Source organism: Bradyrhizobium sp. Mp27, from assembly GCF_029953005.1.
In the GTDB taxonomy this organism is placed as follows: Bacteria; Pseudomonadota; Alphaproteobacteria; order Rhizobiales; family Xanthobacteraceae; genus Bradyrhizobium; species Bradyrhizobium barranii.
In genome coordinates this window covers 1-94,935 of record NZ_JASAUS010000015.1, presented here as the reverse complement: position 1 = coordinate 94,935, position 94,935 = coordinate 1, and the positions used below count along the sequence as shown (strand labels likewise).

At 64.9% G+C, this 94,935-nt stretch carries 91 protein-coding genes and 2 pseudogenes; 43 read left to right on the top strand and 50 right to left on the bottom strand.

What is annotated here, in order from left to right:
• Positions 1-111 precede the first annotated feature (111 nt).
• A pseudogene (locus QJT78_RS11940) lies at positions 112-315 on the top strand (alkaline phosphatase); the annotation flags it as partial.
• Between the two features lie 104 nt (positions 316-419).
• Positions 420-1,376: a homocysteine S-methyltransferase family protein gene (locus QJT78_RS11935; RefSeq protein WP_028151925.1), complete on the top strand. Its 957-nt coding sequence runs from the start codon at positions 420-422 to the stop codon at positions 1,374-1,376.
• Between the two features lie 54 nt (positions 1,377-1,430).
• Here QJT78_RS11935 and QJT78_RS11930 read toward each other — a convergent pair whose 3' ends face one another.
• From QJT78_RS11930 to sdhC, 10 genes are all read right to left on the bottom strand, one after another.
• Positions 1,431-3,602 carry an OmpA family protein gene (locus tag QJT78_RS11930; protein WP_038952203.1) on the bottom strand — a complete coding sequence of 724 codons (2,172 nt, stop codon included), beginning with the start codon at positions 3,600-3,602 and terminating at the stop codon, positions 1,431-1,433.
• 186 nt (positions 3,603-3,788) lie between these two features.
• The gene (locus QJT78_RS11925) at positions 3,789-4,031 is read right to left on the bottom strand and encodes a hypothetical protein (RefSeq protein WP_028151923.1); all 243 of its coding nucleotides are present in this window, start codon (positions 4,029-4,031) and stop codon (positions 3,789-3,791) included.
• 83 nt (positions 4,032-4,114) lie between these two features.
• Positions 4,115-4,501, bottom strand: coding sequence for a VOC family protein (locus QJT78_RS11920; RefSeq protein WP_028151922.1), 387 nt, complete (start codon positions 4,499-4,501; stop codon positions 4,115-4,117).
• 22 nt (positions 4,502-4,523) lie between these two features.
• Positions 4,524-5,348 carry an FkbM family methyltransferase gene (locus QJT78_RS11915; RefSeq protein ID WP_028151921.1) on the bottom strand — a complete coding sequence of 275 codons (825 nt, stop codon included), beginning with the start codon at positions 5,346-5,348 and terminating at the stop codon, positions 4,524-4,526.
• Between the two features lie 165 nt (positions 5,349-5,513).
• Positions 5,514-7,472, bottom strand: coding sequence for an ABC transporter ATP-binding protein/permease (locus QJT78_RS11910; protein ID WP_038941775.1), 1,959 nt, complete (start codon positions 7,470-7,472; stop codon positions 5,514-5,516).
• 52 nt (positions 7,473-7,524) lie between these two features.
• Positions 7,525-9,681 carry a hybrid sensor histidine kinase/response regulator gene (locus tag QJT78_RS11905; RefSeq protein ID WP_038952200.1) on the bottom strand — a complete coding sequence of 719 codons (2,157 nt, stop codon included), beginning with the start codon at positions 9,679-9,681 and terminating at the stop codon, positions 7,525-7,527.
• A gap of 191 nt (positions 9,682-9,872) precedes the next feature.
• Positions 9,873-10,655, bottom strand: a complete 783-nt coding sequence (locus QJT78_RS11900) for a succinate dehydrogenase iron-sulfur subunit (protein ID WP_028151918.1) — start codon at positions 10,653-10,655, stop codon at positions 9,873-9,875.
• 444 nt (positions 10,656-11,099) lie between these two features.
• Entirely contained in the window at positions 11,100-12,950 is a 1,851-nt protein-coding gene (gene sdhA, locus QJT78_RS11895; protein ID WP_028151916.1) for a succinate dehydrogenase flavoprotein subunit, read from the bottom strand.
• A 3-nt stretch (positions 12,951-12,953) separates the two neighbouring features.
• Positions 12,954-13,358 carry a succinate dehydrogenase, hydrophobic membrane anchor protein gene (gene sdhD, locus QJT78_RS11890; RefSeq protein ID WP_028151915.1) on the bottom strand — a complete coding sequence of 135 codons (405 nt, stop codon included), beginning with the start codon at positions 13,356-13,358 and terminating at the stop codon, positions 12,954-12,956.
• Positions 13,355-13,753 carry a succinate dehydrogenase, cytochrome b556 subunit gene (sdhC, locus tag QJT78_RS11885; RefSeq protein WP_028151914.1) on the bottom strand — a complete coding sequence of 133 codons (399 nt, stop codon included), beginning with the start codon at positions 13,751-13,753 and terminating at the stop codon, positions 13,355-13,357. Before sdhC ends, sdhD begins: the two co-directional genes overlap by 4 nt.
• 508 nt (positions 13,754-14,261) lie before the next feature.
• Between sdhC and QJT78_RS11880 the strand changes: the two genes are divergently transcribed.
• Positions 14,262-15,122, top strand: coding sequence for a sulfite exporter TauE/SafE family protein (locus QJT78_RS11880; protein WP_028151913.1), 861 nt, complete (start codon positions 14,262-14,264; stop codon positions 15,120-15,122).
• Between the two features lie 101 nt (positions 15,123-15,223).
• On the opposite strand, the gene QJT78_RS11875 is transcribed toward QJT78_RS11880, so the two are convergent.
• The 3 genes from QJT78_RS11875 to QJT78_RS11865 are packed head-to-tail and all read right to left on the bottom strand — an operon-like array spanning position 15,224 to position 17,278.
• Positions 15,224-15,385 (bottom strand): hypothetical protein, encoded by a 162-nt coding sequence (locus QJT78_RS11875; protein ID WP_155257961.1) that lies wholly within the window; start codon positions 15,383-15,385, stop codon positions 15,224-15,226.
• A gap of 23 nt (positions 15,386-15,408) precedes the next feature.
• Entirely contained in the window at positions 15,409-15,720 is a 312-nt protein-coding gene (locus QJT78_RS11870) for a hypothetical protein (RefSeq protein WP_028151912.1), read from the bottom strand.
• Between the two features lie 28 nt (positions 15,721-15,748).
• A complete protein-coding gene (locus tag QJT78_RS11865) occupies positions 15,749-17,278 on the bottom strand; it encodes a malonyl-CoA synthase (RefSeq protein ID WP_038941779.1) in 1,530 nt (509 codons plus the stop codon).
• A 95-nt stretch (positions 17,279-17,373) separates the two neighbouring features.
• Between QJT78_RS11865 and QJT78_RS11860 the strand changes: the two genes are divergently transcribed.
• From QJT78_RS11860 to QJT78_RS11845, 4 genes are all read left to right on the top strand, one after another.
• Positions 17,374-18,135 (top strand): SDR family NAD(P)-dependent oxidoreductase, encoded by a 762-nt coding sequence (locus QJT78_RS11860; protein ID WP_038941780.1) that lies wholly within the window; start codon positions 17,374-17,376, stop codon positions 18,133-18,135.
• A 320-nt stretch (positions 18,136-18,455) separates the two neighbouring features.
• The gene (locus tag QJT78_RS11855; protein WP_014490676.1) at positions 18,456-19,010 is read left to right on the top strand and encodes a fasciclin domain-containing protein; all 555 of its coding nucleotides are present in this window, start codon (positions 18,456-18,458) and stop codon (positions 19,008-19,010) included.
• 183 nt (positions 19,011-19,193) lie between these two features.
• A complete protein-coding gene (locus tag QJT78_RS11850; RefSeq protein WP_028151910.1) occupies positions 19,194-19,823 on the top strand; it encodes a cytochrome b/b6 domain-containing protein in 630 nt (209 codons plus the stop codon).
• Positions 19,824-19,837: 14 nt separating this feature from the next.
• On the top strand, positions 19,838-20,620 hold the full coding sequence (locus QJT78_RS11845) for a molybdopterin-binding protein (protein ID WP_028151909.1): 783 nt from the start codon (positions 19,838-19,840) through the stop codon (positions 20,618-20,620).
• 137 nt (positions 20,621-20,757) lie between these two features.
• Here QJT78_RS11845 and QJT78_RS11840 read toward each other — a convergent pair whose 3' ends face one another.
• Positions 20,758-21,960 (bottom strand): YbfB/YjiJ family MFS transporter, encoded by a 1,203-nt coding sequence (locus tag QJT78_RS11840; RefSeq protein WP_028151908.1) that lies wholly within the window; start codon positions 21,958-21,960, stop codon positions 20,758-20,760.
• A gap of 131 nt (positions 21,961-22,091) precedes the next feature.
• On the opposite strand from QJT78_RS11840, the gene leuB reads away from it, so the two are divergent.
• Together leuB and QJT78_RS11830 are read left to right on the top strand one after the other, a co-directional pair.
• Complete coding sequence (leuB, locus tag QJT78_RS11835; RefSeq protein ID WP_028151907.1) at positions 22,092-23,204, top strand: 3-isopropylmalate dehydrogenase; 1,113 nt, start codon at positions 22,092-22,094, stop codon at positions 23,202-23,204.
• A gap of 127 nt (positions 23,205-23,331) precedes the next feature.
• On the top strand, positions 23,332-23,970 hold the full coding sequence (locus tag QJT78_RS11830) for a DapH/DapD/GlmU-related protein (protein ID WP_028151906.1): 639 nt from the start codon (positions 23,332-23,334) through the stop codon (positions 23,968-23,970).
• A 73-nt stretch (positions 23,971-24,043) separates the two neighbouring features.
• Here the strand turns inward: QJT78_RS11830 and QJT78_RS11825 are convergent, their stop codons facing one another.
• Positions 24,044-24,430 carry a hypothetical protein gene (locus QJT78_RS11825; protein ID WP_028151905.1) on the bottom strand — a complete coding sequence of 129 codons (387 nt, stop codon included), beginning with the start codon at positions 24,428-24,430 and terminating at the stop codon, positions 24,044-24,046.
• Between the two features lie 157 nt (positions 24,431-24,587).
• Positions 24,588-25,376 (bottom strand): hypothetical protein, encoded by a 789-nt coding sequence (locus QJT78_RS11820; RefSeq protein WP_038941784.1) that lies wholly within the window; start codon positions 25,374-25,376, stop codon positions 24,588-24,590.
• A gap of 116 nt (positions 25,377-25,492) precedes the next feature.
• On the opposite strand from QJT78_RS11820, the gene QJT78_RS11815 reads away from it, so the two are divergent.
• The gene (locus QJT78_RS11815; protein ID WP_028151903.1) at positions 25,493-26,527 is read left to right on the top strand and encodes an aspartate-semialdehyde dehydrogenase; all 1,035 of its coding nucleotides are present in this window, start codon (positions 25,493-25,495) and stop codon (positions 26,525-26,527) included.
• A gap of 109 nt (positions 26,528-26,636) precedes the next feature.
• Here QJT78_RS11815 and QJT78_RS11810 read toward each other — a convergent pair whose 3' ends face one another.
• Positions 26,637-27,281: a carbonic anhydrase gene (locus QJT78_RS11810; protein ID WP_028151902.1), complete on the bottom strand. Its 645-nt coding sequence runs from the start codon at positions 27,279-27,281 to the stop codon at positions 26,637-26,639.
• A gap of 169 nt (positions 27,282-27,450) precedes the next feature.
• On the opposite strand from QJT78_RS11810, the gene QJT78_RS11805 reads away from it, so the two are divergent.
• The gene (locus tag QJT78_RS11805; protein WP_028151901.1) at positions 27,451-28,332 is read left to right on the top strand and encodes a CoA ester lyase; all 882 of its coding nucleotides are present in this window, start codon (positions 27,451-27,453) and stop codon (positions 28,330-28,332) included.
• A 117-nt stretch (positions 28,333-28,449) separates the two neighbouring features.
• Here QJT78_RS11805 and QJT78_RS11800 read toward each other — a convergent pair whose 3' ends face one another.
• Positions 28,450-29,250, bottom strand: a complete 801-nt coding sequence (locus QJT78_RS11800) for a Crp/Fnr family transcriptional regulator (RefSeq protein ID WP_049807378.1) — start codon at positions 29,248-29,250, stop codon at positions 28,450-28,452.
• Between the two features lie 220 nt (positions 29,251-29,470).
• Positions 29,471-29,596: a hypothetical protein gene (locus QJT78_RS11795; RefSeq protein WP_264653575.1), complete on the bottom strand. Its 126-nt coding sequence runs from the start codon at positions 29,594-29,596 to the stop codon at positions 29,471-29,473.
• A gap of 78 nt (positions 29,597-29,674) precedes the next feature.
• Here QJT78_RS11795 and QJT78_RS11790 point away from each other — a divergent pair, with 78 nt between their 5' ends.
• Entirely contained in the window at positions 29,675-31,366 is a 1,692-nt protein-coding gene (locus QJT78_RS11790) for a caspase family protein (protein ID WP_157790060.1), read from the top strand.
• A 21-nt stretch (positions 31,367-31,387) separates the two neighbouring features.
• On the opposite strand, the gene QJT78_RS11785 is transcribed toward QJT78_RS11790, so the two are convergent.
• The 4 genes from QJT78_RS11785 to QJT78_RS11770 all read right to left on the bottom strand — a co-directional run bounded on the left by QJT78_RS11785 (position 31,388) and on the right by QJT78_RS11770 (position 33,987).
• On the bottom strand, positions 31,388-31,807 hold the full coding sequence (locus QJT78_RS11785) for a hypothetical protein (protein WP_281460235.1): 420 nt from the start codon (positions 31,805-31,807) through the stop codon (positions 31,388-31,390).
• A gap of 228 nt (positions 31,808-32,035) precedes the next feature.
• Positions 32,036-32,821: a hypothetical protein gene (locus QJT78_RS11780; RefSeq protein ID WP_038941787.1), complete on the bottom strand. Its 786-nt coding sequence runs from the start codon at positions 32,819-32,821 to the stop codon at positions 32,036-32,038.
• 80 nt (positions 32,822-32,901) lie between these two features.
• Complete coding sequence (leuD, locus tag QJT78_RS11775; RefSeq protein WP_014490662.1) at positions 32,902-33,507, bottom strand: 3-isopropylmalate dehydratase small subunit; 606 nt, start codon at positions 33,505-33,507, stop codon at positions 32,902-32,904.
• Between the two features lie 81 nt (positions 33,508-33,588).
• Positions 33,589-33,987: a metallopeptidase family protein gene (locus QJT78_RS11770; RefSeq protein ID WP_028151896.1), complete on the bottom strand. Its 399-nt coding sequence runs from the start codon at positions 33,985-33,987 to the stop codon at positions 33,589-33,591.
• A gap of 166 nt (positions 33,988-34,153) precedes the next feature.
• On the opposite strand from QJT78_RS11770, the gene QJT78_RS11765 reads away from it, so the two are divergent.
• Both QJT78_RS11765 and QJT78_RS11760 read left to right on the top strand, forming a co-directional pair.
• A complete protein-coding gene (locus tag QJT78_RS11765; RefSeq protein ID WP_028151895.1) occupies positions 34,154-34,435 on the top strand; it encodes a hypothetical protein in 282 nt (93 codons plus the stop codon).
• Positions 34,436-34,483: 48 nt separating this feature from the next.
• Positions 34,484-34,744 (top strand): hypothetical protein, encoded by a 261-nt coding sequence (locus QJT78_RS11760; protein WP_080586460.1) that lies wholly within the window; start codon positions 34,484-34,486, stop codon positions 34,742-34,744.
• A 10-nt stretch (positions 34,745-34,754) separates the two neighbouring features.
• On the opposite strand, the gene QJT78_RS11755 is transcribed toward QJT78_RS11760, so the two are convergent.
• The gene (locus QJT78_RS11755; protein WP_028151894.1) at positions 34,755-35,054 is read right to left on the bottom strand and encodes a DUF1330 domain-containing protein; all 300 of its coding nucleotides are present in this window, start codon (positions 35,052-35,054) and stop codon (positions 34,755-34,757) included.
• 149 nt (positions 35,055-35,203) lie between these two features.
• Here QJT78_RS11755 and QJT78_RS11750 point away from each other — a divergent pair, with 149 nt between their 5' ends.
• A complete protein-coding gene (locus QJT78_RS11750; RefSeq protein ID WP_028150513.1) occupies positions 35,204-35,761 on the top strand; it encodes a hypothetical protein in 558 nt (185 codons plus the stop codon).
• Positions 35,762-35,883: 122 nt separating this feature from the next.
• Here QJT78_RS11750 and QJT78_RS11745 read toward each other — a convergent pair whose 3' ends face one another.
• From QJT78_RS11745 to ffh, 7 genes are all read right to left on the bottom strand, one after another.
• On the bottom strand, positions 35,884-36,093 hold the full coding sequence (locus tag QJT78_RS11745) for a hypothetical protein (protein WP_028150512.1): 210 nt from the start codon (positions 36,091-36,093) through the stop codon (positions 35,884-35,886).
• Between the two features lie 94 nt (positions 36,094-36,187).
• Positions 36,188-37,594: a 3-isopropylmalate dehydratase large subunit gene (gene leuC / locus QJT78_RS11740; protein WP_028150511.1), complete on the bottom strand. Its 1,407-nt coding sequence runs from the start codon at positions 37,592-37,594 to the stop codon at positions 36,188-36,190.
• A gap of 324 nt (positions 37,595-37,918) precedes the next feature.
• A complete protein-coding gene (gene rplS / locus QJT78_RS11735; protein WP_014490652.1) occupies positions 37,919-38,299 on the bottom strand; it encodes a 50S ribosomal protein L19 in 381 nt (126 codons plus the stop codon).
• Between the two features lie 108 nt (positions 38,300-38,407).
• The gene (gene trmD, locus QJT78_RS11730) at positions 38,408-39,163 is read right to left on the bottom strand and encodes a tRNA (guanosine(37)-N1)-methyltransferase TrmD (protein WP_028150510.1); all 756 of its coding nucleotides are present in this window, start codon (positions 39,161-39,163) and stop codon (positions 38,408-38,410) included.
• 119 nt (positions 39,164-39,282) lie between these two features.
• Positions 39,283-39,840 (bottom strand): ribosome maturation factor RimM, encoded by a 558-nt coding sequence (gene rimM / locus QJT78_RS11725; protein ID WP_028150509.1) that lies wholly within the window; start codon positions 39,838-39,840, stop codon positions 39,283-39,285.
• A 9-nt stretch (positions 39,841-39,849) separates the two neighbouring features.
• The gene (rpsP, locus tag QJT78_RS11720) at positions 39,850-40,182 is read right to left on the bottom strand and encodes a 30S ribosomal protein S16 (RefSeq protein ID WP_028150508.1); all 333 of its coding nucleotides are present in this window, start codon (positions 40,180-40,182) and stop codon (positions 39,850-39,852) included.
• Between the two features lie 85 nt (positions 40,183-40,267).
• The gene (gene ffh / locus QJT78_RS11715) at positions 40,268-41,815 is read right to left on the bottom strand and encodes a signal recognition particle protein (protein ID WP_028150507.1); all 1,548 of its coding nucleotides are present in this window, start codon (positions 41,813-41,815) and stop codon (positions 40,268-40,270) included.
• A 449-nt stretch (positions 41,816-42,264) separates the two neighbouring features.
• Here ffh and QJT78_RS11710 point away from each other — a divergent pair, with 449 nt between their 5' ends.
• Positions 42,265-43,329: an MBL fold metallo-hydrolase gene (locus tag QJT78_RS11710; protein WP_028150506.1), complete on the top strand. Its 1,065-nt coding sequence runs from the start codon at positions 42,265-42,267 to the stop codon at positions 43,327-43,329.
• A gap of 194 nt (positions 43,330-43,523) precedes the next feature.
• On the opposite strand, the gene QJT78_RS11705 is transcribed toward QJT78_RS11710, so the two are convergent.
• Together QJT78_RS11705 and QJT78_RS11700 are read right to left on the bottom strand one after the other, a co-directional pair.
• The gene (locus tag QJT78_RS11705) at positions 43,524-44,243 is read right to left on the bottom strand and encodes an SIMPL domain-containing protein (protein ID WP_038941792.1); all 720 of its coding nucleotides are present in this window, start codon (positions 44,241-44,243) and stop codon (positions 43,524-43,526) included.
• Positions 44,244-44,248: 5 nt separating this feature from the next.
• Positions 44,249-44,992, bottom strand: coding sequence for a GyrI-like domain-containing protein (locus tag QJT78_RS11700; protein WP_028150504.1), 744 nt, complete (start codon positions 44,990-44,992; stop codon positions 44,249-44,251).
• Positions 44,993-45,198: 206 nt separating this feature from the next.
• Here QJT78_RS11700 and dapF point away from each other — a divergent pair, with 206 nt between their 5' ends.
• Both dapF and mtaB read left to right on the top strand, forming a co-directional pair.
• Positions 45,199-46,074, top strand: coding sequence for a diaminopimelate epimerase (gene dapF / locus QJT78_RS11695; protein ID WP_281460234.1), 876 nt, complete (start codon positions 45,199-45,201; stop codon positions 46,072-46,074).
• Positions 46,074-47,327, top strand: a complete 1,254-nt coding sequence (mtaB, locus tag QJT78_RS11690; RefSeq protein WP_038941794.1) for a tRNA (N(6)-L-threonylcarbamoyladenosine(37)-C(2))-methylthiotransferase MtaB — start codon at positions 46,074-46,076, stop codon at positions 47,325-47,327. Before dapF ends, mtaB begins: the two co-directional genes overlap by 1 nt.
• Before the next feature lie 119 nt (positions 47,328-47,446).
• Here mtaB and QJT78_RS11685 read toward each other — a convergent pair whose 3' ends face one another.
• The gene (locus QJT78_RS11685; protein WP_028150501.1) at positions 47,447-48,556 is read right to left on the bottom strand and encodes a DUF2336 domain-containing protein; all 1,110 of its coding nucleotides are present in this window, start codon (positions 48,554-48,556) and stop codon (positions 47,447-47,449) included.
• A gap of 248 nt (positions 48,557-48,804) precedes the next feature.
• Positions 48,805-49,506 (bottom strand): RNA pseudouridine synthase, encoded by a 702-nt coding sequence (locus QJT78_RS11680; RefSeq protein WP_028150500.1) that lies wholly within the window; start codon positions 49,504-49,506, stop codon positions 48,805-48,807.
• 47 nt (positions 49,507-49,553) lie between these two features.
• Here QJT78_RS11680 and ftsY point away from each other — a divergent pair, with 47 nt between their 5' ends.
• The gene (gene ftsY, locus QJT78_RS11675) at positions 49,554-50,501 is read left to right on the top strand and encodes a signal recognition particle-docking protein FtsY (RefSeq protein WP_028150499.1); all 948 of its coding nucleotides are present in this window, start codon (positions 49,554-49,556) and stop codon (positions 50,499-50,501) included.
• Between the two features lie 2 nt (positions 50,502-50,503).
• Positions 50,504-51,106: a septation protein A gene (locus tag QJT78_RS11670; protein WP_028150498.1), complete on the top strand. Its 603-nt coding sequence runs from the start codon at positions 50,504-50,506 to the stop codon at positions 51,104-51,106.
• A 135-nt stretch (positions 51,107-51,241) separates the two neighbouring features.
• Here QJT78_RS11670 and QJT78_RS11665 read toward each other — a convergent pair whose 3' ends face one another.
• The 5 genes from QJT78_RS11665 to ccmA form a co-directional block, all read right to left on the bottom strand.
• Positions 51,242-51,832 carry a DsbE family thiol:disulfide interchange protein gene (locus tag QJT78_RS11665; protein WP_028150497.1) on the bottom strand — a complete coding sequence of 197 codons (591 nt, stop codon included), beginning with the start codon at positions 51,830-51,832 and terminating at the stop codon, positions 51,242-51,244.
• 10 nt (positions 51,833-51,842) lie between these two features.
• Entirely contained in the window at positions 51,843-52,028 is a 186-nt protein-coding gene (gene ccmD / locus QJT78_RS11660; protein ID WP_028150496.1) for a heme exporter protein CcmD, read from the bottom strand.
• The gene (locus QJT78_RS11655; protein ID WP_028150495.1) at positions 52,025-52,756 is read right to left on the bottom strand and encodes a heme ABC transporter permease; all 732 of its coding nucleotides are present in this window, start codon (positions 52,754-52,756) and stop codon (positions 52,025-52,027) included. The genes ccmD and QJT78_RS11655 overlap by 4 nt, the downstream gene beginning before the upstream one ends.
• A 91-nt stretch (positions 52,757-52,847) precedes the next feature.
• The gene (gene ccmB, locus QJT78_RS11650) at positions 52,848-53,516 is read right to left on the bottom strand and encodes a heme exporter protein CcmB (protein ID WP_028150494.1); all 669 of its coding nucleotides are present in this window, start codon (positions 53,514-53,516) and stop codon (positions 52,848-52,850) included.
• A gap of 286 nt (positions 53,517-53,802) precedes the next feature.
• Positions 53,803-54,405, bottom strand: coding sequence for a heme ABC exporter ATP-binding protein CcmA (gene ccmA / locus QJT78_RS11645; protein ID WP_028150493.1), 603 nt, complete (start codon positions 54,403-54,405; stop codon positions 53,803-53,805).
• 243 nt (positions 54,406-54,648) lie between these two features.
• Between ccmA and acnA the strand changes: the two genes are divergently transcribed.
• The 3 genes from acnA (at position 54,649) to QJT78_RS11630 (ending at position 59,315) form a co-directional block, all read left to right on the top strand.
• Complete coding sequence (acnA, locus tag QJT78_RS11640) at positions 54,649-57,369, top strand: aconitate hydratase AcnA (protein ID WP_038941803.1); 2,721 nt, start codon at positions 54,649-54,651, stop codon at positions 57,367-57,369.
• 219 nt (positions 57,370-57,588) lie between these two features.
• Positions 57,589-58,365: a DUF1223 domain-containing protein gene (locus QJT78_RS11635; RefSeq protein ID WP_028150491.1), complete on the top strand. Its 777-nt coding sequence runs from the start codon at positions 57,589-57,591 to the stop codon at positions 58,363-58,365.
• 578 nt (positions 58,366-58,943) lie between these two features.
• Positions 58,944-59,315, top strand: a complete 372-nt coding sequence (locus QJT78_RS11630) for a DUF2794 domain-containing protein (RefSeq protein WP_281460233.1) — start codon at positions 58,944-58,946, stop codon at positions 59,313-59,315.
• Positions 59,316-59,420: 105 nt separating this feature from the next.
• Here QJT78_RS11630 and QJT78_RS11625 read toward each other — a convergent pair whose 3' ends face one another.
• The 4 genes from QJT78_RS11625 to QJT78_RS11610 form a co-directional block, all read right to left on the bottom strand.
• A complete protein-coding gene (locus QJT78_RS11625; protein WP_028150489.1) occupies positions 59,421-59,951 on the bottom strand; it encodes a GNAT family N-acetyltransferase in 531 nt (176 codons plus the stop codon).
• 320 nt (positions 59,952-60,271) lie between these two features.
• The gene (locus tag QJT78_RS11620) at positions 60,272-61,063 is read right to left on the bottom strand and encodes a Bax inhibitor-1/YccA family protein (RefSeq protein WP_014490629.1); all 792 of its coding nucleotides are present in this window, start codon (positions 61,061-61,063) and stop codon (positions 60,272-60,274) included.
• A gap of 270 nt (positions 61,064-61,333) precedes the next feature.
• Entirely contained in the window at positions 61,334-63,904 is a 2,571-nt protein-coding gene (locus tag QJT78_RS11615; RefSeq protein WP_038952185.1) for an FtsX-like permease family protein, read from the bottom strand.
• A complete protein-coding gene (locus QJT78_RS11610; protein WP_028150487.1) occupies positions 63,901-64,623 on the bottom strand; it encodes an ABC transporter ATP-binding protein in 723 nt (240 codons plus the stop codon). Before QJT78_RS11610 ends, QJT78_RS11615 begins: the two co-directional genes overlap by 4 nt.
• 55 nt (positions 64,624-64,678) lie before the next feature.
• On the opposite strand from QJT78_RS11610, the gene QJT78_RS11605 reads away from it, so the two are divergent.
• The 12 genes from QJT78_RS11605 to QJT78_RS11550 all read left to right on the top strand — a co-directional run bounded on the left by QJT78_RS11605 (position 64,679) and on the right by QJT78_RS11550 (position 78,858).
• On the top strand, positions 64,679-65,314 hold the full coding sequence (locus QJT78_RS11605; protein WP_028150486.1) for an arylesterase: 636 nt from the start codon (positions 64,679-64,681) through the stop codon (positions 65,312-65,314).
• A gap of 174 nt (positions 65,315-65,488) precedes the next feature.
• On the top strand, positions 65,489-66,025 hold the full coding sequence (thpR, locus tag QJT78_RS11600; RefSeq protein ID WP_028150485.1) for an RNA 2',3'-cyclic phosphodiesterase: 537 nt from the start codon (positions 65,489-65,491) through the stop codon (positions 66,023-66,025).
• Between the two features lie 232 nt (positions 66,026-66,257).
• On the top strand, positions 66,258-67,442 hold the full coding sequence (gene zapE / locus QJT78_RS11595; protein WP_028150484.1) for a cell division protein ZapE: 1,185 nt from the start codon (positions 66,258-66,260) through the stop codon (positions 67,440-67,442).
• A 264-nt stretch (positions 67,443-67,706) separates the two neighbouring features.
• Complete coding sequence (gene mdh, locus QJT78_RS11590) at positions 67,707-68,675, top strand: malate dehydrogenase (RefSeq protein WP_028150483.1); 969 nt, start codon at positions 67,707-67,709, stop codon at positions 68,673-68,675.
• A 205-nt stretch (positions 68,676-68,880) separates the two neighbouring features.
• On the top strand, positions 68,881-70,077 hold the full coding sequence (sucC, locus tag QJT78_RS11585) for an ADP-forming succinate--CoA ligase subunit beta (protein ID WP_028150482.1): 1,197 nt from the start codon (positions 68,881-68,883) through the stop codon (positions 70,075-70,077).
• A 4-nt stretch (positions 70,078-70,081) separates the two neighbouring features.
• Positions 70,082-70,561, top strand: a complete 480-nt coding sequence (locus tag QJT78_RS11580; RefSeq protein ID WP_028150481.1) for a DUF1579 family protein — start codon at positions 70,082-70,084, stop codon at positions 70,559-70,561.
• Between the two features lie 33 nt (positions 70,562-70,594).
• Complete coding sequence (gene sucD / locus QJT78_RS11575) at positions 70,595-71,479, top strand: succinate--CoA ligase subunit alpha (protein WP_025575976.1); 885 nt, start codon at positions 70,595-70,597, stop codon at positions 71,477-71,479.
• A 137-nt stretch (positions 71,480-71,616) separates the two neighbouring features.
• Positions 71,617-74,586 carry a 2-oxoglutarate dehydrogenase E1 component gene (locus QJT78_RS11570; protein ID WP_028150480.1) on the top strand — a complete coding sequence of 990 codons (2,970 nt, stop codon included), beginning with the start codon at positions 71,617-71,619 and terminating at the stop codon, positions 74,584-74,586.
• A gap of 183 nt (positions 74,587-74,769) precedes the next feature.
• On the top strand, positions 74,770-76,017 hold the full coding sequence (odhB, locus tag QJT78_RS11565; protein WP_028150479.1) for a 2-oxoglutarate dehydrogenase complex dihydrolipoyllysine-residue succinyltransferase: 1,248 nt from the start codon (positions 74,770-74,772) through the stop codon (positions 76,015-76,017).
• Between the two features lie 55 nt (positions 76,018-76,072).
• Positions 76,073-76,834: an SDR family oxidoreductase gene (locus QJT78_RS11560; RefSeq protein ID WP_038941809.1), complete on the top strand. Its 762-nt coding sequence runs from the start codon at positions 76,073-76,075 to the stop codon at positions 76,832-76,834.
• 57 nt (positions 76,835-76,891) lie between these two features.
• The gene (lpdA, locus tag QJT78_RS11555; protein WP_028150477.1) at positions 76,892-78,292 is read left to right on the top strand and encodes a dihydrolipoyl dehydrogenase; all 1,401 of its coding nucleotides are present in this window, start codon (positions 76,892-76,894) and stop codon (positions 78,290-78,292) included.
• Positions 78,293-78,327: 35 nt separating this feature from the next.
• On the top strand, positions 78,328-78,858 hold the full coding sequence (locus QJT78_RS11550) for a hypothetical protein (RefSeq protein ID WP_028150476.1): 531 nt from the start codon (positions 78,328-78,330) through the stop codon (positions 78,856-78,858).
• A gap of 198 nt (positions 78,859-79,056) precedes the next feature.
• Here the strand turns inward: QJT78_RS11550 and QJT78_RS11545 are convergent, their stop codons facing one another.
• The 4 genes from QJT78_RS11545 to QJT78_RS11530 form a co-directional block, all read right to left on the bottom strand.
• Entirely contained in the window at positions 79,057-79,647 is a 591-nt protein-coding gene (locus QJT78_RS11545; RefSeq protein ID WP_028150475.1) for a DUF4337 domain-containing protein, read from the bottom strand.
• A 102-nt stretch (positions 79,648-79,749) separates the two neighbouring features.
• Positions 79,750-81,288: a sulfatase gene (locus QJT78_RS11540; RefSeq protein ID WP_028150474.1), complete on the bottom strand. Its 1,539-nt coding sequence runs from the start codon at positions 81,286-81,288 to the stop codon at positions 79,750-79,752.
• A gap of 5 nt (positions 81,289-81,293) precedes the next feature.
• Complete coding sequence (locus QJT78_RS11535; RefSeq protein ID WP_028150473.1) at positions 81,294-82,697, bottom strand: methyltransferase domain-containing protein; 1,404 nt, start codon at positions 82,695-82,697, stop codon at positions 81,294-81,296.
• Positions 82,684-82,932 carry a hypothetical protein gene (locus tag QJT78_RS11530; protein ID WP_028150472.1) on the bottom strand — a complete coding sequence of 83 codons (249 nt, stop codon included), beginning with the start codon at positions 82,930-82,932 and terminating at the stop codon, positions 82,684-82,686. Before QJT78_RS11530 ends, QJT78_RS11535 begins: the two co-directional genes overlap by 14 nt.
• 330 nt (positions 82,933-83,262) lie before the next feature.
• On the opposite strand from QJT78_RS11530, the gene QJT78_RS11525 reads away from it, so the two are divergent.
• On the top strand, positions 83,263-83,832 hold the full coding sequence (locus tag QJT78_RS11525) for a hypothetical protein (RefSeq protein WP_038941812.1): 570 nt from the start codon (positions 83,263-83,265) through the stop codon (positions 83,830-83,832).
• 9 nt (positions 83,833-83,841) lie between these two features.
• On the opposite strand, the gene QJT78_RS11520 is transcribed toward QJT78_RS11525, so the two are convergent.
• On the bottom strand, positions 83,842-84,807 hold the full coding sequence (locus QJT78_RS11520) for a tyrosine recombinase XerC (protein ID WP_028150470.1): 966 nt from the start codon (positions 84,805-84,807) through the stop codon (positions 83,842-83,844).
• Between the two features lie 123 nt (positions 84,808-84,930).
• On the opposite strand from QJT78_RS11520, the gene QJT78_RS11515 reads away from it, so the two are divergent.
• Complete coding sequence (locus QJT78_RS11515; protein ID WP_028150469.1) at positions 84,931-87,141, top strand: primosomal protein N'; 2,211 nt, start codon at positions 84,931-84,933, stop codon at positions 87,139-87,141.
• Positions 87,142-87,530: 389 nt separating this feature from the next.
• Here the strand turns inward: QJT78_RS11515 and QJT78_RS11510 are convergent, their stop codons facing one another.
• Positions 87,531-88,040, bottom strand: coding sequence for a septal ring lytic transglycosylase RlpA family protein (locus QJT78_RS11510; protein ID WP_028150468.1), 510 nt, complete (start codon positions 88,038-88,040; stop codon positions 87,531-87,533).
• A 634-nt stretch (positions 88,041-88,674) separates the two neighbouring features.
• Here QJT78_RS11510 and QJT78_RS11505 point away from each other — a divergent pair.
• The 6 genes and pseudogenes from QJT78_RS11505 to QJT78_RS11480 all read left to right on the top strand — a co-directional run.
• Positions 88,675-89,235 (top strand): F0F1 ATP synthase subunit delta, encoded by a 561-nt coding sequence (locus QJT78_RS11505; RefSeq protein WP_028150467.1) that lies wholly within the window; start codon positions 88,675-88,677, stop codon positions 89,233-89,235.
• Positions 89,235-90,764 (top strand): F0F1 ATP synthase subunit alpha, encoded by a 1,530-nt coding sequence (atpA, locus tag QJT78_RS11500; RefSeq protein ID WP_028150466.1) that lies wholly within the window; start codon positions 89,235-89,237, stop codon positions 90,762-90,764. Before QJT78_RS11505 ends, atpA begins: the two co-directional genes overlap by 1 nt.
• 141 nt (positions 90,765-90,905) lie before the next feature.
• The gene (locus QJT78_RS11495; protein WP_028150465.1) at positions 90,906-91,781 is read left to right on the top strand and encodes a F0F1 ATP synthase subunit gamma; all 876 of its coding nucleotides are present in this window, start codon (positions 90,906-90,908) and stop codon (positions 91,779-91,781) included.
• 54 nt (positions 91,782-91,835) lie between these two features.
• Entirely contained in the window at positions 91,836-93,278 is a 1,443-nt protein-coding gene (atpD, locus tag QJT78_RS11490; RefSeq protein WP_028150464.1) for a F0F1 ATP synthase subunit beta, read from the top strand.
• 96 nt (positions 93,279-93,374) lie between these two features.
• On the top strand, positions 93,375-93,782 hold the full coding sequence (locus QJT78_RS11485; protein ID WP_281460232.1) for a F0F1 ATP synthase subunit epsilon: 408 nt from the start codon (positions 93,375-93,377) through the stop codon (positions 93,780-93,782).
• Positions 93,783-93,931: 149 nt separating this feature from the next.
• A pseudogene (locus tag QJT78_RS11480) lies at positions 93,932-94,900 on the top strand (adenylate/guanylate cyclase domain-containing protein); the annotation flags it as partial.
• Positions 94,901-94,935: the final 35 nt, after the last annotated feature.

The following is a 94,935-nucleotide window of genomic DNA, read 5'->3' as shown; positions in this document are numbered from 1 at the left end:
CTGAAGCTCTTGCCCGGGAAACAAACTCAAACTAACAGTCCCTTGTCCTGCCTCGCGGGTGGAGGAATTTGACTGACCACACCCGGAGGAATTTGAAGTGACCCGCGGGGGGCCAACGACAAATACAAGGACGTCCCCGGTGCGGTGCTGCGCCCGGGCAATCTGTCGGCGATGATCGGCGCCAGCGTGCATTCGGGCGAAGACGTCATCCTGACCGCGACCGGGCCGGGCAGCGAGCGCGTGCACGGCTCGATGGACAATACCGAAGTGTTTCGCGTGATGGTCGATGCGCTTGGGCTCGCCGTAGGGCAGTAGGAGCAGTCGCGTACCGCGCGACATTATGCGGCACCATCTCGCATGAGACCGGAAGGAGGTTGAAACGACCGAATGAGTGGGGCCTCGCAGCGACGGAGCGACCAATGGCGAAGTACAGAGACAATCTGCCTCAGCGCCGCGGCGGCATCTTCCTGACCGACGGTGGCATGGAGACCACCCTGATCTTTCACAAAGGTCTGGAGCTTCCTCACTTCGCTGCCTTCGTGTTGCTCGACAGCGAGGCCGGCCGCTCGCATCTGAGGGAGTATTACGAGGCCTATCTTGCGATCGCGCGTCAGCATGGGCTCGGCTTCGTGCTCGACAGCCCGACCTGGCGCGCCAATCCTGATTGGGGTGTCAAGCTCGGCTACGATATGGACGCGCTCACGGCGATCAACATGCGGGCAATTCGCTTTCTTGAGGAATTGCGCGGCACATGGGAGACCTCCGGCCTGCCCTGTGTGATCAACGGTGCGATCGGTCCGCGGGGCGACGGCTACAAGGCCGGCAACATGGATGCGACGGAGGCGATGGACTATCATTCGTCCCAGATCGCCGCCTTTGTCGAGGCCGGTGCCGACATGGTGACCGCGTTCACGCTGAACAGCGTCAATGAAGCCATCGGCGTGGTGCGCGCGGCAGAGATGCACGCGATCCCGGTTGCCATCTCCTTCACGGTCGAAACTGACGGTTGCCTGGTCAGGGGAGAGACCCTGCGGGAGGCGATCGAAACCGTCGATCGTGCAACGGAAAGCGCCTGCGAATATTTCCTGATCAACTGCGCCCATCCGACCCATTTCGAGGGTGCTCTCCAAGCCGGCGAGCCGTGGGTCGAACGGATTCACGGCGTCAGGGCGAATGCATCGGCCAAGAGCCATGCCGAGCTCGACGAGTCCGAGGTGCTCGACAGTGGCGATCCCGTTGATCTCGGCCGCCGTTATGTGGCGCTCAGACGCGCATTCCCGCGCATGCAACTGCTCGGCGGCTGCTGCGGCACCGATCACAGGCATGTCGCAGCCATCTGTGATGCCTGCGTGCCGTCTCAGGCCACGGGCGCCTGATCCCAACAAAAATGGCCGGGATCGCTCCCGGCCATTTTGCATTTTTGCTTCGCCTCAGCGCGGCGGCGCGGTGCCGGGCGGGGGCGGCGGCAGCGAGGCCTGACCACCATTGAGCAGCGGGGTGATGTTGCGGACGGTGACGCGCCGGTTGATCAGGCTCGGTCCTTGCGTCTGCTCCTTCAGATACTGCTCGCCATAGCCCTGCGAGGTCAGATTCTCCGCGGGCACCCCGAACTGCTGGGTCAGCAATTCGGCCGCGGACTGCGCACGGCGGTCCGACAGCGACAGATTGTCGACCTCGTTGCCGACCGCGTCGGTGTGTCCCTCGATCAGGAACACCGCGCGCGGGTTGCGCTGGATCGCACGGTTGAGACCGTCGGCGATCCCCTGCAGCCGGGCCGCTTGGTCCGGCGGGATGGTCCACGAGCCCGTCTCGAAGGTGATCGTGTTGACGTCGATGCTCGGCATCTGCATGCGAACATTGGGGCTGTAGCGGATCTCGTCGAGCGTGTAACGCCGATCGATCCGCTGCACCGGCGGTGCTTCCATGGTCTGGTAGATCACATCCGGTGATGCTTCCTGGGCGTCGACGATGTAGCGATCGTAGGGAATGTTCACGACCGGCGGCGGCGCATCGACATAGAAGCCGCCGACCGACCGCGGATCGCGGTAGCTGTTGTCGATGATGATGATCTCGCGCCCGCCGGGGTCCCTGCGGATTCGCCGCAGCAGCGAACCGTCGGGACCGACCACAGTGATAACCTCGCTGCCATCAGGACGGATCACGACCGTGCGCGTTTCGCCGCCGATGGTGTCGGTGCGGATATCGCGGGCGCCATAGCGGAAGCGATAGAGGTCGTTGCCGCGGACATAGGCCTGCCCGCCTGGATCGCGGATGATGATGCGATCCGGTTCGGTGTAGACGGTGCGGCCGCCTTCGATGGCCTCGCGTCGCTGGTTGTGCAGGTCGGCAATGGTGGCTCCGATCACGGCACCGGCCACCACGCCCGCACCGATCGCGAGCGGTGTCAGGTCACGCTGCGGCGGGCGCGGCGGAGGTGGCAGCGGTGCGACGACTGTCGGCCTTGCCTGGAAGGCAGGCGTAACCGTCGGCGGAGCGAATTGCGCCCGGTTGGGCGGCGGCGTTGCGGCCGCTGAGCCCGGGACTGTGCTCGGCGCAGCGGCACCGGCGGGCGCCGCGGGCCGCGGCGGGAGGCCGCCGGCCTGGGGCGGCGCAGCCGGAGTTCCGGCTGCGGGCGCGCCAGCAGGAGGCGTTCCGCCCTGTTGACCAGGGGTCGGCGTCGCCGCCGGAGCTGTGCCGGGGGCGGGCGTCGGTCCTGCACCGGGACGGCCGGGCAGCGGCGTCGGAGCGCCACCGGGGGCCGGCGTGGCCGTTGGAGCGGGCGCGGCACCGGGAGCCGGTGTCGGTGATCCTGCAGCCGGAGGCGTGCCGGGACGTCCGCCGGGCGGCGGGGTGCCCGGGCGTCCAGTCGGCGGTGCGCCGGGCGTGGCGCCCGGTGCCGGCGTTGCCGTCGGCGCAGGTGTCGCCGTCGGAGCAGGCGTAGCGGTCGGTGCAGCTGCGCCAGGGCGGGCCGCAGGCGCGACCGGTGAAGGCGACGGCGTAGCCGCAGGTGCCGGCGCCGGACGTGCTGGTGCTGCTGCGGGCGGCGTTGCTGCTGCTGGAGGAGTCGGAGCGGGACGCGCGGCAGGCGGAGCTGCGGCGGGAGGCGGCGTCGGCGTGTGCTGCTGCGCGGCCGGGGGCGGTGGAGTTGGCGCAGGCGCATGCTGCTGGGGTGCCGCAGCCGGAGGCGGCGACGGCTGCTTGGGAGCTGCCGGCGGTGGGGGTGGCGGCGGAGGCGGAGGCGGAGGTGTCGGACGTGCCGCAGGCGGAGGAGGCGGTGGTGGGGTCGGGCGCGATGGCGCGGCAGCCGGCGGCGGCGGAGCGGGAGGATGCGGAGGTGCAGCCGCAGGCGGCGGCGCCGTGGGGCGCGCAGGAGCTGCAGGCGGTGCCGCGGCCGGAGGAGGTGGTGCGGCAGGACGTGCGCCAGGCGGCGGTCCCTTCGGCGCTTCCTTCGGAGGCTGCTTCGATTTGTCGGTCTCTGGTGGTTGTGTCTGCGCCTGCGCGACCACGAGCGGCGGCGCGCTTTGCGCATGCGATGCGGAGCTTGCGAATTGCATCGCGGTCAGAGCCGTCGTTGCAAGCAGCACGAAACGAAGGTTGGTCATGATGGTGAACTTCCCCGGAAGGTTCTTTGACGAAGTGTCGGGATGAACGGCTACGCGTTAGGCCGGAATGTGGCGGGCCAAGAGGTCGCGGCCCGATTTATTTCTGCACGCAAATCACCTCACTATGGTGACGTTCATTGCGCATTCAGACGCTGGTTGCAATTGCCTCACATGTGATGCTTCGCCTCACATGTGATTGCGCAGCGAACTTGCATCTGTCGCGGGATTCGGCGTGAGCGGTCCGTTCGGTCCGCGCGATGGAATCTCTTCCGGCACGTGGCCCGGCAATTCGTCGGGCCGTGGTGATTCGCCGGGCTCGCGCACCGGCGGCGCGATTTCAGGCTGCGGATTGCCCGGCGGAATTCCAGGCGGTGGCTCGGTGGGAGTGCCGGGCGTCGACGGTGGAATCTCGGGCGGTTCGATCGGCATCACATCATCGAGGTCAGTTGTCTGGAGAACGACAACGATGATGCCGCGCCGATGTTCCTTGTCGTGTCATGCCTGAACGCGCGCTATTCCGGCGCGTGGCAGACGGCCTCGATGTTGTGTCCGTCAGGGTCGAGCACGAACGCACCGTAATAGTTCGCATGATAATGCGGGCGGATGCCCGGTGCGCCATTGTTGCGGCCGCCGGCGGCAATCGCTGCCTTGTAGAAGGCGTCGACCGTGGCGCGATCCTTCGCGAGAATCGCGATGTGCACCGGCTTGTTCATCGCGCCTTCGGCACCGAACCAGAGGTCCGGCTTGCCGTTGGCGCCAAAGCCTGCGGCCGCAGCGTGGCCGGTCTGCTCCGCCGTTACCTCCATGATCAGGCTGTAATCGAGCGGTGCCAGCGCCTTGGCATAGAACGCTTTCGCGCGCTCATAGTCGGAGACCGAAAAACCCAGATGGTCGATCATCGCAAATCTCCCTTGCTCACGGTTAGCGCGACAGGAATGTATTGCTCCGTGTCTTGCGCGCGATCGCAAAGCCGCGCGCGACCATGTCAGCGATACAATCCTGCTGCCATTCGTTTTGTGACAGATGCTCGATGACCACCGCGCGCGGCCACAGCGATTGCGGCGCGTCGCGGAAGAAGCCGATCAGCACGCGGTCCTCGAAGCCCTCGACGTCGATCTTGAGCGAATCGACCTGGCCGACGCCGGCCTCGTCCAGAATGCGCGTCAGCCGCAGTGACGGGACCTTGATGGCCTCCGCGCTGGCCGTGCCGGTGACGACGTGCGTGGCGCCGAGATTGCCGCCGCCGCTCTCGATCATGAGCTCGCCGTCGCTGTCACCGGCGGCAGCCTGCACCAGGCGCACCTGTGTCGTCTTCGATGCGGCGTGGTTGAACGAGAGCCGTCCAAACGTCATCGGATGCGGTTCGATCGCGACCACCTTGCCATTGGTGCCGACCTGCTGCGCCATCACCAGGGCAAAGGTGCCGACATTGGCACCGACGTCGACGAACACGCCGCCTGCCGGGGTGTGCCGGCGCAGGAAGTCGAGCTCGTCGAGATTGTAGTCGGGATTGAACAGCGCGCCGCGCTCGGTCGCGCTGCCCTGGTGATAGAACCGGAACGAGGCGCCCTGGTATTGCACGTCGATCGGCCCGCCGCGCATCAGGTTGACCAGCCGCGACATCCACGGGCGGAACGCACCGCGCTTCACCCCCGACTGTTGCGCAAGGCGGATGATCGCAGCCTGCGCCGCATTCGGCGCAAACGCGCCGAACGGCGCGGACGAAGGGGCGTTGTCTGGCGTCAAGCAGGCGGTCCTCGTTGCAAGCGGCGCATGCATAGCTGGTTTTGATGAGGACTCCAATGTTGCGGGAAAAGAATGTAGCCCGGATGGAGCGCATCGAAATCCGGGGTTCTCGCCGCTCTGATGGACCGTCCCGGATTGCGCTTCGCTCCATCCGGGCTACGGACCTCATGCCGCCTTCTTCGGCGCCGCCTTGCGCTGCCTCAGGAATCGCCCGAGCAGCTTGCGCTTGCCCTTGCGCGGGATCAGGTCGATATCGCTGACGAGCTTGGCGCCGCCCTTGCGGCGTTCCAGCACGATCTTGCGGCTGTGGAAGGCTTCCAGCTCGACGCGATGGGCGACACTGACGATGGTCGCCTTCGGCAACTCGTCAGTGACCATCTGCATCATCTTGTCCTGGCTCTTCTCGTCGAGCGCGGAGGTCGCTTCATCGAGCACGACGATGTCGGGGTTGTGCAGCAGCAGCCGCGCGAAGGCGAGGCGCTGTTTCTCACCGCCGGACAACGTCTGGTCCCACGGTCCCTCTTCCTCGATCTTCTCCTTGAGGTGGTCGAGGCCGACCTTGTGCAGGGCTTCGCCGATCTCCTCCACGGTCCAGTCGTCCTCGGCGCCGGGATAGGCGACCGTGCGGCGCAAGGATCCAGACGGCACGTAAGGCCGCTGCGGCAGCATGAACAGGCGCCGGTCGGGATGGAAATTGACGCTGCCGCCGCCCCATGGCCAGAGCCCCGCGATGGCGCGCACCAGCGTGCTCTTGCCGGTGCCGGATTCACCGGCGACCAGCAGCCGCTCGCCCGGCTCGATCACCACCTCGGTCTCGCCGACCACGGCGGTGCCGTCGTCGAGCGTGACGGAGAGATCCTTCATCTCCAGCATGGCCTCGTTGCTGGTCTCGCCGCGCTTGATGCGGCCGAGGCCGTCGCCTTGCTCCGCGCGCTCGAGACCGTCGAGCGACATCATCAGCGAGGCGATGCGCCGCGCGCAGGCGTTCCAGTCGGCGAGCCGCGGATAATTATTGACCAGCCAGCCGAACGCGCTCTGCACGATGGTGAAGGCGGACGCCGCCTGCATCACCTGTCCGAGCGTCATGCTGCCGTCGAGGAATTTTGGCGCGCAGAGCAGGAGAGGGACCACGGGAGCAACGAGGCTCGAGCCCTGCGAGACCAGCGTCGTGCGCATGTGCTGGCCAGCCAAACGCGCCCACTGCCGCAGCACGTTGGTGAAATTGCGGTCGATGCCGCCGCGCTCCTCCTCCTCGCCGCCGAGCAGCGCGATGCTCTCGCCGTTCTCGCGCACGCGCGTCAGCGTGTAGCGGAAATCCGCCTCCGCCTGGTTCTTGTCCTCGGAGACCTGCACGAAGCGCCGGCCGATCACCAGGATCGAACCGGAGGCGATCGTGGCGTAAAGGATCGCGGCGATGACGAGGAAGCCGGGGATGGTGATGGTCGATCCCGCAAGCGTGAGCGTGAGCGCGCCGCCGATGGTCCAGAGCACGATGATGAACGTGACCGCCGACAACAGCGCCGATGTCACGCCGGCGAGGAAATCGACCGGCGAATCGGTCGCCACGCGCAGATCCTCGGCGATGCGGTATTCCGGGTTCTTGTGGTCGCCGCCGACCAGGTTGAGCTGATAATAGCGCCCGTTGGCCAGCCAGCGCGTCAGCACGCTTGCCGTGAGCCAGGCGCGCCAGCGGCGCTGAATGCCCATCCGCGCGAACACCTGCGCGACGCCGAGCACGATGCTGCCGATCGCGAGCGGGAAGAACACCGCGGTGAGATGGAAGACGGTGCTCGCCTCGCGCTTCTCGATGGCGTCGAAGATCGCGCGATTCCAGACGTTGATGCCGTATTGAAAGCCGACGGTGAGGACGATCAGCACGACGAGGCCGATCGAGTAGAGCCACGCGAGCCGGTCGCCGTTGCGACCCCAGAAGCCGCGTGCGCTGATCCAGAAGCGCGTCAGCAGATAGTCCTTGCGAACCTGCTCAGCCTCCTCGGGCGAGAGTGCAGGATCGGGCTCAATAACCTCCGGCGGCGGCGGCGTGACCTCGTCGCCGTTCTCGCCCTTGATTTCGACAATGGGGAGCTTCCTGCCCTGTTCGCGCTTTGCGGCCGGCTTGTGCATGAGCGGATAACGCGAACCAAATCAATCGGTTCCCGTTGGTTCCGCGCCAGGCTCACTCGGCTGCGCCGTCGCGGACCGGCCGGAGCCTCGCGGCCCGATGGAGAACGCGCGACAATTCCTCGATCGAATAGGGCTTTTGCACGAGATCGAAGTCGGCGGCGCCATCTTGTGAGAGGGCCTGACTGTAGCCCGTGGTCAACACGATCGGCACGCGGATGCCGCGGTCGCGGATCGCCTGCGCCAGATCGAGCCCGGTCATCCCGGGCATTACCACGTCGGAGAACACGACGTCGAAGCGCTCTGCGTCCACGGTGAGCTCGGCGAGCGCGTCGGTGGCGTTGTCCACCAAAGTGATGCTGTAACCGAGCTCGGTGAGGCCGTCGGCGGCGAAATTGGCGAGCTCGATATTGTCTTCGACCAACAGCACCGACCTGCCGCTGCCGGCCACTGCCGGTGCGGTGTTGGGCGCCTGCCGCTGCGGCAGCAGGTCTGTCGGCACGCGCGGCAGATAGAGCGAGAAGGTGCTGCCCTGGCCGACCTCGCTCTCGACGGTCACCTCGCCGCCGGATTGCCGGGCGAAGCCGAACACCTGGGACAGGCCGAGACCGGTGCCCTGGCCGACCTGCTTGGTGGTGAAGAACGGCTCGAAGATGCGGCCCAATCGTGCGGCGGGAATGCCGATCCCGGTGTCGCTGACGGCGACACTGACGAAGCCATCGCCGCCTGCAAGGTCATGGCTGCCCGAGACGTGCACCAATGTATCGGGTATGGTCGCCGTCGCCTGCACGGTGAAGGTGATCCTGCCTTTGCCTTGCATGGCGTCGCGCGCATTGGTCGCCATGTTGATCAGAGCCGTCTCGAACTGGCCGGCATCGGCCTTGACGAGGCAGGGCTCGGTCGGCAGCCGAATTCCGATCTCGATCGCCGGCCCGAGCAGCGTGGCGAGCATGTCGTGCAGCGACTGCATCCGCTCCCCGACGTCGAACACTTCCGGTTTCAGGGTCTGGCGCCGCGCGAACGCCAGCAGCTGCGAGGTCAGCTTGGCGGCGCGCGCGACCGCGTCCGCAATGGCATTGATGTAGCGCTGCCGCCGCTCCTCGCTCAGCTGCGGCCGGTTCAACAGGTCGACCGAGGCGCGGATCACGGTGAGGAGATTGTTGAAATCGTGCGCGACACCGCCGGTGAGCTGGCCGAGCGCTTCCAGCCGCTGGCTGTGCTTGAGCGCCTCCTCGGCCTCGCGTCGCGCCGTGGCCTCGGCGTGGAGATGCTGGGTGCGCCGGAACGCGAGCGCAAGCAGCAGAAACAGCAGCGCCGTGGCGGGAATACCGAACACCAGATGCTGGCCCATGGTGGCGAGCCAGCGCGCGCGGATCGCCGAGGTCTCGAGCCCGGCGCTGACATAGATCGGATATTCGGCGACGCGCCTGTAGCCGACGCGCCGCTCGATTCCGTCCGAGGGCCAGGCGATGGTGATGAGGCCGTGCTCGGGGTGAGCGGCGATCTGCCGCCCGACCGGTCCGGTCGGGTCGAGCCGGAAGTCGCGATCGAGCCGGGGAAAATGGGTGAGCAGCACGCCGTCCGTGCGTCCCATGGCGAAGAAGCTGCCGGGATCGGAGCCGATCCTGGCGTAGAAGCTCTCGAAATATTCCGGCAGGACGGAGGCCTGGATGACGCCGATGAAGCTGCCAACGTCGGCTTCGCGGCGCCGGCTCATGCCGAAGAAGCGTGCACCCTGATAGGGCGGACGCGGCGTCAGGGCCGCTCCGACGAACGTGCCAATGTTCTGGTCGACATGGGCGTAGAAGTAATCGCGGTCCGCAAAACTCAGATCCTGCGGTGGCGAGGCGAGACTGTTGACCAGCGATTTTCCGTTCGCGTCGAAGATCCAGGCCGATTTGAGCTGCGGCAGCGCATCGGTCAACCGTTTCAAGCGGCGGTGCAGCGCCGGCTCGCGCGAGCGGATGACCTCGTCGGGGAGGCCGCGCACGACCTCGTTGAGCTCGGCAAGGCTGCGGTCGATGGTCTCGAACACCTTGAGCGCATGTTCATGGGCGATATCGAGCGTGCGCTCGATCTCGCGGTCGGCGATGTCCTTTGTCGATGTGTAGGAGATCGTGGAGGTGAAGACGAACAGTGCAATCGGCAGCGCCAGGGATGCCGCCATCATCCACTGCAACAGTCTCAGCGAGTTGCGTTGCGCACCCTGCACAGTCGCTCCGGTCCCTGACCGGAGAGTTTACTTGAAATTCCCGCTGGGAAGGAAGTGGCTTGTCAATGGAACCGGAGGTTGCAATCCGGACGTTCGCGCGTGGTGCGGGCTATGGCAAATTCTACTCAAACTGAGGTTGATCGTAGAATGCCCCGGCCGTCGCGGCCGGGGGGCCGTAGCATGAATGAGGCCTAGATCTGGCGCTCGACCATCTTGAGCTTGAGCTCGGCGATAGCTTCGGCCGGGTTGAGACCCTTCGGGCAGGCCTTGGCGCAGTTCATGATGGTATGGCAGCGGTAGAGGCGGAACGGGTCCTCGAGATTGTCGAGGCGCTCGCCGGTCGCCTCGTCGCGGGAGTCGGAGACCCAGCGATTGGCCTGGAGCAGGGCGGCCGGGCCGAGATAGCGATCGCTGTTCCACCAATAGCTCGGGCACGAGGTCGAGCAGCAGGCGCAGAGGATGCACTCGTAGAGGCCGTCGAGCTTTTCGCGGTCCTCGTGGCTCTGGCGCCATTCCTTCTGCGGCGTCGGCGAGGTCGTCTTCAGCCACGGCTCGACGGAGGCATACTGCGCATAGAAATTGGTCAGGTCGGGAACGAGGTCCTTCACGACAGGCTGGTGCGGCAGCGGATTGATCTTGACCGCGCCGTCCTTCACGTCGTGCATCGAACGGGTGCAGGCCAGCGTGTTCTGGCCGTCGATGTTCATCGCGCAGGAGCCGCAGACGCCTTCACGGCAGGAGCGGCGGAAGGTCAGCGACGGGTCGATGTTGTTCTTGATCCAGATCAGGCCGTCCAACACCATCGGACCGCAATCATGGGTGTCGACGTAATAGGTGTCGACGCTCGGATTCTTGCCGTCGTCCGGATTCCAGCGATAGACGCGGAATTCGCGAACGTCTGTTGCGCCCGCCGGCTTCGGCCAGGTCTTGCCGCCGGTGATCTTGGAGTTCTTCGGAAGTGCGAATTCAACCATGAGACGCCCTTAGTTAGCTGGATTTCGAAGACAGGCGAGACTGCCATCTTCGGTTGGTTGCAACGTTCGACATACCCGCCTCCAATCGCCCTCGAAGGCACAATCGCGCAAGATAAGCTCGTTGCCTTTGAAGATCAGCGCGAACTTGCAGCGACTGACAACGTCACTTGGTGGCCCTCCGTGACCATCCGTCCCGGACACCACCAACACATTCCGATCGGTCTTGTAGGTACCGCCGGTATACATTCCTTCCTCAGAGCCCATCCAACCCGCGTACGCCTTGCCATGCTTCCCGAAGCAAAGGTCCCTTTGCGATCGCGTCTCCGCGCTTCTGATCTGCCAACAGCCGAGAAACTCGTCTGTCAGCTTGCCTGGTTCTCCCCGGACCGCGCCGCTTAAACCGGCGCTCGCTGCGATCAACAGGAACGCCGCGCGTCGCATCGCTCAGTACACGCGCGCCTTGGGCGGGATGTACTGCACGTCGTTGGTCATGGTGTAGTCGTGAACGGGGCGGTACTCGATCTTGACCTTGCCCTTGTCGTCGAGCCAGGCCAGCGTGTGCTTCATCCAGTTCTTGTCGTCGCGCGCGGAGAAGTCCTCGCGGGCGTGCGCGCCGCGGCTCTCGGTGCGGTTGGCGGCGGAGTCCATCGTCACCACCGCCTGCGAGATCAGATTGTCGAACTCGAGCGTCTCGATCAGGTCGGAATTCCACACCAGCGAGCGGTCTGACACGGCAATGTCGGTGATGCCGCTGTGGACCTTCTCGATCAGGTTCTGGCCTTCGCTCAGGATGTCGCCGGTGCGGAACACCGCGCAATTGTTCTGCATCACGTGCTGCATGCCCTCGCGCAGCTTCGCGGTCGGCGTGCCGCCGGAGGCGTAGCGGTAATGGTCGAGGCGGCCGAGCGCGAGTTCGGACGAGTTCGCCGGCAGCTCCGGCTGCTTGGCGTTGGGCGTGAGCTTTTCGGCAAGACGCAAAGCGGCGGCGCGGCCGAACACCACGAGGTCGATCAGCGAGTTGGAGCCAAGGCGGTTGGCGCCGTGCACGGAGACGCAGGCCGCTTCGCCGATCGCCATCAGGCCGGGGATAACGGCGTTGTCGTCGCCGTCCCGCTTGGTCAGCACTTCGCCATGATAGTTCGTGGGGATGCCGCCCATGTTGTAGTGCACGGTCGGCACGATCGGGATCGGCTCGCGCGTCACGTCGACATTGGCGAAGATTTTTGCGGATTCGGAGATGCCCGGCAGGCGCTCGGCCAGCACCGCGGGATCGAGATGGTCGAGATGCAGGAAGATGTGGTCCTTCTTCTTGCCGACGCCGCGGCCTTCGCGGATCTCGATGGTCATCGCGCGCGAGACGACGTCGCGCGAGGCGAGGTCCTTCGCGGACGGCGCATAGCGCTCCATGAAGCGCTCGCCCTCGGAATTGACGAGATAGCCGCCTTCGCCGCGCGCGCCTTCGGTGACGAGACAGCCCGAACCGTAAATGCCGGTCGGGTGGAACTGCACGAACTCCATGTCCTGCATCGGCAGGCCGGCGCGCAGCACCATGCCGCCGCCGTCGCCGGTGCAGGTGTGCGCCGAGGTGCAGGAGGCGTAGGCGCGGCCGTAGCCGCCGGTGGCGAGAATCACGGTCTGGGCGCGGAAGCGGTGCAGCGTGCCGTCGTCGAGCTTGAGCGCGATGACGCCGCGGCAGGTGCCCTGGTCGTCCATGATCAGGTCGATGGCGAAGAACTCGATGAAGAACTCGGCCGCGTGGCGCAGCGACTGGCCGTACATCGTGTGCAGCATGGCGTGGCCGGTGCGGTCGGCGGCGGCGCAGGTGCGCTGCGCCTGGCCCTTGCCGTAGTCCATGGTCATGCCGCCGAACGGGCGCTGGTAGATCTTGCCGTCCTCGGTGCGCGAGAACGGCACGCCCCAATGCTCGAGCTCGTAGACGGCCTCGGGCGCGTTGCGCACCATGTATTCGATCGCGTCCTGGTCACCCAGCCAGTCCGACCCCTTCACGGTGTCGTACATGTGCCAGCGCCAATCGTCCTTGTGCATGTTGCCGAGCGAGGCCGAGATGCCGCCCTGGGCCGCGACCGTATGCGAGCGGGTCGGAAACACCTTGGTGATGCAGGCGGTGCGCAGACCGGCTTCGCTACAGCCGACCACGGCGCGCAGGCCGGCGCCGCCGGCGCCGACCACGACGACGTCATAGGTGTGGTCTTCGATCGGATAGGCTTTGCCGTTGGTGGCGGGAGCGCCGTTGGCCTTGCCATTCGTCGCTGTGGCCGATGTTCCGGTAACCATGGGTTACACTCCGGATGAAAGCTTGAGGATCGCGTAGGTCGAGGCGAGCGCCACGGCGATCGAGAAGAAATTGTTGAGCATGATCGAGATGAGCTTCAGCTTCTCGTTGTGGACGTAGTCCTCGATCACGACCTGCATGCCGATCTTCATGTGCCAGGCGCTGGCGGCGATGAAGAGCAGCAGGATCACTGCGATCGGCAGCGAGCCGAGGATCTGTGCGGCACCCGCCTGGTTGCGGCCGAGCAGCATCATGATGATCACGAGCACCGGGATCATCAGCAGCGTCATGGCGACGGCGGTGATGCGCTGGCGCCAGAAATCGGACGTACCCGAATGCGCCGCGCCGAGATTGCGGACGCGGCCGAGCGGGGTGCGCATGCTGCGCTTGGGCGTATCGGTCGCGCTCATCGTCCGCCTCCGATCGCGTAGGCGATGATCCAGATCAGGACCGTGAGCACGATACCGCCGATCAGCGCGCCCCAGGTCAGGGCCTCGCGCTCATTGGGCTTGAAGCCGTAGCCGAGGTCCCACACGAAGTGCCGGATACCGCTCAGCATATGGTGCATCAGCGCCCAAGTGTAGCCGAACACGATCAGCCGGCCGATGATGCTGCCGGTGAAGGCCTGGACGTGGGAATAGGCGGCGGGGCCGGAAGCCGCCGCGATCAGCCACCAGGCCAGCAGCAGGGTTCCGACGTAGAGCGCGATACCGGTGGCGCGATGGACGATGGACAGCGCCATCGTCAGCGTCCAGCGGTAGACTTGCATGTGGGGGGAAAGCGGTCGTTCGATCCGTGCGGTCATGGGCTTTTGATGTTTATTGCGGCCCAGCAGGGGGCACGCGGGGATCGCGAAAGGTCGGCTCTATTTACGGAGTCGATTTCGCCTGCGCAATCACCAAATCGCCATAAATCGAACCGCGGTTCAGCTCTAGAGCGTTGATGATGCAAGGCCAATCAGTGGCTTGGTATACCAGCACTTCTGTCCGCCAACGAAAAAAAGAAGTTAGATTCATTTGTTTTGAAGGCACCGATGCGCGTTGAAATTGCTATTGGAACGCCTCTAAACGGACCATGCCGTCCAAACCTGCCCGGGGCCGGTCTTTTGAGCCGCTGACGCCATTTGGGCGGCACCAATCCGCTCCCGCCCGGGCCCGGTTTGACCCCTGTCCGGATATGCGCACCTTGCATTCCACCCCAGCCGCAAGACGTGGCATGTCGACCGCGAGAATCAGATCGCCTAAAGCTCCGCACGCAGCTTTCCGAACGCATGTTCCGGAGAAGCTGCGACCGGTCGCCGGGGCAGGTCAGGGGTGATTGCAGGTCTTGATATCAAGGAGATCGTCGAGCTCGCGCTGTTGCTGATCGCAACCGGCGCGCTCTCGGGATTCCTGGCCGGCGTGTTCGGCATTGGCGGCGGCGCGATTCTCGTGCCGGTGTTCTACGAATGCTTCCGGATCGCCGGCGTGCCGCTCGAAGTGCGCATGCCGCTCTGCATCGGCACTTCGCTCGCGGTGATCATCCCGACCTCGATCCGCTCGTTCCAGGCGCATTACAAGCGCGGCGCCGTCGACATGTCGATCCTGCGCGTGTGGTGGCTGCCGATCGTGATCGGCGTCATCGCCGGCAGCGTCATCGCGCGTTACGCGCCGGAGAGGCTGTTCAAGATCGTGTTCGTCTGCGTCGCCTATTCCGCGTCGGCGCGGCTCATCTTCGCGCGCGAGGGTTGGAAGTTCGGCGACGATCTGCCCAAAGGGCCGCTGATGCGCGTCTACGGCTTCTGCGTCGGTATCCTCTCGACGCTGATGGGCATCGGCGGCGGCCTGTTCTCGAACCTGCTGATGACGTTCTACGGCCGGCCCATCCACCAGGCAGTGGCGACCTCGTCGGCACTCGCGGTCCTGATCTCGATCCCCGGCGCGCTCGGCTACATGTATGCCGGCTGGCCGGCGGCTGCGACCTATCCGGCCGTCGCAGCGCTGCAAATCCCGTTCGCGCTTGGCTACGTCTCGCTGATCGGCGCCGTGCTGGTGATGCCGATGAGCCTCGTGACAGCGCCGCTCGGCGTGAGAGCCGCGCATGCGATGTCGAAGCGAACGCTGGAGGTCGCGTTCGGGTGTTACCTGTTCATCGTCGGCAGCAGGTTCGTGATGAGCCTTTTGGGCGGACAGTGAGCGCAACTTCGTAGGGTGGATTAGCGCAGCGCAATCCACCCTTTCTGTCACCGAGGAGACTCAAGAGGTGGGTTACGCCTTCGGCTAACCCACCCTACGAACTAGTCTTTCAATCGCACTTCGCTGTGGAACCACGATTGGATGTTGCCAATGCCTTCGATACGATCGGAATCCGAAAGAACCTTCAATCGCGCGGCAATCACTTCGCCCTCGGTCGCCAATCCAAGCTCTTTGCAGCGATCCATCACATAGCCGACCATCATCGCGGTTTTTCGCCAAGTTGGCTTCATGACCGAGAAATGATTTCGTCGAATTGCTGCTCGGTTATTCCCGGCGGGAGCTGCACCTCATCCCACGTGAGCTCGCTGAGATATCGAAGTGGTTCTCGATCGGACTTCGAAGGCTCCAAATCCGGATGCTGGTCATAAATTGGCTGGAGCAACTCGTCCTCTAAAGCTCCGACGACTTCGTCGAGCCAATCCCCCAGCTCGATCCTCTCGGCCTTGGCAAGCCCCGCAATAGCCATTCGCGCCTGGTCAAGCGCCTTGTAGGCAGCAAGAAGATGATCGTTGATCCGGACGGCCTGCTCGTGGTTCATCCTTCCCCCAGCCTCGGAGCGATTGCCCCTATTTCTTCGCGTAAATATCCTTGTACGTATCCCGCAGCACGTTCTTCTGTACCTTGCCCATCGTATTCCGCGGCAGCTCGTCGACCACGAACACCCGCTTGGGCATCTTGAATTTGGCCAGCCGTCCGTCGAGCGCCTTCAGTACCGCGGCCTCAGTGACATCTGCACCTTTGTTGCAAACGAGAACCGCCGTGACGCCCTCGCCGAAATCGGCATGCGGCACGCCGATCACGGCGGACTCGACCACGCCGGGCATGGCGTCGAGCTCGCTCTCGATTTCCTTGGGGTAGACGTTGAAGCCGCCGGAGATCACGAGATCCTTGCCGCGGCCGAGAATGTGGACGTAGCCCTTGTCGTCGATCTTGCCGAGGTCGCCGGTGATGAAGAAGCCGTCGGGCCGGAATTCCGACTTGGTCTTCTCCGGCATGCGCCAGTAACCCCTAAAGACGTTCGGGCCCTTCACCTCGATCATGCCGATCTCGTCGCGCGGCAGCTCCTTGCCGGTCTCGGGCTCGGTCACGCGCACGGAGACGCCGGGGAGGGGAAAGCCGACCGCGCCGGGCACGCGGTCGCCGTCATACGGGTTCGACGTGTTCATGTTGGTCTCAGTCATGCCGTAGCGCTCGAGCACCGCATGGCCCGTGCGCGCCGACCATTCGCGATGGGTTTCGGCGAGCAGCGGCGCGGAGCCCGAGATGAACAGCCGCATGTGCTTTGTGGTCTCGCGCGACAGCGCGGAGTTCTGGAGCAGCCGTGTGTAGAAGGTCGGCACGCCCATCAGAACCGTGGCGCGCGCCATCAGCTTGATGATGAGATCAGGGTCGAGCTTCGGCAGGAAGATCATCGACGCCCGCGAAAACAGCGTCACGTTGGTCGCGACGAACAGGCCGTGCGTATGGTAGATCGGCAGCGCGTGGATCAGCACGTCCTTGTCGGTGAAGCGCCAGTAGCCGACGAGCGAGAGCGAGTTCGACGCGAGATTGTCGTGTGTCAGCATCGCGCCCTTGGAGCGGCCGGTGGTGCCCGACGTGTAGAGGATCGCGGCGAGATCGTCGTTTGCCCGCGAGACGGTTACGAATTCGCTGCTGGCCTTGTCGGCGGCTTCCGTCAGCGAGCCCTTGCCGTCGGGCCCGAGCGTCTCGACCCTGGCCTTCACCTTGGCGGCGATCGGGGCGAGCCCTTCCGCCTTGGAGGGATCGCAGATCACCAGCGACGGCTCGGCATCGCCGATGAAGTAGTCGAGCTCGTTCAGCGTATAGGCCGTGTTCAGCGGCAAATAGACCGCGCCGGCCCGCACGGTGGCGAGGTAAAGCACGATATTGGCGACCGATTTCTCCACCTGCACCGCGACGCGGTCGCCGGGCTGCACGCCGCGAGCGACCAGCACGTTCGCCATCTGCCCGGCCCGTGCGATCAGATCGCCATAGCTGATACGGCCGCCGTCCTGTGTCTCGACCGCGAGGCGTTTGGGATCCTCCAGGCCGTCGAACAGGCGGGAAAACAGGTTGGCGTTGGCAGCTTGGTTCATGCAAGATTTCCTCGACCGCAAGGCAAACAAGGCCGGTCAAAACCGAGGGCTGGATTAGCAAAAACCGCCCCAATGAAGCAACGGAGACAGTTTGCATGACCAAAAACGGGAAACGCGTGGCCTGGGTGACGGGCGGCGGCAGCGGGATCGGGGAGGCCGGCGCCGAGGCGCTCGCGGCCGACGGCTGGATAGTCGTGGTCTCGGGCCGCCGCAGGGACGCCCTGGATACCGTGGTTGCCAGGATTGCCAAGGCAGGCGGGGCGGCCGAGGCCATTGCGCTCGATGTGTCCAACGCCGCCGAAGCCCAGAAGGCGGCCGACCAAATCGTCGCGAAGCACGGCCGCATCGACCTGCTCGTGAACAATGCCGGTATCAATGTCCCCAAGCGGAGCTGGAAGGACATGGAACTGGAGGGCTGGGACAAGCTCGTCCAGGTCAACCTCAACGGCGTGCTGTATTGCATGCGCGCAGTGTTGCCCACGATGCGCAAGCAGCAGGATGGCTCGATCATCAACGTCTCGTCCTGGGCCGGTCGCCACGTCTCGAAGATGCCGGGCCCGGCCTACACCACCACCAAGCATGCGGTGCTGGCGCTGACCCATTCCTTCAACATGGACGAATGCGTCAACGGCCTGCGCGCCTGCTGCCTGATGCCGGGCGAGGTGGCGACCCCGATCCTGAAGCTGCGCCCGGTGGTGCCGAGCGAGGCGGAGCAGGCCAAGATGCTGCAATCGGAAGATCTCGGCCGCACCATCGCGTTCATCGCGTCAATGCCGCCGCGCGTCTGCATCAACGAACTCCTGATCAGCCCGACGCATAATCGCGGATTCATTCAGACGCCGAACAACAGGGATTGAGACGAGCACACTGCCGTAGGGTGGGCAAAGGCGCGAAGCGCCGTGCCCACCATCTACCCTCGATCGCGAATGAAGTTGGTGGGCACGCTTCGCTTTGCCCACCCTACGGCACCGGGTGCTGAGCCCGCGCTCATACACGGACACTCCCCCGCTTAGTTTCACGCATCACGATAAATTATTTCCCGAAACCCCATCGCGAACCCTCCCGTAGTTCGGTCCAACGACGGCACTGCTGCTCCACGCCAAAAGGTCGCAGGCGCCGTTGTTGCCCAACGCAAACGCCGGCCATTGCCGGTCACAATTCAATCGGGAGACTCTCCATGTCGAAGCGTATTGCCTATCTCGCTGCCGCCGCCTTCAGCGCCCTGGCCATCACCGCGACCGTCGTCGCGCCTGTCCGCGCCGAGGAGAAGACCGTCATGGTCGGCGGCGCCGCGATGTTCCCGTCGAAGAACATCGTCCAGAACGCCGTCAACTCGAAGGATCACACCACGCTGGTCGCGGCGGTGAAGGCGGCCGGCCTGGTGCCGACGCTGGAAAGCAAGGGCCCGTTCACGGTGTTCGCGCCCACCAACGCCGCCTTCGGCAAGCTGCCGGCCGGCACCGTCGACAATCTGGTCAAGCCCGAGAACAAGGCGACCTTGACCAAGATCCTCACCTACCATGTCGTGCCCGGCAAGCTCGAGGCCTCCGACCTCACCGACGGCAAGAAGATGAAGACCGCCGAAGGCGAGGAACTGACCGTGAAGAAGCAGGACGGCAAGGTCTGGATCGTCGATGCCAAGGGCGGCACCTCGATGGTGACGATCTCCAACGTCAACCAGTCGAACGGCGTGATCCATGTGGTCGATACCGTGCTGATGCCGGCGACGTAACACCGCCCACCCCTGTTTCATCCCGCAAGCAGGATGCGACGAAACGGCGAGCCGGGGGCACCCGGCTCGCTTTATTGTGACCACGGTCGCCCGCAGACTCGATTCGCCGTCGTGCGGGGGCGTAACGAAAGCGGAAGTATCGGCGTATATTCGGTGTCAGACGACCTTCAGGACGGAACCATCATGTCGAGCCTCACAGTCAGCGACGAGCAGGTCAGCGCCACCCCCGCCAAAGTGATCCAGCCGGCCTGGGTCCGCGTCATGCACTGGACCAACGCGGTCGCCATGATCCTGATGATCCTGTCGGGCTGGCAGATCTACAACGCCTCGCCGCTGTTCGGCTTCAGTTTTCCGCGCGAATACACGCTTGGCGGCTGGCTCGGCGGTGGCCTGCTCTGGCACTTTGCGGCGATGTGGCTGCTGATGGTCAACGGCCTCGCCTATCTCGTCACCGGCTTCGCCACCGGCCGTTTCCGCAAGAAGCTGCTGCCGATCACGCCATCCGGCGTGCTCCACGACGTCAGGGCCGCCCTGACCTTCAAGCTCGGCCACGACGATCTCACCGTCTACAATTACGTGCAGCGCCTGCTCTATGCCGGCATCATCGTGGTCGGCGTGCTGATCGTGCTGTCGGGCCTGTCGATCTGGAAGCCGGTGCAGCTCTATTATCTCGTGATGCTGTTCGGCGACTATCCGACCGCGCGCTACGTCCATTTCTTCTGCATGGCCGCGATCTGCGCCTTCCTCGTCATTCATGTCTTGCTCGCGCTGCTGGTGCCGAAGAGCCTGCGCGCGATGATCATTGGCCGCTGATTAGGAGACCCGTTATGGCCAAGCGCTCATTCCTCATCCCCGGCGTCGACAAGCGGCTGCTGATCAAGGACTCCATCAAGTCCATGCCGGACTTCACCCGCCGCCGCTTCATCGCCGGCGGCGCCAGCCTCGGCGCGCTGACGTTGCTCACCGGCTGCGACGTCGTCGATTCCTCGTCGGCCGATACCCTGCTCGCGAAGGTCTCGAAGTTCAACGACGCCGTGCAGGCCTGGATGTTCAATCCCGACGCGCTGGCGCCGACCTTCCCCGAGAGCGCGATTACGAAACCGTTCCCGTTCAACGCCTATTACGATCTCGACGACGCGCCCGATATCGACGGCAAGGACTGGAAGCTCGAGGTGCGTGGCCTCGTCGACAACAAGAAGTCCTGGACCCTGGACGAGCTCTACAAGCTGCCGCAGGTCACGCAGATCACCCGCCACATTTGCGTCGAGGGCTGGAGCGCGATCGGAAGCTGGACCGGCACGCCGCTGCGCGATTTCCTCAAGCTGATCGGCGCCGATACGCGCGCGAAATACGTCTGGTTCCAGTGCGCCGACAAGGATGGCTACAACTCGCCCCTGGACATGCGCAGCGCGCTGCATCCGCAAACCCAGATGACGTTCAAATACGCGAACGACATTTTGCCGCGCGCCTACGGCTTCCCGATGAAGATCCGCGTGCCGACGAAACTCGGCTTCAAGAACCCGAAATACGTGGTCTCGATGGAAGTCACCAACGACTACAAGGGCGGTTACTGGGAAGACCAGGGGTACAATTCGTTCAGCGGGAGCTGACGCCAGCCCCGCTGCCGTAGGGTGGGCAAAGCGACTTGTCCGCCATAGCTCGCAGAGCGACGGCGGAAGCGTGTCCACCAGCTCTGCATGTGAGTCGACGATTTTGGTGGGCACGGCGCTTTGCGCCTTTGCCCACCCTACGGCACCGGTTCTTTGGCCGGCCCCACGTTGCGCTGGCACAACGCCGCAACCGCCCCCAGCGCCAGCAGCGCCGCCGACACATTCAGCGCGTAACTCAAACTCCCCAGCGCATCCGTGATCGCACCGACCACGATCGGCCCCAGTGTCTGGCCGACGCCGAACGAGATCGTCATCGCCGCGATCGCGGTCGGCCACATCTCCGGCGGATAGTTGAAGCGGACGAAGGCCGTGGTCGAGCCGACCACGGCGAAGAAGGCGACGCCGAACACCACCGCCGAGACCGCGAGCCACGCCGGCGAATGCCCCAGCATCGGCAGGGCCGCGCCGAGCGCGTTGGTGCCGAGGATGATGGCGGTGGCAAGTCCACCGCGGTCGAGCGCCAGTACGCCGCGCCAGACCCAGGGTGTGACGAAGGCGCTGAGGCCGATCAGGCTCCAGAACGCGGCCTGCGCCGCGGCCCCGCCGCCGCCGTCACGCACATAGGCGATCATGAAGGTCATGTAGGCGATGTAGCCCGCGCCAAACAGGAAGTAGCCGGCGAGATAGATCAGCACGGGCAGAATCGCGAAGGTGGCGTGGCTGCCTTCCGAGAAGCGCACCCCACTCTCGATGCGGATCAGGAACAGCGGCACGGTCATCACGACGGACAGCAGTGTCAACGCCCACCACACCAGCCACCACGAGCCCGGCCCGAAATATTGCAGCGTGAACGGGGCGATCAACCCCGAGGCGAGAATGCCGATGCCGGGTCCTGCGTAGAACAGGCTGAGCAGGAAATTGGCCCGTTCCGGGCGGGACTGCGCGATAGCCGCGGCCAGCGCGCCGCCGGCAACGAAGCCGGCCGCGGCCCCCAAGCCCAGCACGAGGCGTGCGAGGCTCAGCGCAACGAAATTTCCGGTCAGTGCGCAGGTGGCGAGCGCGGCGACGCAGGCGAGGGTTCCGCCGCGGATCGCTGCCGACCAGCCGACGCGCTGGATCAGCCGGGACGCGACAAGCGCGCCCACGAGGTAGCCGACGGCATTGATGGTGTTCATGAAACCGGCGGCCGAGTAGGACCAGCCGAGGTCCTCCCGCATATCAGGCAGCACCAGCGCATAGGCAAAGCGGCCGATGCCGAGCCCGACCGTCGCCGCCAGCGACAGGGTCAGGATCAGCCGCGCGGGGTGTGCGTCGGGCGGGGGACGATCAGGTGCGCGCAAGGGATACTCCGGCGCGTCCAGTGTGGCAGGCCCTGCGGGCCTTGCACAGCCGCGAGGCGGCAATGGTGTCTTGCCAAGCGCGCAACGCCGCTCTAGCACTCCGGCCGAATTCGATCTCAGAGGAAACGACCATGGCGACCCACAAATTGCTGCTGCTCCCCGGCGACGGTATCGGCCCCGAGGTGATGGGCGAGGTGAAGCGGCTGATCGACTGGCTCAATTCGGCAGGGATCGCCAAATTCGAGACCGATACCGGCCTGGTCGGCGGCTCTGCCTATGACGCGCACAAGGTGTCGATCTCCGAGGGCGACATGGCCAAGGCGCTGGCCGCCGACGCCATCATCTTCGGCGCGGTCGGCGGCCCGAAGTGGGATGCCGTTCCTTACGAGGTGCGCCCCGAAGCCGGCCTGCTCCGCCTGCGCAAGGATCTCGCCCTGTTCGCCAACCTCCGTCCCGCCGTCTGCTATCCGGCGCTGGCCGATGCCTCCAGCCTGAAGCGTGAGGCGGTCGAGGGTCTCGACATCGTCATCGTGCGCGAGCTCACCGGCGGCGTCTATTTCGGCGAGCCCAAGACCATCACCGATCTCGGCAACGGCCAGAAGCGCGCCGTCGATACCCAGGTCTACGACACCTATGAGATCGAGCGTATCGGCCGCGTCGCCTTCGAGCTTGCCAGGAAGCGCAAGAACAAGGTGACGTCGATGGAGAAGCGCAACGTCATGAAGTCGGGCGTGCTCTGGAACGAGGTCATGACGGCGGTCCACAAGCGCGAATATCCTGACGTGACGCTCGAGCACCAGCTCGCCGATTCCGGCGGCATGATGCTGGTGAAGGCGCCGAAGCAGTTCGACGTCATCGTCACCGACAACCTGTTCGGCGATATGCTGTCCGACATTGCGGCGATGCTCACCGGCTCGCTCGGCATGCTGCCCTCGGCTTCGCTCGGCGAAGTCGAAGTGAAGAGCAAGAAGCGCAAGGCGCTGTACGAGCCGGTGCACGGCTCGGCGCCTGATATCGCAGGCCAAGGCCTCGCCAATCCGATCGCGATGATTTCGTCGTTCGGCATGGCACTGCGCTACTCCTTCGACATGGGCGATCTCGCCGACAAGGTCGATGCCGCGATCGCCGCCGTGCTGGCGAGCGGCCTGCGCACCGCCGACATCAAGTCGGAAGGCACCACGGCCGCCTCGACCACGCAGATGGGCGAAGCGATCTTGAAGGAATTGCAGAAGCTGCACGCGTAAGCGCAGGAGTCCTAGCCCGGATGGAGCGAAGCGAAATCCGGGTTCTCGCCCTGCAGACAGACCTTCCCGGATTGCGCTTCGCTCCATCCGGGCTACGCGCTGCTGACGACGTCATCGGAGCCACCGCATGGATGCCTCGCCCCGCCCCAAGATCGCGGAAACCATCATCCATGAAACGGTGCGCCAGCGCGAGGCCCAGATCGGGCGGCGCTGCGAAATCCTCGCCAACACCCGCATCGAATATGCCGCCCTCGGCGACTACTCCTATCTCGGCGAGAATTGCGAGGTCGCCGACGCGGTGATCGGAAAATTCACCGCGATCGCCAATTCGGTGCGGATCGGCGCGCCCAATCATCCGATGGGCCGCCCGTCCCAGCATCGCTTCACCTATTGTCCTGAATATTACGAGGCGACCGCGAGCCGTGACCGCGACTTCTTCGCGGATCGCCGCAGCGACCGGGTGATCGTCGGCAACGATGTCTGGATCGGCCACGCCGCGATCCTGCTGCCGGGCGTCACGGTCGGCGACGGCGCGGTGATTGCCGCGGGCGCGGTCGTCAGCCGCGATGTCGAGCCCTACACGATCGTCGGTGGCGTTCCCGCGCGTGCCATCCGCAAGCGCTTTCCCGAGTCTGTTGCGAAAAGCCTGCGCCGTATTGCCTGGTGGGATTGGCCGGACGAACTCATCTTCGAGCGCCTGGGCGATTTCCGCTCCGAGGCGATCGAAGAATTTTGCAGGCGCTACGACCCGGCAGCCAACGCCTGAAGCGGACGTATCTCTCACAAACAAAAATGGCCGGGCGCGAGCCCGGCCATTTTGATTCGGTCGATCATTCCGCTCAGTACAGCGGGAAATTCCGCGGATAGCCACCGACGTCGGCCGGCGTGCTCAGCGGCTGGCGATCGATCGGGCGGTTGTTGTTCTCGCGGGCGAAGGTCGGATAGCCGATCGCCGGCGGGAAAGCGTAGTCGGAGAACTTGCGGTCGCCCGGATTGACCTCGGTGCCGCCGTCGAGCCAGGAGCGCTTGCTCACATAGAGGCGGGTGCGGCCCTGCTGATAGACCGCGTTGGGGCCGCTCGGGCCGTAATAGGGACGGCTGTTGTCGTAACGCTGCTTCTTGGTGTCGGCCGAGGCGGGTGTCGCGAAGGCTGAGGACATCGCAACCACGGCGCCGGCCGCAAGCCACATCGCCAGTTTGTTCGCGGCGGAGAAATTCGAGCTCATCACGTCCCCTTCAGGCGGCAAGCCGCCAATCGATTTCATCCCCATACTAGCCCGGCAAGGGTGGTCGCAACTAGGTCTATTGGGTCACACCAGCCCGGAATAATCGTGCGCGCTGGCAAAAGTTGCATCAATACCAGCCACTTGAGCTTGATGCCGGTCAAAGAGCCCCGCGCAATTGCGCGTTCGCCGCGCCCAGCAGCCAGTCCGACGAACCCTGGGGAGCGCAGGAGCGGCGCTTCAGCTCCGCATGGGCGAACAATTCCGCCAGCTTCGGCTCGTTACCCGAGGTCAGGAGCGTGAGCCGGTTCAGCGTGCAGACGATCGCCGCGCGCCGGGCGGGCAGGGTGTCGCCCTGGCAGGAGAAGCCGGAGATCTGGAGCGCCGGCTCCTCGCTGCGCTTGAGGTAGCCGAGGCACGCCCGCGCGGCCTCCGCCGTGCCGATGGGCCGGAACAGGGCGACGGGACCGAATTTCGTGTCGATCAGGCCGGCCTGCTCGAGCGGGGTTGTCTCCCCCAGGTCCATGTGGGCCGCCAGGTCCGCTGTCGCCGGGCGCGTCACGTCGAATTCGCCGCCTTCGCGGTAGATCTCGAGCTCCGCCACGGGCTTGTCCGCCTCACCGGCCCAGCGCATCACGTCCCGGCGACCGCCTTCGGGGTGCCTGAGAATGACGTAAGATGCTGTTTTTTCTGACGAATCGAGCCGGCTGAGGGCGAAGGCCGGTTGTGAGCGGTCGGCCACGCTCCACGCCGGCTTCTCGGCCGGCTCATCGTCACGCAGGCTGGGCAGCTGGTCGAGCGCGGCGAGGGCGAGGATGGCAAACAGGACCAGCGCCCCCACATAGGCGAACAGGCGCGCCAACGTGCCGACGATTTCGTCGGCGAGGGCTGCGAGCGCCAGATGGATCTGGGTAGGGGTTGCGGCCGTGCTGGCCTCTGGCGACTGCATCCACGGCCTTCAGGCATGGTCCAACGTTGTCTTGAGGCCGGTTCTCGCATAGAAGCGCTGCTCTTCCTGTTTAAGCGTCAGCTTCAGGAACGGGCTTTTTCATCGGAGAGTGAACGATGGGTTACAAAGTCGCAGTCGTCGGCGCGACCGGCAATGTCGGACGGGAAATGCTCAACATCCTCGATGAGCGCAAATTCCCCGCGGACGAGGTCGTGGCCCTGGCATCACGCCGCAGCGTCGGCGTCGAGGTCTCCTATGGCGACCGCACCCTGAAGGTCAAAGCGCTCGAGCACTATGACTTCTCCGATGTCGACATCTGCCTGATGTCGGCGGGCGGCTCGGTGTCGAAGGAATGGTCGCCGAAGATCGGCGCCGCCGGCACGGTCGTGATCGACAATTCCTCGGCCTGGCGCATGGATCCGGACGTGCCGCTGATCGTGCCCGAGGTGAACGCGGACGCGACGGCCGGCTTCAAGAAGAAGAACATCATCGCCAACCCGAACTGCTCGACTGCGCAGCTCGTGGTGGCGCTGAAGCCGCTGCACGACAAGGCAACGATCAAGCGCGTCGTGGTCTCGACCTATCAATCGGTGTCGGGCGCCGGCAAGGACGCGATGGACGAATTGTTCTCGCAGACCAAGGCCGTCTACACCAACAGCGAGCTGATCGCGAACAAGTTCCCCAAGCGCATCGCCTTCAACGTCATCCCCCAGATCGACGTCTTCATGGAGGACGGCTACACCAAGGAAGAGTGGAAGATGATGGCGGAGACCAAGAAGATTCTTGATCCCAAGATCAAGCTCTCCGCGACCTGCGTGCGCGTGCCGGTATTCGTCGGCCACTCCGAGGCCGTCAACATCGAGTTCGAGAATCCGATCACGGCGGACGAGGCGCGCGACATCCTGCGCAAGGCGCCGGGCTGCCTCGTCATCGACAAGCAGGAGCCCGGTGGCTACGCCACGCCGTATGAAGCGGCCGGCGAGGACGCCACCTATATCAGCCGCATCCGCGAGGACGCGACGGTGGAGAACGGCCTCGTGCTGTGGTGCGTGTCCGACAATCTTCGCAAGGGCGCGGCGCTCAACGCCATCCAGATCGCGGAAGTGCTGATCAACCGCAAGCTGATCAGCGCGAAGAAGAAGGCGGCGTAACGAGCGGGATCTCGTAGGGTGGGCAAAGCGAAGCGTGCCCACCAAGGTCTCAACCGGGAAAGATGGTGGGCACGGCGCGTTGCGCCTTTACCCACCCTACAAGAGCGACTTACGCCGCGCCGCGCGCGTTCCTGAATTCCTTCGCGACCTTGTCCAGCACGAACAGCGATCCCTCCGCGACGCCGAAATAGGCGCCGTGGGTCTGCATCTGGCCTGAGTCCACCGCCTTCTGCACGAACGGAAATGTCATCAGGTTTTCCAGGCTGCGGAACACCGCGGCCTTCTCGATGCGCTCGACGAACTGCGCCATGGTCTCGTGGTCGCGCTGCTCGACCACTTCGCCCGGCTTGATGAACATCTGCATCCATTTGCCGATGAAGTCGCCCGGCGTGAGCGGCTCGATCTTGTCGACGAAGGCGCGGATGCCGCCGCACTGCGCGTGGCCGAGCACGACGATGTGCTTCACCTTCAGCACCGTCACGGCATATTCGAGCGCCGCGGAGACGCCGTGCGCATTGCCGTCGGGCTGATACACCGGCACCAGGTTGGCGATGTTGCGGACGACGAACAGTTCGCCCGGGCCGACGTCGAAGATCACCTCGGGCGAGACGCGGCTGTCGCAGCAGCCGATCACCATCACTTCCGGGAACTGCCCCTTCACCGACAGCTCGCGATAGCGGCTCTGCTCGGTCGGCAGCCGCTGGGTGGCGAAGGCCTTGTAGCCTTCCAGCAAATGCTTCGGGAATGTGATCATGGCCTATGCCTAACCATAGACCAGAGGGGCGAACAAGCCTTTCGAATAGGCAGGCCAGATGCTATCGGCTTGGCTTGTTGTTTGAGGATGATCCTTTCGGAAAACCGTCGCACACTTTTCCGGGATCATGCCCCAGAATACACCCGAGGAAACTGGAAGGAATGCTCGCATGACCCGCCCGCGCCGCAGCCATCTGTTCATGCCCGGCTCCAACCCCCGCGCGCTGGAAAAGGCGCGAAATCTCGCCGCCGACGGCCTGATCCTCGATCTGGAAGATTCCGTCGCCCCCGACCTCAAAGGGGTGGCGCGTGACGGCATCGCCGCTGCGATCGCGGACAAGGGGTTCGGCAAGCGCGAGATTTTGATCCGGACCAACGGCCTCGACACGCCCTGGTGGGCCGATGACGTCGCGATGGCCGCCAAGGCCTCGCCTGACGGCATTCTGGTTCCAAAAGTTTCAAGCATCGAGGATCTCAAGGCGATCGGCGCTCGCCTTGCCGAGCTCGGCGCCGCGCCGACGGTGAAAGTCTGGGCGATGATCGAGACCGCGCGCGCCGTGCTTCATGCCGAGGAGTTGGCCGCAGCTAGCCGCGATCCCAAGACGCGCCTCTCCGGTTTTGTGTTCGGCCCGAACGACATCTCGCGCGAGACGCGCATCAAGATGCTGCCGGGCCGCGCGGCGATGATCCCGATGATCACCCATTGCATCCTGGCGACGCGTGCTCATGGCCTCGAGATCCTCGATGGCCCCTATAGCGACATCGCGAATTCCGACGGTTTTGCCACCGAATGCGCACAGGGCCGCGACCTCGGCTTCGACGGCAAGACGCTGATCCATCCGTCGCAGATCGAGGCCTGCAACGCGATCTTCACGCCGCCCGAAGAGGAAGTCGCGCGCGCGCGCAAGATCATCGCGGCATTCGAGCTGCCTGAGAACGTCTCGCGCGGCGCGATCCGGCTCGATGGAGCAATGGTGGAGCGTCTGCACGCCGACATGGCGCGGCGCACGATCGAGATCGCGGACGCGATCGCAGCGATGAGCAAGGGCTGAGGCGTCAACTCGAAGAAGCGATATCCGCTCTTCCCCGCCCAGGCGGACATCTTCTGGACGTCAAGCGGGCTGCCGCTTGTGACCCAAGCGGTCATCGCGACGGTCAGTCCCGATCGCCTATTTTCCCGCCCGTGAAGCCGCTCTGGATTCGCCACCTGCGACGATGGCGCCTTCGCGGGACGGCGCATCGACAGGCTGCGGCGCCGCCAATTCCTGGCAATACATCTGATCGATCTTGCGCTGCATGAGCGCATAGCAATCGCATGCGACCTTCTCGAGCCGCGCCCGATGGATCTCGACAAACCCGCGCCGGTCGGACGGGACGGCGCCGGCATCGCGCAGCTTGCTCATCGTCAGGGTCACTGTCGTCCGTCGCACCCCAAGCAATTGCGCAAGCGCCTCGTGCGTCACCGGAAGCCGGTCATCGGGAACGCGGTCGTGAAGCTGCAGGAGCCACCGCGCCATGCGGCCATCGACCCGGTGCAGCGCGTTGCAGGCGGCGACGTGCTGGAGCTGCAACAACACCGCGCGGGCGTGGACCTGCACGACATTCCTGATGGCTGTGCTTTGCGCAAAGGCCGCGCGAAACTTGGCGGCGGAAATCAGCGATGCTGTGCCGGCGATGCGAGCGATCGCGGTCACGGATGACAGCGACGGGCCGAGCACGGAGAACGAGGCCAAGGCGCCTTCCCGTCCCATCAAGGTGGTTGCGACCGTTTGCCCGTCCGGCATATCGATCATGAAGGCGATGGCGCCGCTATGGGGAAAATAAACCGGGTCGAGCTCATCGCCCGACCGCACCAGGATGGCATCGGGTTCGAACGAGACCTTCTGGAAGTAGGGCGTGAGCAAACCGAGATCCGCCGGCGGCAACGCCGCCAATAGTCGATTCCCGATGCCTGTGCGGTGGACGGTCATGGCGCTTTCCTGTGAACGAGCACTCAACGAACGACGGTAACCATCTCTTTCGTTTGCCATGATTATCCGAAATACGAATTGCCGAAGGGCAACCATCCAAACAGAGCCATTCGTCGAGATCAAGCACGGACAATTGCGGAGACCTTGCCGGCATCCTCGTCGCGCAAACAGGGCCTTGCATACATCATACTATTCACGCCCTTTGCTACTAGGCGAGGTGTCACACCTGGTGATCGACCAGTGATTGTTGCGGCAGCGCGTGAGTTTGCCCTGGCCCCAGCCCTTCCGCGCCGACGCCGAGCTGCACCGGCATCGTCAGCAGCTCGTCGTCGGCTCGTCTCGACAACGGCCGTTTCGCCGAAGTCGACGATCTCGGTATTTCCCGTTGCGGTAGTGAACAGGGGTGCTACCCTCGAAGCCATTGGTGGGGCCGGGCATTCTATTGATGCGATTTTTTGGGGCAGCTGTCTTTCTCGTCACGTCGCTTTTGTCCGCTCAGCCCGCCCTTGCGCAGGCGCGGGTTGCGCTTGTCATCGGCAATGGCGCCTACGAGAAGGTGCCCGAGTTGCCGAACCCGACTCGCGATGCGGCCGACATCGGCCGCGCGCTGGAGCGGCTGGATTTCAAGGTCACTCAAGTCAAGAACGCCACCGCGCAAGAGATGAGGAAGGCCGTCGTTGAGTTCGGCCGATCCGCCGAAATGTCCGACATCGCCGTCGTGTTCTACGACGGGCACGGCATGGAAGTCGGCGGCGAGAATTGGCTGATCCCGATCAGCGCAGAGCTGCGCAGCGATAGCGACGCCGAAAGCGAGGCGATCAGCCTGCGTTCGGTGAGCCTTCAGGTCTCGAAGGCACGGAAGCTGGGCCTCGTGATCCTTGACGCGTGCCGCAACAACCCTTTTGCCGCGAAGATGAAGCGCTCGTTGAGCACCCGGGCCGTGGCTCGCGGGCTCGCGCCGACGGAGCCGTCCGACAACGTCCTGATCGCGTATGCCGCCCGGGACGGCACCACCGCAAGCGACGGCGATGGCCGGAATAGCCCCTTCACGACGTCGCTGCTTCGCCACATTGAAACACCCGGCCTGGAGATATCGTTTCTGTTTCGCCGGGTTCGTGACGACGTGATGGCGGCAACCAGGCGCGAACAGCAGCCTTTCGTGTATGGCTCCTTGTCGAAGGAAGAGATTTACCTCAAGGCGCCTGCCGTCGCCGCTCGGGCGCCAGCTGCATCAACTCCGGCGCCTGCTGCTCCCGCGGAAGACGAGAAATTCTGGCAGGCTGTCCGGACGTCGACGGTGGCAGCTCTCTTTGAGGAATTTATCGCCAGATACCCCCGCAGCGACCACGCTGCCGAGGCCCGCCAGCGAATCAAGGATCTCAAGGCCAGCGAAGTTGCGGCGCTATCATCTCCGGCTGCTGCTCCGAAATCGGATGCGAGCGGACGCCAGGAGGCGGATGCCAGGCGCGCCGTACGAAATCCATTTACGCCCGACGACAACAAAAAAATCTCTGTCATCGCGGCAGCTCAGCAACTCGAATTGCCGAGCTTCACCATCTCGTCCGATCAGAACGATCCACTCAACGCCAATTCCAGGTTTGTCGGCGTGTGGTCCAACAAGCGTGGGTGGACCAATGGCAAGGGACGCTACGCCATGCTGATCATCACGGAGGTCTCCGCGACGGGCCTGGCCAAGGGATACTACCTCTGGGGGCCGCCCACGAAACAGTCATGGGCGAAGGATGTGGCGGGATACAAATCGTTCGCCGAGTACATTACGAACGATAAATTCTCCACCAATGGAACGCCTGTTACGGTCAAGCTGGACAAGAACGTCCTTGCCCTGACTTCCATCAATAAGGAGAATCCGTCGGAGACCGCGAATATCGAGCTTCGTCCAGTCTGGCAGCTTGTGCCGGTGCCCGAGGATGCCGAACCTTCGGCCAAACGCGATAAGACTGCGCGATCTCATGCAGTCAAAAAAGAGAGCGCGGCCGACCCTGGCCCTCCGGGCCATGCCGGCGGAGCGAGTATGGAAGAGCGCTATCGCGCGTGCAGAAAGCTCGTGAAAGGATTTGCCCAACGCGACGCTTGCGCGCGAAACGGCACGATCTGATCTTTCGATCCAGACGACGCGTCAGCGCGGGGCGACGTCGGCCCGATCGAGCGACTCCAGCGTCGACGCATTGGCGCAATAGCCGTGGTAGTTCTCCGCGGCGGTGCCATCGACGAGGTCGCGGTCGCATTGTCCCTTCTGATTGCAGAGCGAGCAGACGCGCTCCATGTCGCGGAGCAGCAGCGGCTGCGCACGACCGAGCCTGTCTGCGCTGATTCCGAGCTGCTCGAGCATCCTCGGCAGCTCGTCGGCAGCGTGCTTGCCGTGACGGACCAGCTCCTCCAGATCGTCAGGCGCGATCCTGAGATCTTGCGCGATCCGGTCGAAATCGGCGCGATCGAGCTGCCGCATCTCGTTCATCTCGCGGCGATGCTTCAGCCAGGCGGCAAAGGACTCGATGAGGTCCTGAACGATGGGATAGGGCCTGCTTGCGGTGCTCATGCGAAGCTCCGTTTGGGTCGTGGAGTTGGAGCGAGATTAGGCACAATGGTGCAGAGGCGCGTTGCGCTGGATCAAATTGAGAATGAGTCAAGGAAACTGCTCTCGTGTCCCGGACGCGCTGCAGCGTGAAACGCTGCTGCGCAGAGCCGGGACCCAGAAATGCGGCGAGATGGGTCCCGGCTCTGCGGAGCGGCACTACGCGCCGCACCGCGTCCGGGACACGGAGAGCTAACTGAACCGCTCCGTCGCCCACGCATACAGGCTGCCCGGGATCGGCTTTTCGCCGCCGCGGCCCTTGGGCGAGATGTGCAGGCCGATGATCTCGGGGTTGGTGACGAGGCCGAGATAGCTCGAGGGATCGAAGAACAGCTTTGGCTCGGCGTGCACGGCGTAGAACGAGTGCTTCGGCAGCGCGTTCTGTAGTTCACCGGTGCGGCGCGCGAGCGCGGTGAGCGCTGCCGGTCCGAAGATCGCGACGCGAATGTCCGAGAGACGGTTCGAGCCCCCGCGCAGGCGACGCATCATGAAGGTGATGCGATGGCGCACCGACAGCCAGTTCGGCGTCAGCTCCTCCTGCTCCATCAGCTCCTCGAAGGCGGCAACGATGCCGTGCTCTGCCGGCAGATAGATCACGGAATTGCCGAGCTGGCGCGGCCGCTCCCAGGCGAAGTAGGGTTTGGCCGGATCGATCTCGACGGGTTTCAGCAGCAACACGTCGGCATCGAGCCAGAGGCCGAGGTTCTTCGCCATCAGCTTCATGCGGAAGAAGTCGCTGAACTGAACCGTGGTCCAGTCGCGCCAGCTTCCATCCGGCTGCGGCGGTCGCAATCGTTCGGAGAACGCGTGCGGCAGGATCGCCTCGGCATCCGCATTCCCGATGCCCGCGGGCAGGCCGGGAATGGTGTCGAAACTGTAGACCGTGACCTTGTGGCCGGCAGCTAACTGCGAGCGCAGACAGGTCTGGCGCAGTGCGTCCATCGGGCCGTGCCAGAAGGTGACGATGTCGGGTAGCATGCGCGTCAGTTTAGGGGTTAATCAGGACAAAGAAAAAGCCCCGGCGCTATCAGCACCGGGGCTCGAACTGAAGCTCGATCTCAGGCCCAGGCGCGTTCGCGCTTGAGCTTTTCCTCGTAGGTGTCGATCGAGGCCTTCTTCTCCATCGTCAGGCCGATGTCGTCGAGGCCGTTGATCAGGCAGTGCTTGCGGAACGGGTCGATCTCGAACTTGACCTTGCCGCCGTCGGGGCCGCGGATTTCCTGGTTCGGCAGGTCGATCGTCAGCGTCGCATTGGCGCCGCGCTCGGCGTCGTCGAACAGCTTGTCGAGGTCTTCCTGCGAGACGCGGATCGGCAGAATGCCGTTCTTGAAGCAGTTGTTGTAGAAGATGTCGCCGAACGAGGTCGAGATCACGCAACGGATGCCGAAGTCGAGCAGCGCCCAGGGCGCGTGCTCGCGGCTCGAGCCGCAGCCGAAATTGTCGCCGGCGACCAGCACCTTCGAATTGCGATAGGCGGGCTGGTTGAGGACGAAATCCGGATTCTCGCTGCCGTCGTCCTTGTAGCGCTGCTCGGAGAAGAGCCCCTTGCCAAGGCCGGTGCGCTTGATGGTCTTGAGGTACTGCTTCGGAATGATCATGTCGGTGTCGACGTTGATGATCTTCAGCGGCGCCGCGACGCCTTCCAGCGTGGTGAACTTGTCCATGGTTGCGCTTTCCCGGGGGTGGTTCAGGGAACGGATATTTATCGTGTCCGGGGCCCGAATCCTAGGCCGAATTCGGCAGATCTAGTCTGCTCGAGCCTCAATCGCGGCCATATCGTCGTCGGAGAGGCCGAAATGGTGGCCGATCTCGTGGATCAGGACGTGGCGGACGATGTGGCCGAGGCTCTCGTCGTGCTCGGCCCAGTAATCCAGGATCGGCCGGCGGTAGAGCCAGACCATGTTGGGCAGCCGCGCCACATCGCCCAGGCTCTGCTGGGGCAGGCCGACGCCCTGGAACAGGCCGAGCAGGTCGAACTCGCTCTCGCATTCCATCTCGTCCATGACTTCCTCGGTCGGGAAGTCGTCGACACGGAGGATCACGCCCTCACAGAGGCCGCGAAATTCCGCCGGCAGGCGCTCGAAGATGTCATGCGCCGTTGTTTCCATCTCCGCCAGCGAGGGCGCTTTCAATTCCGTCCACATGGGCTTTTCTTAGCGCGGGTTCCGTGGCGATGCATCCGGCTTTATAGGAGGCTACGAAGAGTTGACGCCGCGCGCGAAAACGGGGAGCGTACGGCGCCTCAAGGGGATAGCTCAGGTGGGTGGTGGTGCGATGCGGGCGGGAACAGCAATACTGGTTCTACTTTGCATGGGGTTGTTTTCGCAATTTTGCGTCGGTGCGGAAGCCCAGACGGCCGGCACCGGCATCAGGCTGGCCCAGGCGGCCTCGCCAGACGACGTTCCCCCGCCGCGCAGGCGCCCGCCCGCCCGGCTGCGCGTCACGCCCTACTACACTCCGGACGGCGTCTATCCGCGCTACTATCCGGGTCCCGATGCGGTCCGCGAGTGCAACGCCACCTATGTGCAGGAATATCGGCCGAGCGGCACGGTGATCGTGCCGCATATGAGCTGCTACTGGCGGCGGGGCTGACGCGCCTCAACGGCCGTGTGATGCCCGCATCTTGAGGCGGAGTTCGTCATGACGAGATGGATTGCATTGGCCGTTGTCGCCGGGCTCGCAGCGGGTTTGCCTCGCGCTTCAACCGCGCAGAGTGTGACGAAGTCGGATGCCTCGGCCGGGACAGCGATTTTCGATGCGAGACGGCACGCACGACACCATGACGCTGCGCGGCGCTCAGCGCCCCATGATCCGCGCTATTACGCGCGGCCCGTCTACTACCGTCCCTATCCCTACGGCGTGCCGGCACCGTTCGTGTTCGGCTACGGGCCGTGGTGGTGACGCCGCCGCGTTAGCCCGCCGGCGCAAATCCCCTGACCAGCAGCACGGTTGCCTGCGCGCCCGCCTTGCGATCGCGCGAGATGTCTTCGTAGTCCGGTGAATTCGAGAGGGCGAGGAATGCGGCCTCGTCGGGAAACGACATCATGACGAGCTTGTCGAACGGCCACGGGCCCTCGAGCACGCGCGGCTGCTCGTCGGCGGCGAGCAGCCGTCCGTTGTACTTTCTGAACACGTCGAAGAACCGCGCCTGATAGCGGTCATAGGCCGCACGGTCCGTCATCTTCAATTGCGCGATCGCGTAGACAGTCATCTCTCAAATTCCTCTTGTCGTGCCACGACGCCTCGGCAAGTTGTTCATTCATGAGGGGTTCACGTCGCTGTCCCTAATTTAATCTTGGGAGCGACTGCAATTGAACAGCGATGCGAGCGACGCTGCCGTTCAGATTCTGGGAGAATTCCATGCTGAGGATCTTGGATGCTCGGACAAGCCCGATACGCTTGCTCGGGCTCGCGGCCGTTGCCACGCTGATGCTGTCGGCCGGGACTGCACAACGTGCCGAAGCGATGACTCCGATTAATCCGACGCCGTTGCCGGCGGCGAAGGCTGCAAGCGATGACATGATCACGCAGGTCCGTCACGGTGGCGGCGGTGGACATGGTGGCGGCTTCCATGGCGGCGGCGGCTTTCGTGGCGGTGGTTTCCATGGTGGCGGAGGACATATCGGCGGTTTCCGCGGTGGTGGCTTTCGTGGCGGCCATATTGGCGGCTTCCGCGCCGCACCCGCCTTTCATGGTGGCGGCTATCGCTACGGCGGATTTCGTCACTATGGCGGTTTTCATCGCTACGGGATCTATCGCCCGCATTACGGCTATCGCCACTTTCACCGGCGCTATTATTACGGCGGCTACTATCCCTATTACCACTATCCGCGCCGCTGCCGGGTGATCTGGACCTATTACGGCCCGCGCCGAGTCTGCCGGTGGCATCGCTGGCACTATCCGTACCGCTATTGGTAATGCGAGTTGCTGCTAGCTCCGCACTCGTCATGACCGGGCTTGTCCCGGCCATCCACGTTCCTGTGCTGCGAAGAAAATTCGTGGATGCCCGGGACGAGCCCGGGCATGACGGTGAGCTTGGCCTAGAGCCAATCCTTCAGCTTCCATGACGCCGGCTTCCACCGTGTCAGGTTCTCGAGCTTCCACTGCTTGATCATCGCCGGCGGCCAGCGGCTGAGCTTCGAGGTCTCCTCGACCTCGGGCTTGGCGACGATGCGCAAGGGCGTTGCGCGCCGCCGGTGCTGGCGCGTCGCCTCGCCGATCAGATCGACATATTCAGGCTTGTTGGCCATGAGCTCTGTCCTCGCGAAACCGTCGCGAGGACGCAGTGTCGGCGATGCCGATTAACGGCCGTTTGCCGCTTTAGCTCAAATTGCAGGGAGCGGCTTACCGCCACTCCCTGACGTCGACGAAGTGACCCGCGATCGCGGCTGCTGCCGCCATCGCCGGAGACACCAGATGCGTGCGGCCCTTGAAGCCCTGGCGGCCCTCGAAGTTGCGGTTCGAGGTCGAGGCACAGCGCTCTTCCGGAGCCAGCTTGTCCGGGTTCATCGCGAGGCACATCGAGCAACCGGGCTCGCGCCATTCGAAGCCGGCGTTGATGAAGATCTTGTCGAGACCCTCGGCTTCGGCCTGCTCCTTCACGAGGCCGGAGCCCGGCACGACCATGGCGTTGACATGTGCTGAAACGGTCTTGCCTTCAGCAATCTTCGCCGCCGCGCGCAGATCCTCGATGCGGCCGTTGGTGCAGGAGCCGATGAAGATGCGGTCGAGCTTGATGTCGGTGATCTTCGTGCCCGCGGTCAGGCCCATGTATTTCAGGGCGCGGTGCTTGGAGAGACGCTTGGCCTCGTCCGCGATCTGATCCGGATCGGGCACGATGCCGGTCACCGAGATGACGTCCTCGGGCGAGGTGCCCCAGGTCACGATCGGCGGCAGCTTGGCAGCGTCGAGGCGCAGCTCGTGGTCGAAATGCGCGCCGTCGTCGGAGCGCAGCTTCTCCCAATAGCGCATCGCCGCATCCCAGTCCGCGCCCTTCGGCGCCTTCGGGCGTCCGCGCAGGAAGTCGAACGCCTTCTGGTCGGGCGCAACCAGGCCGGCGCGCGCGCCGCCTTCGATCGACATGTTGCAGACCGTCATGCGGCCTTCCATGCTGAGCGCGCTGATCGCATCGCCGGCGTGTTCCAGCACGTAGCCGGTGCCGCCGGCAGTGCCGATCTCGCCGATGATGGCGAGGATGATGTCCTTGCCCGTCACGCCTTCAGGCAATTTGCCGCCGACGGTGACGCGCATGTTCTTCGCCTTCTTCTGGATCAGCGTCTGCGTCGCCAGCACGTGCTCGACCTCGGAGGTGCCGATGCCGTGTGCGAGCGCGCCGAACGCGCCATGCGTCGAGGTGTGGCTGTCACCGCAGACGATGGTGGTGCCGGGCAGGGTGAAGCCCTGCTCGGGCCCGATGACATGGACGACGCCCTGGCGCTTGTCGAACTCGTCGTAATATTCGATGCCGAATTCCTTGGCGTTCTCGGCCAGCGCCTTGATCTGCTCGATGCTCTCCGGATCGGGATTCGGCTTGGTGCGATCGGTGGTCGGCACGTTGTGGTCGACGACGGCGAGCGTCTTTTCCGGCGAGTGCACCTTGCGGCCGGTGGCGCGCAGACCTTCGAACGCCTGCGGCGAGGTCACCTCGTGCACCAGATGGCGGTCGATGTAGAGCAGGCAGGTGCCGTCGTCGGCCTCGTGCACCAGATGGTCGTTCCAGATCTTGTCGTACAATGTGGTCGGCTTGGACATGAGCTTCAGCTCCAGGAATGTTGTGGTGCGGATATGCGCGGTCACGCGCGGGCAACAAAATCGTCAGCGCAGCTTTTAGGCTGCGCGCATAAGCTCTGACGTTGCCGAGGTCGCGAAGCGTCCGAAGAACCGGCCAGGCAGCCGCGAGCGATCGTCGATGACGATGCGCGTGACGGGGGCGAGGCTGGTCTGATCTGGAAACATTCCAAGAATATATAGCAGGCCGATTTGGAAGCGCGAGTGCTTTGACGCGCACGGCTGACGCAACAAAAAAGCGCGGAGCCGAGCCCCGCGCTTTCGAAAACTTGCCTGGTGGGGCGAAGATTACTCGCCGACGGCAGTCGCGCGGTCCTGCTTCTCGACGATGCGGGCCGACTTGCCGCGAAGGTTGCGGAGGTAATAGAGCTTGGCACGACGCACCTTGCCGCGGCGCACCACCTTGATCGAGTCGATCATCGGGGAGAGCACTGGGAACACGCGCTCGACACCCTCGCCATAGGAGATCTTGCGGACGGTGAAGCTCTCATTGAGCCCGCCGCCGGAACGGCCGATGCAGACGCCTTCATAGGCCTGCACGCGGGTACGGTCGCCTTCGACGACCTTGACGTTGACGATCACGGTATCGCCGGGTCCGAACTCCGGGATGTCCTTGCCGGCCGAGAGCTTGTCGAATTGCTCTTGCTCGAGCTGCTTGATCAGGTTCATGGGTAAATCTCCATCGGCGCGCCCAGCCGCAGGGTGGGGGCTGCGCGAAATTCGTCGATCCAGCTATTGCGGATGTGGCCGCTCCTATAAGGCAAGCCGGAGCGTTTGTCACCCGTCTGTCTTGTTTTTTGGCGTTTTTTGGCGTCCGGCCCGATTCGGCGCTTTGGCCGGGATTTGGGCCCATAAATCAGGCCGCCGGGCCGCCGTCAGGGCCTCGGATTGTGCCCGCCGCCAGGCTGCAACCTTGGCGTGGTCGCCGGAGGTCAGGGTCTCCGGGATCGGCGTGCCCTCGAACAGCTGCGGACGGGTGTATTGGGGGTATTCGAGCAGGCCCTCCGAGAAGCTTTCCTCGGTTCCCGAGGCCTCCTTGCCCATCACGCCGGGCAGCAGCCGGACGCAGGCGTCGATCAGGGCCAAGGCGGCGATTTCGCCCCCGGACAGCACGTAGTCGCCGATCGAGACCTCCTCCAGGCCCCGTCCGTCGATCACCCGCTGGTCTACCCCCTCGAACCGTCCGCAGACGATCAGGGGGCCCGGACCCTCGGCCAGCTCCATTACCCGGGCCTGGGTCAATGGCCGACCCCTCGGGCTCATCAGCAGTTTCGGCCGGTCCGCGCTGATCGCGGCGGCATCGATCGCCGCCGCCAGAACATCGGCCCGCAGCACCATGCCCGGTCCGCCGCCGGCCGGGGTGTCATCGACGCTCCGATGCCGGTCGGTGGCGGAGGCCCGGATGTCCCGCGCCTCGAGCTCCCAGAGCCCGCCAGCCAGCGCCCGGCCGGCCAGGCTGACGCCGAGCGGCCCCGGAAACATCTCCGGAAACAGCGTCAGCACCGTCGCGCGCCAGGGTGAGGGGTTGGTCATCGGATCTCAGTTCTTGCCGTCCCCGGGCGCGCGAAGCGCGAGCCCGGGACCCATAACCACCGCACTTCGCTTTGCGATGATCGAGGCTACCAGCTTAGCCAAAAAACCACGGCCTGTGATTATGGGTCCCCGCCTTCGCGGGGACGACCCGTGGATAGGGCTTCGTCCTTGTCCTCGCCCTCGATCTCCTGCGGCAGCGCGATCACGACGCGTCCGCCTGTGAGATCGACTTCCGGCACCACCGCGTTTGTGAACGGCAGCAGTATCGTCGTGCCTTTTGGCGGCGCGATCTCGATGATGTCGCCGGCGCCGAAATTGTGGATCGCGAGCACGCGGCCGAGCGCGTCGCCGTCGGTGGTGACGGCGGCGAGCCCGATCAGGTCGGTGTGGTAATATTCGTCCGCGTCGGTCGCGGGCAGCTTTTCGCGCGCGACGTAGAGCTCGATGCCGTTGAGGCGCTCGGCCTCATCGCGGGTCGTGACGCCCTTGAACGTCGCGACCAGATGATCCCTGGCTTCGCGCGCCTGCGCGACCTCGAACTGGCGCTTGCCGTCCTTGGACAGAAGCGGCCCGTACCGTTTGATGGCAAAGGGATCTTCGGTGAAGGTCCATAATTTGACCGCACCGCGCACACCATGTGCGGCGCCGATCCGCGCGACGCAGACCAGCGCCGACATGGTCTGGCCTTAACCCTTCGCAGCGGCTTCGGCCTGCGCCTTGCGCTCCTTGCGCGGCACGGCCTTCTGCGGGTTGTTGCGCGCTTCGCGCTTCTTGACGCCGGCGGCGTCGAGGAAACGCGCCACGCGGTCCGACGGCTGCGCACCCTTGGCGACCCAGGCCTTCACCTTGTCCATGTCGAGCTTGAGGCGGGCCTCGTTGTCCTTCGGCAGCAGCGGGTTGAAATAACCGAGACGCTCGATGAAGCGGCCATCGCGGGGAAAGCGCGAATCGGCGACGACGACGTGATAGACGGGGCGCTTCTTGGTGCCTGCACGAGCGAGGCGGATAACGACGGACATCTAGTTCTCCTTCAAAGTACGTTTTGTTCGGTTGATTGGTATTCCGCGTTGCGCGGGACGCTTGCGATCCCCCGCGACGAATTCCTCATTTCTTCTTGCCGGGAAAACCGCCGAGCCCCGGAAGGGTCGGCTTGCCGCTGAGGCCCGTAAGCCCCGGCAAATTCGGTAGGCCGGAGCGAAGACCGGGCGGCAGATCCTTCGGCAGGCTGGGCAGACCCTGCCCGCCGCCGCTCTGCATCTTCTCCTGCATTGCCTTCATCTCTTCCGGCGAGGGCGGCTTCATGCCGCCGCCAAAGCCCATCGCCTGTGCGATGCCGGCGAGCGGGCCGCGCTTGCCCGAGCCCATGGCCTTCATCACGTCGGCCATGTTCCGGTGCATCTTGAGCAGCTTGTTGACCTGTTCGACGCTCTGGCCGCTTCCTGCGGCGATGCGCTTCTTGCGGCTGGCCTTGAGCAGGTCGGGATGACGGCGCTCGTCGCGCGTCATGGAATCGATCACCGCGACCTGGCGCTTCAGGATCTTGTCGTCGATGCCGGCGGCCGCGATCTGGTTCTTCATCTTGGCGATGCCGGGCATCATGCCCATCAAGCCGCTGATGCCGCCCATGTTCGCCATCTGCAACAGCTGCTCGCGCATGTCGTTGAGGTCGAACTGACCCTTGCGCATGCGCTCGGCGGTGCGCGCGGCCTTCTCGGCGTCGATGTTGGCGGCGGCTCGTTCGACCAGCGACACCACGTCGCCCATGCCGAGGATGCGGCCGGCGATACGATCGGGATGGAAATCTTCCAGCGCATCGGTCTTTTCACCAGTGCCGATCAGTTTGATCGGCTTGCCGGTGACGGCGCGCATCGACAGCGCCGCGCCGCCGCGGCCGTCGCCGTCGACTCGTGTCAGCACGATGCCGGTGAGCCCGACGCGCTGATCGAAGGCGCGGGCAAGATTCACGGCGTCCTGGCCGGTGAGGCTGTCGGCGACCAGCAGCACTTCATGCGGGTTCGCAGCGGCTTTGATCGCAGCCGCTTCCGCCATCATGTCTTCGTCGAGCGTGGTGCGGCCGGCGGTGTCGAGCAGCACGATGTCGTAGCCGCCGAGCTTGCCGGCTTCGAGTGCGCGCTTCGCGATCTGCGGCGGCTGCTGGCCCGCCACGATCGGCAAGGTGGGAATGTCGAGGTCGCGGCCGAGCACGGCCAGCTGCTCCATCGCCGCCGGACGGTAGACGTCGAGGGAAGCCATCAGCACCTTGCGCTTGTCGCGCTGGACCAGGCGGCGGGCGAGCTTCGCGGTGGTGGTGGTTTTACCGGAGCCTTGCAGACCGACCATCATGATCGGTACCGGCGGCACGGAATTGACGTCGATGGTCTGGCTTTCGGCGCCGAGCGTGTTGATCAGCTCGTCATGGACGATCTTGACCACCATCTGGCCGGGCGTGACCGACTTGACGACGGTGGCGCCGATCGCCTGCTCGCGGACGCGTTCGGTGAAGCTGCGCACCACCTCTAACGCGACGTCGGCCTCCAGCAGCGCGCGGCGCACCTCGCGCATCGCGGCGTCGACGTCCTTTTCGGTCAGCGCACCGCGCCCCGTCAGACGATCGAGAATGCCACCAAGCCGTTCCGACAGATTGTCGAACAATGCCGTTGTCCCTTGTCCTGCTCGCGCAGGGTTGCCGCGTTCACCACTGTCATGCCCCGGCTTGACCGGGGCATCCAGTACGCCGCGGCACCTCGGTTCAGCCGAGCTGCCTCTGGGATACTGGATCGCCCGATCAAGTCGGGCGATGACCACTTCCTAAGCAAGCGATCTTCCAAACACCTTTGCGCCCGAGGGCGCACAGCGCTGTCGGGCGTTGGCCTCTGGCCTCCAGGGCCAGTGGGCGGGTCGAAAAGAAAGCCCTTTCCGAGAAAGTGGCGGGGTTAAACGCCGCTCCCGCCCAAAAGTCAAGGAAAGTTAGGGTGCCGGGGTGCCTTTGCCAGGGCAAGGCTCTGAAAATACGGAACTTTTGGCGGCCAGTTCCTTTTGCTCGGGCTCCGCCCATATAGAATGTGATGATTTACCTCCGTTACCATCCCTGAAGCCCGCTTGTGCCGATCACCCGCCGCCGCCTCTTTGGATTGCTCGCCGGTGGCGCCGCGCTGGTCGGTGTTCCGCCCCTCTGGATGTCCCGCATGAAAACCTATGACGGCCCCGCCTCCGACCATTTTGACGGCCTGACCTTCTTCGATCCCGACGGGGCGCCACCGAGATCGCTCGGTGAGGTGCTGCGGTGGCAATTAGGTGGCCGGGGGCAACGCGCAGACTGGCCCGACTGGGTGCCCAACCCCCAAGCCGACACGCCGCCGGAGCGTGTCGAGGGCGACAAGGTGCGGCTCTCCTTCGTCGGCCACGCCAGCTGGCTGATCCAGGCCGGCGGCCTCAACATCCTCGTCGATCCCGTCTGGTCCTCGCGGGTCTCGCCCGTCAGTTTTGCCGGACCGAAGCGGCACAACGACCCCGGTATCGCGTTCGAGAAGTTGCCGAAGATCGACGTCGTGTTGGTCTCGCACGGGCACTACGATCATCTGGACATTGCGACGCTGTCGCGGCTCGCCAAGAATTTTGCCCCGCGCGTCGTGACGCCGCTCGGCAACGACGTCACGATGCGCAGTTCCGATTCCACCATCAAGGCCGAAGCGTTTGACTGGCACGACCGCGTTGAGCTCGGCCGCGGCATCGCCGTGACGCTGGTGCCGACCCGGCACTGGTCGGCGCGCGGCATGTTCGATCGCAACAAGGCGCTGTGGGCGAGTTTCGTGCTGGAGACGCCGGCGGGAAAAATCTACGTCGTCTGCGATTCCGGTTATGGCGACGGCGGGCACTTTCGCCGCGTCGCCGAGAAGCACGGGCAGCTGCGTCTGGCGATCCTCCCGATCGGCGCCTACGAACCGCGCTGGTTCATGCGAGACCAGCACATGAATCCGGAAGACGCCGTGAAGGCGCTGGCCGATTGCGGCGCGCAAGCCGCGCTCGGGCATCATCACGGCACGTTCCAGCTGACGGATGAAGCGATCGACGCGCCGGCGAAGGCGCTGGTCGAAGCGCTCGATGCCGCGATGATTCCGCAGGAGCGGTTTGTGGCGATGAAGCCGGGGCAGGTGGTGGAGATTTAGCGGAGACTCAGCGTCAATCTCCGCTGTCGTCCCGGACAAGCGAAGCGCAGATCCGGGACCCATAACCACAGGGAGTGGTTTGGCGGAGACTCGGAGTTACCTGCGTCGCGTCATAACCACTCCCTGTGGTTATGGGTCCCCGCCTTCGCGGGGACGACAGCTGTACTCGTAGTGGGCAGTGTGCCTCTTACGGCTTACTTGCCCTCAGGGCGTATAATCGCCCAGCTCACATTCACCGTCACCGACAGCGTTTCCTCGCCCGGCGCGACGGCCGCGGGCGCCGCCATCGGCGCGGTCGCCATTCTTGCCTTGAACAGCGGCACCGGAGCGCCGCCCTCGGATACGCTGAGCGGCGAGCCGAGCGTGACGCCGGTGGCCTTGGCGTAGATCTCGGCCTTGCGGCGGGCGTCCACGACCGCCTGCACGCGGGCGTCGTCGAGCAGTTTTGAGGCCTGCGTCACCTCGAAGGAGATGTTGCCGATGTCGTTGGCGCCGGCGCCGACCAGCGTATCGATGATGCCAGCGACCTTGGTCACGTCGCGGATCTTCACGGTGACGCGGTTAGAGGCGCGGAAGCCGACCAGGGGCGAAGCGCCGGTGGATTTGTTCTGGCCGTATTGCGACTGCAAGGACAGGCGCGAGGTCTGATAGTCCTTCTCGGCGATGCCGGCGCCCTTCAGCGCCAGCAGCACCTTGCTCATCGCGGCGTTGTTGGCGTCGGAGGCTTCCTTCGCCGTCTTGGCGTCGTTGGCGACGCCGGCGTCGATCTGCGCGAGATCGGGTGCCGCGGAGATCAGGGCTTCGCCGCTCACCGAGATCGCGGAGGGAAAATCGTCCGCGCGTGCGGGCGTCGCCAGCAGCGTGGCGGCGAAAGCGGCGGCAAGGGACGTAAAAAGGACGGCAGGCTTCTTCATCTCTCTCACTTCAATGGCACGAACACGTTGATCACGAGCTTGTCCTCCGCCGTCTTCAGGGGATCGGTGAGGTACTCCTCGATAAAGGTGTCCTTGGCTTCCAGCTTCTTGTCGTCGAGGTGATTGGTGATCGCCTCATAGGTGTTGTCCATGTTGTCGTAGGAGCCGCGATGGACGAATTTCAACGCCTTGCCTTCCGGCGATTTGCCGATGCTCATGTCCTTGGGCAGGTTCTTCGGGTCCTGCTCGACCGGGATCTCGGCCAGGAAGGTGAAGCCGGTGTCGTCGGTCGAGGTGTAGACGATCATCGAATTGCCGGCGGGCTTGATGCCCTGCTTGTCCAGCAGCGTGTTCAGCGCCTTGAAGGCGTCGATCAGCGTGTCGAAGGCCGAATCCCAATTGGCGGTGCCCTTGACCATCAGGACCTTCTTCGGCTCGAGCGTGGTCTCCAGGCCGAAGGGATCGGCGGTCTGCACCGGAGCGGGCGTCGCGGCCGCAGCGGGCGGTGGGGCCGCCGGAGCGGGTGAGGGTGAAGCGCTGGCCGCAGGCGATGGCGCCGGAGCGGGCGCTGCCGCGGGCGCAGGTGCGGCACTCGCGGCCGGGGCGGGCGAGGCCGACGGAGCGGGCGAAGGGCTGGCCGACGCGGCGGGCGCCGGGCTCGGGGTCTGCGCCAGAGCGCCGGGCACGCCAAACGACATGGTCGCTGCCGGGATCAGCGCGAGCAGTGCGAGGCGACAAAAACGATTCATTCTATTCTCCCCAAGGGCTTATGCGCCAAGGCCTTACGTCCCCAAGGCCCTGAGCCGACCGCGCGTCCCGGATCGCGCGAACCGCGCCGTTCTAACACGCGAGTGCCGAATTCGTCCCATGACAGATGCGTCATGGCCACGGCGGCAAATCACTGGCCAAGCCACCAAGGATCGCCATATAAGGCAGGCGAAATTCGGGACATTTCATGAGCGTTCTGGCCAACCACGCATTTGCCAAGATGAACGGCATCGGCAACGAGATCGTCGTTGTCGACATGCGTGATTCCGCCGCGCCGGTGACGCCGGACGACGCCCGCGCGGTCGCGTCCGCGCCGGGCGGCGTACCCTACGACCAGCTCATGGTGCTCCGGAAGCCGCGGTTCGACGGTACCGAGGCCTTCATCAGCATCTATAACAATGACGGCTCCGAGGCCGGCGCCTGCGGTAACGGCATGCGCTGCGTGGTGCGGCGCATCTTCGAGAAGACCGGGCAGACCACGGCAACGTTCGAGACCGCCGCGGGCCTGCTCAATTGCTGGCAGGGCCCGGCGCCCGATCTCTATACAGTCGATATGGGCGCGCCGAAGTTCGGCTGGCAGGAGATTCCGCTGGCGGAAGAGTTTCGCGACACCCGCTACATTGAATTGCAGATCGGGCCGATCGACAATCCGATCCTGCATTCGCCCTCGGTGGTGAGCATGGGCAATCCGCATGCGATCTTCTGGGTCGAGGACGTCAACGCCTACGATCTCGAGCGTTTCGGTCCGCTGCTGGAAAATCACCCGATCTTCCCCGAACGCGCCAACATCACGCTCGCCCACATCGTCGATCCCCAGCACGTCACGATCCGCACCTGGGAGCGTGGCGCGGGCCTGACCAGAGCTTGCGGTTCGGCGGCCTGCGCGACCGCGGTCGCTGCCGCGCGGCTGAAGCGCACCGAGCGCAATGTCGAGATCACGTTGCCCGGCGGCAAGCTCGGGATCGAATGGCGTGAAAGCGACGACCACGTGCTGATGACGGGCCCCGCGACCTTCGAATATGAGGGCTCCTTCGATCCGGCGCTGTTCGCGCCGGTCGGCTGATGGCCGTCGACGTCGTCACCTTCGGCTGCCGCCTCAATGCCTTCGAGGCCGAACTGATCCGCCGCGAGGCCGAGGGCGCGGGCCTTTCCGACACCATCGTTATCAACAGCTGCGCCGTCACCAACGAAGCGGTGGCGCAGGCGCGCCAGTCGATCCGCAAATTGAAGCGCGAACGGCCGGGTGCGCGCATCGTCGTCACCGGCTGTGCGGCGCAGACGCAGAGCCGGATATTCGCAGACATGGCCGAGGTCGATCGCGTCCTCGGCAATGACGACAAGATGCGCAGCGAAGTCTGGCGCGATGCGCGTGCCGCGTTCGATCTCGGTGCGAGCGAAAAAATCGCCGTCAGCGACATCATGGCGGTGAAGCAGATGGCGCCGCATCTGATCGACGGCTTTGCGAGCGGCTTGCCGCGCGTGTTCGTGCAGGTGCAGAACGGCTGCGACCATCGCTGCACGTTCTGCATCATCCCCTATGGCCGCGGCAATTCACGCTCGGTGCCGATGGGCGCGGTGGTCGATCAGGTGCGGGCGCTGGTCGCGCGCGGCCATGCCGAGATCGTGCTGACCGGTGTGGACCTCACCAGCTATGGCGCCGACCTGCCGGGTGCACCGAGACTCGGCATGCTGACGAAGCAGATCTTGCGGCATGTGCCGGAGCTGAAGCGCCTGCGTATCTCCTCGATCGATTCGATCGAGGCCGATGCCGATCTGCTGGATGCCATCGGCGACGATGCGCGCCTGATGCCGCATCTGCACCTGTCGCTGCAATCCGGCGACGACATGATTTTGAAGCGCATGAAACGGCGGCATTCGCGCCACGACGCGATCGCGTTCTGCGATCAGGTCCGCCGCCTGCGTCCGGATATCGCCTTCGGCGCCGACGTCATCGCGGGCTTTCCGACCGAGACCGAGGAGATGTTTTCGCGCTCGCTGGATCTCGTGGAGGAGTGCGGCCTGACGTTCCTGCACGTCTTCCCGTATTCGCCGCGCCCCGGCACGCCGGCCGCGCGGATGCCGCAGGTCGCGGGCGGTGCGATCAAGGAGCGTGCGAAGCGGCTGCGTGCGGCGGGCGAAGTGGCATTACGACGGCGGCTGCAAGCCGAGGCCGGCGCCACGCGCGATGTGCTGATCGAGAGCGGCAGCCAGGGCCGCACGGAGCATTATCTGCCGGTGGCGATCGCGGGCGAACGTATTGGCCGTGTGGTGCCGCTGATGATTGCCGGCAGCGATGGCGAGCGGCTGACTGTATAGGCAGTGTCGTCGCCCGGCTTGACCGGGCGTCCCAGTACGCCGCGGCTCCTCGGTTCTATCGCTGCCGTCTCTGGAATACTGGATTGCCCGCTTTCGCGGGCAATGACGGCGGAGCAAACCTACAACGCCCGCACCTGCCAGAATCGCAGCGTCCGCCGCGCGTTCTCCGACGTCATTCGCGCGTAATTGCTTTTCGCCCTCGCGATATCAGCGGGTTTCATCGCGCCGGTGGCAAAGCGGCTCTCGAGCACGGCGGCTGTGGTTTCCCAGCTGAGCTGGGCCGCCTTGCATGGCACCAGCAGGCCGTCCTCGCGCAGGCTCTGCATCAACGGGCGAATCACTTCGACGGTTGATCCGGACAGCGCCGCCAGGGCAGCCACGGCTTCCTCATAGCGCCGCTGCGTGGCGAAGCCGAGCAGCGTCGCCTCGGTCAGCTGGCCCGTCGCCTTGAGATTTGCGATGGCCCGCTTGGCGCCTTCGAAATCGCGCACGGCCGACATCTCGCGCTCGACACCGACGGTCACGGCGGCGATCGCGCCCTGGATCTCCTCGAACAGATGCGGCGGTGCGCGCGACAGCAGCCGGGTGCGCACGGCATCCGTCGCAGAGCGCAGCAACCGGCGGCGCAAGTCGGACGGCAGGTCGACGCGGACGCCGACGCTCACGGCGAGCTCGGGATCGGCCTCCGCCTGCCCGACGATGACGGCAAATCCGTTTCCGGAAACGCGCGCGCCGGGATTGGCGGCAAGCCGCCGGCTGACGCTGGGATAGCGCCGCGCCAGCAGCGCGTCGGTGACGATCTCCTTGAGCCACCAGCGCCCGGCGACCGCGAGCAGGTGCGACTCGCCCTTGCTGGACGCGATCTTCACCAGCTCGCCATCGTCGAGGCGCGCGGATTCCTGGAGCACGGGGCCGGCGATGCGAATCTCGTCATTATTGGCGAGGCGACGAATCACGGAGGGCGGCGCCTGCGCGATCGGCGCGAGCTGCGCGCTGATCTCGGCCAGCGCAATTCGTGCGCCCATGTCGGCGATGGCGCGCAGCTCGATGGTGCCGATCAGGCGTTCGAGCACGTCGTCGAACAGCGCGATCTGCTCGTTGTCAAAACTTCCGGCGGAGGAGAGGAAGAGGTCGGTGACGCGGCGGGCCGTTTCCAGGCCCTTTTCCGCCGAGCCGAGCCGAATCGCGGATTCGACTTCATCGATGATCGAAAACTCGGCCGTGGACATGACGCGTTGCTCGTCCTGAGCGAATGACGGAAGCTTGTTCTAAGCAATCGCTATCAATAGAGACGAGCACTGAACGTTTCGTAAACCACGGGGCGGAAGGCGAGCACTGATTTGCTCCCCGACCGGCCTCTGCTCCTTATCCTGAGGAGTCCGCGAAGCGGGCGTCTCGAAGGATGGCCGCGGGCGACAGTCGGGCCTTCATGGTTCGAGACGGCGCTGACGCGCGTCCTTACCATGAGGGGCCAAAACTATTCCCCATTCCACCCACAGGCGCGGAGCTTCTCATGCATGTGGGGCGGGGCCGGCGCGACCACGCGGATCGGCTCCTTATTCCGGGAGATCGGCACCACGATCTCGCGGGAATGCAGATGCAGCCGCGGCTCGCCGAAGCGCGGGCCGTTGCCGTAAATGTTATCGCCGAAGATCGGCCAGCCGGTCGCGGCCGAATGCACCCGCAATTGATGGGTTCGGCCGGTCACCGGTTCCATGGCGAGCCAGGTCAGCCCGTCGCCCCGGCCCATCACCTTCCAATTTGTGATGGCTTTCTGCCCTTCCGGGTCCGGCTTCTGCCACCAACCGCGCTCGGCATTGAGCCGGCCGAGCGGCATGTCGATGGTGCCTTCGTCCTCGGCAGGGCCGCCCTCGACCACGGTCCAGTAGGTCTTGCCGATCTTGCCGTGCTTGAAGAGGAGGCCGAGCGAGGCGGTCGCCTTGCGATGGCGGCCGAGCACGAGGCAACCGGAGGTGTCCTTGTCCAGCCGGTGGGCCAGCACCGGCGGCCGCGGCAGGCCGAAACGAAGCGCGTCGAACGACGTTTCCAGATTGGCCCCGCCCTTGGGGCCGCGATGCACCGGCAGGCCGGCGGGCTTGTCGATGACCAGCATCAGCCCGTCGCGATGGAGCACGCGCGCCAGGATCTCGTCGGCGGTCAATTCGGGAACATCGAGCAATTGCAAGACTTTCGTTTAACAGCGGGAACGGCTAACACACCGCCACCATGAACGATACCACGTCAGATCCCCCCAAGCTGAGCTGGTGGCGCCGCCTGTCCAACGGGCTGAAGCGCACCTCGTCCTCGCTCGGGACCGCGGTCGCCGACCTCGTCACCAAGCGCAAGCTCGACCGCGCCATGCTCGACGACATCGAGGACGTGCTGCTGCGCGCCGACCTCGGCACCTCGGTCGCGGTGCGGATCGCGGACGCCGTCGGCACGGGGCGCTACGACAAGGCGATATCGGCGGACGAGGTCAAGGACGTCGTCGCCACCGAGGTCGAGAAGGTGCTGGCGCCGGTGGCAAAGCCGCTCGAGATCGACGCGGCCAAGAAGCCGTTCGTCATCCTCGTGGTCGGCGTCAACGGTTCCGGCAAGACCACGACCATCGGCAAGCTCTCGCAAAAATTCGCATCCGAAGGCCGCAAGGTGATGCTGGCCGCCGGCGACACGTTTCGCGCGGCAGCCATCGAGCAGCTCAAGGTCTGGGGCGAGCGCACCAGGACGCCGGTCATCGCGGGTACGCAGGGCTCGGATTCGGCAAGCCTCGCCTTCAACGCGCTGACGGCGGCGAAGGAGCAGGCCATCGACGTGCTCCTGATCGACACCGCCGGCCGCCTGCAGAACAAGGCCGAGCTGATGAACGAGCTCGAAAAGGTTGTGCGCGTGATCCGCAAGGTGGACGACACTGCGCCGCATGCCGTCTTGCTGGTGCTTGATGCTACGGTCGGCCAGAACGCGCTGTCGCAGGTCGAGGCCTTCCATCGCACGGCGGGGGTCACCGGCCTCGTGATGACGAAGCTCGACGGCACCGCGCGCGGCGGCATCCTGGTGGCGCTCGCGGAGAAATTCAAACTGCCGGTGCATTTCATCGGCGTCGGCGAAGGCGTCGACGATCTCGCGCCGTTCACTGCGCGCGATTTCGCTCGTGCGATCGCCGGAATCGAAAGCTGAGAATGGACAAGACCCAGCCGCATCCGCTGTTCAAGCTCGCGACCGAGCTCGGTCCGCTGCTCGTGTTCTTCTTCGTGAATGCGAAGTTCAATCTGTTTGCCGCGACCGGCGCCTTCATGGTCGCGATCGTGGCGGCGATGATCGCGTCCTATGTGGTGACGCGCCACATCCCGATCATGGCGATCGTGACAGGCGTGATCGTGCTGGTGTTCGGCACGTTGACGCTGGTGCTGCACGACGAGACCTTCATCAAGGTCAAGCCGACCATCATCTACGGCCTGTTCGCGGCGATCCTCGGCGGCGGGCTGTTGTTCGGCCGCTCCTTCATCGCCGTGATGTTCGACCAGATGTTCAACCTGACCCCGCAGGGCTGGCGCATCCTCACACTGCGCTGGGCGCTGTTCTTCGCCGGCATGGCGGTGCTCAACGAGATCGTCTGGCGTACCCAGAGCACGGACTTCTGGGTGAACTTCAAGGTGTTCGGCGTCACGCCGATCACGATGATCTTCGCCATCGCCCAGATGCCGCTGACCAAGCGCTACGGGATCGAGCCGGCGTCGCTGGAGGCGAGCGAGGCCGAGGCGGGGGATGTAAGGAAGGGGTGACGGTCTCGTGTCCCGGACGCGCGAAGCGCGAGCCGGGACCCAGACTCTCTCCAAGAATGCCGGTGCGGTGACATGGGCCCCGGCTCTGCAGCGCATCACTTCGTGCTGCGCAGCGTCCGGGGCACGAGAGCGGCGCTAGCTCCCCTTCAACGCCTTCTCCATCTGCGGGAGCAGCACCGTGCGCAGATTGTCCGGCGTGATCGGTCCGACCAGCTTGTAGACGATGGTGCCTTCGCGCCCGACCACGAACGTCTCCGGCACGCCATAGACGCCCCATTCGATCGAGGCGCGGCCGTTGGCATCCACGCCGACGCGGCCGAACGGGTTGCCGTAGCGGCCGAGGAAACGGCGCGCGTTGTCGGCCGCGTCCTTGTAGTTGATGCCGACGAGCTGGAAGCGCTTGTCCTTGGCGAGCTCGGTCAGCAGCGGCGCCTCGTCATGGCAGGGCACGCACCAGGACGCCCAGACATTGACGAGACTGACTTTGCCCTTGAACGCGGCGGGATCGAGGCCCGGCACCTGCGAATTGTCGGCCTGCAATCCCTCGAGCGGCGGCAGCGCGGTCTGCGGCGCCGGCCGGCCGATCAGCGCGGAGGGAATCCGCGAGGGATCACCGCTGCCGAGCCGGAACCAGAACAGCAGCGCCAGGGCGATGAAGGCGATCAGCGGCAGCACCATCAGGAAGGTGCGGCGCTGCGGCGGAGCGGACGTCGGTTGATCGCTCATGATTGGTCGCTCACGGCGTGTCCGTTGCGCTGCGTCCGGAGCGGCGCGTGACGCCGCTGCGGTCGAGCTCGCGCAGGCGCTCGGTCTGGCTGCGATGGTCGAGCACGATCCAGCCGATCAGGATCACGACGACGAGCGCGGCCGCGGCATAGGACGTCACGATGAAGGACGCGTAGGGACCAAGTGACATCGTCATGCGGCCTTCTGGCTCGCTTGCATCATCTGCAAGGAGCGGACGCGGCGGCGCAGGATCTCGTTGCGCATCGCCGCCAGGTGCAACGTGACGAACAGCAGCGTGAACGCGATGGCCATCAGCAGCAGCGGAATCAGGAACGACTTGTCGAGCGTCGAGCCGCCCATGCGCATCACCGACGCCGGCTGGTGCAGCGTGTTCCACCAATCGACCGAGAACTTGATGATCGGCAGGTTGATCGCGCCGACCAGCGTCAGCACCGCGGCGGCGCGCGCCGCGCGCGAGGGATCCTCGACCGCGCGCCACAGCGCCATCAGGCCGAGATACATCAGGAAGAGGATCAGCACCGAGGTCAGCCGCGCGTCCCATTCCCAATAGGTGCCCCACATCGGCCGGCCCCACAGCGATCCCGTGAGCAGCGCGAGGAAGGTGAAGGCGGCGCCGATCGGCGCGGCGGCTTTGGCGGCGACGTCGGCGAGCGGATGCCGCCACACCAGCGTGCCCAATGAGGCGATGCTCATCACGCCCCAGACGAACATCGACAGCCAGGCGTTGGGCACGTGGATGAACATGATCTTCACCGTCGCGCCCTGCTGGTAGTCGTCGGGCGCGAGGGCGGACTGGTAGAGGCCGATGGTGAGCAGGATGACGGTCGCGGCCACAAGCCACGGCAGCAGCCGCGCCGTCAGCGCGAGGAACCGTGTCGGATTGGCGAGATCGATCAGCGTCATGGTATTCTGATAATCACAGGTCAGCACTCACGCAATCAGCATAAAAGCGCGCAGCGAAAGTTGATCGGGGTCAAGGGCAATCCAGGCCATTTCAGTCGAGACCATGGCGCAGGCTCGCCGCCGCCGCGAAAGGGCCGATGACGAGGCTGACCAGCGACAGCGCGCACAGGATCGAGAACGGCGCGCCGAACGTCATCGGACCGACGATCACGGCCTGCGAGGCCGCGACCCCGAAAATCAGCACCGGGATCGATAGCGGCAGCACCAGCACGGCCATCAACAGTCCGCCCCGGTGCAGCGTCACCGCGAGCGCCGCGCCGATCATGCCGGTGAAGGTCAGCGCCGGCGTACCGGCCAGCAGCGTCAGCGCCACCGCTCCGGTCGCGACCATGTCGAGGTTGAGCAGCAGGCCGAGCACCGGGGTTGCGACAATCAGTGGCAGGCCTGCGGCCAGCCAATGCGCCAGCGCCTTGGCGGCGCAGGCGAGTTCCAACGGCGTCCGGCTCATCGTGATCAGGTCGAGCGAGCCGTCCTCGTGGTCGGCCATAAACAAACGGTCCAGGGTGAGCAGGCTCGCCAGCAGCGCGCCGAGCCACAGGATCGCCGGCCCCAGCCGCGACAGCAGCGCCAGATCCGGCCCCACCGCGAACGGCATCAGCACCACCACGGTCAGGAAGAACAGCACGCCGATCAATGCCCCGCCGCCGACGCGGAGCGCGATCCGGATGTCCCGGCGGATGAGGGCGGACAGGGCGGTCATGGGGAGTATCCGATGGCGAGGCAACCGTGGGAGCCTGACTCGTGCCCCAGGCAAACTGCGCTCCCTCCCCCCTCTTGTCCGCCGAAGCCTTGGCGAAGGCGGATGCGGGGGAGGGCGGGGGAGATGGGTAGCCCTGGGAGAGATTTCTGTTTTGGGCAGATTGTCCGCAACAGAGCAACCGCTTCCCAACCGCTTGAGCCGATAGAGCACGCCGTGCCGCACCCCTCTCCCTGACCCTCGGAGAGAGCTGGGCCCGGCCGCTTGGAAAACTGAGGGTCCGTCGGAATCATGCTGCACCCCCAATCCTCAGCTCCCGCGAATCGATCCCCAGCGGCGCATGGGTCGCCGCGATGATCAGGCCGCCGCGCGCCAGATGCTCCCGCATCAGGCCCTCGAACATGCCCTGGCCGGCCACATCCAGCGCCGTGGTCGGCTCGTCCAGCAGCCAGACCGGGCGGCGCACCGTCAGCAGCCGGGCCAGCGACAGGCGGCGGCGCTGGCCGGCGGACAGGAAGGCCGCGGGCAAATGAGTGGCGTGATCGAGCCCGACGATGGCGAGGCTCTTGGCCGTATCACTGCGCTCGCCGCCCAGAAAATCAGCCCAGAATGACAGGTTTTCCGCCACGCTCAGCGCCGGCTTCAGGGCGTCGCGATGGCCGAGATAGTGGCACTGCTCCGGCAGCGTCAGCTCGGCATCGCCGCCGGCGAGCGCGATTGTCCCGCCGGCCGGAATCAGCAGGCCCGCGATCAGCCGCAGCAGCGAGGTCTTGCCCGAGCCGTTGCGGCCCACGACCGCCACGGCCTCGCCGGCGACAGCCTCGAAATCGAGCCCGGAAAACACCTCGCGGCCGCCGCGCACGCAGACGACCCCGCGTCCGGACAGCTGCATCTTGTCTTGGTTCAATCCGCTCAAAGCCTGGCCTCAGGAAATCTTGGGGTAGCGCATGGGAATTTTTGGCTCGCGGATTGCTGCGGCACGATTGTGGCTGTGGCGGCGCGGTTAGAAAGCTTCTATAAGCCCGGAACTACTTGATGCAGCAACTCAACCTGCCCCTGCAAGCGACCCAGCCGGACTCGCTGACGGTGTTAAAATACCCCTTGCCGGGTATAACTAACAATTGGGATTTCCTACATGACCTCGCTCGACAGCTTCAAATGCAAAAAGACCCTCAAGGTCGGCGCCAAGACCTATGTCTATTACAGCCTGCCCACGGCCGAGAAGAATGGTCTGAAGGGAATTTCGAAACTCCCCTATTCGATGAAGGTTCTGCTCGAGAACCTCCTGCGCAACGAGGACGGCCGCACGGTCAAGAAGGAAGACATCGTGGCGGTGTCGAAGTGGCTGCGCAAGAAGTCGCTGGAGCATGAGATCGCATTCCGCCCGGCCCGCGTGCTGATGCAGGATTTCACCGGCGTGCCGGCCGTGGTCGACCTCGCCGCGATGCGCAACGCGATGCAGAAGCTCGGCGGCGACGCCGAGAAGATCAATCCGCTGGTTCCGGTCGACCTCGTCATCGACCACTCCGTGATCGTGAATTTCTTCGGCGACAACAAGGCCTTCGGCAAGAACGTCACCGAGGAATACAAGCAGAACCAGGAGCGCTACGAGTTCCTGAAGTGGGGCCAGAAGGCGTTCTCGAACTTCTCGGTCGTGCCGCCCGGCACCGGCATCTGCCATCAGGTCAATCTCGAATATCTCTCCCAGACGGTCTGGACCAAGAAGGAGAAGATGACGGTCGGCAAGAAGACCGGCACCTTCGAGGTCGCCTATCCCGACTCGCTGGTCGGCACCGACTCCCACACCACCATGGTCAACGGTCTCGCCGTGCTCGGCTGGGGCGTCGGCGGAATCGAGGCGGAAGCCTGCATGCTCGGTCAGCCGCTGTCGATGCTGCTGCCCAACGTCGTCGGCTTCAAGCTGAAGGGCGCGATGAAGGAAGGCGTCACCGCGACCGACCTCGTGCTCACCGTCACGCAGATGCTGCGCAAGCTCGGCGTGGTCGGCAAGTTCGTCGAGTTCTTCGGTCCCGGCCTCGACCACCTCTCCGTCGCCGACAAGGCGACGATCGCCAACATGGCCCCCGAATACGGTGCGACCTGCGGCTTCTTCCCGGTCGACGCCGCTGCGCTCGACTACCTCAAGACCTCCGGCCGCGCTCCGGCGCGCGTCGCGCTGGTGCAGGCCTATGCCAAGGCGCAGGGCCTGTTCCGCACCGCCAAGTCGGCCGATCCGGTGTTCACGGAAACGCTGACCCTCGATCTCGGCGACGTCGTTCCCTCGATGGCCGGTCCGAAGCGTCCCGAGGGCCGCATCGCGCTGCCGTCGGTCGCCGAAGGCTTTTCGCTCGCGCTCGGCACCGAGTACAAGAAGACCGAAGAGCCCGGGAAGCGCTTTGCCGTCGACGGCAAGAACTTCGAGATCGGTCATGGCGACGTCGTGATCGCCGCGATCACCTCCTGCACCAACACCTCGAACCCGAGCGTCTTGATCGGCGCCGGCCTGCTTGCGCGCAACGCTGCCGCCAAGGGCCTCAAGGCAAAACCGTGGGTGAAGACCTCGCTCGCCCCGGGCAGCCAGGTGGTCGCGGCCTATCTCGCCGATTCCGGTCTGCAGGCCGATCTCGACAAGGTCGGCTTCAACCTGGTCGGCTTCGGCTGCACCACCTGCATCGGCAATTCCGGTCCGCTGCCTGAAGAGATCTCGAAGTCGATCAACGACAACGGCATCGTCGCGGCCGCCGTGCTCTCCGGCAACCGCAACTTCGAAGGCCGCGTCTCGCCGGATGTGCAGGCGAACTATCTGGCTTCGCCGCCGCTGGTCGTCGCCCACGCGCTCGCGGGCAGCGTCACCAAGAACCTCGCCGTCGAGCCGCTCGGTGAAGGCAAGGACGGCAAGCCGGTGTACCTCAAGGACATCTGGCCGACGACGAAGGAGATCAACGCCTTCATGAAGAAGTTCGTGACCGCGTCGATCTTCAAGAAGAAGTATGCCGACGTGTTCAAGGGCGACACCAACTGGCGCAAGATCAAGACCGTCGAGAGCGAGACCTATCGCTGGAACATGAGCTCAACCTATGTGCAGAACCCGCCCTATTTCGACGGCATGAAGAAGGAGCCGGAGCCGGTCACCGACATCGTCGAGGCGCGCATCCTCGCCATGTTCGGCGACAAGATCACCACCGACCACATCTCGCCGGCCGGTTCGATCAAGCTCACTTCGCCCGCCGGCAAATATCTCAGCGAACACCAGGTGCGTCCCGCCGACTTCAACCAGTACGGCACGCGCCGCGGCAACCATGAAGTGATGATGCGTGGCACCTTCGCCAACATCCGCATCAAGAACTTCATGCTGAAGGGCGCTGACGGAAATATCCCGGAAGGCGGTCTCACCAAGCACTGGCCCGACGGCGAGCAGATGTCGATCTACGACGCCGCGATGAAGTACCAGCAGGAGCAGGTGCCGCTGGTGGTGTTCGCCGGTGCCGAATACGGCAACGGTTCCTCGCGCGACTGGGCTGCGAAGGGCACGCGCCTGCTCGGCGTCCGCGCCGTGATCTGCCAGAGCTTCGAGCGCATCCACCGCTCCAACCTGGTCGGCATGGGCGTGCTGCCGCTGACCTTCGAGGAAGGCACCTCGTGGTCGTCGCTCGGCCTGAAGGGCGACGAGAAGGTCACGCTGCGCGGCCTGGTCGGCGACCTGAAGCCGCGTCAGAAACTGACCGCGGAGATCGTCTCCGGCGACGGTTCGTTGCAGCGGGTTTCGCTGCTTTGCCGCATCGATACGCTGGACGAGCTCGATTACTACCGAAACGGCGGCATTCTGCACTATGTGCTGCGCAAGCTCGCGGCCTAAGCGCGAATTTGTGAACGGTGGCTCACTGCGACGTGAGTAGAAGGTTAAACGAGGGCGGCCTATCACAAGGCCGCCCTCGTGCGTTTTGAATACGCGTCCGATGGTCCCGCCCGGCGGAAAACCTCGCCCTGGACGGTAGAATGTGCCATGCCCGTAAGACTACGGTGACCATCAGGCGATAGGATCTTCCCCCACGCGTGCGAGGTGTGACGTTCAAACATGACTGCAATGATGGCTTCTAATCTGGTTTCGCGCTGGTCCGGTGCACTCTGGTCGGGAGCACTTGGTATCTGCGCCATCGTCGCCGTCATCCGTCCCGCCGAGGCTGAGCCCCGCGCCGTGGTCGAGCTCTTCACGTCGCAGGGCTGCTCCTCCTGCCCGCCCGCCGACCAGGTCATCGGCGATCTCTCCAACGACCCGTCGATCATCGCGCTGAGCATGCCGATCGACTATTGGGATTATCTCGGCTGGAAGGACACGCTTGCCGATTCGCGCTTCTCGGCGCGGCAGCGCGCCTATTCGCGCATGCGCGGCGACCGCGAGGTCTATACGCCGCAAGTCGTGGTCAACGGTTCGACGCATGTCATCGGCAGCGATCGCGCCGGCATCGAGAGCGCGATCGGCAAGGCTGACAAGGGCACGGGCGTAATGAGCGTGCCGGTGACGATGTCGCTTGCAGGCAAGCAGATCAACGTCTCGGTGGCGGCGAGCAAGGAGTCGGCGGCCTCGCACGGTGAGGTCTGGATCTGCTCGATCACGAAGTCAGTGCCGATCGCGATCAGCCGCGGCGAAAATCGCGGACAGCAGGTCACCTATCACAACGTCGTCCGCAACCTGCTCAAGGTCGGCGACTGGAACGGGCGTCCGGAAAGCTGGACGGTGCCGTTGGAAAATCTCACGCGCGAGGGCGTCGACGGCGCTGTGGTCTATGTCCAGGACGGCAGCCGTGAGAAGCCGGGTGCGATGCTCGGCGCAGCCTACACGTCGCTGCACTAGATTCGATTTCTCTCGCTAGCGTCGTACTCGCTCTTACGCCTCATGATGAGGAGCGTGCTCCCGCGCCGCGCGCGAGGCGGCTGATGTAGCGCGGCCCTCCATCCTTCGAGATGCCGCTTCGCGGCTCCTCAGGATGAGGGGAGAGAGTTGCCTTCGCGTTAATCAGAGGGAAGTTGGTCGTGCCGGGAACATCTCGGCACAAACCAAAAAGGACCAACTTGCGTTGGCCCTCCTTGTCGCGCGTACAGACCCGATCCTGACGGCCCCGGGGGGCTGGGGGCTGAGGAATCCGGAACCGAAAGGACCGGGTCAACGCACACAGGTCTTTTCGCAATGCAGGGCGGCAGGCGCTTGGCGGAAAAGCGGCGATATCAAGATTCCTTCTAACGATCCCGTGACGGTTTGCCGCGACAGAATTCCACTCCTGCGTGTGCTCCGATTCACCCCCGATTCAATCAGTTGAGTGAAGAGCCCCTTGCGGCGGGGAACGGTTGGCGCGATCATGCAATTGTCATGATCCGCGGTTCCGGGGACGGTCTTCGCGGATGCGATCATGCCGCGAGATAAGGAGGCGCGCGATGAGTCTGACGCCGGAGGATGCCGATCCGAGCGAGCAGCGCGCGGTGGCGCGCCCCGCCGCTGCGAATGCCCCACCCAACCGGGTGACATTCAACCGGCTGGAACTGAACCGCATCCTCAACCTCTACGGCCGCATGGTCGCCGACGGCGAGTGGCGCGACTATGCCATCGACTTCCCGAAGGACCGCGCGGTGTTCTCGGTCTTCCGCCGCGCCTCGGAGGTGCCGATCTATCGCATCGAGAAGGATCCGCGGCTGGCGCGCAAGCAGGGCATGTACAGCGTGATCTCGGCGACCGGCCTGATCCTGCGCCGCGGCCACGAGCTCGAGCGCGTGCTGCTGGTGATTGATCGGAAATTGGCGGTGGTGTAGCAGGAATCCCGTAGCCCGGATGGAGCGCAGCGCAATCCGGGGCTGCTGGGTCTGCGCATGAACCTGTCCCGGATTACGCTTCGCTCCATCCGGGCTACAAGGTCCCTACTTCCCCGGCACCGTGCTCGCGCCTTCGCCGAGGTCGCGCTGCATCATCACCGTGTCGAGCCAGCGGCCGAATTTCAGCCCGACATTGGGATGCGTGCCGATCATCTTGAAGCCGCCGCGCGTGTGCACGCCGATCGAGCCGGCATTGGCGGAATCGCCGATCACCGCGATCATCTGGCGGAAGCCGCGCGCCTCGCATTCGGCGATCAGCCGGTCCAGCAGCAACGAGCCGATGCCGCGGCGGTGGAACGAGGGATCGAGATAGATCGAGTTCTCGACCGTGAAGCGGTAGGCCGGCCGCGGCCGGTAGGCGCCGGCATAGGCATAGCCGGCGACGCTACGATCGAGGATGGCGACGAAATAGGGATAGCCCCCGTCGATCAGCGCGCGGTAGCGGCGCGTCATCTCGGCGAGATCCGGCGGCGCCAGCTCGAACGTCGCGGTGCCCTCGCGGACGGCCTGCTGGTAGATGGCGGTGATGGCGGGAAGGTCGGCCTCGACGGCGGGCCTGATCTCAGGTGCGGACATGGGAGGAAGACTAAAGCCTTCCCGGGACGGCTGGAAGGGGGCGAAGCCGCCTCTCCGCCGTCATTGCGAGCGCAGCGAAGCAATCCAGAAATGCGCCCGCGGGGGGTCTCTGGATTGCTTCGCTGCGCAAGGACGAGGGGAGAGGTGACGCTCGTAGCCCGGATGGAGCGCAGCGAAATCCGGGGCCGCCGTATCCGCAGATAGGCCCGTCCCGGATTGCGCTTCGCTCCATCCGGGCTACGGGCGTGTGGCGCACCCCGGCCCAAACAAAAACCCCGGCCTCTCGGCCGGGGTTCGTATCCGTTCCCTTGTCGAAGCGCTTAGTCGCGCTGGCCGAGGAGCTGCAGGAGCAGCGTGAACAGGTTGATGAAGTTCAGGTACAGCGACAGCGCGCCGGTGATGGCCGCACGCTCTGCGATGTCACCGCCGGCCGAGGCGTAGCCGTAGATGTAGTCGTTCTTCAGCCGCTGGGTATCCCAGGCGGTGAGGCCCGCGAACACCAGCACGCCGACCACGGACACGATGAACTGCAGCATCGTGCTGGCCAGGAACAAATTGACCAGGCTCGCGATGATGATGCCGATCAGGCCCATGAACAGGAACGAGCCCATCCCGGTCAGATCACGCTTGGTGGTGTAGCCGTAGAGGCTCAGTGCGCCAAACGTGGCCGCGGTGATGAAGAACACCCGCACGATCGAGGTGTGCGTGAACACCAGGAAGATCGAGGACAGCGAGATGCCCATCAGCGCCGCGAACACCCAGAACAGGATCTGCGCGGTCGAGGGGGCGAGACGGTTGATGCCCGCCGAGATCACGAACACCATCGCGAGCGGCGCGAGCATGAACAGCCACTTCAGGGGGCTGACGAACATCGCGTAGCCGAACGGCGTCAGGAACAGCTTGCCGACGCGGACGGCTTCCGGGGTCGGAACGTCGGTCACGGCGGCCATATAGACGCCGAGCGCGGCCAGGCCGGTGATGGCGAGGCCGATGCTCATGTAATTGTAGATGCGCAGCATATAAGCGCGCAGGCCGGCATCGACCGTCGCGGCGTCGACACGCCCGGCGGCCCTGCCGAAAGGAGAAGCGTAGTTACGGTCTAGGTCCGACATGGTCGAATTCCCGTTGGTTAGCCCGGTCCGGCATGAGGGTCGCCATGCCGCCGGTTCGTCAAATTCTATCTCGGATACCGATCTGTGCCGACTAAATTCTGGCTCATAATCGGGGCTCCGAACCCATTGGATATGTGGGAAACTAACACATTCGCTGCAACCGTCCACGCGCGGCTGAATGTCGCCCTCGCCCGCAATCCTGGCGAGCAGACGTGGTTAATCGCTGGAATCGTGCGATTCCGACATCGCGGGGTCGCCCGCTACCATTTGTCACAAATTCCGCAACACCGTGGCGGGCTTTTTGTTCAATGCGAGCAGCGTCCCGGCGAGCCCAAGTCCGACCGTGACGACCAGGGCCGCCGCGACCACGCCGGCCGCGCTGCCGGCCTGCCAGACGAAACTCAGCGTCATCAGCCGCGTCACGATCATCCAGGACGCGATGCTGCCGGCGATCACGCCGAACACAGCGGTGGCAAGTCCGATCAGCAGGTATTCGAGGGCATAGGCGCCGAGCAGCCGCAGCCGGGTCGCGCCGAGGGTCTTGAGGATCACGGCATCGTAGACGCGGTGGCGGTGGCCGGCGGCGAGCGCGCCGCCCAGCACCAGGATCGCCGAGATCAGGGTCACCGCGCTGGCGCCGCGGATCGCGAGCGCCAGATTGGTCACGACCGAGCCGACCGTCGCCATCACCTCGCGCACGCGCACGCTGGTCACCATCGGATAGGCGTCGGCGACCTGCTTGATGATCTTGCCGTCGCCGGCCGCAGTGCCGCCGGCCTCGGTGAGCGTCGCGATATGGGTATGCGGCGCGCCCTTGAAGGCGTTGGGCGAGAACACCAGCACGAAATTGATGCCCATGCCCTGCCAGTCGATGGTGCGCAGATTGCCGATTTTGGCCGGGATGTCGCGGCCGAGCACGTTGACCACGATCTCGTCGCCGAGCTTGAGGCCGAGCCCGTCGGCGATCTTCTTCTCCATCGAGACCAGCAGCGGGCCGGAATAGTCGGCGCTCCACCATTCGCCCTCGACCACCTTGGAACCCTTCGGCTGCTCGGCGGTATAGGTCAGGCCGCGATCGCTTTGCAGCACCCATTCGGAATCGGTGGTGGGCTTGAGGTCCTCGGCACGCACGCCGCGCGCGGCGACGATGCGGCCGCGCAGCATCGGCACGTCCTCGACCTTTGCGCCTGGCGCGATCCGGCGCAGATAGCCGTCGAACTGCTCGGCCTGCGTGCTCGGGATGTCGATGAAGAAGAACGACGGCGCGTGCTCGGGGAGGGCCGCAAGGAACTGCCGGCGCAGATTGCCGTCGATCTGGGTGATGGTGACGAGCACGGCGAGCCCGAGCCCGAGCGACAGCACGACGGAGGGCGTCAGCGCGCCCGGCCGGTGGATGTTGGCGATCGCCAGCCGCAGCATCGGCAGGCGCGTGCGCGGCAGCCGGCGCGCGATCGTCATCAGCAGGGCGGCGATGCCGCGGAGCAGGGCGAACACGACGACCGAGGAGGCCACGAACACCGCGGCGATGCGCTTGTCGAAGGACAATCCGATCACGACCGCGATCAGCAGCGCGATCACGACGGCCATGAACACGACATAGCTCCAGCGCGGCCGGTGCCATTCGGAGCTGATGGTGTCGCGGAACAGTGCGGCGACTGGCACGTCGTGCACTCGCCCGAGCGGCCACAGGCCGAAGGCGAGCGCCGTGAGCAGGCCATAGACGAAGGACAGCGCGAGCTCGTCGGCATGCACGGCCGGCACCACCGGCAGCGGCAGCAGTTTTCCGAACAGGCCGACGATGGCGAACGGCATGGCGGCGCCGAGCGCAAGGCCGATCACCGAGCCAATTCCAGCCAGCAGGAGGACCTGCGCCAGATAGATGCCGAACACGTCGCGGCCGGTGGCGCCGACCGCCTTGAACGCCGCGATGACCTCGAGCCGACGGTCGATATGGCTCTTGACGGCATTGGCGACGCCGACGCCGCCGACCAGAAGCGCGGCGAGGCCGACCAGCGTCAAGAATTGCGTGAAGCGGTTGATGTTGCGCTCGAGCTGCGGCGAGGCATTGGAGCGGCTGCGGATCTCCCAGCCGGCCTGCGGCGCGGCGTTGCGCGCGTCCGCGATGAAGGCGTCGGTGGCGCGCTCGCTGTTGGCGGTGTCAGGCAGCTTCACCCGGTAGACCCAGCGCACCAGGCTGCCGGGCTGGATCAGTCCGGTGGCGCGCAGACCCGCCTCGCTGATCAGGAAGCGCGGCCCGAAACCGATGCCGCCGGCGAGCTTGTCGGGCTCGGCTTCGACGGTGCTGCGGATCTGGAAGGTCGCGCTTCCGATGGTGACGCGGTCGCCGGTCTTCAGCGACAGCCGCGCCAGCAGCGTCGGATCGGCGGCGGCACCGAACGCGCCGTCGCGCTCCGCGAGCAGGTCGGACATCGGCAGCGGCGGCGCCAGCGTCAGCTGACCCAGCATCGGATAGGTGCTGTCGACCGCCTTCATCTCGACCAGCGCGAGCTGGCCGTCGGCGGAGCGCGCCATGCCGCGCAAGGTGGCGGCGCTGGACACGGTGCCGCGCGAGCGCAGGAACGAGACCTCCTCGGGCTTCGCCTCGCGCTGGAACAGCACGAAGGAGACGTCGCCGCCGAGCAGCGTGCGGCCCTCGCGCGCGAGACCGTCGCTCAGGCTCGCCGAGACCGAGCCGACGCCGGCGATGGCCATCACGCCGAGCGCGATGCAGGCGATGAAGACATAGAAGCCGCGCAGGCCTCCGCGCAATTCGCGCAGCGCGTAGCGCAGCGACAGCGCGACGCCGTTGGGTTTTGGGAACGGTTCGGCTGCGATGGTCATGCCGGCGCAGACTGGGTGTCGATGCGGCCGGAGCGCAGGCGGATCACGCGATCGCAGCGCTGTGCGAGCGAGGAATCGTGCGTGACCAGCACCAGAGTCATGCCGCGCTCGGCGTGCTTGCCGAACAGCAGGTCGACGATCTGCTTTCCCGTCGCCTCGTCGAGATTGCCGGTCGGCTCGTCGGCGACGAGGATGGCGGGATCGGGCGCCAGCGCGCGGGCGAGCGCGACGCGCTGCTGCTCGCCGCCGGACAGCTGCGTCGGATAGTGATGCAGGCGATCGCCGAGCCCGACCGATTGCAGCTCCTGCGCCGCGCGTCTTGCAGCGTCAGGGTTGCCGGCGAGTTCGAGCGGCACGGCGACGTTCTCGAGCGCCGTCATGGTCGGGATCAGATGGAAGGACTGGAAGACGATGCCGACCTGGCGGCCGCGGAAGCGGGCGAGCGCGTCCTCGTCGAGGGCATTGAAAGGCGTGCCTGACACCACCACCTCTCCGCTATCAGGACGCTCCAGCCCCGCCATCACCATCAGCAGCGTGGATTTGCCCGAGCCTGACGGGCCGATCAGGCCGATCGTCTCGCCCGAGGCGACCCGCAGGCTGATATCCTTGAGGATGTGAACGCGTGCCGCGCCCGTACCCAATGAAAGATTGACGTTGGAGATGGCGATGGTGTCCGGCGCGGTGCCGGCGAGCGAAGAGGTTTCGATGCGACTGTCCATGGTCCGGTCATATGGCAACTCCGTACACGCGGTCGAGAGGCGTTACGGATTCTTCATGCACATAGCCGTGTTGATGTTCGCTTTGATGACGGCGATGGATCCGGCATGGGCCGAAGCGGCAAAACCGGTTAAGCTTGTCGTTCTCGGCGATTCCCTGAGCGCCGGCCTCGGCCTCCCGGCCCAGGACGCATTCCCCACAAAACTTCAAAAAGCCTTGCAGGCCAAAGGCATAGCGGTCGATATGACCAATGCCGGCGTGTCCGGCGACACCTCGTCCGGCGGCCGTGACCGGCTCGACTGGTCGGTCCCGGACGGAACCGACGGCGTGATCATCGAGCTCGGCGCCAACGACGCGCTGCGCGGCATCGACCCCGATTTGACGCGTACTGCGCTGACCGACATCGTCCAGCGATTGAAGGCACGCAAGATCGCGGTGATGCTGTGCGGCATGCTGGCGCCGCCGAATTACGGCGCGGAATACGCCGCGCGCTTCAATTCGATTTATCCGGATCTTGCGAAAAAATTCGACGTGCCGCTCTATCCGTTCTTCCTCGACGGTGTCGCGGCCGACGCCAAGCTCAACCAGGCTGACGGCATTCATCCGACCGCGGCTGGCGTCGACATCATCGTTAACAACATCATGCCCACCGTGGAGGCATTTTTGCGCAACATAAGCGAGCAGCGCCGCTGAAAAGCGGGCAGCGCTAACCCTAATTCCCAGGGTTTTACCGGGGTGAGGCGCGCGATGCTTCGCAGAGTCACACAACTGCGATAGGAATCAGGGTACCGGTGATTCGTCTCCGGCTCTACAATTTGGATGTGATCCTTCCCAGGGATCATGCCCAAGCATCGGGAGTGCGAAACGATGCCGCGTTTGTTCACAGGTCTGGAAATTCCGGCCGAGATCGGCCAGACGCTTTCCAATTTACGGGGCGGCCTTCCCGGCGCCCGCTGGGTCGATCCCGAAAATTATCATGTTACCCTGCGCTTCATCGGCGATATCGACGGCATGTCCGCCAACGAGATCGCATCGATGCTGTTTCGCGTTGATCGCAAGCCCTTCGAGGTGAAGGTGCAGGGGCTCACGAGCTTCGGCGGCCGCAAGCCGCGCGCGGTGGTCGCGACCATCGCGCCGAGCAAGCCGCTGATGGAATTGCAGGCCGAGCTCGAACGCATGATGCAGCGGATCGGCCTCGACCCTGAAGGCCGCAAGTTCACCCCGCATGTCACGCTGGCCCGGCTGCACGACGCGTCCGACCGCGACGTCGCCGACTATCTCTCGCTGCGCGGTTACTTCCCGAGCAAGGCGTTCATGGCCGAACGTTTTGTCTTGTTCTCGTCACGCGCATCGACCGGCGGCGGCCCCTATGTGGTCGAGGACGCCTACGAGCTGTGTGAGTAAGCCAGCTATCGTGCCCCGGACGCAGTGCGGCACTCCCGGCGATGCGTAGCATCGTCCGGTGTGGTGCGCTGCCGAGCCGGGGCCCATCGTTCCACGATGGATGTACGAAATAGTGGGTCCCCGCTCTGCGCAGCAGCGTTGCACCCTGCAGCGCGTCCGGGACACGAAACCGCATACCCCGCCCACCAATTCACGGCTTGCAATTTCCGCGCATCTCTGGCGGTAAAGAGCCATGCTCTCCACCCCCAGTTCCTCATTCCGCGAGGCATACCAGGCCCAGATCGCGTCCGGCGCGATCGAGCCCGATGCTGCGCAGGCCGACATCGCCGAAGCCTATGCGGCGCTCGACCAGCGGCTCGCGAATTACAAGCCGCAACGCAAGCAGGGCCTGCTCAGTCGTCTGTTCAGCGGCGACAAGGACGAGGCGCCGCGCGGGCTCTACGTCCATGGCGAAGTCGGCCGCGGCAAGACCATGCTGATGGACCTGTTCTTCCAGCACAGCACCGTCGAGCACAAGCGCCGCGCGCATTTCCACGAGTTCATGGCGGAAGCGCATGAGCGCATCTACGATTATCGCCAGGGCATCTCGCGCGGCGAGATCGCCGATGGCGACGTCATCGCGCTGACTGCGAACGCGATCTTCGAGGAAAGCTGGCTGCTCTGCTTCGACGAATTCCACGTCACCGACATCGCGGACGCGATGATCCTCGGCCGCCTGTTCGCAAAGCTGTTCGAGCTCGGCACCGTGGTGGTCGCGACCTCCAACGTCGCGCCCGACGATCTTTACAAGGGCGGCCTGAACCGTTCGCTGTTCCTGCCCTTCATCAAGCAGATCACCGACCACATGGACGTGCTGCGGCTCGATGCGCGCACGGATTTCCGCCTGGAAAAGCTTCAGGGCGTGCCGATGTGGCTGACGCCGGCCGACGGCGACGCGGACGCAGCCCTCGACCGCGCCTGGTCGAAGATGACCGGTGGCGCCAAATGCAAGTCGCGCGATATTTCGTTCAAGGGCCGCATCCTGCACGTGCCGTGCTCGGCCCATGGCGTGGCGCGGTTCGGATTTGCGGATCTCTGCGAAAAACCGCTCGGCGCGTCCGACTACCTCCGGCTCGCGCACGACTATCACACCATTCTGGTCGACCATATTCCAGTGATGGATTTTTCCCAGCGCAACGCCGCCAAGCGTTTCATCACGCTGATCGATACGCTCTATGACAATGCCGTGAAGCTGATGGCCTCGGCTGATGCCAATCCGATCTCGCTCTACCTCGCCCACGAGGGCAACGAGGCCATGGAGTTCAAGCGGACGGCGTCGCGCCTGATCGAGATGAGCTCGGAATCCTATCTGGCGCTGCCTCACGGCCGCAAGGATTCCACCGCCAGCGGCTCCACCAAGGGCCTGGTGGAGACTTAAGTCCTATTTGCCAGCGCTGTCATTCCGGGGCGTCGCGAGGCGACGAGCCCGGAATCCATACTCCCGCTGGTGGTTATGGATTCTCAGATGCGCAATTGCGCATCGTAGCTCGCGACTTTCGTCGCGCCCCGGAATGACAGGGATGCGCTTCAATGTTCGCCAAGCCCGACAATTGGGCATCCACCGACTTGAACGGGGGGAGCGAAAGGGATAACCACCCGTCTCAGTTTTCCCCTCCTTAACGTGTCTAAAGGACAGGTTCACATGGCGCGCGACAAGATTGCTTTGATTGGCTCAGGTCAGATCGGCGGAACGCTGGCTCATCTCATCGGCCTGAAAGAACTGGGCGACGTGGTGATGTTCGACATCGCCGAGGGCGTGCCGCAGGGCAAGGCACTCGACATCGCGCAGTCGTCGCCGGTCGACGGCTTTGACGCGCACTACACCGGCGCCAATTCGTACGAAGCCCTCGACAACGCAAAGGTCTGCATCGTCACCGCCGGCGTGCCGCGCAAGCCCGGCATGAGCCGCGACGACCTCCTCTCCATCAACCTCAAGGTCATGGAGCAGGTCGGCGCCGGCATCAAGAAATACGCCCCCGACGCCTTCGTCATCTGCATCACCAACCCGCTCGACGCGATGGTGTGGGCGCTGCAGAAGGCTTCGGGCCTGCCGCACAAGAAGGTCGTCGGCATGGCCGGCGTGCTGGACTCCTCGCGCTTCCGCTACTTCCTGGCCGACGAGTTCAACGTCTCGGTCGAGGACGTCACTGCCTTCGTGCTCGGCGGTCACGGCGACACCATGGTGCCGCTGGTGAAGTACTCCACCGTCGCCGGCATTCCGCTGCCCGACCTCGTCAAGATGGGCTGGACCTCGCAGGCGCGCCTCGACGAGATCGTCGACCGCACCCGCAACGGCGGCGCCGAGATCGTCAATCTGCTCAAGACCGGCTCGGCCTTCTACGCACCCGCCGCTTCCGCGATCGCGATGGCCGAGAGCTATCTGCGTGACAAGAAGCGCGTGCTGCCCTCGGCCGCCTATCTGAACGGCGAATACGGCGTGAAGGACATGTATGTCGGCGTGCCCGTCGTAATCGGCGCCAAGGGCGTCGAGCGCGTCGTCGAGATCGAGCTCGCCGGCAAGGACCGCGAGGCTTTCGACAAGTCGGTCGGCGCCGTACAGGGCCTGGTCGATGCCTGCAAGAAGATCGCACCCGATCTTCTCGGCCGCTAAGCGAGAGCAATCCCCGCCGAAGATCGAAAAACCGGTCTTCGGCGGTTTCATTTCCGGGCCCCGCGTCGGGCGGGTTCCGGGTCCGCAGTCCAGAGATCTCGATGTCAAAGAATCCGGGTTGCAGTTCCTGTGGTATATGGTATGCCAGCCACAAGACTGAGGTGGGCCCTAGAGGTCACCGCCCGCGGGTTCAGGGAGCGACCATATGAATATCCATGAATATCAGGCCAAAGCGCTGCTGAACGAGTTCGGCGTCGCGATCTCAAGGGGCGTCCCCGTCCTGAAGCCCGCGGACGCGGAAGCCGCCGCCAAGGCCCTCCCGGGCCCGGTCTGGGTGGTGAAGAGCCAGATCCACGCCGGTGGCCGCGGCAAGGGCAAGTTCAAGGAAGCCTCGGCCGGCGACAAGGGCGGCGTCCGCATCGCCAAGTCGGCCGCTGAGGTCGCCGAATTCGCCAAGCAGATGCTCGGCGCCACCTTGGTGACGATCCAGACCGGCCCCGCCGGCAAGCAGGTCAACCGCCTCTACATCGAGGACGGCTCCGACATCGACAAGGAGTTCTATCTCTCGCTCCTGGTCGACCGCGAGACCTCGCGCGTCTCGTTCGTGGTGTCGACCGAAGGCGGCGTCAACATCGAGGACGTCGCGCACAACACCCCTGAGAAGATCGTCACCTTCTCGGTCGATCCCGCGACCGGCATCATGGGCCATCACGGCCGCACCGTCGCCAACGCGCTGAAACTCTCCGGCGATCTCGCCAAGCAGGCCGAGAAGCTCACCGCGCAGCTCTACACCGCCTTCGTCGCCAAGGACATGTCGATGCTGGAGATCAACCCGCTGGTCGTGACCAAGCAGGGCCAGCTCCGCGTGCTCGACGCCAAGGTGTCGTTCGACGACAACGCGCTGTTCCGTCACCCCGAGGTGCTCGCGCTGCGCGACGAGACCGAGGAAGACGCCAAGGAAATCGAGGCGTCGAAATACGACCTCAACTACGTCACCCTCGACGGCAACATCGGCTGCATGGTCAACGGCGCCGGTCTCGCGATGGCGACGATGGACATCATCAAGCTCTACGGCATGGCGCCGGCGAACTTCCTCGACGTCGGCGGCAGCGCCAGCAAGGAAAAGGTCGCGGCCGCCTTCAAGATCATCACCGCCGATCCCAACGTGAAGGGCATCCTGGTCAACATCTTCGGTGGCATCATGAAGTGCGACGTGATCGCCGAAGGCGTCACCGCCGCCGTGCGCGAGGTCGGCCTCAGCGTGCCGCTGGTGGTTCGCCTCGAAGGCACCAATGTCGAGCTCGGCAAGAAGATCATCCGTGAATCCGGCCTGAACGTGGTGCCGGCGGACAATCTCGACGACGCCGCGCAGAAGATCGTGAAGGCCGTCAAGGGAGGCTGAGGCCATGACCCAGGACCATCTCGCTGCATCATCTCCGCTTGCAGAGCACACGCGCCTCGCCGCGTTCGCCGGCGAATGGAATGGCGAAGAGGTGGTCTTCCCGTCGCGCTGGGTCGCCGGCGGGCCGGCGACCTCGCATGTCGTCGCGCGCATGGATCTCAACGGGTTCTACCTGATCCAGGACTGTGTCCAGATGCGCGACGGCAAGCAGGCTTTCGCCACCCACGGCCTCTTCACCTACGACCGCGACGACCGGACCTACAAATTGTTCTGGTACGACTCGCTCGGCTACACGCCGCCCTCGCCCGCCTCCGGCGGCTGGGTCGGCAAGACCCTGACGCTGGTGCGCGGCTCGCTCCGCGGCAATGCGCGCCACGTCTACGAAATCATCGACGACAATTCCTACTCGTTGAAGATCCAGTTCTCGCCGGACGCGGAAGGCTGGGCCGACGTGCTCACCGGCATCTACCGCCGCATCCACTGACCTCTCACTCGTTAGTTCGCGAAAGCAGACCTCATGTCCATCCTGATCGACAAGAACACCAAGGTCATCTGCCAGGGCTTTACCGGCAAGAACGGCACCTTCCACTCGGAGGCCGCGCTCGCCTACGGCACCAAGATGGTCGGCGGCACCTCGCCGGGCAAAGGCGGCGCCACGCATCTGGGCCTGCCGGTGTTCGACACGGTGCGCGAGGCGCGTGAGAAGACCGGCGCCGATGCGTCGGTGATCTACGTGCCGCCGCCGGGCGCGGCCGATGCGATCTGCGAAGCCATCGACGCGGAGATCCCGCTGATCGTCTGCATCACCGAGGGCATTCCTGTCATCGACATGGTGCGCGTGAAGCGCTCGCTGGCCGGTTCCAAGTCGCGCCTGATCGGGCCGAACTGCCCGGGCGTCATGACCGCCGGCGAGTGCAAGATCGGCATTATGCCCGCCAACATCTTCAAGACCGGCAGCGTCGGCATCGTCTCCCGCTCCGGCACGCTGACCTATGAAGCCGTGTTCCAGACCTCGCAGGAAGGCCTCGGCCAGACCACCGCGGTTGGCATCGGCGGCGACCCGGTCAAGGGCACCGAGTTCATCGACGTGCTGGAAATGCTGCTCGCCGACCCCAAGACCGAATCGATCATCATGATCGGCGAGATCGGCGGTTCCGCCGAGGAGGACGCCGCCCAGTTCCTCAAGGACGAGGCCAAGCGCGGCCGCAAGAAGCCGATGGTCGGTTTCATTGCCGGCGTCACCGCGCCTCCCGGCCGCCGCATGGGCCATGCCGGTGCGATCATCTCAGGCGGCAAGGGCGACGCCGGTTCCAAGACCGACGCGATGAAATCGGCTGGGATTACAGTGTCTCCGTCTCCCGCCCGCCTCGGTCACACGCTTGCCGAAAAGTTGAAAGGCTAATTCACTTCTTCGTACTTTTCCGGGCGAAGTTTCGTAGCAAATAGGATAAATGGTGCCTGTCGCGCTGGGCCTCTGCCGGGGAGCTCAGCGCCAGCGCCGTTTGTTATGCGCGAACCGAAATCGCCAGGAACTCAAGAATGTCTCGCCAGGACGCGAACGCAGCCTTTGCCCTCTCCTCCTTTTTGCAGGGCACCAACGCCACCTACATCGACGAAATCTACGCCCGCTACGAGAAGGACCCGTCCTCGGTCGACGCCGAGTGGCAGGAGTTCTTCAAGAGCCTCAACGACCAGCCCGGCGATATCAGCAAGAACGCCGAAGGCCCGTCCTGGGAGCGCGCCAACTGGCCGCTGACCCCGCAGGACGACCTCACCTCCGCCCTCGACGGCAACTGGGCCCAGGTCGAGAAGGCGGTCGGTGCCAAGATCGCCGCCAAGGCGCAGGCCCAGGCGGGCAACAAGGGCGCTGATTTCTCGTCCGCCGACGTGCTCCAGGCCACGCGCGACTCCGTCCGCGCGCTGATGCTGATCCGCTCCTACCGCATGCGCGGCCACTTCCACGCCAAGCTCGATCCGCTCGGCATCGAAGCCCCGCGCAACCGCGAAGAGCTCGACCCGCGCACCTACGGCTTCAGCGAGGCCGATTTCGACCGCAAGATCTTCCTCGATCACGTGCTCGGTCTCGAATACGCCACGCTGCGCGAGATCACCGCGATCTGCGAGCGCACCTACTGCCAGACGCTCGGCGTCGAGTTCATGCACATCAGCAACGCCGCGCAGAAGGCGTGGATCCAGGAGCGCATCGAGGGACCGGACAAGGAAATCTCGTTCACCCGCGAAGGCCGGCGCGCGATCCTGACGAAGCTGGTCGAAGCCGAAGGCTTCGAGAAGTTCTGCGACACCAAGTTCACCGGCACCAAGCGCTTCGGCCTTGACGGCGGTGAATCGCTGATTCCCGCGCTCGAGCAGATCATCAAGCGCGGCGGCAATCTCGGCGTGAAGGAGGTCGTGCTCGGCATGCCGCATCGCGGCCGCCTCAACGTCCTGACCCAGGTGATGGGCAAGGCGCACCGCGCCCTGTTCCATGAATTCAAGGGTGGCTCGGCCAACCCCGATGCAGTCGAAGGCTCCGGCGACGTCAAATATCACCTCGGCGCCTCCTCGGACCGCGAGTTCGACGGCAACCGCATCCATCTGTCGCTGACTGCCAACCCCTCGCATCTCGAGATCGTCGATCCCGTGGTGCTCGGCAAGGTCCGCGCCAAGCAGGACCAGCACGGCGATCCGCCGGACCAGCGCATCTCGGTGATGCCGCTCTTGATGCATGGCGACGCTGCGTTCGCCGGCCAGGGTGTGGTCGCGGAATGCTTCGGCCTGTCTGACCTGAAGGGCTACCGCACCGGCGGCTCCGTGCACTTCATCGTCAACAACCAGATCGGCTTCACCACCTATCCGCGCTACTCGCGCTCCTCGCCCTATCCGTCTGACGTGGCGAAGATGATCGACGCGCCGATCTTCCACGTGAACGGCGACGATCCGGAGGCGGTGGTTTTCGCGGCCAAGGTCGCGACCGAATTCCGGCAGAAATTCCACAAGCCCGTCGTCATCGACATGTTCTGCTACCGCAGGCATGGCCACAACGAGGGCGACGAGCCGGCGTTCACCCAGCCGGTGATGTACAAGAGGATCGCGGCCCATCCGTCGACGCTCGAGCTCTACGCCCGCCGCCTGATCAGCGAAGGCGTGATGACCGAGGGCGAGGTCGACAAGGCCAAGGCCGACTGGCGCGCGCGGCTCGATGCCGAGTTCGAAGCCGGCACCTCCTACAAGCCGAACAAGGCCGACTGGCTCGACGGCAAGTGGTCCGGCTTCAAGATCGCCGACCAGGAAGAGGATGCGCGCCGCGGCGTCACCGGCGTCGACACCGCCGAGCTGAAGGAAATCGGCCGCAAGATCACCAAGGTGCCGGATGGCTTCCGCGTCCACCGCACCATCCAGCGCTTCCTCGACAATCGCGCCAAGGCAATCGACACCGGCGTCGGCATCGATTGGGCCACCGGCGAGGCACTGGCGTTCTGCACGCTGCTCAACGAGAACCACCATGTCCGCCTGTCGGGCCAGGATTCCGAGCGTGGCACCTTCTCGCAGCGCCATTCGGTCCTGATCGACCAGGAAGACGAGAGCCGCTACACGCCGTTCAACCATCTCGGCCACGAGCAGGGCCATTACGAGGTCATCAACTCGCTGCTGTCGGAAGAAGCCGTGCTCGGCTTCGAATACGGCTATTCGCTCGCCGAGCCGAACACGCTGACCCTGTGGGAAGCCCAGTTCGGCGACTTCGCCAACGGTGCGCAGGTCGTGTTCGACCAGTTCATCTCCTCGGGCGAGCGCAAATGGCTGCGCATGTCCGGCCTCGTCTGCCTCTTGCCGCACGGCTATGAGGGCCAGGGACCGGAGCACTCCTCGGCGCGTCTCGAGCGTTATCTGCAGATGTGCGCCGAAGACAACATGCAGGTGGTCTACCCGACCACGCCGGCGAACTACTTCCACGTGCTGCGCCGCCAGCTGCATCGCGAGATCCGCAAGCCGCTGATCCTGATGACGCCGAAGTCGCTGCTGCGTCACAAGCGGGCGGTGTCGCGTCTCGAAGAGCTCGCGAAGGGAACGACCTTCCACCGCATCCTCTATGATGACGCCCAGATGCTGCCGAACGAGGCGATCAAGCTCGTCCCCGACGAGAAGGTCCGCCGCATCGTGCTCTGCTCCGGCAAGGTCTATTACGACCTCTACGAGGAGCGCGAGAAGCGCGGCATCGACGACATCTACTTGATGCGCGTCGAGCAGCTTTATCCGGTGCCGCTGAAGGCGCTGGTGGCCGAGCTGTCGCGCTTCAAGAAGGCTGAAGTGGTGTGGTGCCAGGAAGAGCCCCGCAACATGGGTGCCTGGCACTTCATCGAGCCCTATCTGGAATGGGTGCTGAACCAGGTGCACGGCGCGAGCCGGCGTCCGCGCTATGTCGGTCGCGCCGCTTCCGCCGCGACCGCCACTGGTCTGATGTCCAAGCATCAGGCGCAGCTGAAGGCGTTCCTGGACGAAGCACTGAGCTGAGAAGTTTTTTAGGACGCTGTCATGCCCCGCCTTGTGCGCACTTGTGCACTGGGGCGGGGCATCCAGTACTCCGCGGCGTTCGTGGTCATCACGGCCGGCACGGCGTACTGGATCGCCCGCCTTCGCGGGCGATGACACCTGTAAAATTCATGACCGCACCGGCGATCCCTTAAGGAAAAGACCATGACTGAAATTCGTGTGCCGACGCTCGGCGAATCCGTCACCGAGGCCACCATCGGCCGCTGGTTCAAGAAGGCCGGCGATCCCGTCGCCGTCGACGAGCCCTTGGTGGAGCTCGAGACCGACAAGGTCACAATCGAGGTCCCGGCGCCCTCCGCCGGCACGCTGAGCGAGATCGTCGCTGCCGATGGCGCAACCGTTGCGGTCGGTGCGCTGCTCGGCCAGATCACCGACGGTGCCGGCGCTGCGAAGCCCGCCGCTGCTCCCGCGAAGCCCGCCGCCGCCGCTGCTCCGGCCGCCGTGGCTGCTGCTCCTGCGCCGGCTCCGGCGGCGAAGGCGCCGCCGGCCGACGCCCCGCTCGCGCCGTCCGTGCGAAAGCTCTCGGCCGAGACCGGCATCGACGCTTCGACCGTTCCGGGCTCCGGCAAGGATGGCCGCGTCACCAAGGGCGACATGCTCGCCGCGATCGAGCGTGCGGCCTCGGCGCCGACCCCGGTCAACCAGCCCGCCGCCGCCGTCCAGGTGCGCGCGCCGTCGCCGGCCGATGACGCCGCCCGCGAAGAGCGCGTCAAGATGACCCGCCTGCGCCAGACCATCGCGCGCCGCCTCAAGGACGTGCAGAACACCGCGGCCATGCTCACGACCTTCAACGAGGTCGACATGACCAACGTGATGGCGCTGCGCGCCCACTACAAGGATGCGTTCGAGAAGAAGCACGGCTCGAAGCTCGGCTTCATGGGCTTCTTCACCAAGGCCGTCGTGCAGGCGCTGAAGGACATCCCGGCGGTCAACGCCGAGATCGACGGCACCGACCTGATCTACAAGAACTATTACCACATCGGCGTCGCCGTCGGCACCGACAAGGGTCTGGTCGTGCCGGTCGTGCGCGACTGCGACAACAAGTCGATCGCCGACATCGAGAAGGGCATCGCCGATTTCGGTCGCCGCGCCCGTGACGGCCAGCTCAAGATCGACGAGATGCAGGGCGGCACCTTCACCATCACCAACGGCGGCATCTACGGCTCGCTGATGTCGACCCCGATCCTGAACGCGCCGCAGTCCGGCATCCTCGGCATGCACAAGATCCAGGAGCGGCCGATGGTCGTCGCCGGCAAGATCGAGGTGCGCCCGATGATGTACCTGGCGCTGTCCTACGATCACCGCGTCATCGACGGCAAGGAAGCCGTCACCTTCCTGGTTCGCGTCAAGGAGAGCCTGGAAGATCCGGCGCGCCTGGTGCTTGATCTCTGATCCCTGAAGCTCTGCGAGCGCCGTCGCCTTATCGTGCGACGGCGCGGGTCGAACCATGGAGGCGCGCGTGACGGATAAGGTCGTTGTCATCACCGGCGGCAGCCGCGGCATCGGGCGGGCGACCGCGATCGCGGCGGCCGCGCGTGGCTTCCGAGTCGTCGTCGGCTATGCCAGCAACAAAACGGCTGCTGACGAGGTGGTTGCCCAGATCGCGGCCAGCAACGGCAAGGCCATCGCGGTGAAATGCGATGTCGCCGAGGAAAGCGACATCCTCGAGCTGTTCAAGCAAGCGGACAAGTTCGGCACGCTCGGTGCGCTCGTCAACAATGGCGGCATCGTCGGCCAGAGCGGCGTGCGCGTCGACGAGATGTCGGCGGAGCGCATCCGGCGCGTGATGGCGGTCAATGTCACCGGCTCGATCCTCTGCGCGCGCGAAGCCGTGAAGCGGATGTCGACCAAGCACGGCGGCCAGGGCGGCGTCATCGTCAATCTGTCATCGGTCGCTGCCAGACTTGGTGCGCCGAATACCTATGTCGACTATGCCGCGTCCAAGGGCGCGATCGATTCCTTCACCGTCGGCCTCGGCTATGAGGTCGCAGGCGAAGGCATTCGTGTCGCGGGCATCCGCCCCGGCCTGATCGACACCGAAATCCACGCCGCCGGCGGCGAGCCCGACCGCGCCCATCGTCTGGCCCATATGGTGCCGATGAAGCGCGTCGGCACTGCCGACGAAATCGCCAATGCCATCGTCTGGCTGCTGTCGGACGAAGCCTCCTACATCACCTCGGCCATTCTCGATGTGTCCGGCGGACGCTGACGCGCCGCGCGGACGCTGACACATCCTCATCACGCTAAACTCACGGGACTTTCTCTCATGGCTACCTACGATCTCGTCGTCATCGGCACCGGACCGGGCGGTTATGTCTGCGCGGTGCGCGCAAGCCAGCTCGGCATGAAGGTCGCCGTGGTCGAAAAGAACGCCACGCTCGGCGGGACCTGCCTGAACGTCGGCTGCATGCCGTCCAAGGCGCTGCTGCACGCGTCCGAAATGTTCGAGGAAGCCGGCCACTCCTTCGCCAAGATGGGTGTTTCCGTCTCCGCGCCGAAGCTCGAGCTTCCGGCGATGATGAACTTCAAGCAGCAGGGCATCGACGGCAACGTCAAGGGCGTCGAGTTCCTGATGAAGAAGAACAAGATCGACGTGCTCAAGGGCACCGGCAAGATTCTTGGCATCGGCAAGGTCGAAGTCTCCGCCGACGGCAAGTCGCAGGTGGTTGAGACCAGGAATGTCGTGATCGCGACCGGCTCCGACATCGCGCGTCTCAAGGGCATCGAGATCGACGAGAAGCGCATCGTGTCGTCGACCGGCGCGCTGTCGCTCGACAAGGTGCCCGGCAAGCTCCTGATCGTCGGCGCCGGCGTGATCGGCCTCGAGCTCGGCTCGGTGTGGAAGCGGCTCGGCGCTGAAGTCGTCGTCGTCGAATTCCTCGACCGCATCCTGCCCGGCATGGATGGCGAGATCGCCAAGCAATTCCAGCGCATCCTGGAAAAGCAGGGCTTTGGGTTCAAGCTCGGCGCCAAGGTTACGGCCGTCGACACCTCCGGCAAGTCGCTGAAGGCGACCATCGAGCCCGCGGCCGGCGGCGCTGCCGAGACGCTGGAAGCCGACGTCGTTCTCGTCTGCATCGGCCGCGTGCCCTACACGGATGGGCTCGGCCTGAAGGAAGCCGGTGTGGCGCTGGACAATCGCGGCCGCGTGCAGATCGATCCGCATTTCGCCACCAGCGTGAAGGGCGTCTATGCCATCGGCGACGTCGTCGCGGGCCCGATGCTCGCGCACAAGGCCGAGGATGAAGGCGTTGCCGTTGCGGAGATCATCGCGGGGCAGGCCGGCCACGTGAACTACGACGTTATCCCAGGCGTCGTGTATACCACGCCGGAAGTATCCTCCGTCGGCAAGACCGAGGAGGAGCTGAAGCAGGCGGGTCAGGCATATACCGTCGGGAAGTTTCCCTTTACCGCCAACGGCCGTTCCAAGGTCAACCAGACCACCGACGGCTTTGTGAAGATTCTCGCAGATGCGAAGACCGATCGCGTGCTCGGCGTGCACATTATCGGCATCGAGGCCGGCGAAATGATCCATGAAGCCTGCGTTCTCATGGAGTTTGGCGGCAGCGCGGAGGATCTCGCGCGCACCTGCCACGCGCATCCGACCCGCTCCGAGGCCATCAAGGAAGCCGCGCTTGCGGTGGGCAAGCGGGCCATCCATATGTAGGCGACGCGCCTAGCGTCGAATCGGGCGGGAAACATATGCTGCGCCGCCTACTTCAACCGGTCTGGGTCCTGCTGGCGATCATCTTCCTGATCGAAGCCTGGCTGTGGGACCATCTCGAGCCGATCGTCGCGCGGGTTGTCGCAGCCATCCCGCTCGCACGTTTCAAGCAATGGCTAACGGAGCGCGTCGATGCGCTGCCGCCGGCCATGACGCTGATCGTGTTCGCGGTGCCGATCATCCCGCTGTTTCCGCTCAAGCTGATCGGCCTGTATCTGCTCACGCATGAATACTGGCTGACCGGCGTATCCACGTTTCTGTTCGCAAAGCTGCTCGGCGTCGGCGTCACCGCCTTCGTGTTCGACGTGACGCGCGACAAGCTGATGGAGATGCACTGGTTCGAGCGGCTCTACGATCTCGTGATGAAGCTGCGCGCCAAGGCCGCCGAGCTGGTTGACCCGATCAAGCAGCGCATCCGCGAGCTGATCGCCGGCAATGGCGAAGGCTGGTCCGCCCGTACGCTCCGCCTGATCCAGCGCTTTCGCAAGAGCGTGCACCAGGCGCGGTGAGTGCACTCCCAGTTGTTGAGCCAGAGCTCGCGCCGATTCTCCAGTGTCGTCCCGGCGAACGCCGGGACCCATAACCCCAGGGAGAAGTTTGGCGAAGGTTCATAGTTCGGTACTGATGCCCTACCGCAATCGATGGATCACGCGGTATGGGTCCCGGCGTTCGCCGGGACGACAGCGGAGTGAGCCGCATCAGCGCCCTCAATGCAAATGCAACACATGTGGCCACCACAGGCCGAACGCGGTCATGAGGAGGCCGGCCAGGGTCAGAACGCCGCCGACATAGGCGAGCGCGATCATGCCGGTGATGATGGTGGCCGAGGCCAGCACGATGCCGATCTGGAAGGCAGCGGAGGCCAGCTCGAAGTGATGATATTTCGCGGTCGCCTCGTCGCGCTCGTGCTCGGCGTGCTTGGCCTTCTCGGCGAGCTGCTCGGTACCTTCACCGGTCTCGGGCTCGGAGCGGTAACGCTGCGCGGTCTTGGTCCAGTCATCGACCTGCTTCTGCACCACCGGCTTCAGGGCCTCGTCAGTGGTGCCGGCTAGCGTGAGCTTGCCCTGCTCGGACGCGGTCAGCACCACGGTGCGACGGATAGTCTTGGCCTGGAAGAATGCCCAGAGATTGGCGGCCTCGACGTTCTTGCTGATCGATTCGGTCTGGGCGCCCTTGCCGAGCGTCTCGGAGATCGCCAGGAACAGCGCCAGCACGGCGATCAGAAGGGCGATCTTCTTGTTCGAGCCGGACGCGTGCTCGGCGTGTTCGGCATGCTCCATGCTTTCGTGTGCGCTCATGATTCCCCCTCCTGCTGCGGCCCGCTACGATTGACCGAATGCGTTGCCGGACGCAAGCGCCAAGCCGTGTTCGCGGCATCCCGTCGTCGCGATGGCCGGGGTCTATCTCACGCGCTCGGACGGATATTCGATCGCGCGGCCGAAATCCGTGCCGCTGTCATACGGCGTTACGAAAAAGCGTGGATGATGCGGCTTGAATGCCGCGCCGGACAGGCAGGAGAGCACCAGGGGAAACGTATCGACCAGCGTCAGGTCATCGGCCGCCATGGCGCGACAGGAGCCGGGCAATCGCATCGCGTTCAGGGCGCCGAACCGTTCGTGCAGATCCTCGTCCGTCCATGCCGTCGCCGGCTTCTGGAATTGGCCGCGAAAGGCCGTGCCATGGTCCGACTGGAGCACGATCAGCGCGCCTGGATCGGCTCGCGTGATCTCATGGAGAAGCGCCAGCGTCTGTGAGTTGACGCAAGTGAGCTGCTCGATGAAGGCCGGCCGCGCCTCCGGGCGCCAGAGCTGGAGATCCGGATCGGCCGGGCGAAAGCTGCAATCCGACCGGAAACGGATCGGCGGGTGCGGCGCCAGGACATGGGCATAGAGAAAGAACGGCGCGGGCATCGCGCGGATGGTGCTCAGCTTCGCATTGAGATCGTCGACGCCGCCCCACGCGAACGGCGTCGACTGGCGGTGCTGCACGATCAGGTCGATGATCGGGGTGTTGGAGAGGATCGCGATGTCAAGCTCGTCGAGACCCAGATGGCCGCGCACGCATCGCGGCTCGTCCGGTGCGCATTCGGTCAGATAGTCGTAGCCGTTCTCGAAATGCACATAGGTGTAGCCCGCCGACTTCAGGCGCGCCACGGTGCCGTTCTTGCCCCTGACGCGTGCCTGCATCTCCTGCAACGGCAGGGGCCGAAGCGCCTCGCCTTCGCCCTCAACAGAGTAGTCGAGGCCGGCCGTGCTGGAAATCGAATTGACGGTGGCCGGGAAATTGGAGCGGCTCTTGCTCAGCACGGCGAAGTCGAGCCCGCGCAGCGACTGGATGAAGTCGCTGTTGTCGAAGTTGAAATCCTCGGCGAGCACGTCCTGCCGCGGATACCCGTCGAGCACGATCCAGTAGATGTTTGGCGAGAGTGCAAATCGCTCGCGCGTCCCGGTCGTATCAGAAGCAGTGGCGTGCGCGGGGGAGCCGCGCATCGCGAATATCGCAATTCGCGCGATCGACGGCGCCGCAAATGCGGCCGACAGGACCAGCGCGATCGACACAGCGGCGCGATTGCGGATCGCGCCGAGTGTCACGATGAGGCTGCCCAATGTCACCAGCACCCAGACCAGTGGCGCCAGCTGGCCGAGATGTGCTTTCAGCTCGCGCTGGATCAGATCGATGTCGTAGGCGAAGAAGACGAACATCATCAATCCCGATGCAAGCAGGATGCGCCAGAGCGGCAGCCTTCGCAGCAGGATCTTGAGGCCGGCGGCCAGCATAGCCGTGATCGCCAATGTGCCGGCGGCATAGTGCAGCACCCGCGAGGGGCCGGCGAGCGCCGTGATATTCCCGGCGTAGAAATCGAGCAAGGCCAACGTCGACAGGATCGCGGCCGCGAGCAGCGCTCGCAGGAGAAGCCAGTGATCGTCCTGAGTGCGCATCGTGGCTAGCCCGCAACGCGTTCGAATTCGTACAGCGTGCGGCCGCCGGCCGTGAGTTCGAGCCGCTGCACGATCCGGGCGTGACGACCGAGCGCCTGCTCGAATTGCGCACTGTCGTAATCCGCGAAGATGTCGCGCCGCAGCCGCAGCATGCGCTGGACCATCGGATCCGGCTTCGGCACGAATTCGATCACACCGCGCGGCGCGAGGCCGACCAGCCATTCCACGACAAAAGGCAGCGGCACGTTGCGGCCGATCGCGAGGTGATGCACCAGCGCCAGCGCTATGACGGCGTCGGCGTTGCGGCGCGAGGTCAGGCCGGACCGCTCAGCCTCAGCCCAGCCCTGCGCGGGGCTCGGGTTTGCCGCGTCAGAGAACAGCGGCAGGAAGTTGAGCCCTCCGGCGGACGCGCGCGATGCCGCCGCCTCCAGCGCGTCGAGGTCGCTGTCGAAGCCGACCACCGATCCCGCCCCGTTCGCCAGCAGCGCCTCGGCGTAACGGCCGGTGTTGCAGCCGATGTCCCAGGCGCAGGCGGGCAGATGGCGCCGGGCGAAGTCCGCGACGAAATCCTGTTTCCTGCTCTCCTCGTCGCCGGCATAGGACACATTGCCGATCTCGTAGCGCTGCCATTCCGTCGGCCCGATCGCCTTCGGCGTCAGCTTCGAAATCCAGCGATGCAGCCGCTGCAGCACCAGTTCCAGCGCAGCCTTGGGCAGCGGCCTCACCGGGCGGGCGGCTGCGTCCGGCGCGTGCCGCGCGCGTCGCTGCATCAGGTCCGGCAGCGTGATGTTGGTCAGGATATCAGGCGCGAGCCAGCGCCTGAACCGGCCGAGCAGCGCGACGATGTCGCTGCTCGCGATGCCCTCGAGCGCGCCGCGATACCAGGCATTGTGCGCAATCCCGAACAGCGCACGCAGCAGCAGCGGATTGACGAACTGCTCGATGAACTGGCGCTGGCCGGTCCAGTAGTCGCCATCCTGGTACGGGACGAAGGAGGGGATGTCGATGAAGACAGGACGGTGGCCTGTGAACTGAACATTGTAGGCGCTCGCATCGGACAGCGCGAAACCGAAATCGAGTGCGCGCAGCTGCACGTCGAGGTGCAACAGCGCAGCGCGCTTGAGCAGCGCGAAGGGCCATTCATAGGGATAGGAGATGAACGGCAGTCTTGGGTGGACGAGGACGCGTCCGCCCCGCGCCGGCTCCGGCACCTCCGCAAGCAGTGCCGCATCGGCCTCGTCCGCCCCGATGATCCATCCACGGCCGGTCAAATCGTCATAGGCGCCGGATGATTTCAGCCGCGCGAAATTCTGCGCGGCCTCGCCGTTGACGGACCGCAGGATCGTGTCGCCGGACGAGAAGATGGTGCCGGTGGGATCGCGGAATGAGCCGGGATCACGAATGGCCATTGCCTGAAGAGTCCTTGGGCCAGCGCTCCGGGGGAGCCTTCGAACGCCAGAACAATCCCAGGATCCGCCGTCCATAGGCGCGAACCGCAATCAGGCCGCCGGCAATGGCCGCGATCAGGCTCTGCACCGCGAATGCGCCCGTCCCCGGATCGAGATAGGCGTAGGCGCTGGTCGGCGTCAGCGCAGCCAGACACGCCAGCATGGTCATGAAGACCACTGGAGATTTCTTCTTCATTGAAGCCCCGTCACGACGATGGCGGCCGGCCATAACGGGCTGGACACGCTGTCTGTGACAGAGCGTAGCATTCCACCTGCACGCGTAACCTTAAATCTTGTCCATCAAGGCGGCGGTGGCCCAAATTTCGCCACCGCTGCACAGCCGGATTCCGCGAATAAGGCAAGCGGGACATGCCGGGAAACAATTTTTCGGCGACGTGCGCGCGCTCACGAATTTTATGTTGCCGGTTTACCGATGATTGACCGAAGGCCGCAATCGGCGACGGAGGCAAGCGTCATAGCCGCTGCCATTAATGGTTTCGCGTGCGAGCTGTTCTAGTCATGCCTCATGACCGCAGCGGATTTCATCGCAGCCTGCTTCTGGCCGTTCGTCGTCCTCGCGACGTTGGCGTTGCTGAAGGCCCGCAAGACCGCGGCCTTTCCGTTCGTCCTCAAGATCGTGACCGCGTTCGGCCCGGCCTACTTCGTGCTGGTGCTGTTTTTCGACAAGAGTTCGGTCATCGCCGTCAACGACATGCATGCCATTCTCGTTCTCTTCGGCCTGGCGGTCGTCGGCTCTCAGTTGCGAGTCCCTGCGCCTCGGGGCTCATGGCGCGACAAGGCGAAGGGGTTCGGTGCGATGATCGCGATCGTGCTGTTCGGGAGCCTCATTGCATGGTTCTTCGGACGGATGCTCGTCCTCGATTTCATGACGTCCCGGCTTGTGATCGAAGGCCGGGTCCAGCGTGTGGAGAGGTCAAGTGGCCGCAGGGCGGACTATCTCGTCACCGTCGCGGGCCGGACGGTGAAGGTGACGACGCCGATCTACGAGCGATTGCAGAAATTCAGGCCGGCGGTCCGCGTCGAGGTTGGACGCGGATCGAACTACGTCTATGAGATCGAATATCTCTCGAACTGAACCGCAGCTTCAGCGCCGCGGGTGCGCGCTGGCATAGACTTCGAGCAGGCGCTCGGAATCGATGCCGGTATAGATCTGCGTGGTCGAGAGCGAGGAATGGCCGAGCAATTCCTGGATCGCGCGCAGATCGCCGCCGCGCGAGAGCAGATGCGTGGCGAAGGAGTGTCGCAGCGCGTGCGGCGTGGCGCTGTCGGGTAGCCCAAGCGCGCCGCGCAGCCGCTCCATCGCGAGCTGGATGATGCGCGGGCTCAAGGGACCGCCGCGCGCGCCGAGGAAGATCGGGCCTTCCGCCGGCAGCGGATAGGGGCACATCGCAACGTATTCCTGCACGAGCGCGAGCACGTTCTGCAGCACCGGCACCATGCGGGTCTTGTTGCCTTTGCCTGTCACGATCAGCACGTCGCCTTCGCCGGGCCGTGGCACCTCGCGGCGCTTCAACCCCAACGCTTCGGAGATGCGCAGGCCCGAGCCATACAGCAGCGCCATCACCGCGGCGTCGCGGGCCAGAACCCACGTCTCGCGATCCTCGCCGGCGCGCTCGTCGGCATCGGCGAGACGTTTTGCCGATGCCATCGGCAGCGGTTTTGGTAAGGTCTTGGCCACCTTCGGCGCACGGATCGCCGAGAGCGCGCCGACCTTGCCCTTGCCCTCGCGCTCCAGAAAACGTCCGAACGAGCGCAGGCCCGCCAGCGCGCGCATCAGCGAGCGGCCGGCAATATCGTCGGCGCGGCGCATCGCCATGAAGGCGCGGATGTCGGTGGCTTCCAGCGCGGCAAAGCGCGCCAGCGTCACGCGCTTGCCCCAATGGGCACAGAGGAAATCCAGGCATTGCCGCAGGTCGCGGCCATAGGCCTCCAGCGTCTTCGGCGACAGCCGCCGCTCGGCGCCGAGATGCGACAGCCAGCGCGTCATCTCCTGCGCGATCGAGGGATCGGCGCTGGCCAGCTCGATTAATGGGGCCGCGGCTTTGCTCATACGCTCTGGACGTAATGATTCCACTCAGTATATCGCATCACACCCGTTTACTGATCGCTAAGGCCGCCCGGGGGCGTTAGCTTCAAGGCCCCAAGGTTCCGGTTCTCCCTCCAAAGACCTTTGATGGATCATTCGTCGCGCAGCACGACCACCCCCGCCAACGCGACCCGCATGGTCGACGTGCTGGTGCCGGTCGCGCTCGACCAGACCTATTCCTACAAGGTGCCGCGCGGGATGGAGCTGAAGGCGGGCGATCTCGTCGGCGTGCCGCTCGGCCCGCGCGAGGTGCTAGCCGTGGTCTGGGCGGAGAACGCCAATCCCGATCCGCGCCTGCACAACCGCCTCAAGGAGGTCAGCGAAAAGCTCGATCTTCCTCCGCTGAAGCCTGAGCTGCGCTCGGTCGTGGACTGGGTCGCCAATTACACGCTGAGCCCGCGCGGCATGGTGCTGCGGATGTGCCTGCGCATGGGCGAGAATCTCGGCCCGGAGCGGGTGCGCGCCGGCGTGCGCCTGGTCGGCGATCCGCCGCGGCGGCTGACGCCGGCGCGGCAGCGCGTGATGGAGGTGCTGTCGGACCGGCTGCTGCACGGCAAGTCCGAGGCGGCGAAGGAAGCCGGCGTCTCGGCCGGCGTGATCGACGGCCTCGTCGACGAAGGCACGCTCACGGTCGAACCGATGCCGCCGCCTCCGCCGCCGCCGGCACCCGATCCGGATTTCGGCCAGCCGGATTTTTCACCGCTCCAGCGCGCCGGGGTGGATGCAATGCGCGCGCTCGCCGCCAACGGCACCTTTCACGTTGCGCTGCTCGACGGCGTCACCGGCTCGGGCAAAACCGAGGTCTATTTCGAGGCGATTGCAGAGACCATCCGCCGCGGCAAGCAGACTCTGATCCTGATGCCGGAGATCGCGCTGACCGGCCAGTTCCTCGACCGCTTCGCGCAGCGCTTTGGCGTGCGGCCGATCGAATGGCATTCGGAGCTGACGCCGCGCACCCGCGCGCGCAACTGGGCGGCGATCTCCGACGGCAGTGCGCCGGTCGTGGTCGGCGCGCGCTCGGCGCTGTTTTTGCCTTACGCCAATCTCGGCCTCATCGTGGTCGATGAAGAGCACGACCAGGCCTACAAGCAGGACGAGGGCGTGCATTATCACGCCCGCGACATGGCGGTGGTCCGCGCGCATATCGCCAAGATCCCGATCGTGCTGGCCTCCGCCACGCCGTCGGTCGAATCCGAGGTCAATGCGCGCAAGAACCGCTATCAGCGCATCGCGCTGCCCTCGCGCTTCGGCGGCCAGCACATGCCGCATATCGAGGCCATCGACATGCGCCGCGAGCCGCCGGCGCGCGGCCGCTTCATCTCGCCGCGCTTGGCCTCCGAGATCAGAAAAGCGATTGAAAAGCGCGAGCAGGCGCTGCTGTTCCTCAATCGCCGCGGCTATGCGCCGCTGACGCTGTGTCGTGCCTGCGGCCATCGCTTCGCCTGCACCATCTGCGATGCCTGGCTGGTCGATCACCGCTTCCGCCAGCGGCTGGTCTGCCACCATTGCGGCTTCTCGATGCCGCGCCCGCAGACCTGCCCGCATTGCGCGGCGGAGGAATCGCTGGTCGCGGTCGGGCCGGGCGTCGAGCGCCTGCAGGAGGAGGCGGCCGCGCTGTTCCCGGACGCGCGCACCATGGTGCTGTCGAGCGATCTCATCAGCTCGATCGAGACGATGCGCTCCGAACTTACCGAGATCGCGGAGGGCCGCGTCGACATCATCATCGGCACGCAGCTCGTCGCCAAGGGCCACAACTTTCCGCGGCTCAATCTCGTCGGCGTGGTCGATGCGGATCTGGGCCTGTCCAACGGCGATCCGCGCGCCTCGGAACGCACCTGGCAGCTGCTCAACCAGGTGATCGGCCGCGCCGGGCGCGAGCAGGGCCGCGGCGTCGGCTATCTCCAGACCCACCAGCCCGATCATCCCGTGATGAAGGCGCTGATCGCCTGCGACCGCGAGGCCTTCTACGACAGCGAGATCGATCTGCGCGAGCGCACGCTCTATCCGCCGTTCGGACGGCTCGCGAGCCTGATCATTTCGGCAGGCGACCGTCCGAGCGCCGAAGGTTTGGGACGCCGCCTCGTTGCGCTCGCACCGCGCGACGAGCGCGTCGTGGTGCTGGGACCGGCGGAGGCCCCGCTCGCCGTGATCAAGGGCCGCTACCGTTTCCGCATCCTGGTGAAATCGGCGCGCGGTTTCGATCTGTCGGACTATCTGCGCAACTGGCTGGCGGTGTGTCCGAAGCCGAAGGGCAACCAAAAGCTCGAAGTGGACGTCGACCCGCAGAGCTTTTTGTAAGGCTGAGATCCATCCCCGTCATTGCGAGCGCAGCGAAGCAATCCAGAATCCCTCCGCGGAGGCAGTCTGGATTGCTTCGTCGTGGAGCCTGTCATCCGGCCCGCCGAAGGCGGGACCGGGTGGCTCCTCGCAATGACGGAGTAAATGACAAGCGCCTGTAGCCCGGATGGAGCGCAGCGCAACCCGGGACAAGTCGATCCGCCTGCAAAGACCCCGGATTTCGCTACGCTCCATCCGGGCTACGGATCATGCCTCGCAATGACGACGCCAACAAAAAGCCCGCCGTCCCCCAAGACGGCGGGCTTGTTTCACCCGAACTGGTCTCGCCGCTCACACGTCCGCGGACGATGGCGAGATTTGCGCTTTGTCGGTGAGGCGCTGGTGGCGCCTTAGGAGACGACTTCCGCGGTGACGCGGCCGACGCCGGCACCGGTGAGGCCGATGGCGCGGGCAGCGCCGGTGGAGAGGTCGAGGACACGGCCGCGAATGAACGGGCCACGGTCATTGATGGTGACGATGACGCTCGAGCCGCCATGGGTGACGCGCAGCTTGGTGCCGAACGGCAGCGAACGGTGCGCCGCGGTCATGGCATTCTGGTTGAAGCGCTGCCCTGACGCAGTCCGGCTGCCGGATTCGTTGCCATAATAGGAGGCCATGCCGGAGAAGCTGCGGCCCGTGCCCGACGACGGCGTCATCGACGCGTTGGCGTTGCGCCAATCGGAGGTCGTGTTGGCATCGCTCTGGGCGTGGTGGCGGTGATGATGGTGAGAGTACCGGTGGTGATGCCGGGATTTGGCAGAAGCTTCGGTGGCGGTTCCACCGACGAGGAGAGTGGCGGCAACGAAAGCGATCGCCGTGCGCGGCCGGGGCACGGAGCCCAGCGTCTTCAAAGACAGCATTTAGTGGTCCCTAATCTAGTATTGCCACATATGTGGCAAGTGGAGCCCCCGTAAGTCTGTGAGCGGGATCGCGTTTCGATTCCTAATGAGGCGTGAATTGGGCAGTAAATCCGTTCTGTGTCGTCATGAAATATTCTGTGATTGGCATCAATGTTGCAGCCAGTGTTCTGGAATCTATCGCTTTAACAATTCTTTAACTATTTTATTACTCATTAATACTGTAAAACGAGGTTCATTATACTTCATGTTTAGAATTAGGAAAGTATTCAGGGGAGGCGGCTCGTCACGCCGGACTCACGCCTCAGCGATCCGTGTTCATGGCCGCTATGCGCTGAGGGCAGGAACGAATGGCGCGATGCCGCCGAGGGGGCGCGTCATTCCGCGGCGTGGCAGGTGCTATCGCGGCGCCGTCGGCTGCGACGAACTGGCGACAGAAGGTCGTGCCTTTAATTTGGCGTCATGTTGCACGTGCGCGCCTGCTATGTTAGCAAAGCCGCGATTTTAACGGATCCGGCACCTCCCGTGTCGGCCGAAAATCGAAGTCCCGCTTGAATTCCAAGGGCTTGGATCGCTTGGCGCCGCTTCGTGGCGACGGTTTTTCCCTTGCGAGTTTGACAGCAAAAAGAGCGCGTCTGTGGCTGCAGAAGATACGTCCGTTTCCGGTGTGTCCGGCCGTTATGCAACGGCCTTGTTTGAACTGGCCCGCGACCAGAATGTGGTCGACGCGGTCAAAGCCGATCTCGACAAATTCGAGGGTTTGCTGAACGAAAGCGCCGATCTGAAGCGCCTCGTCCGCAGCCCGGTGTTCGCGGCCGATACCCAGTCCAGGGCCCTCGCGGCCGTGCTGGACAAGGCGGGCATCTCCGGCATCTCCGCCAATTTCCTGAAGGTCCTGACCGCCAACCGCCGCCTGTTCGCGGTGGTTGACGTCATTCGCGCCTATCGCGCCCTCGTCGCCAGGTTCAAGGGCGAGGTGACGGCCGACGTCACCGTGGCGGAAGCGCTTTCGGACAAGAATCTCGACGCCCTCAAGGTTGCCCTGAAGTCGGTGACCGGCAAGGACGTCGCGCTCAACGTGAAGGTCGATCCCTCGATCATCGGTGGCCTCGTGGTCAAGCTTGGCAGCCGCATGATCGATAGTTCGCTTCGCACCAAACTCAATTCGATCAAGCACGCGATGAAAGAGGCAGGCTGATGGACATCCGCGCCGCGGAAATTTCCGCGATCCTCAAGGACCAGATCAAGAATTTCGGCCAGGAAGCTGAAGTCTCCGAAGTCGGACAGGTGCTGTCCGTCGGCGACGGTATTGCCCGCGTCTACGGTCTGGACAACGTCCAGGCCGGTGAAATGGTCGAGTTCGAGAACGGCACCCGCGGCATGGCGCTGAACCTCGAAACCGACAACGTCGGTATCGTTATTTTCGGCGCCGACCGCGAGATCAAGGAAGGTCAGACCGTCAAGCGCACCCGCGCCATCGTGGACGCGCCGGTCGGCAAGGGCCTGCTCGGCCGCGTCGTCGACGCGCTCGGCAACCCGATCGACGGCAAGGGCCCGATCCAGGCCGACAAGCGCATGCGCGTCGACGTCAAGGCGCCCGGCATCATTCCGCGCAAGTCGGTGAGCGAGCCGATGGCGACCGGCCTCAAGGCGATCGACGCCCTGATCCCGATCGGCCGTGGCCAGCGCGAACTGATCATCGGCGACCGTCAGACCGGCAAGACCGCGATCGCGCTCGACACCATCCTGAACCAGAAGCCGCTCAACGCGCAGCCGGACGAGAACATCAAGCTGTATTGCGTCTACGTCGCGATCGGCCAGAAGCGTTCGACCGTCGCCCAGTTCGTGAAGGTGCTGGAAGAGCAGGGTGCGCTCGAATACTCGATCATCGTCGCCGCCACCGCCTCGGATCCTGCTCCGATGCAGTACATCGCGCCGTTCACCGGCTGCACCATGGGCGAGTACTTCCGCGACAACGGCATGCACGCCGTCATCATCTATGACGATCTGTCCAAGCAGGCCGTCGCCTACCGCCAGATGTCGCTGCTGCTGCGCCGCCCGCCGGGCCGCGAAGCCTATCCGGGCGACGTGTTCTATCTGCACTCCCGCCTGCTCGAGCGTGCGGCGAAGCTGAACAAGGACCAGGGCTCGGGCTCGCTGACGGCGCTGCCGGTGATCGAAACCCAGGCCAACGACGTGTCGGCCTACATTCCGACCAACGTCATCTCGATCACCGACGGCCAGATCTTCCTGGAAACCGACCTGTTCTTCCAGGGCATCCGTCCCGCGGTGAACGTCGGTCTGTCGGTGTCGCGCGTCGGTTCGTCCGCGCAGACCAAGGCCACCAAGAAGGTCGCCGGCAAGATCAAGGGCGAGCTCGCGCAGTACCGCGAAATGGCGGCGTTCGCGCAGTTCGGCTCCGATCTCGACGCCTCGACCCAGCGCCTGCTCAATCGCGGATCGCGCCTGACCGAGCTGCTGAAGCAGCCGCAGTTCGCGCCGCTGAAGATGGAAGAGCAGGTCTGCGTGATCTGGGCCGGCACCAACGGCTATCTCGATCCGCTCCCGCTCAACAAGGTGCGCGCGTTCGAGGACGGTCTGCTGTCGCTGCTGCGCGGCAAGAACACCGAGATCCTCAATGCGATCCGCGACAGCCGCGATCTCTCCGACGACACCGCCGCCAAGCTGAAGTCGGTGGTCGAAGGCTACGCGAAGAGCTTCGCGTAAGTGCCGTCATGGCCGGGCTTGTCCCGGCCATCCACGTCTATCGGCGTGTGAGGCACCACGTGGATGCCCGGGACGAGCCCGGGCATGACGACTGGATAGGTTTGCGATCAGGCCAAAGGGTCGGATCGTCGGGGACGAAGAATGGCGTCACTTAAAGACATGCGCGTCCGCATCGCCTCCACCAAGGCGACGCAGAAGATCACCAAGGCGATGCAGATGGTCGCGGCGTCCAGATTGCGCCGTGCCCAGCAGGCGGCCGAGGCGGCCCGGCCCTATGCCGACAAGATGAGCGCGGTGATCTCCAACATCGCCAGCGCCGCCGCGGGTTCGCCCGGCGCGCCGGCGCTGCTGGCCGGCACCGGCAGGGACCAGGTCCACCTGCTGCTGGTCTGCACCGGCGAGCGCGGTCTGTCCGGCGCCTTCAACTCCTCGATCGTGCGCCTCGCCCGCGAGCGCGCCCAGGCGCTGATCGCGCAGGGCAAGGAAGTCAAATTCTTCTGCGTCGGCCGCAAGGGCTACGAGCAGCTCCGCCGCCTGTTCGACAAGCAGATCGTCGAGCATCTCGACCTGCGCAGCGTTCGCCAGCTCGGCTTCGTCAACGCCGAGGACATCGCCAAGAAGGTGCTGGCCCGTTTCGACAACGGTGAGTTCGACGTCTGCACGCTGTTCTACGCGCAGTTCAAGTCGGTGATCGCCCAGATCCCGACCGCGCAGCAGATCATCCCGCTGGTCGTCGAGGAAAAGGCGGCGAACGCGCCGACCACGTCCTACGAATACGAGCCGGAGGAGGATGAGCTGCTGTCCGGCCTGCTGCCGCGCAATATCGCGGTGCAGATCTTCCGCGCGCTGCTGGAAAACAACGCTTCGTTCTACGGCGCGCAGATGAGCTCGATGGACAACGCCACCCGCAATGCCGGCGAAATGATCCGCAAGCAAACCCAGATCTACAACCGAACCCGTCAAGCCCAGATCACCAAGGAGCTGATCGAGATCATCTCCGGCGCCGAGGCGGTCTGACGCACGAACCAAACGACGGTCGTTCAAGTCCAGAATTTCGAAGGAGAGCTATTCATGGCTACAGCAGCTAACCAGGTCGGTCGCGTCACCCAGGTCATGGGCGCCGTCGTCGACGTGCAGTTCGAGGGCCACCTGCCCGCCATTCTCAATTCGCTGGAAACCCGGAACGGCAACATCCGCCTCGTGCTGGAAGTTGCGCAGCATCTCGGCGAGTCCACCGTGCGCACGATCGCGATGGACGTGACCGAGGGTCTGGTGCGCGGCCAGGAGGTGACCGACACCGGCCAGCCGATCGCGGTTCCGGTGGGCGACGGCACGCTCGGCCGCATCATGAACGTGATCGGCGAGCCGATCGACGAAGCCGGCCCGATCAAGTCCGAAGGCGTGCGCGCCATCCACCAGGAAGCGCCGACCTACACCGACCAGTCGACCGAAGCTGAAATTCTCGTCACCGGCATCAAGGTCGTCGATCTCCTTGCTCCCTATGCGAAGGGCGGCAAGATCGGCCTGTTCGGCGGCGCCGGCGTCGGCAAGACCGTGCTGATTCAGGAGCTGATCAACAACGTCGCGAAGGCGCACGGCGGTTACTCCGTGTTCGCCGGCGTCGGCGAGCGCACCCGCGAAGGCAACGACCTCTATCACGAGTTCATCGAGTCCAAGGTCAACGCCGATCCGCACAATCCGGATCCGAGCGTGAAGTCCAAGTGCGCGCTGGTGTTCGGCCAGATGAACGAGCCGCCGGGCGCCCGCGCCCGCGTCGGCCTCACGGGTCTGACCGTCGCCGAGCACTTCCGCGACCAGGGCCAGGACGTGCTGTTCTTCGTCGACAACATCTTCCGCTTCACCCAGGCCGGCTCGGAAGTGTCGGCGCTGCTCGGCCGCATCCCGTCGGCGGTGGGTTATCAGCCGACGCTCGCCACCGACATGGGCGCGCTCCAGGAGCGCATCACCACCACGCAGAAGGGCTCGATCACCTCGGTGCAGGCCATCTACGTTCCGGCCGACGACTTGACCGATCCGGCGCCCGCGACCTCGTTCGCGCATTTGGACGCCACCACCGTGCTGTCGCGCGCGATCTCGGAAAAGGGCATCTATCCCGCGGTGGACCCGCTCGACTCGACCTCGCGCATGCTCTCGCCGCTCGTCGTCGGCCAGGAGCACTACGACACCGCGCGTCAGGTCCAGCAGGTGCTGCAACGCTACAAGTCGCTCCAGGACATCATCGCCATTCTCGGCATGGACGAGCTTTCGGAAGAGGACAAGCTGACGGTGGCCCGCGCCCGCAAGATCGAGCGCTTCCTGTCGCAGCCGTTCCACGTCGCCGAAATCTTCACCGGCTCGCCCGGCAAGTTCGTCGACCTCGCGGACACCATCAAGGGCTTCCGCGGCCTCTGCGAAGGCAAGTATGACCACCTGCCGGAAGCCGCCTTCTACATGGTCGGCACCATCGAAGAGGCAGTCGAGAAGGGCAAGAAGCTGGCGGCGGAAGCCGCCTAAGCTGGCGAATAGCGAACAGGGAGTGGCGAGTAGAAACTATTCGCCATTCGCTGCTCGCCCCTCGCGCGTTCGCTACTCACCATTCGCAGGTTTCCAATGGCCACCATCCACTTCGATCTCGTCTCGCCGGAAAAGCTCGCATTCTCGGGCGAGGTCGATCAGGTCGATATCCCCGGCGTCGAGGGTGACTTCGGCGTGCTGGCGGGACATGCGCCGGTCGTGGCTGCGATCCGGCCCGGCATCCTCGCCATGACCGCGGGCGGCAGGCACGTGAAGATCATCGTGCTCGGCGGTATCGCCGAAGTCTCCGAAAAGGGCCTCACCGTGCTCGCCGACGTCGCGACGTCGCTCGACGAACTCGACCGTGCCCAGTTCGCCGCGACCATCTCCGAGATGGAAGACGGCCTGAAGGAGCATGAAGGCGACGAACTCGATCAGGCCATCGAGCGGCTCGATCACTTCAAGAGCATCCAGCAGCAGCTCAACAGCACGGCTATGCACTAAGCCCCGGTGCACTGCTCCGGGGCTCAAGCTACAAATTCCTGAACAGGTTCAGCGCTCGTCACGGAAGTGGCGAGCGCTGAAACTTTGTTGCACCGCGCCGCCGATAGCGGCATTCTGCGCCCGCGAATTTGTTTCGGGGCTGGCAGCAGATGAAACGCAAGATCGCAGCGATTTTCGCAGCCGATATTGCCGGTTACTCAAGACTGGTCGCGGAAGACGAAGAGGAGACGCTGCGGCGTCTCGCCTCCTATCGCGAGGTCGTCGACGACTTCATCGCGAAGGCCAACGGACGGATCTTCAACACGGCGGGCGACGCCGTGCTCGCGGAGTTTCCGAGCGCGGTCGATGCGGTGCGTTGCGCGATCGACATCCAGGAATCCCTGCGAACCCGCAACATGGCCTATCCGCCGAGCCGGCAGATGTCGTTCCGCATCGGCATCACCATCGGCGACGTGGTCGAGCGCGACGGCGATCTGCTCGGTGACGGCGTCAATATCGCCGCCCGGCTCGAAGGCCTCGCCGAGGTCGGCGGCATCTGCGTCTCCCGTGCCGTGCACGAGCAGGTCGCCAACAAGCTGTCGGTGCAGTTCGCCGACATCGGCGCGCAGGAGGTCAAGAACATCCCGACGCCGGTGAACGCCTACATGGTGGCGATGCGGCGCGAGGACGGCACCTACGCCACGCCGAAGGTGAAGAAGCCCGCCTCCAAGCTGGCCGCGGCACCCGTCTGGATGTGGCCGCTGGTGGTCGCCGTCGTCTCGGTCGTCGCCATCCTTGTCACCGGCTTCCTCTACAACACCTAGCTCAAGCAGACGGTCACCGCCGCAGTCGCGCCGGCCGCGACGCCAAGTGCTGCAATGCCAAGTGCTGCGCCAACGGCGCCGAGCCCGATGCCGACTCAGATGGCAAAGGCGCCGATGGCTCCGATGGGCCCAGCCGGCGCTGCGATGGCACCGATGCCCTCGCCATCCGCCGCGCCGCTGTCAGGCAAGCTTGCCGTCGATAGCGTGCCCTTCATCAACGAGCGCATCCGCAACTATCTGCCCCGTGGGTCGGTCAAAATCCCCCGGGTATGGTCACTTGAAACTCCCCCACCTGATGATCGCCGTCAGCGCCGCTGAACAGCAGTAGCCGGTCAGGCAGGACGTTTATG

Coding starts and splice junctions, on each gene's coding strand:
- QJT78_RS11935 (WP_028151925.1), top strand. CDS start 420: ATGGCGAAGTACAGAGACAATCTGCCTCAGCGCCGCGGCGGCATCTTC.
- QJT78_RS11930 (WP_038952203.1), bottom strand. CDS start 3,602: ATGACCAACCTTCGTTTCGTGCTGCTTGCAACGACGGCTCTGACCGCG.
- QJT78_RS11925 (WP_028151923.1), bottom strand. CDS start 4,031: ATGCCGATCGAACCGCCCGAGATTCCACCGTCGACGCCCGGCACTCCC.
- QJT78_RS11920 (WP_028151922.1), bottom strand. CDS start 4,501: ATGATCGACCATCTGGGTTTTTCGGTCTCCGACTATGAGCGCGCGAAA.
- QJT78_RS11910 (WP_038941775.1), bottom strand. CDS start 7,472: ATGCACAAGCCGGCCGCAAAGCGCGAACAGGGCAGGAAGCTCCCCATT.
- QJT78_RS11900 (WP_028151918.1), bottom strand. CDS start 10,655: ATGGTTGAATTCGCACTTCCGAAGAACTCCAAGATCACCGGCGGCAAG.
- sdhA (WP_028151916.1), bottom strand. CDS start 12,950: ATGGTTACCGGAACATCGGCCACAGCGACGAATGGCAAGGCCAACGGC.
- sdhD (WP_028151915.1), bottom strand. CDS start 13,358: ATGAGCGCGACCGATACGCCCAAGCGCAGCATGCGCACCCCGCTCGGC.
- sdhC (WP_028151914.1), bottom strand. CDS start 13,753: ATGACCGCACGGATCGAACGACCGCTTTCCCCCCACATGCAAGTCTAC.
- QJT78_RS11875 (WP_155257961.1), bottom strand. CDS start 15,385: ATGATGGTCGGCTATGTGATGGATCGCTGCAAAGAGCTTGGATTGGCG.
- QJT78_RS11870 (WP_028151912.1), bottom strand. CDS start 15,720: ATGAACCACGAGCAGGCCGTCCGGATCAACGATCATCTTCTTGCTGCC.
- QJT78_RS11865 (WP_038941779.1), bottom strand. CDS start 17,278: ATGAACCAAGCTGCCAACGCCAACCTGTTTTCCCGCCTGTTCGACGGC.
- QJT78_RS11860 (WP_038941780.1), top strand. CDS start 17,374: ATGACCAAAAACGGGAAACGCGTGGCCTGGGTGACGGGCGGCGGCAGC.
- QJT78_RS11855 (WP_014490676.1), top strand. CDS start 18,456: ATGTCGAAGCGTATTGCCTATCTCGCTGCCGCCGCCTTCAGCGCCCTG.
- QJT78_RS11850 (WP_028151910.1), top strand. CDS start 19,194: ATGTCGAGCCTCACAGTCAGCGACGAGCAGGTCAGCGCCACCCCCGCC.
- QJT78_RS11845 (WP_028151909.1), top strand. CDS start 19,838: ATGGCCAAGCGCTCATTCCTCATCCCCGGCGTCGACAAGCGGCTGCTG.
- leuB (WP_028151907.1), top strand. CDS start 22,092: ATGGCGACCCACAAATTGCTGCTGCTCCCCGGCGACGGTATCGGCCCC.
- QJT78_RS11830 (WP_028151906.1), top strand. CDS start 23,332: ATGGATGCCTCGCCCCGCCCCAAGATCGCGGAAACCATCATCCATGAA.
- QJT78_RS11825 (WP_028151905.1), bottom strand. CDS start 24,430: ATGAGCTCGAATTTCTCCGCCGCGAACAAACTGGCGATGTGGCTTGCG.
- QJT78_RS11820 (WP_038941784.1), bottom strand. CDS start 25,376: ATGCAGTCGCCAGAGGCCAGCACGGCCGCAACCCCTACCCAGATCCAT.
- QJT78_RS11815 (WP_028151903.1), top strand. CDS start 25,493: ATGGGTTACAAAGTCGCAGTCGTCGGCGCGACCGGCAATGTCGGACGG.
- QJT78_RS11810 (WP_028151902.1), bottom strand. CDS start 27,281: ATGATCACATTCCCGAAGCATTTGCTGGAAGGCTACAAGGCCTTCGCC.
- QJT78_RS11805 (WP_028151901.1), top strand. CDS start 27,451: ATGACCCGCCCGCGCCGCAGCCATCTGTTCATGCCCGGCTCCAACCCC.
- QJT78_RS11800 (WP_049807378.1), bottom strand. CDS start 29,250: ATGACCGTCCACCGCACAGGCATCGGGAATCGACTATTGGCGGCGTTG.
- QJT78_RS11785 (WP_281460235.1), bottom strand. CDS start 31,807: ATGAGCACCGCAAGCAGGCCCTATCCCATCGTTCAGGACCTCATCGAG.
- QJT78_RS11780 (WP_038941787.1), bottom strand. CDS start 32,821: ATGCTACCCGACATCGTCACCTTCTGGCACGGCCCGATGGACGCACTG.
- leuD (WP_014490662.1), bottom strand. CDS start 33,507: ATGGACAAGTTCACCACGCTGGAAGGCGTCGCGGCGCCGCTGAAGATC.
- QJT78_RS11770 (WP_028151896.1), bottom strand. CDS start 33,987: ATGTGGACGGAATTGAAAGCGCCCTCGCTGGCGGAGATGGAAACAACG.
- QJT78_RS11765 (WP_028151895.1), top strand. CDS start 34,154: ATGGGGTTGTTTTCGCAATTTTGCGTCGGTGCGGAAGCCCAGACGGCC.
- QJT78_RS11760 (WP_080586460.1), top strand. CDS start 34,484: ATGACGAGATGGATTGCATTGGCCGTTGTCGCCGGGCTCGCAGCGGGT.
- QJT78_RS11755 (WP_028151894.1), bottom strand. CDS start 35,054: ATGACTGTCTACGCGATCGCGCAATTGAAGATGACGGACCGTGCGGCC.
- QJT78_RS11750 (WP_028150513.1), top strand. CDS start 35,204: ATGCTGAGGATCTTGGATGCTCGGACAAGCCCGATACGCTTGCTCGGG.
- QJT78_RS11745 (WP_028150512.1), bottom strand. CDS start 36,093: ATGGCCAACAAGCCTGAATATGTCGATCTGATCGGCGAGGCGACGCGC.
- leuC (WP_028150511.1), bottom strand. CDS start 37,594: ATGTCCAAGCCGACCACATTGTACGACAAGATCTGGAACGACCATCTG.
- rplS (WP_014490652.1), bottom strand. CDS start 38,299: ATGAACCTGATCAAGCAGCTCGAGCAAGAGCAATTCGACAAGCTCTCG.
- trmD (WP_028150510.1), bottom strand. CDS start 39,163: ATGACCAACCCCTCACCCTGGCGCGCGACGGTGCTGACGCTGTTTCCG.
- rimM (WP_028150509.1), bottom strand. CDS start 39,840: ATGTCGGCGCTGGTCTGCGTCGCGCGGATCGGCGCCGCACATGGTGTG.
- rpsP (WP_028150508.1), bottom strand. CDS start 40,182: ATGTCCGTCGTTATCCGCCTCGCTCGTGCAGGCACCAAGAAGCGCCCC.
- QJT78_RS11705 (WP_038941792.1), bottom strand. CDS start 44,243: ATGAAGAAGCCTGCCGTCCTTTTTACGTCCCTTGCCGCCGCTTTCGCC.
- QJT78_RS11700 (WP_028150504.1), bottom strand. CDS start 44,992: ATGAATCGTTTTTGTCGCCTCGCACTGCTCGCGCTGATCCCGGCAGCG.
- dapF (WP_281460234.1), top strand. CDS start 45,199: ATGAGCGTTCTGGCCAACCACGCATTTGCCAAGATGAACGGCATCGGC.
- mtaB (WP_038941794.1), top strand. CDS start 46,074: ATGGCCGTCGACGTCGTCACCTTCGGCTGCCGCCTCAATGCCTTCGAG.
- QJT78_RS11685 (WP_028150501.1), bottom strand. CDS start 48,556: ATGTCCACGGCCGAGTTTTCGATCATCGATGAAGTCGAATCCGCGATT.
- ftsY (WP_028150499.1), top strand. CDS start 49,554: ATGAACGATACCACGTCAGATCCCCCCAAGCTGAGCTGGTGGCGCCGC.
- QJT78_RS11670 (WP_028150498.1), top strand. CDS start 50,504: ATGGACAAGACCCAGCCGCATCCGCTGTTCAAGCTCGCGACCGAGCTC.
- QJT78_RS11665 (WP_028150497.1), bottom strand. CDS start 51,832: ATGAGCGATCAACCGACGTCCGCTCCGCCGCAGCGCCGCACCTTCCTG.
- ccmD (WP_028150496.1), bottom strand. CDS start 52,028: ATGACGATGTCACTTGGTCCCTACGCGTCCTTCATCGTGACGTCCTAT.
- QJT78_RS11655 (WP_028150495.1), bottom strand. CDS start 52,756: ATGACGCTGATCGATCTCGCCAATCCGACACGGTTCCTCGCGCTGACG.
- ccmB (WP_028150494.1), bottom strand. CDS start 53,516: ATGACCGCCCTGTCCGCCCTCATCCGCCGGGACATCCGGATCGCGCTC.
- ccmA (WP_028150493.1), bottom strand. CDS start 54,405: ATGCAGCTGTCCGGACGCGGGGTCGTCTGCGTGCGCGGCGGCCGCGAG.
- acnA (WP_038941803.1), top strand. CDS start 54,649: ATGACCTCGCTCGACAGCTTCAAATGCAAAAAGACCCTCAAGGTCGGC.
- QJT78_RS11635 (WP_028150491.1), top strand. CDS start 57,589: ATGACTGCAATGATGGCTTCTAATCTGGTTTCGCGCTGGTCCGGTGCA.
- QJT78_RS11630 (WP_281460233.1), top strand. CDS start 58,944: ATGAGTCTGACGCCGGAGGATGCCGATCCGAGCGAGCAGCGCGCGGTG.
- QJT78_RS11625 (WP_028150489.1), bottom strand. CDS start 59,951: ATGTCCGCACCTGAGATCAGGCCCGCCGTCGAGGCCGACCTTCCCGCC.
- QJT78_RS11620 (WP_014490629.1), bottom strand. CDS start 61,063: ATGTCGGACCTAGACCGTAACTACGCTTCTCCTTTCGGCAGGGCCGCC.
- QJT78_RS11615 (WP_038952185.1), bottom strand. CDS start 63,904: ATGACCATCGCAGCCGAACCGTTCCCAAAACCCAACGGCGTCGCGCTG.
- QJT78_RS11610 (WP_028150487.1), bottom strand. CDS start 64,623: ATGGACAGTCGCATCGAAACCTCTTCGCTCGCCGGCACCGCGCCGGAC.
- QJT78_RS11605 (WP_028150486.1), top strand. CDS start 64,679: ATGCACATAGCCGTGTTGATGTTCGCTTTGATGACGGCGATGGATCCG.
- thpR (WP_028150485.1), top strand. CDS start 65,489: ATGCCGCGTTTGTTCACAGGTCTGGAAATTCCGGCCGAGATCGGCCAG.
- zapE (WP_028150484.1), top strand. CDS start 66,258: ATGCTCTCCACCCCCAGTTCCTCATTCCGCGAGGCATACCAGGCCCAG.
- mdh (WP_028150483.1), top strand. CDS start 67,707: ATGGCGCGCGACAAGATTGCTTTGATTGGCTCAGGTCAGATCGGCGGA.
- sucC (WP_028150482.1), top strand. CDS start 68,881: ATGAATATCCATGAATATCAGGCCAAAGCGCTGCTGAACGAGTTCGGC.
- QJT78_RS11580 (WP_028150481.1), top strand. CDS start 70,082: ATGACCCAGGACCATCTCGCTGCATCATCTCCGCTTGCAGAGCACACG.
- sucD (WP_025575976.1), top strand. CDS start 70,595: ATGTCCATCCTGATCGACAAGAACACCAAGGTCATCTGCCAGGGCTTT.
- QJT78_RS11570 (WP_028150480.1), top strand. CDS start 71,617: ATGTCTCGCCAGGACGCGAACGCAGCCTTTGCCCTCTCCTCCTTTTTG.
- odhB (WP_028150479.1), top strand. CDS start 74,770: ATGACTGAAATTCGTGTGCCGACGCTCGGCGAATCCGTCACCGAGGCC.
- QJT78_RS11560 (WP_038941809.1), top strand. CDS start 76,073: ATGGAGGCGCGCGTGACGGATAAGGTCGTTGTCATCACCGGCGGCAGC.
- lpdA (WP_028150477.1), top strand. CDS start 76,892: ATGGCTACCTACGATCTCGTCGTCATCGGCACCGGACCGGGCGGTTAT.
- QJT78_RS11550 (WP_028150476.1), top strand. CDS start 78,328: ATGCTGCGCCGCCTACTTCAACCGGTCTGGGTCCTGCTGGCGATCATC.
- QJT78_RS11545 (WP_028150475.1), bottom strand. CDS start 79,647: ATGAGCGCACACGAAAGCATGGAGCATGCCGAACACGCCGAGCACGCG.
- QJT78_RS11540 (WP_028150474.1), bottom strand. CDS start 81,288: ATGCGCACTCAGGACGATCACTGGCTTCTCCTGCGAGCGCTGCTCGCG.
- QJT78_RS11535 (WP_028150473.1), bottom strand. CDS start 82,697: ATGGCCATTCGTGATCCCGGCTCATTCCGCGATCCCACCGGCACCATC.
- QJT78_RS11530 (WP_028150472.1), bottom strand. CDS start 82,932: ATGAAGAAGAAATCTCCAGTGGTCTTCATGACCATGCTGGCGTGTCTG.
- QJT78_RS11525 (WP_038941812.1), top strand. CDS start 83,263: ATGACCGCAGCGGATTTCATCGCAGCCTGCTTCTGGCCGTTCGTCGTC.
- QJT78_RS11520 (WP_028150470.1), bottom strand. CDS start 84,807: ATGAGCAAAGCCGCGGCCCCATTAATCGAGCTGGCCAGCGCCGATCCC.
- QJT78_RS11515 (WP_028150469.1), top strand. CDS start 84,931: ATGGATCATTCGTCGCGCAGCACGACCACCCCCGCCAACGCGACCCGC.
- QJT78_RS11510 (WP_028150468.1), bottom strand. CDS start 88,040: ATGCTGTCTTTGAAGACGCTGGGCTCCGTGCCCCGGCCGCGCACGGCG.
- atpA (WP_028150466.1), top strand. CDS start 89,235: ATGGACATCCGCGCCGCGGAAATTTCCGCGATCCTCAAGGACCAGATC.
- QJT78_RS11495 (WP_028150465.1), top strand. CDS start 90,906: ATGGCGTCACTTAAAGACATGCGCGTCCGCATCGCCTCCACCAAGGCG.
- atpD (WP_028150464.1), top strand. CDS start 91,836: ATGGCTACAGCAGCTAACCAGGTCGGTCGCGTCACCCAGGTCATGGGC.
- QJT78_RS11485 (WP_281460232.1), top strand. CDS start 93,375: ATGGCCACCATCCACTTCGATCTCGTCTCGCCGGAAAAGCTCGCATTC.